The sequence below is a fragment of the Streptomyces sp. NPDC025806 genome (assembly GCF_055558275.1).
In genome coordinates this window covers 157307-249567 of the sequence record NZ_JBVHMU010000012.1, presented here as the reverse complement: position 1 = coordinate 249567, position 92261 = coordinate 157307, and the positions used below count along the sequence as shown (strand labels likewise).

General features: G+C 72.4%; 68 protein-coding genes, 1 rRNA gene and 1 other RNA gene. 41 read left to right on the top strand and 29 right to left on the bottom strand.

Translation table 11 applies throughout. From position 1 onward, the window contains the following. A 5S ribosomal RNA gene (gene rrf / locus ACZ4E1_RS27100) occupies positions 1-93 on the top strand; the annotation flags it as partial. 114 nt (positions 94-207) lie between these two features. On the opposite strand, the gene ACZ4E1_RS27095 is transcribed toward rrf, so the two are convergent. The 5 genes from ACZ4E1_RS27095 to ACZ4E1_RS27075 are packed head-to-tail and all read right to left on the bottom strand — an operon-like array spanning position 208 to position 6045. After that, the gene (locus tag ACZ4E1_RS27095) at positions 208-1518 is read right to left on the bottom strand and encodes a DUF58 domain-containing protein (protein WP_467543842.1); all 1311 of its coding nucleotides are present in this window, start codon (positions 1516-1518) and stop codon (positions 208-210) included. Between the two features lie 25 nt (positions 1519-1543). Continuing rightward, positions 1544-2533 carry an AAA family ATPase gene (locus ACZ4E1_RS27090; protein WP_467543838.1) on the bottom strand — a complete coding sequence of 330 codons (990 nt, stop codon included), beginning with the start codon at positions 2531-2533 and terminating at the stop codon, positions 1544-1546. After that, a complete protein-coding gene (locus ACZ4E1_RS27085; RefSeq protein WP_467543835.1) occupies positions 2533-4038 on the bottom strand; it encodes a DUF4350 domain-containing protein in 1506 nt (501 codons plus the stop codon). Before ACZ4E1_RS27085 ends, ACZ4E1_RS27090 begins: the two co-directional genes overlap by 1 nt. Next, positions 4035-4721, bottom strand: coding sequence for a DUF4129 domain-containing protein (locus ACZ4E1_RS27080; protein ID WP_467543831.1), 687 nt, complete (start codon positions 4719-4721; stop codon positions 4035-4037). The genes ACZ4E1_RS27085 and ACZ4E1_RS27080 overlap by 4 nt, the downstream gene beginning before the upstream one ends. Before the next feature lie 4 nt (positions 4722-4725). Continuing rightward, positions 4726-6045 (bottom strand): DUF7847 domain-containing protein, encoded by a 1320-nt coding sequence (locus ACZ4E1_RS27075; RefSeq protein ID WP_467543828.1) that lies wholly within the window; start codon positions 6043-6045, stop codon positions 4726-4728. Between the two features lie 140 nt (positions 6046-6185). On the opposite strand from ACZ4E1_RS27075, the gene mtnA reads away from it, so the two are divergent. The 7 genes from mtnA to ACZ4E1_RS27040 all read left to right on the top strand — a co-directional run bounded on the left by mtnA (position 6186) and on the right by ACZ4E1_RS27040 (position 15425). Beyond that, the gene (gene mtnA / locus ACZ4E1_RS27070; RefSeq protein ID WP_467543825.1) at positions 6186-7394 is read left to right on the top strand and encodes an S-methyl-5-thioribose-1-phosphate isomerase; all 1209 of its coding nucleotides are present in this window, start codon (positions 6186-6188) and stop codon (positions 7392-7394) included. A 4-nt stretch (positions 7395-7398) separates the two neighbouring features. Beyond that, positions 7399-8088: a two-component system response regulator MtrA gene (mtrA, locus tag ACZ4E1_RS27065; RefSeq protein WP_018529990.1), complete on the top strand. Its 690-nt coding sequence runs from the start codon at positions 7399-7401 to the stop codon at positions 8086-8088. Between the two features lies 1 nt (position 8089). Next, positions 8090-10210, top strand: coding sequence for an MtrAB system histidine kinase MtrB (gene mtrB / locus ACZ4E1_RS27060; protein ID WP_467543819.1), 2121 nt, complete (start codon positions 8090-8092; stop codon positions 10208-10210). Positions 10211-10446: 236 nt separating this feature from the next. Then, the gene (locus ACZ4E1_RS27055; RefSeq protein WP_467543882.1) at positions 10447-12204 is read left to right on the top strand and encodes an LpqB family beta-propeller domain-containing protein; all 1758 of its coding nucleotides are present in this window, start codon (positions 10447-10449) and stop codon (positions 12202-12204) included. A gap of 755 nt (positions 12205-12959) precedes the next feature. After that, positions 12960-13418, top strand: coding sequence for a ComF family protein (locus ACZ4E1_RS27050; RefSeq protein WP_467543815.1), 459 nt, complete (start codon positions 12960-12962; stop codon positions 13416-13418). 337 nt (positions 13419-13755) lie between these two features. Continuing rightward, positions 13756-14451, top strand: coding sequence for a ribosome hibernation-promoting factor, HPF/YfiA family (gene hpf, locus ACZ4E1_RS27045; RefSeq protein WP_188338568.1), 696 nt, complete (start codon positions 13756-13758; stop codon positions 14449-14451). A 221-nt stretch (positions 14452-14672) separates the two neighbouring features. Beyond that, positions 14673-15425, top strand: a complete 753-nt coding sequence (locus ACZ4E1_RS27040) for a response regulator (RefSeq protein WP_384627022.1) — start codon at positions 14673-14675, stop codon at positions 15423-15425. A 33-nt stretch (positions 15426-15458) separates the two neighbouring features. On the opposite strand, the gene ACZ4E1_RS27035 is transcribed toward ACZ4E1_RS27040, so the two are convergent. Further along, positions 15459-16652, bottom strand: coding sequence for a winged helix-turn-helix domain-containing protein (locus ACZ4E1_RS27035; protein ID WP_467543809.1), 1194 nt, complete (start codon positions 16650-16652; stop codon positions 15459-15461). Between the two features lie 87 nt (positions 16653-16739). Next, positions 16740-17315 (bottom strand): GNAT family N-acetyltransferase, encoded by a 576-nt coding sequence (locus tag ACZ4E1_RS27030; protein WP_467543807.1) that lies wholly within the window; start codon positions 17313-17315, stop codon positions 16740-16742. Between the two features lie 198 nt (positions 17316-17513). On the opposite strand from ACZ4E1_RS27030, the gene secA reads away from it, so the two are divergent. Next, positions 17514-20363 (top strand): preprotein translocase subunit SecA, encoded by a 2850-nt coding sequence (secA, locus tag ACZ4E1_RS27025; RefSeq protein WP_467543804.1) that lies wholly within the window; start codon positions 17514-17516, stop codon positions 20361-20363. Positions 20364-20460: 97 nt separating this feature from the next. On the opposite strand, the gene ACZ4E1_RS27020 is transcribed toward secA, so the two are convergent. Further along, positions 20461-21075, bottom strand: coding sequence for a TOPRIM nucleotidyl transferase/hydrolase domain-containing protein (locus ACZ4E1_RS27020; protein ID WP_467543880.1), 615 nt, complete (start codon positions 21073-21075; stop codon positions 20461-20463). Positions 21076-21551: 476 nt separating this feature from the next. Next, positions 21552-21974, bottom strand: a complete 423-nt coding sequence (locus ACZ4E1_RS27015; protein ID WP_467543800.1) for an Rv3235 family protein — start codon at positions 21972-21974, stop codon at positions 21552-21554. A 317-nt stretch (positions 21975-22291) separates the two neighbouring features. Here ACZ4E1_RS27015 and ACZ4E1_RS27010 point away from each other — a divergent pair, with 317 nt between their 5' ends. The 5 genes from ACZ4E1_RS27010 (at position 22292) to ACZ4E1_RS26990 (ending at position 32692) form a co-directional block, all read left to right on the top strand. Then, positions 22292-22807, top strand: coding sequence for a DUF6912 family protein (locus ACZ4E1_RS27010; RefSeq protein WP_467543796.1), 516 nt, complete (start codon positions 22292-22294; stop codon positions 22805-22807). Positions 22808-22827: 20 nt separating this feature from the next. Further along, complete coding sequence (locus ACZ4E1_RS27005) at positions 22828-23499, top strand: HAD family hydrolase (RefSeq protein WP_467543792.1); 672 nt, start codon at positions 22828-22830, stop codon at positions 23497-23499. Positions 23500-23614: 115 nt separating this feature from the next. Continuing rightward, entirely contained in the window at positions 23615-25912 is a 2298-nt protein-coding gene (locus ACZ4E1_RS27000) for an ATP-binding protein (RefSeq protein WP_467543788.1), read from the top strand. An 868-nt stretch (positions 25913-26780) separates the two neighbouring features. Next, a complete protein-coding gene (locus ACZ4E1_RS26995; protein ID WP_467543784.1) occupies positions 26781-31727 on the top strand; it encodes an NAD-glutamate dehydrogenase in 4947 nt (1648 codons plus the stop codon). A 167-nt stretch (positions 31728-31894) separates the two neighbouring features. After that, positions 31895-32692 carry a polyprenol monophosphomannose synthase gene (locus tag ACZ4E1_RS26990; protein WP_399125407.1) on the top strand — a complete coding sequence of 266 codons (798 nt, stop codon included), beginning with the start codon at positions 31895-31897 and terminating at the stop codon, positions 32690-32692. 22 nt (positions 32693-32714) lie between these two features. Here ACZ4E1_RS26990 and ACZ4E1_RS26985 read toward each other — a convergent pair whose 3' ends face one another. From ACZ4E1_RS26985 to ACZ4E1_RS26970, 4 genes are all read right to left on the bottom strand, one after another. Then, complete coding sequence (locus ACZ4E1_RS26985) at positions 32715-34373, bottom strand: glycosyltransferase family 2 protein (protein WP_467543778.1); 1659 nt, start codon at positions 34371-34373, stop codon at positions 32715-32717. Further along, entirely contained in the window at positions 34360-36597 is a 2238-nt protein-coding gene (locus tag ACZ4E1_RS26980; RefSeq protein ID WP_467543775.1) for a CDP-glycerol glycerophosphotransferase family protein, read from the bottom strand. Before ACZ4E1_RS26980 ends, ACZ4E1_RS26985 begins: the two co-directional genes overlap by 14 nt. A gap of 115 nt (positions 36598-36712) precedes the next feature. After that, positions 36713-37558 carry an ABC transporter ATP-binding protein gene (locus ACZ4E1_RS26975; protein ID WP_467543772.1) on the bottom strand — a complete coding sequence of 282 codons (846 nt, stop codon included), beginning with the start codon at positions 37556-37558 and terminating at the stop codon, positions 36713-36715. Then, positions 37551-38483: an ABC transporter permease gene (locus ACZ4E1_RS26970; RefSeq protein ID WP_467543768.1), complete on the bottom strand. Its 933-nt coding sequence runs from the start codon at positions 38481-38483 to the stop codon at positions 37551-37553. The genes ACZ4E1_RS26975 and ACZ4E1_RS26970 overlap by 8 nt, the downstream gene beginning before the upstream one ends. Positions 38484-38648: 165 nt before the next feature. Between ACZ4E1_RS26970 and ACZ4E1_RS26965 the strand changes: the two genes are divergently transcribed. Further along, entirely contained in the window at positions 38649-39275 is a 627-nt protein-coding gene (locus ACZ4E1_RS26965) for a TetR/AcrR family transcriptional regulator (RefSeq protein ID WP_467543764.1), read from the top strand. A gap of 84 nt (positions 39276-39359) precedes the next feature. Here ACZ4E1_RS26965 and ACZ4E1_RS26960 read toward each other — a convergent pair whose 3' ends face one another. The 3 genes from ACZ4E1_RS26960 to ACZ4E1_RS26950 all read right to left on the bottom strand — a co-directional run bounded on the left by ACZ4E1_RS26960 (position 39360) and on the right by ACZ4E1_RS26950 (position 41932). Then, entirely contained in the window at positions 39360-39761 is a 402-nt protein-coding gene (locus tag ACZ4E1_RS26960) for a cytidine deaminase family protein (protein WP_467543760.1), read from the bottom strand. Between the two features lie 16 nt (positions 39762-39777). After that, a complete protein-coding gene (locus tag ACZ4E1_RS26955; protein WP_467543756.1) occupies positions 39778-41394 on the bottom strand; it encodes a glycosyltransferase family 2 protein in 1617 nt (538 codons plus the stop codon). Positions 41395-41479: 85 nt separating this feature from the next. Beyond that, positions 41480-41932: a MarR family winged helix-turn-helix transcriptional regulator gene (locus ACZ4E1_RS26950; RefSeq protein ID WP_467543753.1), complete on the bottom strand. Its 453-nt coding sequence runs from the start codon at positions 41930-41932 to the stop codon at positions 41480-41482. A gap of 122 nt (positions 41933-42054) precedes the next feature. On the opposite strand from ACZ4E1_RS26950, the gene ACZ4E1_RS26945 reads away from it, so the two are divergent. After that, a complete protein-coding gene (locus ACZ4E1_RS26945) occupies positions 42055-42468 on the top strand; it encodes an organic hydroperoxide resistance protein (protein ID WP_467543749.1) in 414 nt (137 codons plus the stop codon). 21 nt (positions 42469-42489) lie between these two features. On the opposite strand, the gene ACZ4E1_RS26940 is transcribed toward ACZ4E1_RS26945, so the two are convergent. Continuing rightward, positions 42490-44013, bottom strand: a complete 1524-nt coding sequence (locus ACZ4E1_RS26940; RefSeq protein ID WP_467543745.1) for a hypothetical protein — start codon at positions 44011-44013, stop codon at positions 42490-42492. Continuing rightward, complete coding sequence (locus ACZ4E1_RS26935; RefSeq protein WP_467543741.1) at positions 44010-47474, bottom strand: CDP-glycerol glycerophosphotransferase family protein; 3465 nt, start codon at positions 47472-47474, stop codon at positions 44010-44012. Before ACZ4E1_RS26935 ends, ACZ4E1_RS26940 begins: the two co-directional genes overlap by 4 nt. A 111-nt stretch (positions 47475-47585) precedes the next feature. Between ACZ4E1_RS26935 and ACZ4E1_RS26930 the strand changes: the two genes are divergently transcribed. Then, positions 47586-49673 (top strand): bifunctional glycosyltransferase/CDP-glycerol:glycerophosphate glycerophosphotransferase, encoded by a 2088-nt coding sequence (locus tag ACZ4E1_RS26930; protein ID WP_467543738.1) that lies wholly within the window; start codon positions 47586-47588, stop codon positions 49671-49673. A gap of 50 nt (positions 49674-49723) precedes the next feature. Here the strand turns inward: ACZ4E1_RS26930 and ACZ4E1_RS26925 are convergent, their stop codons facing one another. The 4 genes from ACZ4E1_RS26925 to ACZ4E1_RS26910 all read right to left on the bottom strand — a co-directional run bounded on the left by ACZ4E1_RS26925 (position 49724) and on the right by ACZ4E1_RS26910 (position 56853). After that, positions 49724-50599 carry a carbohydrate ABC transporter permease gene (locus ACZ4E1_RS26925; RefSeq protein WP_467543735.1) on the bottom strand — a complete coding sequence of 292 codons (876 nt, stop codon included), beginning with the start codon at positions 50597-50599 and terminating at the stop codon, positions 49724-49726. Next, positions 50596-51951, bottom strand: a complete 1356-nt coding sequence (locus tag ACZ4E1_RS26920) for a carbohydrate ABC transporter permease (protein ID WP_467543733.1) — start codon at positions 51949-51951, stop codon at positions 50596-50598. The genes ACZ4E1_RS26925 and ACZ4E1_RS26920 overlap by 4 nt, the downstream gene beginning before the upstream one ends. A 9-nt stretch (positions 51952-51960) precedes the next feature. Then, positions 51961-53340: an ABC transporter substrate-binding protein gene (locus ACZ4E1_RS26915; protein ID WP_467543729.1), complete on the bottom strand. Its 1380-nt coding sequence runs from the start codon at positions 53338-53340 to the stop codon at positions 51961-51963. Positions 53341-53721: 381 nt separating this feature from the next. After that, positions 53722-56853 (bottom strand): FHA domain-containing protein, encoded by a 3132-nt coding sequence (locus ACZ4E1_RS26910; RefSeq protein ID WP_467543726.1) that lies wholly within the window; start codon positions 56851-56853, stop codon positions 53722-53724. Between the two features lie 385 nt (positions 56854-57238). Between ACZ4E1_RS26910 and ACZ4E1_RS26905 the strand changes: the two genes are divergently transcribed. From ACZ4E1_RS26905 to ACZ4E1_RS26890, 4 genes are all read left to right on the top strand, one after another. Continuing rightward, entirely contained in the window at positions 57239-58855 is a 1617-nt protein-coding gene (locus tag ACZ4E1_RS26905; RefSeq protein ID WP_467543878.1) for a serine/threonine-protein kinase, read from the top strand. A gap of 144 nt (positions 58856-58999) precedes the next feature. Then, positions 59000-60238, top strand: a complete 1239-nt coding sequence (locus ACZ4E1_RS26900; protein ID WP_467543723.1) for a serine/threonine-protein kinase — start codon at positions 59000-59002, stop codon at positions 60236-60238. Positions 60239-60282: 44 nt separating this feature from the next. After that, a complete protein-coding gene (prfB, locus tag ACZ4E1_RS26895) occupies positions 60283-61389 on the top strand; it encodes a peptide chain release factor 2 (RefSeq protein ID WP_467543719.1) in 1107 nt (368 codons plus the stop codon). A 292-nt stretch (positions 61390-61681) separates the two neighbouring features. Then, positions 61682-62533, top strand: coding sequence for a hypothetical protein (locus ACZ4E1_RS26890; protein ID WP_467543715.1), 852 nt, complete (start codon positions 61682-61684; stop codon positions 62531-62533). 79 nt (positions 62534-62612) lie between these two features. Here ACZ4E1_RS26890 and ACZ4E1_RS26885 read toward each other — a convergent pair whose 3' ends face one another. Continuing rightward, entirely contained in the window at positions 62613-62807 is a 195-nt protein-coding gene (locus ACZ4E1_RS26885) for a hypothetical protein (RefSeq protein ID WP_467543712.1), read from the bottom strand. A gap of 320 nt (positions 62808-63127) precedes the next feature. Here ACZ4E1_RS26885 and ftsE point away from each other — a divergent pair, with 320 nt between their 5' ends. Together ftsE and ftsX are read left to right on the top strand one after the other, a co-directional pair. Continuing rightward, positions 63128-63817 carry a cell division ATP-binding protein FtsE gene (gene ftsE / locus ACZ4E1_RS26880; RefSeq protein WP_026245701.1) on the top strand — a complete coding sequence of 230 codons (690 nt, stop codon included), beginning with the start codon at positions 63128-63130 and terminating at the stop codon, positions 63815-63817. Between the two features lie 38 nt (positions 63818-63855). After that, positions 63856-64773 carry a permease-like cell division protein FtsX gene (ftsX, locus tag ACZ4E1_RS26875; RefSeq protein ID WP_467543708.1) on the top strand — a complete coding sequence of 306 codons (918 nt, stop codon included), beginning with the start codon at positions 63856-63858 and terminating at the stop codon, positions 64771-64773. A gap of 64 nt (positions 64774-64837) precedes the next feature. Here ftsX and ACZ4E1_RS26870 read toward each other — a convergent pair whose 3' ends face one another. Continuing rightward, positions 64838-66838, bottom strand: a complete 2001-nt coding sequence (locus ACZ4E1_RS26870; protein ID WP_467543706.1) for a zinc ribbon domain-containing protein — start codon at positions 66836-66838, stop codon at positions 64838-64840. Positions 66839-67148: 310 nt separating this feature from the next. On the opposite strand from ACZ4E1_RS26870, the gene ACZ4E1_RS26865 reads away from it, so the two are divergent. From ACZ4E1_RS26865 to ssrA, 3 genes are all read left to right on the top strand, one after another. Then, complete coding sequence (locus tag ACZ4E1_RS26865; RefSeq protein ID WP_467543703.1) at positions 67149-68312, top strand: S41 family peptidase; 1164 nt, start codon at positions 67149-67151, stop codon at positions 68310-68312. 31 nt (positions 68313-68343) lie between these two features. After that, complete coding sequence (gene smpB, locus ACZ4E1_RS26860) at positions 68344-68880, top strand: SsrA-binding protein SmpB (protein ID WP_467543701.1); 537 nt, start codon at positions 68344-68346, stop codon at positions 68878-68880. A 118-nt stretch (positions 68881-68998) separates the two neighbouring features. Then, positions 68999-69386: a transfer-messenger RNA gene (ssrA, locus tag ACZ4E1_RS26855) on the top strand. A gap of 78 nt (positions 69387-69464) precedes the next feature. On the opposite strand, the gene ACZ4E1_RS26850 is transcribed toward ssrA, so the two are convergent. Continuing rightward, entirely contained in the window at positions 69465-70205 is a 741-nt protein-coding gene (locus ACZ4E1_RS26850; RefSeq protein WP_467543697.1) for an SDR family NAD(P)-dependent oxidoreductase, read from the bottom strand. Positions 70206-70348: 143 nt separating this feature from the next. Further along, positions 70349-71671 carry an MFS transporter gene (locus ACZ4E1_RS26845; RefSeq protein ID WP_467543692.1) on the bottom strand — a complete coding sequence of 441 codons (1323 nt, stop codon included), beginning with the start codon at positions 71669-71671 and terminating at the stop codon, positions 70349-70351. An 83-nt stretch (positions 71672-71754) separates the two neighbouring features. Here ACZ4E1_RS26845 and ACZ4E1_RS26840 point away from each other — a divergent pair, with 83 nt between their 5' ends. The 6 genes from ACZ4E1_RS26840 (at position 71755) to ACZ4E1_RS26815 (ending at position 80132) form a co-directional block, all read left to right on the top strand. Beyond that, positions 71755-72732, top strand: coding sequence for a LysR family transcriptional regulator (locus ACZ4E1_RS26840; RefSeq protein WP_467543690.1), 978 nt, complete (start codon positions 71755-71757; stop codon positions 72730-72732). A gap of 214 nt (positions 72733-72946) precedes the next feature. Next, positions 72947-73660, top strand: a complete 714-nt coding sequence (locus tag ACZ4E1_RS26835) for a hypothetical protein (RefSeq protein ID WP_467543687.1) — start codon at positions 72947-72949, stop codon at positions 73658-73660. Next, a complete protein-coding gene (locus tag ACZ4E1_RS26830) occupies positions 73661-75850 on the top strand; it encodes a polysaccharide deacetylase family protein (protein ID WP_467543684.1) in 2190 nt (729 codons plus the stop codon). Continuing rightward, positions 75847-77160 (top strand): acyltransferase family protein, encoded by a 1314-nt coding sequence (locus tag ACZ4E1_RS26825; RefSeq protein ID WP_467543681.1) that lies wholly within the window; start codon positions 75847-75849, stop codon positions 77158-77160. The genes ACZ4E1_RS26830 and ACZ4E1_RS26825 overlap by 4 nt, the downstream gene beginning before the upstream one ends. Positions 77161-77520: 360 nt before the next feature. Continuing rightward, entirely contained in the window at positions 77521-78867 is a 1347-nt protein-coding gene (locus ACZ4E1_RS26820) for a nitrate/nitrite transporter (RefSeq protein WP_467543679.1), read from the top strand. A 104-nt stretch (positions 78868-78971) separates the two neighbouring features. After that, positions 78972-80132 carry a uroporphyrinogen-III synthase gene (locus tag ACZ4E1_RS26815; protein ID WP_467543676.1) on the top strand — a complete coding sequence of 387 codons (1161 nt, stop codon included), beginning with the start codon at positions 78972-78974 and terminating at the stop codon, positions 80130-80132. Positions 80133-80350: 218 nt separating this feature from the next. Here ACZ4E1_RS26815 and ACZ4E1_RS26810 read toward each other — a convergent pair whose 3' ends face one another. Continuing rightward, on the bottom strand, positions 80351-80854 hold the full coding sequence (locus tag ACZ4E1_RS26810) for an anthrone oxygenase family protein (protein ID WP_467543674.1): 504 nt from the start codon (positions 80852-80854) through the stop codon (positions 80351-80353). Between the two features lie 92 nt (positions 80855-80946). Between ACZ4E1_RS26810 and ACZ4E1_RS26805 the strand changes: the two genes are divergently transcribed. The 7 genes from ACZ4E1_RS26805 to ACZ4E1_RS26775 all read left to right on the top strand — a co-directional run bounded on the left by ACZ4E1_RS26805 (position 80947) and on the right by ACZ4E1_RS26775 (position 88440). Further along, on the top strand, positions 80947-81489 hold the full coding sequence (locus tag ACZ4E1_RS26805; RefSeq protein ID WP_467543672.1) for a GNAT family N-acetyltransferase: 543 nt from the start codon (positions 80947-80949) through the stop codon (positions 81487-81489). 25 nt (positions 81490-81514) lie between these two features. Then, the gene (locus tag ACZ4E1_RS26800) at positions 81515-82126 is read left to right on the top strand and encodes a CGNR zinc finger domain-containing protein (RefSeq protein WP_467543670.1); all 612 of its coding nucleotides are present in this window, start codon (positions 81515-81517) and stop codon (positions 82124-82126) included. Positions 82127-82194: 68 nt separating this feature from the next. After that, complete coding sequence (locus ACZ4E1_RS26795) at positions 82195-82776, top strand: sigma-70 family RNA polymerase sigma factor (RefSeq protein WP_188341530.1); 582 nt, start codon at positions 82195-82197, stop codon at positions 82774-82776. Next, positions 82773-83570, top strand: coding sequence for a zf-HC2 domain-containing protein (locus ACZ4E1_RS26790; RefSeq protein ID WP_467543667.1), 798 nt, complete (start codon positions 82773-82775; stop codon positions 83568-83570). The genes ACZ4E1_RS26795 and ACZ4E1_RS26790 overlap by 4 nt, the downstream gene beginning before the upstream one ends. 122 nt (positions 83571-83692) lie before the next feature. Beyond that, complete coding sequence (locus tag ACZ4E1_RS26785) at positions 83693-86074, top strand: HelD family protein (protein ID WP_467543665.1); 2382 nt, start codon at positions 83693-83695, stop codon at positions 86072-86074. A gap of 345 nt (positions 86075-86419) precedes the next feature. Continuing rightward, positions 86420-87853: an NAD-dependent malic enzyme gene (locus ACZ4E1_RS26780; protein WP_467543662.1), complete on the top strand. Its 1434-nt coding sequence runs from the start codon at positions 86420-86422 to the stop codon at positions 87851-87853. A 305-nt stretch (positions 87854-88158) separates the two neighbouring features. Continuing rightward, positions 88159-88440, top strand: coding sequence for an HU family DNA-binding protein (locus tag ACZ4E1_RS26775; RefSeq protein ID WP_016645140.1), 282 nt, complete (start codon positions 88159-88161; stop codon positions 88438-88440). Positions 88441-88652: 212 nt separating this feature from the next. On the opposite strand, the gene ACZ4E1_RS26770 is transcribed toward ACZ4E1_RS26775, so the two are convergent. Continuing rightward, on the bottom strand, positions 88653-89291 hold the full coding sequence (locus ACZ4E1_RS26770) for an HAD family hydrolase (RefSeq protein WP_467543658.1): 639 nt from the start codon (positions 89289-89291) through the stop codon (positions 88653-88655). Between the two features lie 72 nt (positions 89292-89363). Further along, positions 89364-90704 carry a UDP-N-acetylglucosamine 1-carboxyvinyltransferase gene (gene murA, locus ACZ4E1_RS26765; RefSeq protein ID WP_467543655.1) on the bottom strand — a complete coding sequence of 447 codons (1341 nt, stop codon included), beginning with the start codon at positions 90702-90704 and terminating at the stop codon, positions 89364-89366. Between the two features lie 252 nt (positions 90705-90956). Here murA and ACZ4E1_RS26760 point away from each other — a divergent pair, with 252 nt between their 5' ends. After that, the gene (locus tag ACZ4E1_RS26760; protein WP_399125785.1) at positions 90957-91526 is read left to right on the top strand and encodes a YqgE/AlgH family protein; all 570 of its coding nucleotides are present in this window, start codon (positions 90957-90959) and stop codon (positions 91524-91526) included. Between the two features lie 67 nt (positions 91527-91593). Beyond that, positions 91594-91884: a DUF3039 domain-containing protein gene (locus ACZ4E1_RS26755; RefSeq protein ID WP_161301273.1), complete on the top strand. Its 291-nt coding sequence runs from the start codon at positions 91594-91596 to the stop codon at positions 91882-91884. The last annotated feature ends 377 nt before the right edge of the window (positions 91885-92261 follow it).

The following is a 92261-nucleotide window of genomic DNA, read 5'->3' as shown; positions in this document are numbered from 1 at the left end:
ACGCCCGGTTACATTCCGAACCCGGAAGCTAAGCCTCACAGCGCCGATGGTACTGCAGGGGGGACCCTGTGGGAGAGTAGGACGCCGCCGAACAATTTTTGGATAAAAGGGAAACCCCGGACCGGGATACGGTCCGGGGTTTTCTGCGTTTACAGGGCTTTATCGGCGGCTGTTGCAGCCGCCGACAGAGGGGAAATGGGGCGGCTGCTAGAGGCGGCCGGCGGATTTGAGGGCCAGGTAGGCATCGGCCAAGGCCGGGGCCAGTTCTGTCGGGGTCGCGTCTACGACGGTGACGCCGTGGCGGGTCAATTGGTCGGCGGTGCGGAGGCGTTCCGCCTTGGTCTGGGCTGCCGAAGCCGCGTCGTAGACGGCTTCCGTGGTGCCTCGGGCTGCCGCCATGGTGTCGATCGCCGGGTCTGCCACCGAAGCCACGACCACCGTGTGGCGCTTGGTCAGGCGGGAGAGGACCGGGAGAAGGCCCTCTTCGACGGGGGCCGCGTCCAACGACGTGAGAAGCACGATGAGGGAGCGGCGGGGAGCGGTGTGCAGGGCCGTCGCGGTGAGGCCGCGGGCGTCTGTTTCGACCAGCTCCGGTTCCAGCAGGGCCATCGCGTTGACTAGGGCCGGGAGGACGTCGCCGGCGGTGCGGCCCTGGACGAGGGCGCGGATGCGGCGGTCGTAGGCGAGAAGGTCCACGCGGTCGCCGGCGCGGGAGGCCAGGGCGCCCAGGAGGAGCGCCGCGTCCATGGAGGCGTCGAGGCGTGGGGCGTCGCCGACCCGGCCGGCCGAGGTACGGCCCGTGTCGAGGACGAGAAGGATGTGGCGGTCGCGTTCCGGGCGCCAGGTGCGGACGGCGACGGCGGACTGGCGGGCCGTGGCGCGCCAGTCGATGGAGCGGGTGTCGTCGCCCGGGACGTACTCGCGCAGACTGTCGAACTCGGTGCCTTCGCCCCTGGTCAGGACGCTGGTGCGGCCGTCGAGTTCGCGCAGGCGGGCCAGCTTCGAGGGCAGGTGCTTGCGGCTGTGGAACGGCGGGAGGACGCGCACGGTCCAGGGGATTTCGTGGGTGCCCTGGCGGGTGAAGAGGCCGAGGGGCCCGTAGGAGCGGACGGTGACGCGGTCGGCCTTGCGGTCGCCCCGGCGGGTGGGGAGCAGGCGGGTCGTCACGCGGCGGCGTTCGCCCGCGGGGATCGTGACGCGGTGGCGGGACGAGGCGTACTCGGTGCCGGGGCGCCAGGTGCTCGGCGGCCAGGCGTCGCGGAGCTGGGCGCGCAGGGGGCGGCGCGAGGGGTTGGTGACGGTGAGCGTCACGTCGGCCGGGTCGCCTAGGCGTACGGAGGTGTCGCCGGAGCGGGTGAGGCGCAGGCGTCGTACGGGGGCGGCCAGGGCGAAGTCGCAGGCGCAGGCCAGGGCCAGCGGGGTGTTCACGGCGAGGATGCCTGTCCAGCTGGGCTCCCAGATCCCTACGGGGAGGGAGCCCAGCGCGGCGAGCAGGGCCGTGCGTCCGGTGAGGGCCATGTCGGTTCTCTCGGCTCCGGCCTCGTCAGCGGGGGACGGGGACGTGGGTGAGGATCGCGTTGATCACGGAGTCCGGGGTGACGCCCTCCATCTCGGCCTCCGGGCGGAGCTGGATGCGGTGGCGGAGGGTGGGCAGGGCCAGGGCTTTGACGTCGTCGGGGGTGACGTAGTCGCGGCCGGTCAGCCAGGCCCAGGCGCGGGCCGTGGCGAGCAGGGCGGTGGCACCGCGCGGGGAGACGCCGAGGGTGAGGGAGGGCGATTCGCGGGTCGCGCGGCAGATGTCGACGACGTAGCCCGTGATCTCGGGGGAGATCGTGGTCTTCGCGACGGCCGCGCGGGCCGTCTCCAGGTCGGCGGCGGTGGCCACGGGGCGGATGCCGGCGGAGCGCAGGTCGCGAGGGTTGAAGCCGGACGCGTGGCGGGTGAGGACGTCGATCTCGTCCTGGCGGGTGGGCAGTGGGACGTTGAGCTTGAGGAGGAAGCGGTCCAACTGGGCTTCGGGGAGGGGGTAGGTGCCCTCGTACTCCACCGGGTTCTGGGTCGCGACGACCATGAACGGGTCGGGGAGCGGGCGCGGGGTGCCGTCGACCGTGATCTGGCGCTCCTCCATGGCTTCCAGGAGGGAGGACTGGGTCTTGGGCGGGGTGCGGTTGATCTCGTCCGCGAGGAGGAGGTTGGTGAAGGCGGGGCCCGGCTGGAAGGAGAACTCCGAGGTACGGGAGTCGTAGACCAGGGAGCCGGTCACGTCGCTCGGCATCAGGTCGGGGGTGAACTGGACGCGCTTGGTGTCGAGTTCGAGGGACGCGGCGAGGGCGCGTACGAGGAGGGTCTTGGCCACTCCGGGGACGCCTTCGAGGAGGACGTGGCCGCGGCACAGCAGGGCCACGACCAGGCCCGTGACGGTGGGGTCCTGGCCGACCACGGCCTTGGCGATCTCGGCGCGCAGAGCTTCCAGGGAAGCCCGTGAGCTGCGGGGATCGGTCGTGGGCCCGGCGTTGTCAGTGGTCGGGTCCATCATGAATGGCGTACCTCTCTTTCGAGGGCGTCGAGGTGGTCGGCGAGTGCGATGAGTGCTGCGTCGGTCGCGGGGGGCGGGCCGAAGAGGAGGGTGTGCAGGTCCCGGTCCGGGGTGGGGAGTTGGCGGGCCAGGGCCGGGAGGAAGGTCTCGGGCGTGTGGGCCTGGGACGGGGGGACGCCGATGAGGGGGGCGAGTCGGGTGCGGGTGGAGAGACGCAGTGCGGCGGCGGCGCGGTCGCGGGCGTTCGCCTTGCGGTAGAGGCGGGCGCGGCCTTCGGTGGTCTCGGAGGCGCGGATCGTGACGGGGAGGCGCTCGGGGACCAGGGGGCCCAGGCGGCGGGCGCGCCAGAGGGCGGCGAGGGCTGCCGCGATGAAGAGCTGGAGTGTGCCCCAGAGCCAGCCCTTGGGGATCAGGTCGAAGAAGCCGCGCTGGTTCTGTGCGTCGGTGGCGGCCGAGGTGTCGGAGAGGGAGGGGAGGTACCAGACCAGGTGGGGGCGGGTACCGAGGAGTTGGAGGGCGAGCGAAGCGTTGCCCTGCTCGTCGAGGGTGTCGTTGAGGAGGATGTCGGGGGCGCCGAGGATCACGGTGTCGCCGGTGCCGTCGGTGGTGCGGGTGCCCGAGGGGGGCGTGGGCAGGCGCAGGAGGGTGGGGGAGCCGTTGCTCGGGTAGCAGCGGTCGGCGTCGGGGAGTGTCGTGTCGTAGCGGAGTCCGCCCGTGTCCGCGGGGCCGGCGCGGTGGGCCTCGGGGAGGGTGCACTCGGGGTCGAGCGTGGTGTCCGGTGCGGATTCGGGATCCGCGGTGACCCCGGGGGTCAGCCGTTCCACGGCGGAGGTTCCGGGGGCGACGAGGACGGTGCGGCCCGCGGCGCCCGGGCCGTGCGTGGCGGCGGCGAGGCGGCGCTGCTGGTGGGCCGTCAGCAGGTCGGGGACGGCGACCAGGAGGGTCGTGTCGGGGCCGGCCGCTGCACGGGCCTCGGCGGTGGTCGTGACGACGCGGGTGTCGACGCCGCGGTCGGCGAGGAGCTCGGCGACGGCGCGGCTGCCGTAGCGGTCGGCGGAGCGGGGGTCGAGTGTGCCGTGCCGTTCTCCGGAGCGGACGGCGGCGATGGCGATGCCGGCGATCAGGAGGAGGACGAGGGCGAGGGCGATGCCGCGCGTGCGGGTCCATACCTGGCGGGCGGTGGGGGTGGTGGAGGTGCCGACGGTGGGGGGCGAGGCCTCTGGCCGGGGTGCGGTGAGGGCCGACGCCTGGGGCGTGGGGCTGGGGGCAGGCGTCGGTGAGGGGGTGGCGTGAGCCGGGTGAGGTGCGGGGTGAGGCGTGCGGGGCGGGGGGTACGGGGGTGCGGCCGGGGGCTGCTCGGTGGGGTGCGGGGTGTGGGAGCTCGGGCTGTTCTCGGGGTGTGCGGAGGTCCCCGTCGTGCCGGTGCGGTCGGCGCCCGGGGAGGCAGGGGGGTGGCCCTCGGGGGTCGGGTCGTTCGGGCGGGGCGGGTTCTGGGGGGTCACCGGAGGGCTCCCGTGGGGAGGGTGGGGGTGGTGTGGGTGACCTTGGTGTCCAGGGTGGTCAGGGTGGCGTACATGTCGGCGGTGGCGGTGCGGCCGCCGTACGCGATGTCGTCGAAGGTGCGGGCCGCCGCGCTCAGGGCCTCGGCGTGCTGGGGGAGTGGGCGGGCGGCCTCGATGGCAGCCTCGTCGGCGGTGCGGCCGGGGCGGGGGTCCAGGAGTGCGCGTTCTTCCAGGGAGCGGACGAGGGCGCGCATGCGTTCCTGGACGGCCTGGTTCCAGTGGGCCTGGGCGGCGTGGGCCTCGGCGGCGGCGCGGTGTTCGGCGGCGCTGCGGGGGCGGTCGTCGAAGAGCGGGGCCTCGGTGCGGGGGACGCGGCGGGGGGTGCCCAGGCGCCACCAGAGGGCGGCGCCGGCGGCGAGGACGGCCAGGACGATGACGACGAGGCCGACCGTGCCGCCGGGAGCGGCGCCGGAGGCGGCGGAGAAGAGGTCGCCGACCCAGTCCCAGAACGCGTCGAGGGCGCGCATGTACCAGCTCGGGCCGTTCTCGTGGTACGCGGGCTTGGACAGCTCGTCGCGGGCCGCCTCGCGGGCTGCTTCCCGCGAGACGGTGACCGGCGGCTCGTCGCCGACGGCGCGCGTCAGCAGGGCTGTCGCCGTGAGCACTCCCCCCGGTGCGCTCACTCCATCAGCTCCCCGGGGTGGTGCCGGTGGTGTCGCCGTAGCCCTGGAGGCCGGCGGCGCGGGCGAGCTCCAGGTCGAGGGCCTCGCGGCGGATGCGCTGGTCGATGTAGAGCAGCACGGTCACGCCGGCGGTGATCGGGAAGGTGATCGTGGAGCCGATCACGGCGCCGATGCCGCTGATGATCAGGAAGGCCCAGCCGGCGTCGCCGCCGGAGTCGAGGAAGGTGCTCATGCCGTCGCCGCCGACCGCGCTCGCGATCACGGTGAAGGGCACGAGGATGATCGACGCGACGACGCCCGCGATGAGCGAGGCGAGGATCTGGATGCCGAAGACGCGCCACCAGGAGCCGCGGACGAGCTTGACGGAGCGGCCCATCGCCTTGCCGACGGTCTGCTTCTCCAGCATCAGCGCCGGGGAGGCGAGGGAGAAGCGGATCATGAGCCAGATCGCGACGACGAGGCCGACGAGGCCGCCGAGGACGCCGAGGGCGGCGCCGGCGTCGGTCGAGCCGAAGACGGCCAGGAGGATGCCGGGGGCCGCGCACACGAAGACGACCGCGGCGGCGATCAGCGGCAGCAGCAGGGTCAGGCCGAGCAGGCGCAGGAGCTGCGGGCGGGCGTCGCGCCAGGCCTCGCCGAGCGTGACGGACTTTCCGAGCACGGCCCGGCTGGTGACCGTGGTGAGCAGGGCGGTGGCGATGATCGTTCCGAGGAGCGTGACGATCTGGACCGCGCCGGTGCCGACGATGAGGCCGCGCATGGCGTCGAGGACCTCGCCCGGTGTGGCGTCGGGGTTCTGGAAGGCGTCGGAGTTCGCGGCGTCCTTGAGGACGATGCCCTGGAGGAGGACGACGAGGATCTCGGTGAGCACGGCGACGGCGAGCGAGATGCCGAGGACGGTGCGCCAGTGCGTGCGCATCGTCGAGACGGCGCCGTCGAGGATCTCGCCGACACCGAGGGGGCGCAGCGGGATGACGCCGGGCTTGGCCGCGGTGGGCTTGCCCTGCCAGCCGCCGTAGCCGCCGTAGCCTCCGCCCCAGCCCTGACCGCCCCAGCCCTGGCCGCCGCCGGGGCCGCCCGGGGGCGGGGTGCCCCAGCCCTGGCCCGGCGCCTGCGGGGGCGGTGGGGCCTGGCCGGAGCCCGCGCCGGTGTCCGTGCCGCCGGAGGGGGCGGACCACTGGGCCGGGGGCGGCTGCTGCGCAGACCACTTGGGGCCGGAGGCGTCCTGCTGGTCGTCGCTCGGACGCTGGTCGTCCTGGCGTCGGTCCTCGGGGCCGTCGGACGGGGCAGATCCGGGCGTTGCCCAGCCCGGAGTGTCGTTCATCGTCGCTCCTTCACCGTGCCCGTCCGCGGTCGCGGCGGCAGTTCGGCTGCCATCGTGCCATGGGGTGGGCGCCGGGTGACCTGGGCCCGTAAGAGCTGGACGCCTTCAGTTGTCGGGGCTTCACGGGGCAGACTGGGCGGATGGCTGATCAGCACGCGCAATCCGGCGAGGACATACGACTCACCGGGGACATACAGCCCGGGACGGCCGGCACCCACGGCGTCCTCGGCTCTGTCGGCTCCCTCGGCATCCCGGCGATCCGCTGGGACGAGTCCGCGGAGGGGCCGGCGCTCGTGCTGCTCGATCAGACCCGGCTGCCGGCCGAGGAGGTCGAGCTGGTCTGCACGGATCCGCAGGGTCTGGTGCAGGCGATCCGGTCGTTGGCCGTGCGTGGGGCACCGCTGCTCGGGATCGCCGGGGCGTACGGGGTGGCGCTGGCCGCCGCGCGGGGCTTCGACGTGGCCGAGGCGGCACAGGCGCTGGCCGGGGCCCGGCCGACGGCGGTCAATCTGGCCTCCGGGGTGCGCCGGGCGCAGGAGGCCCATCAGGCCGCGCTCGGGGCGGGGGGCGAGGAGGAGGCGGCGGCCGGCGCCGCGCTCGCCGCCGCGCGGGCGCTGCACCGGGAGGACGCCGAGGCGAGCGCCCGGATGGCGGAGCACGGGCTGAGACTTCTGGACGAGCTGCTGCCGGGCGGGCAGCACCGGATCCTGACGCACTGCAACACCGGGGCGCTCGTCTCGGGCGGTGAGGGCACGGCGTTCGCGGTGGCGCTCTCGGCGCATCGTGAGGGACGGTTGCGCAGGCTGTGGGTGGACGAGACGCGGCCGCTGCTGCAGGGCGCGCGTCTGACCGCGTACGAGGCCGCGCGCAGCGGGATGGCGTACACGCTGCTCACGGACAACGCGGCGGGCTCGCTGTTCGCCGCCGGTGAGGTGGACGCGGTGCTGATCGGGGCGGACCGGATCGCCGCCGACGGTTCGGTGGCGAACAAGGTGGGGAGCTATCCGCTCGCTGTCCTGGCGCGGTACCACCATGTGCCGTTCATCGTGGTGGCGCCGGTGACGACGGTGGATCCGGGGACCCCCGACGGTGCGTCCATCGAGGTGGAGCAGCGTTCGGGTCATGAGGTGACGGAGCTCACGGCGCCGCGGGCGCTGTCGGCGGGAGTGGAGGCAGGTGGCGGAATGGCGGTGGCACCGCTGGGGACGCAGGCGTACAACCCCGCGTTCGACGTGACGCCGCCGGATCTGGTGACGGCGATCGTCACCGAGTGGGGCGTTGTGGCGCCTGTGACTGCTGAGGGCTTGCGTGAGCTGTGTGACAGGTCACGCCAGTCAACGACGAGCTAATGGGATGATGTGGTCCATGAAGGGACGAGTCCTTGTCGTCGACGACGACACCGCACTGGCCGAGATGCTCGGCATTGTGCTGCGTGGTGAAGGTTTTGAGCCGTCGTTCGTTGCCGATGGCGACAAGGCGCTGGCCGCTTTCCGTGAGACCAAGCCCGATCTGGTGCTCCTGGACCTGATGCTTCCCGGTCGGGACGGTATCGAGGTGTGCCGCCTGATCAGGGCGGAGTCCGGGGTTCCGATCGTGATGCTCACGGCCAAGAGCGACACCGTCGACGTGGTCGTGGGCCTGGAGTCGGGCGCGGACGACTACATCGTGAAGCCGTTCAAGCCGAAGGAGCTGGTGGCCCGTATCCGGGCGCGCCTGCGCCGTTCGGAGGAGCCGGCGCCGGAGCAGCTGGCCATAGGTGACCTGGTCATCGACGTGGCCGGGCACTCGGTGAAGCGGGAGGGGCAGTCGATCGCGCTGACCCCGCTCGAGTTCGACCTGCTGGTCGCGCTCGCCCGTAAGCCGTGGCAGGTGTTCACGCGTGAGGTGCTCCTCGAGCAGGTGTGGGGCTACCGCCACGCGGCGGACACCCGCCTGGTCAACGTGCATGTGCAGCGGCTGCGCTCCAAGGTTGAGAAGGACCCGGAGCGTCCGGAGATCGTGGTGACCGTCCGCGGTGTCGGTTACAAGGCCGGACCGAGCTGACGTGTCCCGGGACAGTGCCGCTTCGGCGCCCCCCACGTCGGGGTCTCGTCCGGAGCGGCCTGTGGGACCGGCGCTCGGGCGGGGCTCCCGCCTGCGCCGGCTGCTCGACGGTGGGCTGCTGCTCCAGGGCGGGATGAACGGCAGCCCGCTGCTGCGGCTGTTCACGCGCTGGGTACGGCGCCCGCTGCTGCCCGCGATACGGCTGTGGCGGCGCAACATCCAGCTGAAGGTCGTCGTCACGACCCTGCTCATGTCGCTCGGTGTCGTGCTGCTGCTCGGCATCGTCGTCATCGGCTCGGTGCGCAACGGTCTGCTGGACGCGAAGGTGAAGGCCTCGCAGAGCCAGGCCGAGGGCGGTTTCCGCGCGGCCAAGGACCGGGCGGACACGGCGGCGGCGGGGGTGCGCGACGGCGCGTCCGGTGACAGCCGCACCCAGCTGAATCCGAACATCTGGCTGAGTGACCTGGTCACGCAGCTGGCCAGTGGCGGCAAGGGCGCGTTCAACGTGGTGACCCTCGGCGCCAGCGACGCCGACGGGGGCAACGGGCGGGCGCCGCGTGGTTCCGGGCTCGTGGAGCCGGACCGCAGTGTGCCCGACGATCTGCGCGACCGGGTCGACCGGATGACCGGCGCGTCCCAGAAGTACACACGGATCTACTACGACGGCGGCCAGGAGTCGCAGCCCGGCCTGGTCATCGGCAAGCGGCTCGTCGACCCCCAGGGGCACGGCTACCAGCTGTACTACCTCTTCCCGCTCACCCAGGAGGAGAAGTCCCTGAGCCTGGTCAGGGGGACGCTCGCGACGGCCGGCCTGTTCGTGGTCGTGCTGCTCGGGGCGATCGCCTGGCTCGTGGTGCGGCAGGTCGTCACCCCGGTGCGGATGGCGGCGGGCGTGGCCGAGCGGCTCTCCGCGGGCCGCCTCCAGGAACGGATGAAGGTCACCGGCGAGGACGACATCGCGCGGCTCGGCGAGGCCTTCAACAAGATGGCGCAGAACCTGCATCTGAAGATCCAGCAGCTGGAGGATCTGTCGCGGATGCAGCGCCGCTTCGTGTCGGACGTGAGCCATGAGCTGCGGACGCCGCTGACGACCGTACGGATGGCCGCCGATGTCATCCACGAGGCGCGGGTCGACTTCGATCCCGTGACCGCGCGGTCGGCGGAGCTGCTGGCCGATCAGCTGGACCGGTTCGAGTCGCTGCTCGCGGATCTGCTGGAGATCAGCCGGTTCGACGCGGGCGCCGCGGCTCTGGAGGCGGAGCCGATCGATCTTCGGGAGGTCGTGCGCCGGGTCGTCGGTGGCGCGGCGCCGCTCGCGGAGCGCAAGGGCAGCCGGGTGCGGATCGTCGGGGACGAGCTGCCGGTGGTCGCCGAGGCGGACGCGCGGCGCGTGGAGCGCGTGCTGCGCAACCTGGTGGTGAACGCGGTGGAGCACGGTGACGGCAAGGACGTCGTCGTGCGGCTCGCCGCGGCGGGCGGCGCGGTCGCCGTGGCCGTGCGCGACTACGGCGTCGGGCTCAAGCCCGGCGAGGCGACGCGGGTGTTCAGCCGCTTCTGGCGGGCCGATCCGGCACGCGCGCGTACCACCGGCGGTACGGGTCTGGGCCTGTCGATCGCCCTGGAGGACGCGCGGCTGCACGGCGGCTGGCTGCAGGCGTGGGGTGAGCCGGGCGGCGGTTCGCAGTTCCGGCTGACGGTGCCGCGCACGGCGGACGAGCCGCTGCGCGGGTCGCCGATACCGCTGGAGCCGGAGGACTCGCGGCGCAACCGTGGGCTCGGCGAGGCCGGGCTGCCGGCCGACGACGGGCACAAGCGGGCCACGGTGCCGGTCCAGCCGCCGTCGGGGAGCGCCGCGCAGCAGCCGCTCGCCCCGCGCGGGGCGCAGACACCGGTGCCCACCGATCCGACGGCACTGCCGGGCAGCGGCGCCCGCGTCGTCCCCCGGGCCAACGGGGGCGGTGGCGGAGCGGTGAGCGTGCCGCGGCAGCCGGCCGAGCGCGTGCGGCGGCCCGGTGACGAGGCGGACCCGGGCACGGACCGGGCGGAACGTGAGCGTCCCGGGGTGTCCGGAGGCGAGCAGGAGGAGTCGCGCACCGGTGCCGGTGAGCGGCGAGGGGAGTGACGGCGGGCGTGGGTGACCAGCGGGTGACGCGGCGGATCAGGGGGCGCCTTGTCGGCCTCGGCCTACGTGGATCAGCCTTCGGCACGCCGGACGGGGACGCCTCCCGCGCCCCCGAGGACGTGGGGGAGCGCGCCGGGCGCCCTGTGACCCTCGGTCCCGTGAAGTTCGGCGGAAGGCTCACCCAGGCCGGCGCCCTCGCCGGGTGCGGGGTGATCGTGCTGTCCGGGTGCGCGTCGATGCCGGACTCCGGCGGGATGCAGTCCGTCGAGGCGTCGCAGCGGCCGGACTCCCAGGTCCGCGTCTTCGCCCTGCCGCCGCGGGACAACGTGGGCCCCGGCAGCATTGTCGAGGGCTTCCTCGACGCGCTGACCAGCGACGACCCTTCGTACGCCATCGCACGCAAGTATCTGACGCCCAAGGCCGCGAAGTCGTGGCAGCCCGGGCAGCAGACCGTCGTGCTCGCCGACGGCCCCAACCCGCGGCCGACGAGCCGGCCCGACGCCGGGGACGAGGGACACCTCTACGAGATGACCGGCCGTCAGGTCGCCCTCGTGGACAAGCGGCAGGCCTACCGGCCGCAGGACCGCACGTACCGGGGGAACCTGCACCTCACGCAGGTCGACACCGCCAAGGGCAAGCAGTGGCGCATCGACTCGCTGCCCGAAGGGGTCGTGCTGGGCGCGTCCGACTTCCAGCGCATCTACCAGTCCGTCAACAAGTACTACTACGCGGACGATCCGCAGGCCTCCGTCGAGGACGCCCCGAAGCGGCTCGTCGCCGATCCCGTTTTTGTGCGGCAGTGGACGGATCCCCTGACCGAGACGGTCCGTGAGGTGATCAAGGGCCCGACGAGCTGGCTGGGGCCGGTCGTGCGGTCGGCGTTCCCGTCGAACACGGCGCTCAAGGGCGGCGTGAAGACGCTGACGCCGGACGACGCCAACAAGCTGACCGTGCCGCTCAACAGGAGTGCGGACGCCGCCAGTCCGAGCCGCTGCAAGGAGATGGCGGCGCAACTTCTCTTCTCGCTGCGCGACTTGTCCTCGTCGAGCGTGGAAGAGGTCGAACTGGAGCGCTCCGACGGGCGGTTGCTGTGCGCGCTGTCCGAGGGCGGGGCGCAGGCGCTCGCGCCGCGCACCTCCGGGCGCCTCGACGACCAGTACTTCCTGGACGCCAAGGGGCGGCTCGTGCGGATGCCGGGCAAGAGCAGCTCGGACCGGGAGCCCGAGCGGGTGCCGGGGCCGCTCGGCGAGGGCGAGCAGGTGCTGCGTTCCGTCGCGGTGTCGCGGGACCAGGACCGGGCCGCCGCGGTGTCGAACACGGGGCACGACCTGTACGTGACGTCGATGGTGTCCGGGGCCTCGCTCGGTGACGCCGTCGCGCACAGCCGGGCGAAGAAGGAGAACGACGGGTTCTCGACGCCGAGTTGGGATGGGCGCGGTGACCTGTGGGTGGCCGACCGGGATCCGAAGAACGCGCGGCTGCTCGTGTACGGGCAGGGCATGGCCGACCAGGAGCAGGTCGTTCCGGTCGACCGGCTCGGGGACGGTGCGCGCATCGAGGCCGTGAAGATGTCCGCGGACGGGGCGCGGATCGCGCTGCTCGTCACGGAGAACGGGGCGACGTCCCTGCGGATCGGGCGGGTCGAGCGGCGGTCCGACGGGGAGGGCGGCACGGACGTGTCGGTGACCGAACTGCGGGCCGCGGCGCCGCAGATGGAGGAGGTCACGGCCGTTTCGTGGGCCGGTAGCAGCCGGCTGGTGGTCGTCGGGCGGGAGGCCGGGGGGCTGCAGCAGATCCGGTACGTGCAGTGCGACGGCTCCGCGCCTACGGGGCAGGCCTTGCCGGGGCTCACTCGGGTGAGTGAGATTGCGGCGTCGGAGGATGACGGGTTGCCGTTGCTCGCGCATTCGGACGACGGGGTGGTGCGGTTGCCCTCCGGGGCGGCTTGGCAGTCCGTGCTCAAGGATGGGACGGCGCCTGTCTATCCCGGGTAGTCCGGGGGCGGGTTGTTTTTCGGCGGGCGTGGTTCGCGGGGTGGCGCCGTGGGGGTCGCGGCTCGTGGCCGGGTGCCGCGCCGTCGTGGCTGGTCGCGCAGTTCCCCGCGCCCCTGGGAGGCACACTTCGTGCGCCCCAGGGGCGTGTTGGCCGCGGCCCGCGGCCCGCGGCCCGGTGCCGGGTGCGCGATTCGGTGGGTCTGCGCTACGGCGCCGCCGCCGTAGCTTCGGCCGCTTCGTCGCCGGGTGCCGGCCGCTGGGGCTTCTCGCGCAGTTCCCCGCGCCCCTGAAGGCGCACTTCGTGCGCCCCCAGGGGCAGGTTGCTCGCGCCCCGCGACGGAGTTGCTGATCGGGTACAGCCCCGCGCCCCTGAAGGCGCACTTCGTGCGCCCCAGGGGCGGTTTGGGTTTTCCACAGGGGTTGTTGGGGGTGGTTCGGGTTGGCATCTTGGGGGGATGTCGGGGGTTTGGGGTGAGGTGTGGGGGCTTGTGCTGCCGGTTTCCTGTTCGGGGTGCGGGGAGGGACGGATGGCGTTGTGCGGGCGGTGCGCGGGCGTGCTCGACGGGCGGGGGGTCGGGCGGGTGCGGCCGAGGCCCGCGCCGGTCGGGCTGCCGGTGGTGCACGCGGCCGCGGCATATGAGGGGTCGGTGCGCGGTGTGCTGCTGGAGCACAAGGAGCGGGGAGCGTTGGGGCTCGTACGGCCCCTGGGTGCGGCGCTCGCCGCGGCGGTGAGAGCCGGCGGGGAGAGGGGAGCCGTGGCGCTGGTGCCCATGCCTTCCGCGCGACGGGCCGTGCGGGCGCGGGGGCACGATCCGACGCTGCGGATCACCCGGGCGGCGGCGGGGGCGCTGCGGAGGTCGGGGGTGCCGGCGCGGGTGCTGGCCGTGCTGCGGCAGCGGCGTACGCCCGCGGATCAGGCGGGCCTCGACGCGCGGGAGCGACTCGCCAATGTGGCGGGTGCGCTGGAGGTCGCCGAGGGTGGTGCGGGGCTGCTCGCCGAAGTTGGCCGGATCGTGCTGGTCGACGACCTCATGACGACCGGCGCCTCGCTGGCCGAGGCCGCGCGCGCGGTCCGGGCGGCGCTTCCCTGCGGAACGCGTTCCACAACGGTTACCGGAGGCACTCCTTCCGTCGGAGAAAAGGCAGCTCGGATCGCCCTTCACGGTGCTGTGATCGCCGCTTCTCCGGATTCCTTCGAGATAAACCGGAACTGATGCTGAATCTGCGTCGTTGCAGGTAGTGAGAGGGTTCGTTCACCTGAATGGAGGTACGCGTCGGTAGAGGGTGACGACATCCGTCCGGGCGAGATATGTTCGGTTGTGAGGAACTCGGCAGGAAAGACCGGCGCCGGACCTCGCATACTCGGAATGCCCGTCCCGTGGGTCTGTACAAAGATTTTCGCAATCACCCGTAGTGGTGGGGTGGAGATCTTGTCCGCGGGGGAGGAGGAGGTGGAAGTCACCGAGTCCGCGACTCCGGAAGTGGCCGGAGTCTGGTGCAAGAGGGAGATGCTCCGCCGAGGAGCGGAGCTATCCGGGAACGGAGTTCTGCGTGGACATCGTCGTCAAGGGCCGCAAGACCGAGGTACCTGAGCGGTTCCGCAAGCACGTGGCCGAAAAGCTGAAGCTGGAGAAGATCCAGAAGCTCGACGGCAAGGTGATCAGCCTCGACGTGGAGGTGTCCAAGGAGCCCAACCCCCGGCAGGCCGACCGGTGCGACCGCGTGGAGATCACGCTGCGCACCCGTGGCCCCGTGATCCGGGCGGAAGCCGCGGCGAACGACCCGTACGCGGCGCTCGACCTGGCCACGGAGAAGCTGGATGCCCGACTGCGTAAGCAGCACAGCAAGCGGTCCACACGGCGCGGTGCCCGGCGGATCTCGGCGGCGGAGGTCGCCGAGCGCGTCCCGGACGCCGCGACGCTCAACGGGGACGGAACCATCGCCAAGGACGAGTCCGAGGTGAACGGGGTACCGACCACCAGGATCGGATCCCTCGAGGTGCAGGGCGAAGGCCCGCTCGTCGTCCGGGAGAAGACCCACGTGGCGGCGCCCATGTCGCTCGACCAGGCGCTCTACGAGATGGAGCTGGTCGGGCACGACTTCTATCTGTTCGTCGACTCCGAGACCAAGGAACCCAGCGTCGTCTACCGGCGCCACGCCTACGACTACGGCGTCATTCACGTCAGCACCGACCCGATGGTCGCCCAGGCGCGTGCCGCCGACGCGGGAGACGCCATCGGCGGCTGAGCCCGGCCGAACGGGCAGCTGTCCGAAAACCCACTCATCGGGTGCCCCTGGAGTGCGTGTGCGCCCCCGGGGGCACCCTCGTGCGACCCCCTCGTGCACCGCACCGTCGCCGCGCGGACGCCGAGGCATGAAATCATGGCCGAGCCGGGTCAACCGGTGTGCCGGCGCCTCGGGTTGGCCCGGTACTGGAAGACAGGCCACGGCCTTCAGGGGGAGGAACGATGGCGGACAGCTTCGGACCGATGCGAGGCGAGGACGCCGGCGCGGCCGGCGACGGCGCCGGCATGGGACCGGATGCCGGCTCCCCGCGCAAGGAGCCCATCCGGGTGCTCGTGGTGGACGACCACGCTCTGTTCCGGCGCGGGCTCGAGATCGTGCTCAAGGCCGAGGAGGACATCCAGGTCGTCGGCGAGGCGGGCGACGGGGCGGAGGCGGTGGACAAGGCGGCCGACCTGCTGCCCGACATCGTCCTCATGGACGTACGGATGCCCAGAAGAGGCGGCATCGAGGCCTGCACCTCCATCAAGGAGGTGGCACCCAGCGCGAAGATCATCATGCTGACGATCAGCGACGAGGAAGCCGATCTCTACGAGGCGATCAAAGCCGGAGCGACCGGATATCTCCTGAAGGAGATCTCGACGGACGAGGTGGCGACCGCCATTCGCGCCGTCGCCGACGGACAGTCGCAGATCAGCCCCTCCATGGCGTCGAAACTGCTCACCGAGTTCAAATCGATGATCCAGCGCACCGACGAGCGCCGGCTCGTCCCGGCGCCCCGGCTGACCGACCGGGAGCTGGAAGTGCTCAAGCTCGTCGCCACGGGGATGAACAACCGGGACATCGCGAAGGAACTCTTCATCTCCGAGAACACCGTGAAGAACCACGTGCGGAACATCCTGGAGAAGCTGCAGTTGCACTCCAGGATGGAGGCCGTCGTGTACGCGATGCGGGAGAAGATTCTCGAGATCAGGTAGGCGTCGCACCCTCTCCCGAGCGCCTGGCGGGCGCTAGGAGAGGGCCGCCACGAGTGCCTTCTTCAGGGCCGGGTCGGACATGCGCTCCACGCGTACCGTGTCGCAGCCCACCCAGCCCGCCGCCTCCCGGAGCGCCTCCGCCACCGCCGGCACCGACTTCGGGCCGTCCAGGGAGACCTGCTTGGCGACCAGCGTCGAGCCCTCGCGCGCCGGGTCGACCCGGCCCACCAGGCGGCCGCCCGCCAGCACCGGCATCGCGAAGTAGCCGTGCACCCGCTTCGGCTTCGGCACGTACGCCTCCAGGCGGTGGGCGAAGCCGAAGACGCGCTCCGTACGGGCCCGCTCCCAGATCAGGGAGTCGAACGGGGACAGCAGCGTCGTACGGTGCCGGCCGCGCGGGGCCGACTCCAGGGCCGCCGGGTCCGCCCAGGCCGGCTTGCCGCCCCAGCCCTCCACCGTGACCGGGACCAGGCCCGTCTCCTCGACCACCGCGTCGAACTGCTCGGACTTGAGTCGGTGGTAGTCCGCGAGGTCGGAGCGGGTGCCGACGCCGAGGGCCTCGCCGGCCTGGCGGATCAGGCGGCGTACGCACTCCCTGTCGTCCAGGTCGTCGTGCAGCAGCTCGTCGGGCACGGCGCGCTCGGCCAGGTCGTAGACGCGCTTCCAGCCGCGCCGCTCCACGCAGACCACCTCGCCGTACATGAGCGCCCGCTCGACGGCGATCTTGGAATCCGACCAGTCCCACCACTCGCCCTTGTTCTTCGCGCCGCCGAGTTCCGTGGCGGTCAGGGGGCCCTCGGCGCGGAGCTGCTTGATCACCTGGTCGTAGGCGCCGGGGGAGAGCTCGTGGTTCCAGTGCGGGCGCGTGCGGTAGGCGCGGCGGCGGAAGGCGAAGTGGGGCCATTCCTCGATGGGGAGGATGCAGGCCGCGTGGGACCAGTACTCGAAGGCGTGCGGGCGGGCGGGGTCCGTCGCCGACCAGTACGCGTCCTCGACCGTCCTGCGGCCCACCGCGCCGAGGCGGGCGTACGGGATCAGTTCGTGCGAGCGGGCCAGGACGGAGATCGTGTCGAGCTGGACCGCGCCCAGGTGGCGCAGGACGCCGCGCACGCCCGCCCGGCGGTTCGGGGCGCCCAGGAAGCCCTGGGCTCGTAGGGCGATGCGGCGGGCTTCGTCGGCGGTCAGGGTGACGGTGACGGTGACGGTGGGGCGCGGCGGGGTCGTCATGGCCCGAACTTTAGGGGGCGGCACTGACAGTCGGGGGTGGGTTCCGGAGGGGCTGGGCGGGGCTCCTGGCGGGCCGGCGGGGGCAGGTCAGGGGGTCGGCGACGGGAGGTAGGGGAGGGCGCCGGGGATCGGGAGGTCGGAGGGGAGGAGGGCGCCGATCCAGCAGTCGCGGAGGACGCCCTTGTTGAGGAGGCCCGCGCGCAGGACACCCTCCACCTGGAAGCCGGCCTTCTCGGCGACCGTGCGGGACGCCACGTTCCCCGCCTCGGCGCGCCATTCCAGCCGTACACAGGCCAGCTCCGTGAAGGCCCAGCGGGCGACGCCCAGGACGGCCTCCGTCATGTAGCCGCGGCCCCGGTGCTCCTTGTGCGTCCAGAAACCGACCTCCCAGGCGCCCGCGCGCGGATGGTGCAGGGAGATCGCGGCGACGACCGGCCCGCTCGGGTCCCGCCGCACCGCGAAGGTGTACTCGGTGTCGGCCCGCCAGCCGTCGGGGACCATCTGCTGGACGAAGTACTCGGCGTCCACGCGCGCGTACGGGGACGGCACCGTGGTCCAGCGCTGGATGTCGGGGTCCTGGGCCGCGACGTACACCTCGTCGATGTCGGCGGGCACGAACGTGCGCAGCTGCAGGCGGTCGGTGGTCAGCGTCACGGGGTCCATCGCCCGATTCTGCTCGGGACGGACGGCGGATGTCACCAGTTTTCCTGCCGCGTACCGGCACCTTCCGAGCCGCCCGTCCGTTGGACCTGATGGCAGACCTCCCGGCGCGGTGGGGTCCTCGCATACGATGGCCGTTGCTCAGGCTGTCGCCTGGGTAACCGACCGTGCCAGGCCCGACCGGCAAGGAGACCAACCCCCGTGTCCGTCCTCTCGAAGATCATGCGTGCAGGCGAAGGCAAGATCCTGCGCAAGCTGCACCGCATCGCGGACCAGGTGAACTCCATCGAAGAGGACTTCGTGGGCCTCACCGACGCCGAGCTGAGGGGCCTCACCGACGAGTACAAGCAGCGGTACGCCGACGGTGAGAGCCTCGACGACCTGCTGCCCGAGGCGTTCGCCACCGTCCGTGAGGCCGCCAAGCGCGTGCTCGGCCAGCGTCACTACGACGTCCAGATGATGGGTGGCGCCGCACTCCACCTCGGTTATGTCGCGGAGATGAAGACCGGTGAGGGCAAGACCCTGGTCGGCACGCTGCCCGCGTACCTGAACGCGCTGTCCGGCGAGGGCGTCCACCTGATCACGGTGAACGACTACCTGGCCGAGCGCGACTCCGAGATGATGGGCCGCGTCCACAAGTTCCTGGGCCTGAGCGTCGGCTGCATCCTGGCGAACATGACGCCGGCCCAGCGCCGCGAGCAGTACGCGTGCGACATCACGTACGGCACGAACAACGAGTTCGGCTTCGACTACCTGCGCGACAACATGGCGTGGTCCCAGGACGAGCTCGTCCAGCGCGGCCACAACTTCGCGATCGTCGACGAGGTCGACTCGATCCTCGTCGACGAGGCCCGTACGCCGCTGATCATCTCCGGCCCGGCCGACCAGGCCACCAAGTGGTACGGCGACTTCGCGAAGCTCGTCACGCGCCTGAAGAAGGGCGAGGCGGGCAACCCGCTGAAGGGCATCGAGGAGACCGGCGACTACGAGGTCGACGAGAAGAAGCGCACCGTCGCCATCCACGAGTCCGGCGTCGCCAAGGTCGAGGACTGGCTGGGCATCGACAACCTGTACGAGTCGGTGAACACGCCGCTGGTGGGCTACCTGAACAACGCCATCAAGGCGAAGGAGCTCTTCAAGAAGGACAAGGACTACGTCGTCATGGACGGCGAAGTCATGATCGTCGACGAGCACACCGGCCGTATCCTCGCCGGCCGCCGCTACAACGAGGGCATGCACCAGGCGATCGAGGCGAAGGAAGGGGTGGACATCAAGGACGAGAACCAGACGCTCGCCACGATCACCCTCCAGAACTTCTTCCGCCTCTACCAGCGGCACGACCACGACGGCAAGGAAGTCCCGGGCCTGTCCGGCATGACCGGTACGGCGATGACCGAGGCCGCCGAGTTCCACCAGATCTACAAGCTCGGCGTCGTCCCGATCCCGACGAACAAGCCGATGCAGCGCAAGGACCAGGCCGACCTGATCTACCGCACCGAGGTCGCCAAGTTCGACGCGGTCGTCGACGACATCGCGGAGAAGCACGAGAAGGGCCAGCCGATCCTCGTCGGTACGACGTCGGTCGAGAAGTCCGAGTACCTCTCGCAGCAGCTCAGCAAGCGCGGCATCCAGCACGAGGTGCTCAACGCGAAGCAGCACGACCGCGAGGCCGTGATCGTCGCGCAGGCGGGCCGCAAGGGCGCCGTCACCGTCGCGACGAACATGGCGGGCCGCGGCACCGACATCAAGCTCGGCGGCAACCCGGACGACCTCGCCGAGGCCGAGCTGCGCCAGGCGGGGCTGGACCCGGTCGAGCACGTCGAGGAGTGGGCCGCCGCGCTGCCCGCCGCCCTGGAGCGCGCCGAGCAGGCCGTCAAGGCGGAGTTCGAGGAGGTCAAGAGCCTCGGCGGGCTCTACGTCCTCGGTACCGAGCGCCACGAGTCGCGCCGTATCGACAACCAGCTGCGCGGTCGAAGCGGCCGTCAGGGCGACCCGGGCGAGTCCCGCTTCTACCTGTCGCTCGGTGACGACCTGATGCGCCTGTTCAAGGCCCAGATGGTCGAGCGCGTGATGTCGATGGCCAACGTGCCGGACGACGTCCCGATCGAGAACAAGATGGTCACCCGCGCCATCGCCTCCGCCCAGTCGCAGGTCGAGACCCAGAACTTCGAGACGCGTAAGAACGTCCTGAAGTACGACGAGGTCCTCAACCGCCAGCGCGAGGTCATCTACGGCGAGCGCCGCCGCGTCCTGGAGGGCGAGGACCTGCACGAGCAGGTGCAGCACTTCATGGACGACACGATCGACGCCTACATCGCCGCCGAGACGGCGGAGGGCTTCGCCGAGGAGTGGGACCTCGACCGGCTGTGGGGCGCCTTCAAGCAGCTCTACCCGATCAAGGTGTCGGTCGAGGAGCTGGAGGACGAGGCGGGGGACCGTGCCGGACTCACCGCCGAGTTCATCGGCGAGGCCGTCAAGGACGACATCCACGCCCAGTACGAGGCCCGCGAGGAGCAGCTCGGCTCCGAGATCATGCGCGAGCTGGAGCGCCGGGTCGTCCTGAGCGTGCTCGACCGCAAGTGGCGTGAGCACCTCTACGAGATGGACTACCTCCAGGAGGGCATCGGCCTGCGGGCGATGGCGCAGAAGGACCCGCTGGTCGAGTACCAGCGCGAGGGCTTCGACATGTTCACCGCCATGATGGAGGGCATCAAGGAGGAGTCCGTCGGCTACCTGTTCAACCTGGAGGTCCAGGTCGAGCAGCAGGTCGAGGAGGTGCCGGTCGAGGACGCGGCGCCCACCTCCCTGGAGAAGTCCCCGGAGGACACGGTTCCGGCGCAGGCCGGGGCGTCCCGTCCGGAGATCCGTGCCAAGGGGCTCGACGCGCCGCAGCGCCCGGACCGCCTGCACTTCCAGGCGCCGAACGCGGAGGGTGGCGTCGACGAGGGCGACTTCGTGACCGAGGGCGGCCCGACCCGCTCCGAGGCCGACGGCCTGACCCGCGCCGAGCGCCGCAAGCAGCAGAAGGGCCGCAGCCGCCGCAAGAAGTGACAGCGGCGCGGCAGTAGTACGCAGCGGTACGGGAAGGGGCCGGACACCTGGTGTCCGGCCCCTTCCGCATGTTTGGCGGCCGGCGCGTCACAGGGCTTCACAGGGTGGCGAGCAGGGACTCCAGCGGGGCCGGTACGCGGGCGGAGGGCAGGGCCTCGGTCAGGACCCGGCCGTAGCGGATCTTGCGGCCGCTGGTGGTGCCGAGGAAGCGGCGCAGTTGCTGGGCGGCCGTGCGGTCCTGCTGGGCGGGCTGGCGCTGGAAGGTCTGCAGGGAGCGCAGCTCGCCCTCCTCGCGGACGAGTTCCTCGACGCGCGGGACGCCGAGGGCGCGGATCAGTTCCTCCTCCAGGTCCGCCGCGCACACGTAGAACTCCTGCTCCTGCCCGGTGACGCCGGCCCGCTCCAGGCCGCGCTCGTAGAAGCCGCGCTCCGCCTCGTCGCACAGGCCGGTCAGGCGCAGGCCCAGGCCGTCGGGGCCGAGCAGTGCGGCGAAGCGGGCGATGCTCATGGCTCCGCCCATCGGGAGGACGCAGATGCCCTCGGCGGCGAGGTCGCGGCCGTGGCGTGCGGCGAGTGCGTCGACGGCCGCGGCGTCGCTGGGGCCCTCCAGGAGGACGGCGGTGCGGACGGGGAGGCGGGTGGCCAGGGTGCGGGCGCGGTCGCCAGGGCCGCCGGCCGCCCAGGCGACGACCGCCTCCCGGAACGCGGCCATGTCCGTCGCCGCGCCCCGCCCCTCCAGATCCTCCGCCGCGTCCGCCAGGTCCGCCGTCTTCGCCGCATCTGTCGTCATGACACGAGTCTGCGTCTTGGCGGGGTGGGGCGACAGCGGATTTCTGGGGGCGGGGCTGGTGGGGCGGGGCTTCGGTGCGGGGCCTGGCGGGGCTGCGTTGTGGCGAGCCCTGATGCCTCGTGCGTCCGGCGCCGGGGGGCGTCGCCGTAGGGGGCGGTGAGCGTCGCCGGGTGCGCCGTCGGTGGGGCTTCTCGCGCAGTTCCCTGCGCCCCTGACGGGGCGCATCCGTCCCGGCACCTCTTCCGGCGCCGGGCTGGCGCCGGGGTGCTGCCTCAGGCCCGGCGCCGGGCCGACGGCCCCCGGAGGGGGCGGGAGGGTGGGAGAGGGGCTCGGGCAAGGGGGGGAGTGAGGCTGGGCGGCTGGGGGCGCGCCCGGGCCGGCCCCCGGACGGGGTGGGGCTAGTCGTCGTGGGGGCGGGGTGGGCGGCCGTCGAGTTCTACGGCTGTGCAGCGCCAGCGCAGGGATTCGTCGCGGACCAGGCGGAAGGCCAGGGCGTGGAGGCGGGGGCCGGAGGTGATGCGGGCGAAGACCTCGTAGGAGCCGGGGGACGGTTCGAAGTGGCCGATGCGGTGGATGCGGGGGCGGGCCGGGCCCAGGGTGCGGCGGTCGGCGAGCCAGAGGAGATCCTCGTAGGCCTGGTGGACGGTGTGGCGGGCGACCCAGTGCAGCGGCTTCTGGCCGCTGAGCACGAGCACGAGGCGCTCGGTGAACAGTTCGGTCGGGTGCGGCGGGGCCTGCGGCGCGATGCGGCCGGGGCCGGGGCGCCTGCTGTCGCGCCGGGCGGGCGGTCGGGTGTTCCGTCGAGGGCCTCGCCTGGTCATCACCTTCTGCACAGCGACCTCCGGATACCAATCAGTAACTTAGTGGTGGTGATCTTGTACGAGGCAGGGGTGCGGCCCCGCAAGGGCGGCCGGGAGGCGCGGGGCGGGACGGGCCGGTTCGCTCATCCGGGTGGCCCGGGGCGGCGGCGGGCCCCGGGGAGCGGGACGGGCCGGAGTGAACCGGCCCTGCCCGGCTGACGCGGGCCGAGGGCGCGGGCGGCGGCCCGAAAGGGGACGCACCCCGGTGCGGGGAGGGTGGGTCCCCGTATCCTGAAGGGCCCGGATCCCGTAGGCCCCGACGACGAAAGCGGCCCGTCATGCGCGTGTACGTACCCCTGTCCCTGCCTCGACTCGCGGCGGCGTACAAGGCGGGCGAGCTGGGCCCCGCGCCGCTGACCGCCTTCGCCGTGACGCCCGCGCTGCGCGAGTGGTACCTCTCCGACGACATCGAGGAGCTGGAGTACGCCGCCCTGAACCGGGCCGCGCTCGCCTCGCTGCGGATGCTCGCCGGTGAGCCGGACGCCGCCCGGCGCCGTGTCGTGGTCGCCGTCGACGTGGCGGACGGCGCGGCCGTGGCCGACCCCGACCGGGGCCTCGACCCGGCCTCGCTCGGCGAGGTGTCCGTACGGGACGTCGTGCGGCTGTCCAAGGCGGCGGCCGTGCACGTGGACGCCGACGACGCGGAGAAGGACGTCACCGCCGCCGCGGCAGCGCTCGGCGCCGCCGACCACGGGGACGACGACGCGCAGTTCGTCGTGGACGGGGCCGAGGACCACGAACTGCTCTGGTTCGCGACGCAGGAGATTCCGAACCTGATCGGCCTGCGCGACTGAGCGGAAGGTACGTTCTGGGGATGGGGAAGCACACCACCGCGCACATCGTCTGGGACTGGAACGGCACGCTGTTCCACGACACCGAAGCCGTCATAGGGGCCACGAACGCCGCCTTCGAGGAGATCGGGCTCGAACCGATCACGCTGGAGACGTACCGGACGCTGTACTGCGTGCCTGTCCCCAAGTTCTACGAGCGGCTGCTGGGCCGGCTGCCCACCGAGGACGAGTGGCTCCTCATGGACTCGACCTTCCACCGGCACTACGTGGACCACGCGGGCGACTGCCGGCTCACCGACGGCGCCGAGGGCCTGCTCGCCGGCTGGCAGGGCGCGGGCCGCAGCCAGTCCATCCTCAGCATGTACGACCACGACCGACTGGTGCCGCTGGTGCGGGACTTCGGGATCACCGACCGGTTCCTGCGCGTCGACGGCCGCACCGGGCCCTCGGGCGGCAGCAAGGCCGAGCACATGGTGCGGCACCTGAACACCCTCGACGGGGTCGCGCCGGAGCGCACCGTCGTCATCGGGGACGCGGCCGACGACGCGGTCGCCGCGCTGCACGCGGGCGCGCGGGCCGTGCTCTACACCGGCGGCTCGCACAGCAGGGCCAGCCTGGAAGGCGCCGGAGTGCCGGTCGTCGACACCCTCGCCGAGGCCGTGCGCGAGGCGGAGCGGATCGCCGAAGCCGCCTGAATCCCTCCTTCCGCCGCGCCCGGCGTTTTGCGCCGAGTGCGTTCACGCTCCGCGCCCGGCTGCGTACGCTGGGGTGGTACGGCCGTACGGCAGCCACGACGGGGGGACGCGAACCATGGGTTTCGGCTTCGGGCAGCGGCGGGGCGGACAACTTCCCGCCGAGGTCACGACGTTCGTGGGGCGCTCGGACGAACTGGCGCAGGTGCGGGGCGCGTTCGACCGGGCCCGGCTCGTCACGCTGGTCGGGCCCGGCGGGGTCGGCAAGAGCCGCACCGCGCTGCGGGCCGCGGCCGGGCTCGCCAAGCGGTTCCCGGACGGGGTGTGGCTCGTCGAGCTGAGCGCGCTGCGCGACCCCGAGCTGATCCCCGCGACGCTCGCCGCCGTGCTCGAACTCCCGGACCAGGCAGGCATGGAGCCGCTCGACGCGGTCGTCGCGCACCTCCAGGGGCGGCGGCTCCTGATCGTCCTCGACACCTGCGAGCACCTCGTCGACGCCTGCGCCATGCTCGCCGACGTGCTGCTGCGCGAGGCGGCCGGCGTGAGCGTCCTCGCGACCAGCCGGCAGCCGCTCGACGTGCCGGGCGAGCACTGCTGCCCCATCGCGCCGCTGAGCGCCGACGACGCCCTGGAACTGTTCGTGCAGCGGGCCGCCGCCGTCGTGCCCGGCTTCACGGTGACCGACGCCAACCGGGAGCAGCTCACCGCGCTCGCCGGCCGTCTCGACGGGATCCCGCTCGCGCTGGAGCTCGCGGCGGTCCGGCTGCGGGCCGTGCCCCTGGAGCGGCTCGTGGAGCGGCTCGGCCACCGCTTCGAGGTGCTGACCGGAGGGCGCCGCACCGCGCTGACCCGGCACCAGACGCTGCGCACCGCGATCGGCTGGTCGCACGAGCTGTGCACGCCCCAGGAGCGGCTGCTGTGGGCGCGTCTGTCGGTGTTCGCCGGGTCCTTCGAGCTGTCGGCCGCGGAGACCGTGTGCGCGGGCGGCGAGCTGGCGCCCGGCGCGGTCCTGGAGCACCTCATCGGGCTCGTCGACAAGTCGGTCGTGCAGCGCATCACGGAGAACGGCGGCCGGTACCGGCTGCTCGACACGATCCGCGAGTACGGGGCCGAGTGGCTGGAGGAGTCCGGGCAGGCGGCGGCCGTGCGCGGGCGGCACTTCGCGTACTACCGGGAGCTCGGCCGGCGCTTCTGGGACGAGTTCCTCACCGCCGCGCAGCCGGGGCACCACCGGGTGCTGCGGGCCGAGAGCGCCGATCTGCGGGCCGCGCTCGAGTACGCGTACGGGAGCGGGGGTCCGGAGACCGTCGCGCAGGGGCTGTGGCTGGCGGCGCAGCTCGGGCCGTTCTGGCGGGCGGCCGGGGTGCTCGCCGAGGGCCGGTACTGGATCGACAAGGGGCTCGGGCTGCTCGGCGAGGTGGGTGGGGAGCAGGCGTGGGGCCGGTTCATGGTCGCCCTGTTCTCGGTGTGGACCGGGGACCTGCCCGGCGCCCTGGAGCTGTTCCACCGGGCGATCGCGGTGGCGCGGCAGGCGGGGGAGGGCCGGGTCGAGCTGTTCTGCGAGGCGTACCTGGGCGGGCTCGGGGCGCTGTGCGGGGAGCCGGACGGGCTCGCGGCGCTGGAGGACGCGCGGCAGCGGATCGTGGCGCGGGGCGACGGGCTCGGCACGGGTGTCGTGCACTACGAGGGCGCGCTGCTGCTCGGGGTGCTCGGGGACACGGACGGCGCGCTGGAGCTGTGCCGGACCGGGCTCGCGTTCCTGGAGGGCACCGGGGAGCGGCAGCTGTACGGGTCCACGCTCATGGTGCAGGGGGTGATCCTGTGGCTCGCGGGGGAGCGGGACGACGCCGTCGAGGCGCTGCGCCGGGCGCTGGAGGCCGCCGCCGAGGTCGAGGAGGTGCTCGTCGCGGCGATCTGCTGCCTCGCGCTCGGGTGGGCGGCGGCGCGGGGGAAGCGGTTCGTGCGGGCGGCGTGGCTGCTCGGGTACGCGGAGAACGCGCGGCGCCTGTCCGGTGACCCCGTCGGCATGCTGCCCTCGCTCTTCGAGGAGCAGGAGACGGTGCGGGGGGCTGTGCGGGAGGCGCTGGGGGAGGACGGGTTCCGGCGGTGGCACGAGGTGGGGGCGCGGCTTTCCGGGGACCGGGTGCTGGAGGCGGTGCGGGGGGACGCGGAGGTTCCGGCGCCGGTGGTGGCTGTGCCGGGGGCTCGGCGGAGTGGGGTCGAGGCGCTGACCCGTAGGGAGCGGGAGGTTGCCGCGCTGGTGGTGGAGGGGTTGTCGAACCGGGAGATCGCGGAGCGGCTGGTGATCTCGAAGCGGACCGCTGACGCGCATGTGGAGCATATTTTGGCGAAGCTCGGGGTGGGGTCGCGGACGGAGGTTTCTCTGGCGGCGGCGGCCTCGACCGTGGCTGGTTGATCTCTCATTGCCGGGTGCGCCGCCGGTGGGGCTTCTCGCGCAGTTCCCCGCGCCTCTGAGAGGCACGCTTCGCGCGCCCCCAGGGGGCTTGTCGCGTCGCGCCCCGCGGCGGAGCCGCTGATCGGGCACAGCCCCGCGCCCCTGAAGGCGCACTTCGTGCGCCCCAGGGGCATACCGGTCGCGCCCCAGGGGGCGGTAGGTATACGGAGGTCGGCTTCAGCCTGCGATCTGGGTATACGGGTGTTCCCGGGTACCGATGTGTGATCAGGGGTGTACCGAGGAGGATCTGGGGGTGTCGGTCTCCGGAGGAGGTCGCGGCGGGGGGTCGGGCAGTAACGGTCAACTCCCCCACGCTGTCGTGGCGACAGCCCCGCCGTGGTGCCCGGAGCGTGGCATCGCGGTGGCTGCCCTCGTCGGCGGGGCAGCCACCACCCACCCCCTGCCGGTGACCCGCCCGGACCCCGCGGGTCACCCCTTCGGGCGCTCCCAGCACACTCCGTCGCTCAGCGATCTGTGCAGAGTGTCAAAGTTCGCCCCCCGGTTTTGTACACATACGGCTCATGACGGGCCCCGGGGGCGGGGCGATAGCCTTGACCCGTGATCAGCGCGATATCTCGCGGGGGCATCGTCGCCCCCTGCCCGCGCCGGGAGACCACGGTTCGTCATGCCGACCGTGCCCGGCGCTCAGCCGCTGATCGTTTCCCGCGGCCGGCCGGTGCGCCGAAAATGGCTCATATCCGTTCGCTCTTCTCTCATTCCGGCATAACGTCGACGTACAGCGGACACCCCGCGCCGTCTCGTGATGCCGAACGTTTTTTCTCGAACACGTCTACGTCACGCAACGGCGCGCGACAGGAGCCAGAGGACAATGCAGACCAAGCTGGACGAAGCCAAGGCCGAGCTGCTCGAACGGGCCGCCCGGGTAGCTGAGAACAGCCCGGCAGGGGGGCATCTCCCGGCTGGGCAGACGGGCGAGGGCACGCCGGACAGCGACACCGTGCTCACGTTCCTCCAGCGCTACTACCTGCACACCGCACCCGAGGACCTCTCCGACCGCGACCCGGTCGACGTCTTCGGCGCCGCCTACTCGCACTACCGGCTCGCCGAGAACCGTCCGCAGGGCACCGCCAGCGTCAAGGTCCACACCCCGACGGTCGAGGAGAACGGCTGGACCAGCAGCCACTCCGTCGTCGAGGTCGTCACCGACGACATGCCCTTCCTCGTGGACTCGGTCACCAACGAGCTGTCGCGGCAGGGACGCGGGATCCACGTCGTCATCCACCCGCAGGTCGTCGTGCGGCGTGACGTGACCGGCAAGCTCCTGGAGGTGCTGCCGGACGGCGCCACCGCCGACGGCCACGACGTGCTCACCGAGTCGTGGATCCACGTCGAGATGGACCGCGAGACGGACCGCGCCGACCTCAAGCAGATCACCGCCGATCTGCTGCGTGTCCTGTCGGACGTGCGCGAGTGCGTCGAGGACTGGGAGAAGATGCGCGACGCCGCGCTGCGCATCGCCGACGAGCTGCCCTCCGAGCCCACCGCGGGCGACCTGGACGAGTCGGAGGTCGAGGAGGCCCGCGAGCTGCTGCGCTGGCTGTCCGCCGACCACTTCACCTTCCTCGGCTTCCGCGAGTACGTCCTGACCGAGGACGACTCCCTGGCCGCCGTACCCGGCACCGGCCTCGGCATCCTGCGCTCCGACCCGCCGCACGGCACCGACGACCACCACCCGGTCTCGCCGTCCTTCAGCCGGCTGCCCGCCGACGCCCGCGCCAAGGCCCGCGAGCACAAGCTGCTCGTCCTCACCAAGGCCAACAGCCGCGCCACCGTGCACCGCCCCAGCTACCTCGACTACGTCGGCGTGAAGAAGTTCGACGCCGAGGGCAACGTGATCGGCGAGCGCCGCTTCCTCGGCCTGTTCTCCTCCGCCGCGTACACCGAGAGCGTGCGCCGCGTCCCCGTCGTGCGCCGCAAGGTCGCCGAGGTCCTCAAGGGCGCCGGCTTCACGCCCAACAGCCACGACGGCCGCGACCTGCTCCAGATCCTGGAGACGTACCCGCGCGACGAGCTGTTCCAGACCCCGCCGGACGAGCTGCGCTCCATCGTCACCTCCGTCCTGTACCTGCAGGAGCGGCGCCGGCTGCGCCTGTACCTGCGCCAGGACGAGTACGGGCGCTACTACTCGGCGCTCGTCTACCTGCCGCGCGACCGCTACACCACGGGCGTCCGGCTGCGGATCATCGACATCCTCAAGGAGGAGCTCGGCGGCACCAGCGTCGACTTCACCGCCTGGAACACCGAGTCGATCCTGTCCCGGCTGCACTTCGTCGTCCGCGTCGCGCCCGGCACCGAGCTGCCGCAGCTGTCCGACGCCGACAAGGACCGCATCGAGGCCCGGCTCGTGGAGGCCGCCCGCTCCTGGGCCGACGGCTTCGCCGAGGCGCTGAACGCCGAGTGCGGCGAGGAGCGCGCCGCCGAGCTGCTGCGCCAGTACGGCCACGCCTTCCCCGAGGGCTACAAGGCCGACCACACGCCGCGCGCCGCCGTCGCCGACCTGGTCCACCTGGAGGCCTTCGCCCGCAGCGGCAAGGACTTCGCGCTCTCCCTGTACGAGCCCGTGGGCGCCGCCCCCGGCGAGCGCCGCTTCAAGATCTACCGCACCGGCGCGCCCGTCTCCCTGTCGGCCGTCCTCCCGGTGCTGCAGCGCCTGGGCGTCGAGGTCACCGACGAGCGCCCGTACGAGCTGCGCTGCGCGGACCGTACGACGGCGTGGATCTACGACTTCGGCCTGCGCCTGCCCAAGCAGGGCAACGGCAACGGGGACGACCTCGGTGCCGACGGCCGCGAGCGCTTCCAGGAGGCGTTCGCCGCGACCTGGACCGGCGCCGCGGAGAACGACGGCTTCAACGCCCTCGTGCTCGGCGCCGGGCTCACCTGGCGCCAGGCCATGGTGCTGCGCGCCTACGCCAAGTACCTGCGCCAGGCCGGCTCCACGTTCAGCCAGGACTACATGGAGGACACCCTCCGCAACAACGTCCACACCACGCGCCTGCTGGTGAGCCTCTTCGAGGCGCGGATGTCGCCGGACCGGCAGAGCGCCGGCACCGAGCTGATCGACGGGATCCTCGAGGAGCTCGACGGCGCGCTCGACCAGGTCGCCTCGCTCGACGAGGACCGCATCCTGCGGTCCTTCCTCACGGTCATCAAGGCGACCCTGCGGACCAACTTCTTCCAGAGCGCCGGGACCGACGCGCGCGAGCCGTACCGCCCGCACGCCTACGTCTCCATGAAGCTCGACCCGCAGGCCATCCCCGACCTGCCCGAGCCGCGCCCCGCCTACGAGATCTGGGTGTACTCGCCCCGCGTCGAGGGCGTCCACCTGCGCTTCGGCAAGGTCGCGCGCGGCGGTCTGCGCTGGTCCGACCGGCGTGAGGACTTCCGCACGGAGATCCTCGGCCTGGTCAAGGCGCAGATGGTGAAGAACACCGTCATCGTGCCGGTCGGCGCCAAGGGCGGCTTCGTCGCCAAGCAGCTGCCCGACCCGTCGGTGGACCGCGACGCCTGGATGGCCGAGGGCATCGCCTCGTACAAGACGTTCATCTCGGCGCTGCTCGACATCACCGACAACCTGGTCGGCGGCGAGGTCGTGCCGCCCGTCGGCGTCGTGCGCCACGACGGCGACGACACCTACCTGGTGGTCGCGGCCGACAAGGGCACCGCGAAGTTCTCCGACATCGCCAACGAGGTCGCCCAGGACTACGGCTTCTGGCTCGGCGACGCGTTCGCCTCCGGCGGCTCGGCCGGCTACGACCACAAGGGCATGGGCATCACCGCCCGCGGCGCCTGGGAGTCCGTCAAGCGGCACTTCCGGGAGCTGGGCGTCGACACCCAGACCGAGGACTTCACCGTCGTCGGCGTCGGCGACATGTCCGGCGACGTGTTCGGCAACGGCATGCTGCTCAGCGAGCACATCCGCCTCGTCGCCGCGTTCGACCACCGGCACATCTTCATCGACCCGAACCCGGACGCGGCCACCTCGTACGCCGAGCGCCGCCGCATGTTCGACCTCCCGCGCTCCAGCTGGGAGGACTACGACAAGGAGCTGATCTCCGCCGGCGGTGGCGTCTTCCCGCGCTCCGCCAAGGCGATCCAGCTCAACGCGCACATCCGCGAGGCCCTCGGCATCGAGTCCGGCCAGTCGAAGATGACCCCGGCCGAGCTGATGAAGGCCATCCTCCAGGCCCCGGTGGACCTGCTGTGGAACGGCGGCATCGGCACGTACGTGAAGTCGTCCGTCGAGTCGAACAGCGACGTCGGCGACAAGGCCAACGACCCGATCCGCGTCGACGGCCAGGACGTGCGCGCCCAGGTCATCGGCGAGGGCGGCAACCTCGGCGCGACCCAGCTGGGCCGCATCGAGTTCGCCCGCAAGGGCGGCCGGGTCAACACCGACGCGATCGACAACAGCGCCGGTGTGAACACCTCGGACCTCGAGGTCAACATCAAGATCCTGCTCAACCGTCTGGTCCTCGACGGCGACATGACCGTCAAGCAGCGCAACAAGCTGCTCGCGGCCATGACCGACGAGGTCGGCGACCTGGTCCTGCGCAACAACTACGCGCAGAACACGGCGCTCGGCAACGCCGAGGCGCAGGCCCCGTCCCTGCTCCACGCCCACCAGCGCTTCATGCGCCGGCTCGGCAAGCAGGGCCACCTGGACCGCTCGCTGGAGTTCCTGCCGAACGACCGGCAGATCAAGGAGCTCCTCAACAGCGGCCGCGGCCTGACCCAGCCCGAGCTGGCCGTCCTGCTCGCGTACACGAAGATCACGGCGTCGGACGAGCTCATCCAGACCTCGCTGCCCGACGACGCGTACCTGGCCCGTCTGCTGCACGCCTACTTCCCGCAGGCGCTGCGCGACAAGTACCTGGACGCGATCGACGGCCACGCGCTGCGCCGCGAGATCATCACCACGGTGCTGGTCAACGACACGGTGAACACGGGCGGCTCGACCTTCCTGCACCGCCTGCGCGAGGAGACCGGCGCGTCCCTGGAGGAGATCGTCCGGGCGCAGCTCGCGGCCCGCGAGATCTTCGGCCTGAGCGACGTGTGGGACGCGGTCGAGGCGCTCGACAATGTCGTCGCCGCCGACGTCCAGACCCGGATCCGGCTGCACTCGCGCCGGCTCGTCGAGCGCGGCACGCGCTGGCTGCTCAACAACCGGCCGCAGCCGCTCCAGCTCGCCGAGACCATCGGCTTCTTCAAGGAGCGGGTCACCGAGGTCTGGGCGGCCATGCCGAAGATGCTGCGCGGCGCCGACGCCGAGTGGTACCAGGGGATCGTCGACGAGCTGACCGGCGCCGGGGTGCCGGAGGAGCTGGCCCAGCGGGTCGCCGGGTTCTCCTCCGCGTTCCCGACGCTGGACATCGTGCAGATCGGCGACCGCATGGGCAAGGACGCCCTCGCCGTCGCCGAGGTCTACTACGACCTGGCCGACCGCCTCAGCATCACGCAGCTGATGGACCGCATCATCGAGCTGCCGCGGGCCGACCGCTGGCAGTCGATGGCCCGCGCGTCGATCCGTGAGGACCTGTACGCGGCGCACGCCGCCCTGACGGCCGACGTGCTGGCCGTCGGGAACGGGTCCTCGACGCCGGAGCAGCGGTTCAAGGCCTGGGAGGAGAAGAACGCGGCGATCCTGGGCCGCGCGCGCACCACCCTGGAGGAGATCCAGGGCTCGGACGCCTTCGACCTGGCGAACCTGTCGGTCGCGATGCGGACGATGCGCACGCTGCTGCGTTCGCACTCGTAGTCGCCGGGACGCAGTCGCCGGAACGTAGTGGTCGAGGGGCGCCTTCGGGCGCCCCTCGGTCGTTCTTCCTACCGGATTCTTGTGTTCTCAATGAGTGTCCCGACGGCTCGCACTGTGTTTCGGTGGTACCGATGGGGTGACCGAGCACGCCGACCAGGGAGAGCCCGATGCCGTCGAAGCAGATCCGGCCGGACGCGACGCCGGCCGCACGCGCGGTCGCACTGCCCGACGACTGGGCCGCGACCCCGCTCACCGTCGTCATGCCGACGTACAACGAGGCGGGGAATCTGCCCGGCATGGCCGAGGCGCTGATGGCGCTGCCGCTGCCGGGGCTGCGGCTCCTCGTCGTCGACGACTCCAGCCCGGACGGCACGGGCGACCTCGCCGAGGAGTACGCGGGCCGCTTCGGCGCCGACCGCATGGCCGTGCTGCACCGGGCGGGCAAGGAAGGGCTCGGCCGTGCCTACGCGGCGGGCATGGCGCGGGCCGTCGCCGACGGCGCCCGCTACGTCCTCCAGATGGACGCCGACGGCAGCCACCCCGTCGCGAAGGTCCCGCAGCTGCTCGGGGTCGCCCTGTCGACCGGCGCGGGCGTCACCATCGGCAGCCGCTACGTGCAGGGCGGCAGCCTCTCCGAGGCCTGGGGCGCGCACCGCAAGCTGCTCTCGCGCTGGGCGAACGCGTACGCGGGCACGATCCTCGGCACCCGCGTCCGGGACATCACGGGCGGCTTCAACCTGTGGCGCGAGGACGCCCTGCGCGCCATCGACCTGGCCTCCGTCGACAGCGCGGGCTACAGCTTCCAGGTCGAGATGAAGTACCGGGCGCTGCGCCGCGGCCAGGGGATCATCGAGGTGCCGATCCACTTCGAGGACCGTACGGTCGGCGAGTCGAAGATGAACCTCATGGTGCAGCTGGAGTCGGTGGCGATGCCGTGGCGGCTGCGGGCGCGCTCGCGCCGCTGACACCGGCGACGCGGAGGGCTCCTCAGCGGACCATCCGGGCCAGGCGTCGCAGCCGGCGCACCGCCGGGGTCCGGGCCGCGCGCCGCACGGGCGGGCCGATCCGGGTGGCGAGGGGCCCGAGCGGTTCCCAGCGCAGTTGCAGCCGTCCCGCGCCCTTGCCCTCCGGTTCGACGGTGACCCGGTGCCGGTCGACGTGTGCGGTGCGGACGGGCAGGTCGAGCGGGGCGAGCAGCAGCCCGGTGTTGCGCGCGCCGTCCGGGGCGGTCAGCTGGAGCATGGGGTGCCGGGTCCCGGTGAAGCCGAGCCGGGGCAGCACGAGCGCCGTGAGGTCGAGCCGGACCCGGCCCTCGAAGACGCCCGGCCGCACGGGGTCGAGCCGGAAGCGCAGGGTTGCGCGGCGGCGGCCCGGGGTGAGCAGCAGCGCGGCCGGCTGCGGGCCCACGGACAGCCGGAGTCCGGGGTCGTAGGTGCGTACGCGCAGGTCCAGGGAGGCCGGTCCGGGTCCCCGCTCGACGGACAGGAGCTCGTGCCGGAACTGGGCGCGCCGGAAGGGCCGGGTGTCCAGCTCCAGGTCGGCGAGGGAGAGTTCGCGGCGGGCCCACGCCGTGTCCGGGACCCGGTCGCCCCAGTACGGGGTCCCGGCCGCGTCCAGGGCCGTCGTGCGCGGGGCGACCGCGTGGCCGAGGCCGCGCGCGGCGAGCCGGGCCTCGGGCAGGCGCAGGTCGCGCACGAGCTGGAGGACGACGCGTTCGTCGCGGGGCAGGCGGGCGTAGGCGGCGGGGGAGAGCCGGTCGAGGTAGGGGTTCACGACGGCGGCGAACTCGGCGAGCCAGGCGTCGTCGCGGTGCGGCAGGTCGCCCGCGTACATCCGGAAGTCGTGCTTGAGGAACTTGTGGTCCTTGGCCTCGCGCAGCGTGTCGCCGCGGCCGTTCTCGGCGAGGAAGGCGTCGATGAGCTCCTGCACGTGGACGCGGTCGCGGACGTTGTCGAGCCGGTGCCGCTGGTTGGATATGGAGGCCGTGCCCCCGGCCGCGTACGGGTGGATGTACCAGCGGTAGACGGTCTCGGGGACGATCGTGAAGGCCTTCGCGAGGCAGTAGGCCTGCGCCGAGAACAGCTGGTCCTCGTAGTGGATGCCCTCGGGGAAGCGCAGGTCGTGGCGGTCGAGGAAGGCGCGGGCGTACATCTTGCTCGTCGACAGGTGCTCGAAGAGGAGGTCTGGTTCGTTCTCCAGGCCCTCGACGGTGCGGCGCTCGGCGACGAGGTGCGGCATCCACCGCGAGGTGCGTCCGGTGTCGACGCGGACCCGCTCGACGGCGCCCATCGCGAAGTCGAGGCCGGGGTGCTCGCGGTGCGCGGCGAGCAGGAACTCGACGGCGCGGGGCGGGAGTTCGTCGTCGCTGTCGAGGAACATCAGGTACGGGGCGCGGGCGATGTCGAGGGCGCGGTTGCGCGGGACGCCGCATCCGCCGCTGTTCTCCGGCAGCCGGAGGTAGGTGATGCGGGGGTCGGCGGCGGCCAACTCCCGGGCTATGTCAGGGGTGTTGTCGGTCGAGTGGTCGTCGCTGATGACGATCTCGATGTTCGCGTGGGTCTGGGCCCGGAGGGAGGCGACGGCGCGGGGGAGGCGCGCGGCGTCGTCGTAGGTGATGACGGTGACCGTGACGTCAGGCGTGTCCATGGGCGTCCGCCTCCTCGGGGGTGGGGGCCACGGTGCGGGACTCCAGCGGCAGCACCGGCGGCAGCGCCTCCTCGGGCTCGCCGAGGAAGACCCGGCGCACGACGCGCTCGGCGGCCCGCCCGTCGTCGAACTCGCAGAAACGGCGCCGGAACCGGTCCCGGGCCGCCGCCGACGCCCCGTCGCGCCAGGCGCCGGTGGCGAGGATCTCCGTCAACTCGCCCTGGGTGCGGGCGACATGGCCCGGCGGCTCGGCCGTCAGGTCGAAGTAGACACCGCGAGTCGTCGCGTACGTCTCCCAGTCGTCGGCGTAACTGACGATCGGGCGGTCCAGGTTGGCGTAGTCGAACATGATCGACGAGTAGTCCGTGATCAGCGCGTCCGCGGCGAGCGCCAGCTCCTCCACCGGTTCGTACGCGGAGACGTCGACGACCCGGCCGGTGCGGCGCAGGCCCGCGAGCGGGGAGGCGGCGCCGCCGTAGAAGTAGTGGCCGCGCACGAGCAGGACGGTGTCCTCGCCGAGGTGCTCGGTGAGCGCGGCGAAGTCCAGGCGCGGGGTCCAGCGGGCCTCGTAGTCGCGGTGGGTCGGCGCGTACAGGAGAGCGCGGCGGCCGGGGGCGATGCCGAGGCGGGCGCGGACGGCGCGGACGTCGGCGGCCGTGGCCCGGTGGTAGACGTCGTTGCGCGGATAGCCGTGGTCCAGGGAGACGTAGTGCGACGGGTAGGCGTGCTCCCACATGCGGGTGGAGTGGGAGTTGGCGCTGACGCTGTAGTCCCACTTGTCGACGCGGGACAGGAGCGCGTCGAAGTCCAGGCCGCGCGAGGCCGTGGGGTGATCGATCTGGTCGAGGCCCATCTTCTTCAGCGGGGTGCCGTGATGGGTCTGGAGGTGGATCGCGCCGGGCCTCTTGACCACCGCGCCGGGGAAGTTGACGTTGTTGACGAGGTACGCGGCACGGGCCATGACCTCCCCGTAGCGGCGGGTGCCGGGCACGACGTGCTCGGTGCCGGGCGGCAGCAGCGGTTCCGTCGCGCGGGACACCACCCACACCGGGCGGATGTGCGGGGCGAGTTCGGCGAGCTTCGCGGCGATCGCCGCCGGGTTGCAGGCGACGCCGCGGTCCCAGTACGCGGAGAAGACGGCGAGCTCCGGGTCGAGCGGGGTCTTCAGCGCGCGCTGGTAGTGCAGGTCCAGGAGCTTGCGGCCCGCCTTCCTGCGGCCGGTGCGGACGGCCGAGCGCAGGGCCCGCCGGCCGTGGCTCAGTTCCTGGAACGCGCGGTACTTCGTGTACGCGTTCTGCTCCAGGAGGCCGCGCCGCACGCCCTCGCGGCCCGGCGGAGCGCGGTGGCCGGGGGGCTTCCAGCGCACGGCCGCCGCCGAGGCGCGGCGGAAGAACTCCCGGGCGACCGCCTCCGGCAGCCCCTCCCGGGACACCACGCGCAGCGTCTCGGTGGCCATCAGGTCGTACAGGACGGCGCGGGGCGCGGCCGCGGTGCCGTGCTCCCGCATCAGCTCCTGAAGGCGCTCGTACGCGTCGATCAGCTCGTAGCGCCGCTCGGCCGGAACCGGCGGCAGGCTCTCGCGGCGCAGTTGCCGTACGTCGGCCAGGACGTGCTCGGTGCCGGCGATGCGGCGGGCGAGGACGAGGGCGGCGCGGGCCGCGTACGTCGGGTCGGCGTCGGTGAGGTGCTTCTCGTGGGTGTGGTGGAAGGCGGTGCGCAGGACGCGGTTGGCGAGCAGGGGGGTGACGCGCAGGAGGTTGCCGTGCTCGTCGAGGGGGCGGTCGCGGCGGCCGAAGCGGGCGAGGCGGCCCGTGTCGACGCCGGAGGCGCCGGGGCCGCGCCAGGTCGAGCGGATGTGGTCGCCGAGCACGACGTCGACCTCGTCGGGCAGCTCGGCGAGGCGGGTGCGCAGGGCGGACAGGGCGCCGGGGACGGGCCGGTCGGTGGCGGTCAGGCACCACAGCCAGGTGCCGGTGGCGCGGTGGGCGCCGGCCGCGCGGGCGCCGGCGGGCTCCGTGCCGGCGGGCAGGGTGAGGAGGGTGGTGCGCGGGACGCCGGCCAGGTGCTGCTCGGCCGTGTCCCGCGCCGCGTCGCCGACCGCCGCGACGATCAGCTCGGTGTCCTCGGGCAGCCGGCCTGCGATGCCGTCCAGGCAGGGCCCGAGCAGGCCCTGCACGTCGGGGCCGTGCACCACGACGCTGAGGGCGGGGCGGGTCTCCGTCATCTGCTGATCCCCCTGGCGGCCGCGCGGGGCGGCCGATCGGATATCGGCATCAAGTCAGACAAAGAGTATCTTTCGGACCGGTGCGGGGCCCGTCGCCCTGGCCTGTCCGGGCGGCCTAGCCGGTTTTCGCCGGCTTCTCGGTCGGCTTCTTCGCGGGGCTCTTGGTGCCCGTGCCGCCCGTGAAGGCCTCGTACTCCTTGAGCACGTCCTCCGTGGGGCCGTCCATGCGCAGCACCCCGCGCTCCAGCCAGAGCACGCGGTCGCAGGTGTCGCGGATCGACTTGTTGCTGTGGCTGACCAGGAAGACCGTGCCGGCGTGCTTGCGCAGTTCGCGGATCCGCTGCTCGGAGCGCTTCTGGAAGGAGCGGTCGCCGGTCGCGAGGGCCTCGTCGATGAGGAGGACGTCGTGGTCCTTGGCGGCGGCGATCGAGAAGCGGAGCCGGGCCGCCATGCCGGAGGAGTACGTGCGCATCGGCAGGGTGATGAAGTCGCCCTTCTCGTTGATGCCGGAGAAGTCGACGATCTCGTCGTAGCGGTCGCGGACCTGCTCGCGGCTCATGCCCATGGCGAGGCCGCCCAGCTTCACGTTCCGCTCGCCCGTGAGGTCGTTCATCAGGGCGGCGTTGACGCCGAGCAGGGAGGGCTGGCCGTCGGTGAAGATCCGCCCGTTCTCGACCGGGAGGAGTCCCGCGACGGCCTTGAGCAGGGTCGACTTGCCCGAGCCGTTCGTGCCGATGAGGCCGATGGCCTCGCCGCGGTACGCGGTGAACGACACGTTCCGCACGGCGTGGACCTTGCGCACGCCCGCGCGCCGCTCGGCCTTCTTCTTGCCGCCGACGATCCGGCTGAGCGCGGCGGTCGCGGAGCCGCGGCCCGCGCCGGTGCCGTGGACGCGGTAGACGATGTCCACGCCGTCGACGATGACGGTGGGGACGTTCTCGGTGTTCTGGGGCTCAGCCACGTCCGTACCTCTCCTCGGCCTTCCAGAAGAAGACGAATCCGCCCAGCCCGGCCACCAGGGCCCAGCCGAGGGCCAGCGGCCACGCGTGGGGCGGCAGCTGGTCCGCGTGGAAACTGTCGATGAGCGCGAAGCGCATCAGGTCGATGTAGAGCGCCGCCGGGTTGATCTGGAGCAGCGTGACGACGATCGGCGGCACGTCACGGCCCGCCGTCAGATGCGTCAGGCTCCACATCACGCCCGAGGTGTACATCCACGTCCGCAGCACGAACGGCATGAGCTGCGCGATGTCCGGCGTACGGGCTCCGAGCCGGGCCATGACGAGCGCGAGCCCGGTGTTGAACACGAACTGCAGCGCCAGTGCCGGAACGGCCAGCACCCACGACGGGCGCGGCGGCACTCCGGCGCACAGCAGGATCACCACCAGCGCGCACATTGAGAACAGCAGCTGCTGGAGCTGCTGGAGGCAGTACGAGATCGGCAGCGAGGCGCGCGGGAAGTGCAGGGCTCGTACGAGGCCGAGGCTCCCGGAGATCGCCTTCGTGCCCGCCATCACGGACGACTGCGTGAACGTCCACACGAACACGCCCGTGACCAGGAACGGGATGTAGTCCGGCACGTGACGGCTGGTGCCGAGCAGCTTGCCGAAGATCAGGTAGTACACCGCCGCGTTCAGCAGCGGGGTGAGGACCTGCCAGACCTGGCCCAGCTTGGCCTGGCTGTACTGCGCGGTCAGCTTCGCCGTGGAGAACGCGGTGATGAAGTGCCGCCGCTGCCACAGCTGCCGCACATAGTCGCGCAGGGAGGGGCGGGCGCCGCTCACGGTCAGCCCGTGGCGCGCGGCCAGGGCCGCCGCGTCCTCCTGGCCGGCCGGGGCGGCGGGGTCCGGAGGGCGGGGTACGGAAGGCGTGTCGAGGACCTGACTCACATCGCCTGCTTTCTGGACGGCCGGGCGGTCGGACGGCCGGAGGGCGGAAGGTCGTTCGTCGGAAGGTCACTACGTCGGAACGGACCCGTATCGTCGTGACGTGAGACTAGGGCCCCGCGACGTCGGAACGCAACCGTATCGTCGTGCCGCAACTATGCTGGCCGTATGACGACCAACGCCGAACCGCCCAGGCCGACGCCGCGTCGCCGGGCCCCGGCCGGGGCCGCCGTACTGCGTGAGGACGTGACGGAGGCCATCCGCGCCGCCGTCTTCGAGGAGCTCGCGTCCGTGGGCTACGCCCGGATGTCCATCGAGGGCATCGCGCGCCGCGCCGGGGTCGGCAAGACCGCCGTCTACCGGCGCTGGCGCTCCAAACTCCACCTCGTCCTGGACCTGGTCTCGGCCATAGCGGTCCAGGGCCTGCCGGCCCCCGACACCGGCTCCCTGGAGAGCGACCTGCTCCTCCTCTACCAGGTCACCTCCCGCGCCCTGCGCCACCCGGTCGCGGGCCAGATCATCCCCGACCTCCAGGCGGAGGCCGCCCGCAACCCCGACATCGCGGACGCCCTCCAGAAGGCCCTGCGCGAGGGCCAGCACGGGGTGGCCAGCGGCATCGTCCGCGCGGCGGCGACCCGCGGCGAGCTGAGCCCCGACGTCGACGAGGACCTGGCCCTCGACCTGATCTCGGGACCGCTCTACTGGCGGGCGGTCGTCGCCCGCTCCCCGAAGCCCCCGAAGGGCTACCTGGAGAAGCTGGCGGCGGCGACGGCGGCGGGGCTCAGGGCGCTGTGACGGGGCGGGGGTCAGCCCCCGGCCGCCTTTCGCAGGGCGTCGACCGGGCGGGCTTCTCGTCCGCCGGGTCGCAGTCGGCACCGGTCAGAGCTGGTGGTCCGCCCACACGTACGTCTCCGGGAGCAGCTCGGCCACCGGGACCGTCCGCCGGTCCGGGCCGTTGCCGACGATGACCTTCAGTCCGGGGAAGTAGTCGAGGAGGACCTGTCGGCAGCGACCGCACGGTGGGACCACGCCCCGGTCGCGGTCGCCGACGGCGACCATCGTGGTCAGGTCGTACGCGCCCTGGGCGGCGGCGGTGCCGACGGCGACGAGTTCGGCGCAGGGGCCGCCGGTGAAGTGGTAGGCGTTCACGGCGGTGACGATCCGGCCGTCCCGGGCGCGGGCGGCGGCGGCCATGGTGTGGTTGTCGCCCCGGCAGCGGGTGGCGGCGATCTCCTCGGCGGCGGCGACGAGTTCGTGGTCGAGGGCGGTGGGCGTGGGCATGCCGGGAGCCTACGGGTCAGCGGAGGAGGCGGTGGAGGCGGCGGCGGGCCACTGTGAGGGCTCCGCGTAGGCCGGGGGCCGTGCGGAGGGCGAGGGCGCCGGAGTGGGTGGCGTAGGGCTGGGCGAGGAGGATGCCGTGGCGGCGGCTGGGGAGGGCCGTGCGGCGCAGCAGGCCGGGGCCGGTGGAGGCGTGGGCGGTGGCGTCGCGGTGGGTGCCGTCGGCGAAGTGGACGCGGAGCTGGATGTCCCAGGTGCCGGAGCGGGGGAGCGCGGAGAGGTCGAGGCGGGTCTCGGCGGTCCACAGGTTCCCGGCCGCGTTCGGGACGAGGTCCGCGGTGCGGTGCTGGGCGGCGGTGCCGCGCTGCCGGTCGAGCAGGGTGACGTCCACCGTGCGGGGCTTCGCGTCGGCCATCCGCCCGTACAGGTCGTGCAGGATCAGGCGCAGGCGGGTGCCGCGGCGCCCGGGGCGCAGTTCGCCGTCGACGGCGAGGGGCAGCAGGTGCGCGGGGCGTTCGAGCAGGTGGGTCAGCGGGACCTCGGGCAGGTCGGCGGACCAGACCGGGGTGCCGTCGGCGGTCCGCGCGTACGGCGGGCGCAGCCGGGCCGGGCGGGCGGCGACCTCCTTGAGGCGGGGCAGGTCGCGCGGCGCGGGCGAGGCGAGGATGACGCGGCCGATCATGCGGCCGGGCGAGGGCGCGGCCTCCAGGTCGGCCGTGTCGTAGGTCTGCAGATGGGCGCGGGTGCGCCGCCACCACTCGGCGCGGTACTCGGCGCCGCGCAGCTCCAGTTCGCGCGCGTACATCCGCAGGGAGTGGTCGATGAAGTGCGCCCGCGCGGCCCGTGCGAGCTTCGGCAGTCCGGCGGCGAGCAGGATGTCGACGGCCTCGCGGTGGGCGTCGAGCCGGGCCTGCCAGTTGTCGATCCCGGTGCGGTCGAGGGAGAGGGAGAGCCGGTCGGCGGCGCGGCGCACCTGCCACACGTAGACGGTGTCGGGGATCAGGGCGGTGCGCGGGCGCGCGGCGAGGACGCGGGCGGTGAAGACGAAGTCCTCGTAGAGGCAGCGCCCGTCGGGGAACCGGATGTCGTGCTCGCGCAGGAACGCGGTGCGGTAGAGCTTGTTGACGCAGAGGGTGTCGCGGACCAGGCCGGGGAGCTGTCCGGGGTCGGTGAGCACGGTGGTGCCGGCGTACAGCTTGGGCAGCCAGGGCGTCTCCTGCCCGGAGGGCAGTTCGCGGCGCACGCAGAGCCCCGAGACGAGGTCGGCCTCGTGCCGGCGCGCGGCGTCGAGCAGCGCCGGCGCCGCGCCGGGCGGCAGCACGTCGTCGCTGTCGAGGAACATCACGTACGGGGACGCGGTGCGGGCCAGCCCGTCGTTGCGCGGGGTGCCGCAGCCGCCGCTGTTCGTGCTGCGGCGCACGACGGTCAGCCGGGGGTCGTGCGCGGCGAGCTCGTCGAGGAGACGGCCGCTGTCGTCGGTGGAGGCGTCGTCGACCGCGATCACCTCGGTGACGGCGGGGCCCTGGTCGAGCGCGGAGCGGGTCGCGGCGGCGACATGGGCGGCGTCGTCGTAGCCGATCACGACGATCGTGACGCCGGGCTCGGCCGGCGGCGGAGGTGCGGTGGTCGGATCCACACCGGGAATTTTAGGGCTGTTTATGTCAAAAACGTGCTAACTCGGACACCGGTTCAGGCGGTTTCGGAACCGAAGAGGGCCGTGGTCAGAGCGCGGCCGTGTCCAGCGCGTCCGTGAGGCGCAGCAGGCGGCGGCGCAGGTCCTCGATCTCCGCCAGCTCGAAACCGGTCGCCTCCGCGATCCGCAGCGGCACCCGCTCCGCCCGCTCCCGCAGCGCGCCGCCCTCCTCGGTGAGCGCGACGATCACCGAACGCTCGTCCTGCGCGCTGCGCTCCCGGCGCACAAGGCCGTTCGCCTCCAGCCGCTTGAGCAGCGGGGACAGCGTGCCCGAGTCGAGCCGCAGACGCTCGCCGAGCCGCTTGACCGGCATCTCGCCGTCCTCCCACAGCACGAGCATGACCAGGTACTGGGGGTAGGTGAGGTCCAGGTCCTTGAGCAGGGTGCGGTAGACGCCGCCGAAGGCGCGGGACGCCGCGTTCAGGGCGAAGCAGATCTGCAGGTCGAGCCTCAGCGGGTCCAGGGGGTCGGTGGTGGTCATGGCTCCAGGGTAGGCGATCGCGTCATTTAGTTGTGCACAATCTAGTTGTGCATCACTGAATTGCGTGCTCTACTGGATCCCGCACCCAACCGGACTTCCGAAACCCGAGAGGCAGGCATCCCATGGACGCCCTCTACACCGCCGTCGCCACCGCCACCCACGGCCGGGACGGCCGCGCCGTCTCTTCCGACGGCGTCATCGACCTCCAGCTCGGCATCCCGTCCGCGATGGGAGGCAACGGCCAGGGGTCGAACCCGGAGCAGCTGTTCGCCGCCGGTTACGCGGCCTGTTTCGGCAGCGCGCTCGGGCTCGTCGGCCGCCAGGCGAAGGCGGACGTGGCGGACGCCGCCGTCACCGCCGAGGTCTCCATCGGCAAGCAGGGCGAGGGCTTCGGCCTCGCCGTCACGCTCCGCGTCGAGCTGCCCGACACGGTCGACGCCGAGACCGGCCGCAAGCTGGTCGAGATGGCGCACCAGGTGTGCCCGTACTCGAACGCCACGCGGGGGAACATCGACGTCGACCTCGTCATCGAGTGACCCTGGTCCTCGACCCGGCGCTCAACGGGCGCGGGGCGAGCCCCCGTTGATCCGGGCGAGCACCTCGCCGGTGCGGGGGCTCCACGCCACCACGACCGCCTCGGCCGGCAGCTTCTCGTCCTTGCCGAGCAGCAGCCAGTGCACGGAGTAGCGGCGGGCGATCGCCGTACGGTCCGCCCGGGTCGACTCCGGGGCGAGGTACGCCCGGACGTCCGCGAGCCGGCGCTGCCGCTCCCGCTCGTCGAGCGCGGGGTCCGGCCAGGCCGGGGCGACGAGATTCGGGCCGTAGCCGGGCAGGGATCGGGTCGGCATGTAGGTGTCGGTGAGGACCACGTCGCCGGGCGGGATGTGCTGCGCCGCCCAGGTGTACGTGGGCCAGTCCGGCGGCTGGGCGAAGTGGCGCGGGACGACCGCGCCGGCCTGCACGCTCAGGAAACCGAGGAGCGCGCCGCCCGCCGTGACCAGCCCCAGGGCCTTGCGCGCGGGCGCCCAAGGCCGGGGCGCCGCCAGGGCGATGGCGAGCGAGAACTGGAGCGGGACCAGGGACAGGCCCAGGATGCGGCCGTATGTGTAGTGGCCGGTCAGCCAGCCGTACGCGATCACCGCCGCGTCCAGCGCGAACATCGTGACCAGAGGGTCGCGCCAGGAGCGGCGGAACCGGGCGTACAGGGCGGGCAGTCCCAGGAAGGCCAGCCAGAATCTCGCGGGCATCTCCGTGTAGAGCTGGGCGTGGATGGCGTCCAGAGTGGTGTTCCCCGCCAGGGACGCGACGCTGTAGTAGGGCCAGGTCAGGGTGACGGCGGCGCCGGCGGCCAGCGCCGCCGCCCAGCCGGTGAGTTGCCCGACCGCCGGTACGCCGATCATCGCGACCACGCCGATCAGCGCGGCCACCGCCGTGATCGGGTGGGTCAGCAGGATCGTGGACAGCAGGACGCCGAACGCCGCGTACTCCCACCAGGGGCGCCCCCTGGCGCGGAGCCGCAGCGCCCAGGCCCAGGCCCAGAACGTCAGGCCGATCGCGAACGTCGACGGGTAGCCGAGGTTGCCGGTCATCGAGAGCAGGCCCAGATAGCCGCTCCACCAGGCCGTGCGGGTGCCCCACAGGACCGTCATGAAGAGCAGGGACAGGACCGGCGCCCACTGACGGGGGGTCAGGGCGCGGACGAACGCGTTCAGGCCGGTCAGGAGGACCAGCAGGTTGAACGGGCCCGCCAGTTTCACGACCTCCCAGCCCGCCAGGCCCGTGAGGCGCGCGAAGACGCCCTGGGCCACCGCGTACGGGGAGTAGTACGGGCTGCCCGCGCCCGGCAGGTCGGCCATCGGGTGGCGCGGGTGGAGCAGATGCGCCTTGAGCCGCTCGACGACGGCCGCGTGCTGCCCGAAGTCGCAGCACATCGGCACCCGCCAGTACGCCAGCGTCATCACCAGCCAGAACAGGCCGCCGAGGACGAAGAACGGGGTGGGGCGCCAGGCGCGCCCGCCGCGCAGGGCCGTGGCCCCGCGCAGCGCCCGCCGGGCGAGTGTGGTGGGGACCGGAGCCGTCATCGCAGAAGCCGATCGGCGACACGGGCGGCGGCCCCGCCGTCGTCCAGGTCGCAGTAGGCGTCCCGGAACGCGGCGTACGCCTTGGCGTGCCGGGCCGCGACCCGGTCGATGTCGCGCAGGGCGGCGATCACGCTCGTCGTGGTGGGCAGCAGCGGGCCCGGCGCGTGCTTCTCAAGGTCGACGTAGAAGCCGCGCACCGTGTCCCGGTAGTGCTCCAGGTCGTAGGTGTGGAACAGGATCGGGCGGCCGGTGTGCGCGAAGTCGAAGGCGAGCGACGAGTAGTCGGTCACCAGGACGTCGGCCAGGAGCAGGAGTTCACCCGCGCTGGGCAGGTCCGTGACATCGCGGACGAACGGCGCGCGGGCCCCGCGCAGCCGGCCCGTGGCGCTCGGATGCTTGCGCACCAGCAGCACGTGGTCGGCGGCCAGCGCCCGTTCGGCGGCCGGGAAGTCGAACGCCGGGTCGTGCCGGAAACGGCCGGGGGAGTGCGCGAGATGGTCCCGGTACGTCGGCGCGTACAGGACGATCTTCTTGCCGGCGTCGATGCCGAGCTCGCGGCGCAGCAGCTCGACCCGCTTGGCCCGGTCGTCCGGGGTGGTGAACAGCAGGTCGTTGCGCGGCGATCCGGCGGGCAGGACCTCCCCGTCGTAGGCGAGCGCCCGCGTCAGATGCGGGGTCGACCAGCGCGAGGGCGCGACCAGGACGTCCCACTGGCGGGACCGCACCGGCAGCAGCGCCAGCTCGTCGTGGTCGGCGTACAGGGAGTCGGTCAGGTCGGTGCCGATCCGCTTGAGCGGGGCGCCGTCCCAGGTCTGGACGACGGTCTGGCCGGCCCGGCGCTCGAAGAAGTCGGGCAGCTGGTGGGCGGTGACGATGCGGCGGCAGCGGGCGAGCGCCGCGTACCAGTCCGCGGAGAACTCCTCGACGCCGCGCGCCGCCGCCGGGACCCGGGTGCGGCCGTCGCGGGTCACCCACAGGTGCTCGACCTCGGTGCCGCGCCGCACCAGCTCGGCGTGCACGGCCCGCGGCGAGTCCCCGTCGACGTAGAGGACCGCCTCGCGCAGCGGGAGGCGGCGCTGGGCCGGGTAGAACTCGGTGCGCAGCCGGTGCCGCCGGTAGGCGCCGCGGTCGCCGGGGGCGAGGGACGGGCCCGCCTCGATGAGCAGCCGGTCGCCGAAGCGCCGGTCGACGGCGAACTCCCGTGCGGAGCGCGGCCGGTGCTCGGGCAGGGCCGCGCCGACCGAGGCCAGCACCCGTACGGGCATGCCGTCCCCGCGCCGGTCGTCGGCCTCGCGCAGGAACGCGTACCAGCGCCCCTCCCACAGCCGCTCGGGCGCGAGGACCGCACGGAAGCGGTCGCCGCCCCGCGCCACCGGGGCGGTGATCTCCTCGGTGGTGGAGCTGTGCCGCAGCACGAACTCGGGGGCGCGCCAGGAGCGTTCGCAGGCGGTGCCGGTGACGACGAGGGTGCCGTCGGAGGCCCAGCCGGCGGTGTCGGCGATGGGCTGCCGGGTCAGCTCGATCACCAGCTGGCCCTGGTCGTTGGCGGTGGCGCAGACCTCGCGCCCGGCCGCCTCGTAGCGGCCCGGCGGCAGGTCGAGGGCGGCGGCGACGGAGCGGGCCGAGCCGTCGGGCAGGACGAGGTTGACCTGCCAGCGGTCGCCGTGCGGCGGCTCGACCTCCTTGGGCGCCCGGTGCTCCGGCTCGGGCACGCCCGCGAGGTCGGCGAGCGCGACCCGGACCAGGAAGCGGCCGCCCGCGCAGGTCACCGGGTAGCTGAACTCGGTGCCCGAGTGCTTGTGGGTCAGCCGCAGGGAGCGCGGCTCGGCGCCGCCGTGCAGCCGGCCCGCGAGGACCAGGTCGCTGCCCTGGGCGTGGTGGTCGTCGGCCACCGCGGTGGGCGCGACGATCTTCAGGGCGAGCCGGCCCTTGGCGTGCGCGACGACGAGCCGGGTGCCGTCGCCGAGGTCGCGCACCAGGTGCTGCTGCGCCGCGCCGTCCAGGGCGCGCAGCGCGGCCCGCCGCACCAGACCGTGCCCGGCGAGCAGGACGCCGAGCTGCCAGGTGCCGGGCCGGTGCCGGCCGCGGATCTTCAGCTTGTCCGGGTCGATCGTCATGGTGAACCCGGACTGGTCGTAACTGTGCAGCTCCTGGCGGGAGTTGATGGTCGCGAGCGGGTCGTTGACGCTGCGGGTGGGGACCCGGCGGACCTGACGGCGGCTGCCCTCGGCGCGCAGCAGGCCCGTCTTCACGGACTGGGCGGGCCGCTCGGCCGGGAGGTTCTTCACGTACGCGTAGCCGCTGATCCGGAGCTTGCCGTCGGGGCCCCAGGCCGTCTCGTGGACGCGGGCCACGACGGGCAGTTCGTCCTTGCCGACGCGGGTGAGCGCCTCGGGCAGCCGGGGCAGCCCCGGGTAGGAGGCGGTGCGGCGCAGGGCGCCCTGGACGTGGCAGGCGGTGCCGTTGCGCCGCTCGAAGGAGAGCAGCCGGAGCAGGTCGTCCAGGCGCCGCTCGCGCACGAGGTGCCACTTCACGCGCAGGTGGAGGGGGAGGGTGTCGGCGATGTCGGGGGCGGCCCGGCGCAGGAACGCGGCGGTGTCGTCGAGGAAGGCCTGCCGGTAGGCGGGCCCGCCCATCGGCAGCCCGTCGAGGAAGTACACGAAGTCGTCGCGCAGGCAGGACGCGTCGTAGGTGCGCTTGAGCTCGGGCCGGTCGGGGAAGCGGTCGGCGAGGAAGCGGCTGACGTGGTCGCAGGCCGCGATCCGGTCCCGTACGCCCTTCACGTCGGTGCGGCGCCGGGTGATGGAGCCCTCGCGGACCCGCCAGTAGTAGACGTGATCGGCGAGCACGTCGACCTGCTCGGCCAGGAAGTGCGCGGGGATCATCACCGGGGTGTCCTCGTACAGCTTGCCCTCGGGGAAGGTGAAGGCGTGGCGGTCCCAGAAGGAGCGCCGGAAGACCTTGTTCCAGGCGACGCGGTCGGACAGGAGCTGCGGGTCGCGGGTGATGTGGGTGCGCTCGCGGCGCCGGGTCAGCCACTTGTACTGCCAGGCCTGGCTGCGGCCACGCTCGGTGAGCCGCCACACGTTGCCGGTCGCGAAGTCGGAGCCGGTGCGCTCCAGGCTGGCGATCATGCGCTCGTAGGCGTCGTGCGGCACGACGTCGTCGCTGTCCACGAACGTCAGGTACGGGACGTGCGGGTCGGCGTAGCGCACGCCGGTGTTGCGGGCGGCGCTCAGTCCGGCGTTGTCCTGCCGGACGTAGCGGAAGCGGGGGTCCTTGGCCGCGAAGGCGCGGGCGAGGGCGGCGCTGCCGTCGGTGGAGCCGTCGTCGACCAGGACGACCTCCAGGTCGCGGACGGTCTGTGCGGCGATCGACGCCAGGCAGTCGGCGAGATCGTCCTCGACGTTGTAGACCGGGACGACGACGCTGAGGCGGGGGAGGCGAGGCGTGTGGGGCATTGGACCGATGTGCCCGGTATCGCGCCATTTTTTGCCTAAGTTGGGCCGTGCGGGTGAGCCGGGATCACCCGTTGCGGCCTCCCCGGCGGGCAGGGCCTAACGTCTGGTGTTATGTCCCGATTCTCCGTTATTGTTCCCGCTTTCCGTGTGCAGGGCTACCTCCGCGAGGCCCTGGACTCCGTGCTCGCCCAGCGCTTCACCGACTGGGAGCTGATCGTCGTCGACGACGCCTCGCCGGACGCCTGCGGCGCGATCGCCGCGGAGTACGCCGGGCGGGACGCGCGCGTCCGGGTCGTCACCCTCCCCGAGCACAGCGGCGTCGGCGCCGCCCGCAACGCCGGGGTCGAGGCCGCCGACGGCGCCTACCTCCTCTTCCTCGACGCCGACGACCTGCTCCTCCCCGGCGCCCTCGCCGCGATCGACACCGCCCTCACCGAGGCCGGCGACCCCGACGTGCTGCTCCACGACCACGACCGCACCGACTGGTGGGACACCGTCCGCGCCAGCGACGACGACCTGGCCGCCGAGGACCCTCTCGCCCTCACCCCCGCCGCCTGGAACCGGGCCGTCCGCCGCGACTTCTGGACCGCCCGCGACCTCGCCTTCACCCCGCAGGGCCCCTACGAGGACGTCGTCCCCGCCCACCGCGCCGTCCTGGAGGCCGACACCCTCGCCCGGCTGCCCCGCGCCTGCGTCCGCTGGCGCCGCCGACGCGCCGGCGGCCTCGCCCACACCCCGGGCGAGCGGCACTTCGCCGTCGTCGAGCGCTACGGAGAGCTCCTCGCCGGCCCCGGCGGCGCCCGCCTCTTCCCGTACGCCATCTCCCGCGTCCTCGCCGTCCTCGACGACGGCGACCGCCTCACCCCCGCCGACCGGCCCGGACTCTTCCGGCTCGCCGCCGAACTGCACCGCGCGCACCGGCCCGCCGGACACACCCCCGACGGGCCCCGCGAGCAGGCGCTCGCCGACGGCTCCTGGGCCGCGTACCAGAAGGCGGAGAAGGCCGAGGAGCGGCGCAACGCCCTGCGCACCCGGCTCAAGCGGCAGAAGAAGAAGCTCCGCTCCCGCCTCATGAAGGCCGCCTACCACGCCGACCTGCGCACCGCCCGCCTCGACCCCGAGCTCGCCGTCTACGGCGCCTACTGGAACCGCGGCGTCAGCTGCAACCCCGCCGCCGTCCACGCCAAGGCCCGCGAGCTCGCCCCGCACATCGAGGGCGTGTTCGTCGTCTCCAGCAAGCACGTCGACAAGGTGCCCCAGGGCGTGCCGTACGTCATCGAGGGCTCACGGCGCTACTGGCAGGTGATGGCCACCGCGAAGTACCTCGTCAACAACTCCTCGTTCCCCGGCGGCTTCACCAAGCGCGCCGGCCAGGTCTACCTCCAGACCCACCACGGCACCCCGCTCAAGAAGATGGGCCTCGACCAGCGCCGCTACCCGGCCGGCACCCACGGCATCAGCTTCTCCAAGGTCCTCGACCACACCGACCAGTGGGACTACAGCCTCTCCGCGAACCCGCACTCCACCGAGGTCTGGGAACGCGTCTACCCCTCCGACGCCTACGCGCCGCTGGAGGCCGGATACCCGCGCAACGACGTCTACTTCACCACCGGCGACGACGAGATCAAGCGCCTGCGCGCCGAGCTGGACATCGCCGAAGGGCAGCGCGCGATCCTCTACGCCCCCACCCACCGCGACTACCAGAAGGGCTTCCTGCCCCGCCTCGACCTCGCCCGCTTCGCCGACGCCCTCGGCGACGACACCGTCGTCCTGGTCCGCGCCCACTACTTCTACGGCGCCGACGCGGGCCTCGCCGACAGCCACCCCCGGCTGCGCGACGTCACCGCCCACGACCGCGTCGAGGACCTCTGCCTCGCCTCCGACGCCCTCGTCACCGACTACTCGTCCCTGATGTTCGACTACGCCTGCCTGGACCGCCCCGTCATCACGTACGCCCCCGACTGGGAGGCCTACCGGATGGCCCGCGGCACCTACTTCGACCTCCTGTCCGGCCGGCCCGGCGACACCCCCGGCGCCGTCGCCACCACCGAGGAGGAACTCACCGCGCTGCTGTGCGACGGCGGCTGGGACACCGAGGCCACCACCGGCCTGCGCACCGCGTTCCGCGAGCGGTTCTGTCCCTACGACGACGGGCACGCCGCCGAGCGGGTCGTACGCAAGCTGTTCCTCGGGGAGTGAGATCCCGCGTGCGGACCCGGGCGCTCTCGTGAACGCCCGGGCCCGTACGGCTACTTGACCGCGCCCGCCATGACCCCGGAGACGAACTGCCGCTGGAACGCGAAGAACACCGCCAGCGGCACCACCATCGACAGGAACGCGCCCGGCGCCAGAATCTCGATGTTCGACCCGAACTGCCGCACCTGCTGCTGGAGCGCCACCGTCAGCGGCTGCGACTGCGAGTCCGAGAAGATCAGCGCCACCAGCATGTCGTTCCACACCCACAGGAACTGGAAGATGCCCAGCGAGGCGATCGCCGGCGTCGCCAGCGGCATCACCACCCGCAGGAAGAGGCGCGCCTCGCCCGCCCCGTCGAGCCGCGCCGCCTCGATCAGCTCGCGCGGGATCTCCGCGAAGAAGTTCCGCAACAGGAAGATCGCGAACGGCAGCCCGAACCCGACGTGGAACAGCACCACGCCGATCACGTCCCCGAAGATGCCGAGGTCGCGGAAGAGCCGGGACAGCGGGATCAGCGCGATCTGCACCGGCACCACAAGGAGCGCCACCACGACCATGAACCAGGTGTCGCGCCCCTTGAAGTCCATGCAGGCGAACGCGTACCCGGCCATCGCCCCGATCACGATCACCAGCAGCGTCGAAGGCACCGTGATCCAGACGGTGTTGAGCAACGCCCTGGTGATGTCGTCGTTGTCCAGGAGCTGTTCGTAGCTCTTGGTCGTGAGCTGGGCCGGCGCCGTGAAGACCTTCCACCAGCCCGACGTGGCGATGTCGGTCGGCTCCCGGAACGAGGACACCAGCAGACCGAACGCCGGCACCAGCCAGAACAGGCCCACGACCAGCAGAAAGATCCGCAGGGCGCCGCCGCTGACCGCGCCCGCGATCCGCTTCGCGACGCCGGGCTTTTGCGTCGTCCCGATCGCGCTCACCGCTGTCGCTCCTTCCGCAGTCTGCGCAGATTGACGATCATCACCGGGACCACGAGCAGCAGGAGCAGCACACCGATCGCGCTGCCGACGCCGTAGTCGCCGCCGCCCCCGAACGAGGCCAGGTACAGCTGGAGCGCCAGGACGTTGGCGTCGTCCTGGCTGGCCTGCGGCGCGATGATGTAGACGAGGTCGAAGACCTTCATCACGTTGATCATCAGCGTCACCAGCACGACCACCAGGACCGGTGCGAGCAGCGGCACCGTCACCCGCCGGAACACCTGCCACTCGTTCGCCCCGTCGACCCGCGCCGCCTCCAGCAGATTGCGGTCCACGCTCGCGAGCCCCGCCGCGATCAGCACCATCGCGAAGCCCGCCCACATCCAGATGTACGAGGCGATGATCGCCGGGGTGACCAGGGCCGGGCCCAGCCAGTCGATCCCGTTGTACGGCTCCGTGAAGTTCGAGCCGGGCAGCCGCAGCGCCGCGCCCTCCGCGGACTTCGGCAGCGTGAACCTGCCGTCCGCTCCCGAGGTGGCCGACGCGACGACCTCGCCGCCCCTGACCGCCTCCACCTTCACCCCGGTCAGCGCCTTCTCGCCCGCGTCGACCGCGCCCTTCGTGCCGCCGCCGCCCAGCTTGAAGTCCAGCCACACCGTGCCGGTGACCTTCCCCGGCTCGGCGGACGCGGCCTTCGCCGGGCCCGGGTCGCCCGGCACCTTGTTCGGCGGAATGCCGACCAGCGGCAGCAGCACGGGGGAGCCCGCCGACACCGTCGCGTCCGTCGTGAACGAGCCGCCCTGCGACTTCTTCAGATCCGCACCCGCCGCCGGATGCGCGCCCGGGTACTGGGACGCGTTCGCGAAGGTGTCGTGCACCGACGTCACCACCGCGTTCGCCACGCCCTGGTCCGGGTCCTGCTCGTAGACGAGCCGGAAGATGATGCCCGCCGCCAGCATCGAGATCGCCATCGGCATGAAGACGACCAGCTTGAACGCCGTGCCCCAGCGCACCCGTTCGGTCAGCACCGCGAAGACCAGGCCGAGCGCGGTGACCAGGGCGGGCGCGACCGCCACCCAGATCGCCGTGTTCCGCACCGCCTTCAGGGTGCGGTCGTCGCGGAAGATGTCGCCGTAGTTGTCCAGTCCTACGAAGGTGCCGCCGCCCTGATCGAAGAGGCTGCGCCACACCGAGTACCCGATCGGGTAGACCACGAGCGCGCCGAGCAGCACGAGGGCGGGCAGCAGGAACAGCCCCGCCACCCACCACCGTGTGCGCGTCACGCTCTTGCCGTTCGCGCGCGGCCCCTGCTTGCGGGCAGGGGCCGCCGCGGTGACGCTCTGGGCCGCCGCCATGACGAGGCGTCAGCCCTTTCCGTAGGCCTTGGCCGCGTCCGCCTCCAGCTTCCGCTGCGCGCCGGCCACGTCCTTCGGGTTCCGCAGGAAGTCCTGCAGGTCCTTCCACTCGCCGACGCCCTGCGTGCCGCCGAACGCCGCCGGGGCCTGGTCGGACATGTCGAAGCGGAAGTCGTCACCGGCCGCGAGCAGCGCCTTGGCGATGCCCCGCGTCACGTCGTCCTTGTAACTGCCCTGGTCCATCTCCTTGTTGGGGGAGATGACACCGCCCTGCGCCGTCCAGATCTCCGCCGCGTCCGTGGAGGCGAGGAAGGTGAGCAGCGCCTGCGCGCCCTTGCCGTCCTTCAGCGCCACCGCGACGTCGCCGCCGCTGACCACGGGGGAGTCGGTGCCGACTGCCGGGAACGGGAACACCTTCGCGTCCGTGCCGACCTTCGCCTTCGTGTCCGCGTTGATGTTCGCCGCGGCGAAGTCGCCCTCGTAGACCATGCCGGCCGGGGTGTCGCCGGAGAACGTCTGCACCACGGACTTCGGGAAGTCCGTCTGGAGTGCCTTCTTCGCGCCGCCCGCGACCAACTGGTCGTTCCCCCACAGCTCGGCCAGCGTCTCCAGGGCCTGCTTCACCGAGGGATCGGTCCACTTGATCTTGTGCTGGGCCAGCTGGTCGTACTTCTCCGGACCGGCCTGCGACAGATACACGTTCTCGAACCAGTCGGTCAGCACCCAGCCGTCGCCGCCGCCCACGGACACGGGGGGCGTACCGGCGTCCGACAGGGTCCGCGCCGTCTTGACGAAGTCGTCCCAGCTCTTCGGCGTACCGCTGATCCCGGCGTCGGTGAAGGCCTGCGTGTTGTACCAGACCAGCGACTTGTTGGCCGCCTTCACGTACGCGCCGTACTGCTTGCCCTTCCAGGCGCCGAGGTCCTTCCACCCCTTGCTGAAGTTCTTGTCCAACTGGGCCTGCGCGTCGGGCCCCAGCGGCTTCAGCCAGCCCTTGTCGGCGAACTGGTGCAGGACGCCGACCTGCGGCAGGAACGCGACGTCCGGCGGCTTGCCGCCCTCGATCTTGGTACCGAGGAAGGTGGAGGTGTTGTTGCCCGTCGGCACGAAGTTCACCGTGGCGCCGGTCCGCTTCTCGAACTCGTCGAGCACCTTGGTGAAGTTCTTCTGCTCGGGCCCGGTCCAGACGGCCGCAACCTCAAGGGTCTGCCCGTCGAGCTTCGGCAGCGACACGGACGCCTTCTTGCCGCCTCCGCCGCCACCTCCGTCGCCGGTGTCCTTGTCGCTCTTTCCGTCGCCCCCGCAGGAGGCCAGTGAGAGGGTGAGTGCCCCCGCGGCGAGGGCCACGGCGGCCGTACGAAGCCTGCGTTTCCGAAGAGTGCTGCGCATCACTGCCCCGTTCCGGATGGTTCTGGTGGGTGAACTCCGAACGCTGAACGCTGCTTTGACTACTGTCCCGCCCGCACCGGTCTACGCCCGAGCCCGGTCCCGGGCAAGCCCACGACTCTCCTCCCGGAGCGGATCGTGACCCCTCCGTGATCCCGAGCCCTGAGCGAGTGCCTCGCGATGCGGTCGTCCGGCTTTCCCGCCGTCGTGGCTGGTCGCGCAGTTCCCCGCGCCCCTGGAGGTGCGCACTTCGTGCGCTTCCTCCGTAGGGGCGGTGCCCCATCGGGGAAATGCGACCCGAAGGGTCTGCATTTCAGGGGCGCGGGGAACTGCGCGACCAGCCCCCACCGGGCCCGCACCCGAACGACGCACCGGAACCGCCCCCTACAGAAGGGACGGCACCTCTTCCGCGGCCACAGAACGCGCGGCCCGCTCCAACGCACTGGCCAGCAACGCCAGATCCGTAGGCCCGTTCCCCAACTCCCGTACGGGACGCCGGTCCGGCGGATCCCCCATCCGCGCCCAGTCCAGGGCGACGACCGTGGGCCGCTGCGTGGCCGTCCGAGGAATCCGCCCGGTCACCCGCCCGGCCTGGAACTCCGTCTCCCGCCCGTCGAGCGCCCGCAGGACACCCCGGCCCGGCGCCGGATCCTCCGCCCCGCCCAGCGGAACATCGAGCGTCACGACCGGCGAGGCCCCCCATTCCGGCCCCCCGCCGGAGGCGTACGCCGCGACGAGATGCACCCCGAGCCGCTCCCCGTCCCGGGCCACCGCCTCCAGGGCCCGTACGACGGACCCCGCCGCGGGCCGCCCCGGCGAACCGAGCGGCGGCGCGAGCAGCGCGTCCAGGTCGTCGACGACCACGACGAGCCGGGGCAGCGGCGACGCGCCCGCCGGCTTCTTCTCCCGGGCCGCGCCCGGCCGCAGCCGCAGCGTCGAACTCGGCGGCGCCTCCAGGTCCCCGGCGCCGCCCCCGGAGGGCCCCGCCGGAGCCGGCCGCTGGGCGACCATCCGCCCCGACACGGCCCGCTGGGTGTGCCACTCGGCGAACTGCGTACGCCCCGTCAGCTCGGCCCGCCGCTTCAGCTCGGTGGACAGCGACTGGGCGAACTCCCGCATGCGCACCGGGTCGTTGACCGCGAGATGCGTCGTGACGTGCGGCAGATCCGTGCAGACCCGCAGCCCGTCCGCGCGCTCCGCCCCGCTGCCGCCGCCCGGCGCGTCGCTGCGCCCGTCGATGAGCACGATGCCGAGCCGGTCGGGCCGCTCGGCGGCGGCCAGCGAGGCGGCCACCGAGCGCAGCAGCTCCGTCCGCCCGCTGCCCACGGGCCCCTCGATCAGCAGATGCGGTCCTTCGGCGGCGAGGTCGACGCCGACGGGGCCGCGCGGACCGGCGCCGAGCACCGTCCACACCCGCCCGCCGAGCGCGTCCTGATCGTCCGCGGCGGCGGCCCAGCGCGCCATGAGCGAGGCGGGCGTCGCGCGGGCCAGGCCCAGTTCGTCCAGGAGGCGGGCCGTGCGCGGCAGCGGCGCGGACACCCGCGGCTGACCGGCGCCGGGTGCGAGGGCCGCGTCCGTGCGCAGCGGGGCGAGCGCGCGGGCGAACCGCTCGGCCCAGGGCAGCGACACCGCGTCCACCGTGGCGACCGTGCCGTGCCCGGCCAGCGCGCCGTGCGCGGCCCGGTGCAGCCGCAGCGCCGTCGCCACGTCACCACTGAGCAGGGCCACCGCCCCGCACGCGCGGAACGCCGGGCTCTGCGCGCAGGCCGCCTCGTACGTCGCCTCGGCGGGGGAGGCCGGGGAGGCGGGCGGGGCCTCGGCGAGACACAGCACGTGGATCCCGGCGGCAGCCCCCTCGGCGGCGAGCCGCACGGTGGCCTCGCGCAGATCGGCCGCTCCGGGATCACCGTCGACCACGACGACGGTGGAGACGGCGACCCCGTCCCCGTCGGCGGCGTGGCCCGGACGGAACCCGGCCGCGTGGTCGTCGAGGCGGCGCAGCAGCTCACCCGTGCGCGCGGCCGCCTGCTCACGGTCGTAGGCGAGCAGGAGCCGGCAGTCCTGACCGTGCGCCGGGCGGACGTGCGGCAGCCAGCCCAGCCAGGACCACTCGGCGAGCCGCTGCTCGACGGGCCGGGCCCGGTCGGTGCTGATGAGGACGATCTCCAGGCGGTCGGGCGCGTGCAGCGCCGCGAGCTGGGCCAGCGCACAGCGGGCGAGCCCGGCGAGGCGGGCCCGCGGTCCGGCGAGGCCGAGCGCCCCGGCCTCGGCGAGCCCGACGGTGACCGGCACGGCGGGCAGCACGGCCGCGCCGTCCGGGCCTGTGCGGTCGACGGTGCCGAGGCGTACGGCCAGCGCCTCGGGGTGCCCCGGGCCGCGCTCCCAGAGCCGGGGGCCCGGGCCGAGCGCGGTCAGGAGCAGGGCGGCGGCGTCGGGCCAGGTGCGGCCCGCACCGGCCGGGCCGGGGGCCTCGGAGCGGGGTGCGGGCACGGTGAGCGCGGCGTGGGTGCCGGGGGAGTCGGGGGAGCCGGGGAAATGCGGGGTGCGCAGCACGTGCGGCTCGTGGATCTCGTGGTGCTGGTCCTCCTCGTCGCGCCCGGCGCCGCGCCGCAGCAGCCGGCCGAGCCCGCCGCGCTTGCGCGGGGCGCGCGGCACCGGGGTCCCGCGCGGCGGTGTGCCTCCCGGGGTGCGCTCGGCGTCGGGCGCCCCGCCCTGGCCGGGCACGACGGGCGGCCGGTCCAGGCCCGGCTCGGGGTCGGCGCTCGGCGTACCGAGGGAGGCGTCCCCGTACGCGTGTCCGGTCGAGGCGTCGGGGGAGAGGCCCGCGAGGTCCCGGGCGGACGCGTCGGGCGGGGTCACCCGGATGTGGCCCTCGCCGTCGGGCGCGGTGCGCAGGGGTGCGGGCCGGGCGGCGTCCCCGGCGACGGCGACCCGCAGCGCGGACTCGCCGAGCCGCAGCAGGGCGCCGGGGGCGAGCCGCACGGGGCGCTCGCCGACGGGGCGGCCGTCGACCCGCGTCCCGTTGGTCGAGCCCAGGTCGGCGACCGTGACCCGGCCGTCCTCGGTGAGGGTCACGGCGCAGTGCAGCCGGGAGACGTCGGGGTCGTCGAGCGGCACGTCGGCGTCGGCGGAGCGGCCGACGCGGATCTGGCCGCCGTGCAGGAGGTGGACGCCGCCCGCGTCGGGCCCCGCGACGACGTGCAGCTGGGCGTCGGCCGCGTCCGGCTCGGGGCCCGGGTCGGCCGGGACACCCAGGGAGAGCATCGCGCCGTCGGTCAGCGGCGGCTCGCCGAGCAGGCAGCGCTGCGGGTCGAGCCGCTCGGTGCCCGCGTACAGGACGGAGGAGGGGGCGTCGCCGCCCGCGACGGCCGCGACCAGACCGGAGGCGACGGCGGCGAGCGCGGTGCCCGCGGGGGCCGTCACCAGGACGTCGGCACCGGTGGCCGCGCGGGCCCCGCCAGGGGTCGCGTCCGGGCGCGTGCCCAGGGGGTCTACGACGGAAAGGCGGATCTGCATCGCCGTCTGCGGTCCCTTCTGCGCGGGCGCCCGCGACGGGACAGCCCGCGGTCCCCCCACCGCAGATCCCCCACCGCTACGGGCACGTCAGCCAGTGCTGTGAGGCATCCTCGCACTTGCCACCGACAACACGCCCGCCGCCCACCCGTAAGTGATCTTGATTGGTCGCGTCTGCCCGTAAAAGTTCCCTGGCGGCAACCGGTGGACCCGGGCACGCGTCTTCCTGTCGAACAGAGGTTTGTCGAGGCCGGGGGCGGAACCCGGCCAGGAGGCCGAAGATCGACAGTCGGTACTCCGTACGGCGCCACTACAGTGGGTCGGAACATCTGGGACCGGGCACAAGCACCGGCAGACCAAGCAGACACCGATGCAGGGAGCGCATGACGTGCGGCCGGTAGGCAGCAAGTACCTGCTCGAGGAGCCGCTCGGACGCGGCGCCACGGGCACCGTCTGGCGAGCCCGCCAGCGCGAGACCGCGGGCGCCGAGGCGGCCGTCGCCGGCCAGCCCGGTGAGACCGTCGCCATCAAGGTCCTCAAGGAGGAGCTGGCGAACGACGCGGACGTGGTGATGCGCTTCCTGCGCGAACGCTCCGTCCTGCTCCGCCTCACGCACCCGAACATCGTCCGCACCCGCGACCTGGTCGTCGAGGGCGAGCTGCTCGCCCTCGTCATGGACCTGGTCGACGGCCCGGACCTGCACCGCTACCTGCGGGAGAACGGCCCGTTCTCCCCGGTCGCCGCGTCCCTGCTGACCGCGCAGATCGCCGACGCCCTCGCCGCGAGCCACGCCGACGGCGTCGTGCACCGCGACCTGAAGCCGGCGAACGTGCTGCTCAAGCAGGACGACGCCGGCATGCACCCGATGCTGACCGACTTCGGCATCGCCCGCCTCGCCGACTCCCCGGGCCTGACCCGCACCCACGAGTTCGTCGGCACGCCCGCGTACGTCGCCCCGGAGTCCGCCGAGGGCCGCCCGCAGACCAGCGCCGTCGACGTCTACGGCGCCGGCATCCTGCTCTACGAGCTCGTCACGGGCCGCCCGCCGTTCGCCGGCGGCAGCGCCCTCGAAGTGCTCCACCAGCACCTCAGCTCCGAGCCGCGCCGCCCCTCGACGGTCCCCGACCCGCTGTGGACGGTCATCGAGCGCTGCCTGCGCAAGAACCCGGACGAGCGGCCCAGCGCCGAGAACCTGGCGCGCGGCCTGCGCGCGGTCGCCGAGGGCATCGGCGTGCACGCGAACAGCGCGCAGATCGCCGCCGCCGAGGGCGTGGGCGCGCTCCTCGCCCCGGACCCGCAGCCGGCCCAGGTCCCGGACGCCCCGGGCGCCGCCGACCCCACCCAGGTCCTGCCGAGCAACGCGGCGGCGACCAACCCGGCCGCCGGGTACGACCCGAACGCGGCGACGAGCGTCATGCAGCAGCAGCCCGGCGGCGCCGCCGACCCGACGGCCGTGCTGCCCCCGGTCCCGCAGGACCCGCCGCAGCAGCAGGCGATGCCGGACGCGTGGGGCAACCAGCTGCGCGCGGCCCGCGACCGCAACGAGCAGACGCAGGTCCAGCAGTACGTCGACCCCGACCAGGACCCGCTGCGCCGCCGTCGCCCCCAGCGCCAGGTGGCCCGCCCGCAGCAGGAGCCGCGCAGGCCGCAGCAGCAGTACGCGCAGCAGCAGCCCCAGCAGCAGCCGCAGCGGTACGCGCCCCAGACCCCGCAGCAGCAGCAGTACGCGCCGCCGCAGCCGCCGCCGCAGCAGGCCCGGCCGCCGCGGGAGCCGCGTCAGCGCAGCGCCAACCCGATGAAGATCCCCGGCCTCGGCTGCCTCAAGGGCTGCCTGTTCATGGTCGTGATGCTCTTCGTCGTGAGCTGGCTGGTGTGGGAGTTCACCCCGCTCCAGGACTGGATCGGCACGGGCAAGGGCTACTGGGCCCAGTTGTCCGACTGGTTCTCGACGGTCACCGGCTGGATCGGTGACCTCGGCTCCAGTGGAGGTTCCGGCGGCGCCTGAGCGTCCCGGACCCGTGCCGACACCCCGCCGGGACAGCGATGTTGGAGATTTGTCGACATCCAGCGGGTGATTTCCGCCGCTGATGCGTTGGTCGGCGCCCGAGCCGCGTAGCTTGGGCGCCAACACGCGTCTGTAGGAGCAGTCTTGGCACGGAAGATCGGCAGCCGGTACACCGCCCACCAGATCCTGGGCCGCGGCAGCGCGGGCACGGTGTGGCTCGGCGAGGGGCCCGACGGGCCCGTCGCCATCAAACTGCTGCGCGAGGACCTCGCCTCCGACCAGGAGCTGGTCGGCCGCTTCGTCCAGGAGCGCACCGCCCTGCTGAGCCTCGACCACGCGCGCGTGGTCGGCGTCCACGACCTGGTGGTGGACGGGAACGACCTCGCGCTGGTCATGGACCTGATCCGCGGCACCGACCTGCGCACCCGCCTCGACCGCGAGCGCCGCCTCGCCCCCGAGGCCGCCGTCGCCATCGTGGCCGACGTCGCCGAGGGCCTGGCCGCCGCCCACGCCGCCGGCATCGTCCACCGCGACGTCAAGCCGGAGAACATCCTCCTGGACATGCAGGGCCCGCTCGGCCCCGGCGGCGCCCACCCCGCCCTGCTCACCGACTTCGGCGTCGCCAAGCTGATCGACACCCCGCGCCGCACCCGCGCCTCCAAGGTCGTCGGCACCCCCGACTACCTCGCCCCCGAGATCATCGAGGGCCTCCCGCCGCGCGCCGCCGTCGACATCTACGCCCTCGCCACCGTCCTCTACGAGCTGCTCGCCGGCTTCACCCCCTTCGGCGGCGGCCACCCCGGCGCGATCCTGCGCCGCCACGTCACCGAGACCGTCGTGCCGCTGCCCGGCATCCCCGACGAGCTGTGGCAGCTCCTCGTCCAGTGCCTCGCCAAGGCCCCGGCCTCCCGGCTGCGCGCCTCCGAGATGGCCACCCGGCTGCGCGAGCTCCAGCCGCTGCTCGTCGGCATGGCCCCGCTCGACGTCGACGAGCCCGACGCCGACCCCGCGCCGGAGGAGCAGGAGGCCGCCGCCGACGGGCACGAACAGGAACCCGCCCCGCGCCGCGGCGCCGTCCCGCTGGTCCCCGGCGCCGCCTCCACCGACTCCAACCGCGACACCCACACCTCCATGCGCGTCCCAGCCCCGGACGAGCTGGCCGGCGGCGCCCGCGGCACCGCCCGCGCCCCGCGCGCGTCCGGCGCCCCGCGCCCCGGCTCGGCCCGCAACCGCGCCTCGGCCCGGCGCCGCCGCCTCACGCTGGGCGTCGCCGGAGCCGTCCTGGTCCTGGCCGTCGGCGGCGGCATATGGGCGGCCGGTTCCTCCGGCTCGGACGAGGGCCCGCCCGCGGACAGCGGCAATTCGGCTCCGGCCCACCCGTGAGGCACCGGGAACGGATCACTTGCACCAGCCGTTAGGCTGGTCCTGTGGCAGTCGTCGATGTTTCCGAAGAGCTGAAGTCCCTCTCCTCGACCATGGAGTCGATCGAGGCCGTCCTGGACCTCGACAAGCTGAGGGCAGATATCGCCGTGCTCGAGGAGCAGGCGGCCGCGCCGTCCCTGTGGGACGACCCGGAAGAGGCGCAGAAGATCACCAGCAAGCTGAGCCACCTCCAGGCGGAGGTGCGCAAGGCCGAGGCGCTGCGCGGTCGCATCGACGACCTCTCCGTCCTCTTCGAGATGGCCGAGGAGGAGGACGACCCGGACACCCGCGCCGAGGCGGAGTCCGAGCTGACCTCCGTCAAGAAGGCGCTGGACGAGATGGAAGTCCGTACGCTCCTGAGCGGCGAGTACGACTCCCGCGAGGCGCTGGTCAACATCCGCGCCGAGGCCGGCGGCGTCGACGCCGCGGACTTCGCCGAGCAGCTCCAGCGCATGTACCTGCGCTGGGCCGAGCGCCACGGCTACAAGACGGAGGTCTACGAGACCTCGTACGCGGAAGAGGCCGGCATCAAGTCGACCACCTTCGCCGTCCAGGTCCCGTACGCGTACGGCACGCTCTCCGTCGAGCAGGGCACGCACCGCCTGGTGCGCATCTCGCCGTTCGACAACCAGGGCCGCCGCCAGACGTCCTTCGCCGGCGTCGAGGTGCTCCCCGTCGTCGAGCAGACCGACCACGTCGAGATCGACGAGTCGGACCTGCGCATCGACGTCTACCGTTCCTCGGGCCCCGGCGGCCAGGGCGTGAACACGACGGACTCCGCGGTCCGTCTGACCCACCTCCCCACCGGCATCGTCGTCTCCTGTCAGAACGAGCGCTCGCAGATCCAGAACAAGGCGACCGCGATGAACGTGCTGCAGGCCAAGCTCCTCGAGCGCCAGCGCCAGGAGGAGCGGGCCAAGATGGACGCCCTCAAGGGCGACGGCGGCAGCTCGTGGGGCAACCAGATGCGGTCCTACGTCCTGCACCCGTACCAGATGGTCAAGGACCTGCGCACCGAGTTCGAGGTCGGCAACCCGCAGTCCGTGCTCGACGGCGAGATCGACGGCTTCCTCGAGGCCGGAATTCGCTGGCGCAAGCAGCAGGAGAAGTAAGCGCCGGTTCCCGCCGCTTTATCGACATGACAACTGCCGCCTCAAGGGCGGCAGTTGTCATTTACGGCACTTTCACATATCCGTTCCCCTGCCGAACCGCCCGATATGGGGCATCGCGTGCGCAAACCGCCTTGACGCTGATCGCAAAACTGGGAAGGGTTGCGCGCGGCATGCGTATTCAGTGGACGCGTGTGAACGGGGGCGGGTCGTACGAAGGCCTCTGCTGCCCCTGCTCCGAGCGCGCGCCCTGGCGCTGCTCCATTGACGATTGGCTACTGGGGGTAGCAGACAGATGACCAAGAAGACGCGGATCCGTGTGGCGCGGATAGCCGCTGGTGCGGTGATCGCCGCTGGTGCGTCGCTGACCGCCGCGGGCGCCGCCTCCGCCGCTGACGTGAACATCGGCATCCTCGGCCTCGACGCGAACGTTCACGCGGGCGAGGACGGTATCGGCGCCGGTGTCGGCCTCGGCGAGGGCGACACCGAGGGTACGACCGAGGGCACGTCCGTCGGCGTCTCCGAGGGGACGTCCGAGGGCACCAGCGAAGGTACGTCCGAGGGGACGTCCGAGGGCACCAGCGAAGGTACGTCCGAGGGCACCTCTGAGGGCACCAGCGAGGGCACGTCCGAGGGCACCTCCGTCGGTACCAGCGAGGGCACGTCCGAGGGCACCTCCGTCGGTACCAGCGAGGGCACGTCCGAGGGCACCGTCGGTGAGACCACCGAGGGTGGCGGCAACGGCGGCAACGAGAACGGCGGCTCCGGCAACGGCGGTAACCAGAACGGCGGCTCCGGCAACGGTGGCAACCAGAACGGTGGCGGCAACGGCAACGGTGGCTCCGGCGACAACGGTGGCGGCAACGGAGGTGGCTCGTCCACCGGCGGTGACAACACCAACCCCGACGGCAACAACAACCCCGTCGAGCAGGGCGGCCAGTCCGAGGACGGCCTGAACGACACGGGCTCCGCCCCGGCCGAGCAGACCGGCAACGGCACGGGCAACGGCAAGGGCAACGGCGAGCTGGCCGAGACCGGTTCGTCCGGCACGACCATCCTGCTGATCGGTGCCGCGACCATGATCGCGGGCGGTGTGGGCTTCCGCCTGCTGCCGCGCCTCGCGGGCAACCGCGGCGCCGCCGCGTGAGCTGACGCTCACCGCGCGCACACGGCATGACGAAGGGCCCGGAGCCACACGGCTCCGGGCCCTTTTCGTCGTCCTCGCGCTACACGGGCTGGTGCGTCGCGATCAGTGCCACGGCCGCGATCAGCGCGGCGAGCAGCGCGATCAGCGCCATCGGGGTGAGTCCGGACAGCGGGTTCTCCTGCTGGAGCCGCTCGCGGTTCGCCCGGCACACGGGGCAGCGGCCCTCGCTCACGGGCGACGCGCAGTTCGCGCACACCAACCGGTCATAGGTCATGCGCCGTCCTCCTCACGCGCGGCGGAGCCGGCCGTCCACATACCCACTGGTTCTCTCCGCTCAACGCCTCGGGAAACGCAACCGTTCCCCCTACCACTGTGCCAGTTTCCGGGATTTTCGGCGCGCCTCGGTCCACAGAGCGGCCCTGACCGGCTACAGGGTGGACAAAAGCGGCGCCTCGCCGGCCGTCCACCAGGACAAAACGCGCAACCGGGGACGGCGCCTGCACGCCGCCTCCCCATTCGCGTATGGTCACGCACACCGAGGGGGTGTCTCGGACACCCCCGCCCCCGACGCCCCCGAAGCTCCGAGGCGCACCAGTGATCCGATTCGACAACGTCTCCAAGGTCTACCCCAAGCAGACCCGGCCCGCCCTCAGGGATGTCTCCCTGGAGGTCGAGCGCGGTGAGTTCGTCTTCCTGGTCGGCTCGTCCGGCTCCGGCAAGTCCACGTTCCTGCGCCTGATCCTCCGCGAGGAGCGGTGCAGCCACGGCCAGGTGCACGTCCTGGGCAAGGACCTGGGCCGCGTCTCCAACTGGAAGGTCCCGCAGATCCGCCGCCAGCTCGGCACGGTCTTCCAGGACTTCCGTCTGCTGCCCAACAAGACGGTCGGCGAGAACGTGGCCTTCGCGCAGGAGGTCATCGGCAAGTCCCGCGGCGAGATCCGCAAGTCCGTGCCCCAGGTGCTCGACCTCGTCGGCCTCGGCGGCAAGGAGGAGCGCATGCCCGGTGAGCTCTCCGGCGGTGAGCAGCAGCGCGTGGCCATCGCCCGCGCCTTCGTGAACCGCCCCAAGCTGCTGATCGCGGACGAGCCCACGGGAAACCTGGACCCGCAGACCTCGGTCGGCATCATGAAGCTGCTCGACCGCATCAACCGCACGGGCACCACCGTGGTGATGGCCACCCACGACCAGAACATCGTGGACCAGATGCGCAAGCGCGTCATCGAGCTGGAGAAGGGCCGCCTCGTCCGCGACCAGGCACGCGGCGTCTACGGCTACCAGCACTGAGAAGTACCGAGAGAAGCTGCGAAAGGCTCAGTTAGCGCATGCGTGCCCAATTCGTCCTGTCGGAGATCGGCGTCGGTCTCCGCCGCAATCTCACGATGACCTTCGCCGTCATCATCTCGGTGGCCCTCTCGCTCGCCCTGTTCGGCGGCTCACTCCTGATGAGCGATCAGGTCAACCAGATGAAGGGCTACTGGTACGACAAGGTCAACGTCTCGATCTTCCTGTGCAACAAGGGAGACGCCGAGTCCGACCCGAACTGTGCCAAGGGCCCCGTCACCGCGGACCAGAAGAAGCAGATCCTCTCCGACCTGCACAAGATGCCCGTCGTCGACAAGGTGGCGCACGAGTCGCAGGACGACGCGTACAAGCACTACAAGGAGCAGTTCGGCGACTCCCCGCTGGCCAGTTCGCTGACCCCGGACCAGCTCCAGGAGTCGTACCGGATCAAGCTGAAGGACCCGGAGAAGTACGAGGTCATCGCGACCGCGTTCAACGGGCGGCCCGGCGTGCAGTCCGTGCAGGACCAGAAGGGCGTGCTCGACAACCTCTTCCGGCTGCTCGGCTACCTCAACGTCGCGGCGGGCGCCGTGATGGCCGTGATGCTCGTCGTCGCGCTGCTGCTGATCGTCAACACCGTCCGGGTGTCCGCGTTCAGCCGCCGCCGCGAGACCGGCATCATGCGGCTCGTCGGCGCCTCCGGCTTCTACATCCAGGCGCCGTTCATCATGGAGGCCGCGGTCGCCGGACTCATCGGCGGCGGCATCGCCTGCGTGTTCCTGGCGGCCGGTCAGTACTTCGTGATCGACAACGGCGTGGCCCTGTCGGAGAAGCTGCAGCTCATCAACTTCATCGGCTGGGACGCGGTCCTCACCAAGCTGCCGCTGATCCTCGCGGTGAGCGTGCTGATGCCGGCACTGGCGGCGTTCGTCGCGCTGCGCAAGTACCTGAAGGTGTGACGAGAGTCCCCCACTGACGAGAGCGCCGTACGGACCAACTTTCCGTACGGCGCTTCGCGTTGTCCTAAGACTTGATCCGCAGTTCACCAGAGGGTGGGCTGTGGACTGCACGCGGTACGGGGGCCGGGTTTTCCGGTGTGGTCGCGTACGGGGCGCGGTTCGTCCGGGGCTGCTCGGTTCCGTGGTCCGGCGGTTCGGGGAGCAGAGGCACCTGGTGGTGTGGTGCTGCCACGCGACCCGGCCGCCGGGGCGGTTTCGGGCTCGGTGTGGTTGACTCCCGCAGCGCCTCTTCCAGCGCTTGTGCGTAGGTGATCTGGGCATGTCGGGACAGGGCGGTGTCCAGGTGCGCGGTCTTCGGGTCGTCCGCGTCTTCGATGCGGACGAAGGCGGCGAGTGCGGCGGCGACGAGGTCGCGTTTGCCGGCCAGGCCGCATGCGGGGCACTCGTGCTCGCGGTCCCGCAGGGTCTTGTGCACGCGTTCGCCGCACAGGCAGTGCTGAGACAGGGCGGTGGACCAGGTGGAGGCCCGTAGGAGACGCCCACCTGCGGCCTTGCACTCGATCTCCAGGGCGGAGATCAGCATGCCGGGTGTGGTCTGAGTCAGGCGCTTGCCCCACAGCCGGAACCAGGTGCGGATGTCGCAGTCCTCGACGGTGAGGCGGGGGCCGTGGGCGGCGATGATCTCGCGGGCGACGGCGCGGGCGCGGTGGCGTCGGTACTCGGCTGCGCCGGCGGAGGCCTGGGCCTGTCGGGCGCACAGTTCCCGGTAGCCGCGGGACAGCTGGTCACGACGGAACGCTTGCTTCGGCGCCCCGTCGGACCGGGTGTCCCGGGCACCGCCCGGCACCACCACTGCCTTGGGCGGAAGGCCCTTCTCGGCTCGCCGCTGTGCTCTGTGGGCCTGCTTCTTCGACAGCCCGTACTGTGCGGTGTTCGTGGATCGGCGGGACCGTTCCAGCGCTCGAGCGCGGTCCCGGCCCTTCTTCGTGGTCTTCTCCAGCCGCGCCCGCTCCTGGCCACTCAGCGTGATCTCCGTGGACGTCGGTGGGCCGTCGGCGGGTTCCAGGGACGCGGGGAAGGAGACGACGGACAGGTTGGAGACGTTGCCGTCCACTCCTGCGACCCGGTCCAGCCCGGCCGCCTGATCACGCATGGCACGCACGGTCGGAGAGGCATAGCCCGGGCCGAGGATCATCAGGTGCGCCTCGTACGCCCAGCCGCCCGGCGTACCGGGCTTCCGACGGCGGACGAGATCGACCTTGTGCCAGCGGGTGTCGGCTTCAAGGAAGTGCCGGGCTCGGGCCTCCTGCCCGGGCCCCTGCGGGATGCGGACAGGGAGGACCAGGTCGCCGCGTTCGCTGTCCGGGCCGCCCGCGAACACCACGGCCAGCGGACCGGCGTGGTCCCACCAGGTGGCCTTGCGGGTACCGTCCGCTGACCTTCCGGAGGGCCGTGCGGGCTTCGCCATCCGGCGTGGCTGCAGCAGGCGGTGTCGGCGATGGTCGGTGTAGGCCGTGATGTGGCCGTGGAGGGTGCCGACGAGTCGGAAGGTCTCCCACTTGCGCTCGATGGTGTGGGAGCGGGCGCGGCCGGGGATGCGGGTGAAGTCGTGCCACCGGCCCACACGGGGCCGACCTCGGCGCTCCCCGGTGGCGTCGGGGAACAGGTGGCGCTGCACGCCGTTCCACACCTCGTCAGCCATATGCATGGCCAGGGCCTTCGACGCGTGGTGCTTCAAGTGCCCCGACCCTTCGAGGTGCTTGTACGCACACCGTTCCAGTGCTTCGCGTGAGAGACCGAGGCGCTGTCGGACGGCCTTCGGGCCCCGCGCGCTCCGCTCGTGGAACGCCGCCCAGTAGGCGTCGACCCGGGCGCGGGCGTCGTGCTGGACGGCCCGCTTGAGCGACCACATGGCGCCGAACAGCTTTTCCAGCCGAGTCAGGTCGGCAGGGTCGGTGACGGCCAACGGCAGCACCATCACCGACACCACTCCGTCATCAGGCCGGGTCCACCGCGGACCCTTGTTCTTGCCGCGGAACTTCCGTGCCTGGGCAGCCTGCACCACCCTCACCCCCTCCCGAACACCGTCCTGTCGCTCACTTGCACGCTAGGCAGGAGCAGACGGAACTCACCAGGGTTGCCGGTCGACTGCACCGGGACGTGTGGCGAAGTTCTCCACAACCGGCGAGTAATCCACAACCAGCCAGTAGCTCAGAGGGCCAAGGCACGGCCGTGAAATCTCAGGTGTGGGAACAACGCTGCCCATTTCGCATCGAGTTGAGTACGAAACCCGTCCGGGAAGTGCATTGCACGTCACAGCGGTCTGTTGGGCGGGAAGCAACACCTTGCCGACCTGAACCCCTAGACTCACCGGCATGTCCGGCCCGGAGCTGTTCTCCCGGCCCCGTCGCTTCGGCCGCGGGGCGGCCCTGACATTGGTCTTCGCGAGTGTCCTCGCCGCGGGCGCCGCCGCCGGCGGGCTGCCGGGTGAGCCGAGTGGGTCCGGGGGCGGGCAGGACGATAAGGTCGCCGCCGCGCACCGGGAGCCGCTCGCCGATCCCACGGAGGCCGCCGCCAAGGCGATGGCTGACGGCAAGTCACCCGCCGAGGCCGCCGAGGAGGCCGTCAGCCGCAGCGGCGACCGCTGGGCCGCGGTCTACTCCCAGGGCGAGTACGAGGAGTTCGAGCAGTCCCTCGACGGCGAGTACACCGGCGTCGGCCTGTGGGCGCGGCGCACCGCCGGCGGCGGGCTCCAGGTCACCAAGGTGCGCGACGGCTCGCCCGCTCGACTGGCCGGTGTCCGTGAGGGCGACCGGATCACCTCCGTCGACGGCGAACGCGTCACCGGACGTCCCGTCACCGAGGTCCTCGCCCTGCTGCGCGGCGAGCACGCCGGCACGTCGGTCGAGGTCGGACTGCGGCGCGGCACGCGCGCGTGGACCGAGACGCTGCGCCGCGCCGCCCTGTCCACCGATCCGGTCAGCGTGACCCGGCTCGGCGACGACGGCACCCTCGTGAAGGTGAGCGCGTTCACCAAGGGCGCGGGCGCGCAGGTGCGCACCGCGGTCCGGGCCGCCCCCGCGGGCGGCGGCCTCGTCCTCGATCTGCGGGGGAACTCGGGCGGTCTGGTCACCGAGGCGGTCACGGCGGCCTCCGCGTTCCTCGACGGCGGGCTCGTCGCCACGTACGACGTGCGCGGCACGCAGCGGGCGCTGCACGCCGAGCGCGGCGGCGACACCACCAGACCCGTGGTCGTGCTCGTCGACAGCGGGACGATGAGCGCGGCCGAACTGCTGACCGGAGCCCTGCAGGACCGTGGTCGCGCGGTCGTCGTGGGCGCCCGCACCTTCGGCAAGGGCTCGGTCCAGATGCCGAGCCGGCTGCCCGACGGCTCCGTGGTGGAGCTGACCGTCGGGCACTACCGCACTCCTTCGGGCGGCAGCGTCGACGGCCGGGGCATCACCCCGGACCTGGAGGTCGACGCGGCGGCGCTGCGTCGGGCCGAGACAGTATTGAGTGGCCTCGGGACCCCCTCGTAGTGCGAAAATAGCCAGCACTATGGCCAAGGGAATGTACGTACCGAAGGAGTCCCAGCCCAAGCAGGGCAAGGGGGACGCGTCCAAGAAGGACGGCAAGCGCAAGATCGTCGCGCAGAACAAGAAGGCGCGGCACGACTACCTGATCATGGACACCTACGAGGCCGGCATCGTGCTGTCCGGCACCGAGGTCAAGTCGCTGCGCCAGGGGCGGACCTCCCTGGCGGACGCCTTCGTCCAGATCGACGGGAACGAGGCGTGGCTGCACAACGCCCACATCCCGGAGTACAGCCAGGGCACCTGGACCAACCACGCCGTGCGCCGCAAGCGCAAGCTGCTGCTGCACCGCGAGGAGATCGACAAGCTGGAGGCGAAGTCCCAGGAGTCGGGTCACACGATCGTGACTCTCGCGATCTACTTCAAGGACGGCCGTGCCAAGGCCGAGATCGCGCTCGCCAAGGGCAAGAAGGAGTACGACAAGCGGCAGACGCTGCGCGAGCAGCAGGACCGCCGGGACTCGGACCGCGCCATCGCGGCGGCGAAGCGGCGGCAGCGGGCGCGGGAGCGCTGACCCGCGGAGCGGGGCGGCGGGAATAGGCTGGCACCGCCCGGCGTTGTTCACGTACGATGGCACTGCTCCTCAGCGCAGGGGCACCCGGATCGAAAGATCCATTTTGAAAAAAACACATGGGGATGATCGGTTTCGACAGCGGCTGTCGAAGCAGGTGAAGCGTGTCGAGGAAGCGGCAATGATCTCGTAAACCATATGCCGCAACCAATAATCGCCAATTCCAAGAGCGATTCCCAGTCCTTCGCCCTCGCTGCCTAATAACAGCGACTGAAGGACCCTAAAAGGGTGTCAGCCCGGGAGTGTTCCCGACCCGGATCCTGGCATAATCTAGGGAACTAAACCATCGAGCCCGGTCACGGGGTTCGATGGGAAATCAAACAGTGACTGGGCCCGTCGGCGACTTGTTCGCGTGATCACCGGGGCCGAGAAAATCGAAGCGAACTGCACACGGAGAAGCCCTGCTGCTGCACCGTTGGACGCGGGTTCGATTCCCGCCATCTCCACTCATCCCATGCGATTCAGGCCCGACCGTCTTCGACGGCCGGGCCTTTGTCGTGTGCGGGCGGTGCCCATTCGGGCGGTGCTCAGACGATGTGGCGGCCGCCGTCCACGGTGAGGACGTCGCCTGTGGTGTACGCGGCGTCCAGCAGATAGAGCGCGGCCTCGGCCACGTCCTCGGGTGTGCCCACGCGGCGCAGCGGGGTGTTCGCCGTGATCCAGTCCCGCGAGCTCTCCCAGACCTCCTCGGCCTCCGCGTACCAGGGGGTGTCGATCAGGCCGGGCGCGATCGCGTTCACCCGGACCTCCGGGCCGAGCTGGGAGGCGAGCAGCCGGGTCAGGTGGTTCACCGCGGCCTTGCTCACCGCGTACGGGATCGAGCTGCCCAGCGCCCGGGTCGCCGAGACCGAGGAGACGTTGACGACGGCTCCGGCGCCGGAGGCGCGCAGATGCGGGGCCGCGGCCGTGACCATCTGCCAGACGCCGATCACGTTGACGTCGAGGAGGTCCCGCCAGGTGTCGGCGCCGACCGCGTCGAGGTCGTCGAGCGGGATGAAGCGGGTCGCGCCCGCGTTGTTCACCAGCACGTCGAGCCGGCCGTACGCGTCGATCGCGGTCTGCACGATGCGCTGCGCGTCGGCCGGGTCGGACACGTCGCCGCGCACGTACACCGCCTCCGGGAGCTGTGCGGCCAGCTCCCGGCCCGCGGCCTCGCTGCCGGACGAGTTCACGACGACCCGGAGGCCCTCCGCCGCGAACCGGCGGGCCATGGCCGCGCCGATCCCGGAGGACGAACCCGTGATGACCGCGACGCGGTTCTCTCCCATGTGACTGCCCCCTGCTGTGTGTGGCTGTGTGGCTCGCCTGTGTGTGGCAGTGTGGCTCGCCGTTGGTTGTTTGCCGGGGGGAGTGGATCACAGATTCCCGTCAGATGGAATTTGTTTTCCGTGATGTGGAAGTGTGGGGGTGGTTATCGGCCGGGGCGGCGCGCGTACCCGTACAGGGACAGGAGCAGGGCGCAGGTGGCCGCCGTGACCGGGACCGCGTACGCCGCCGTCGGGCCCCAGTGCTCCACCGCCGTGCCGCCCAGCGCCGAGCCGCACGCGATGCCGCCGAGCAGGCCGGTGACGGCTAGGGTCATGCCCTCGTTCAACTGGGCCGCCGGTGTGCGCTGTTGGATCAGGGTCATGCCCGCCACCATCGTCGGCGCGGTCGCCATCCCCGCGATCAGGAGCGCGCCGCCGAGCACGAACAGGGAGCCGGTGAGCGCGGCGGCGAGCAGGGGCAGGGTCATCAGGGCCGTCATCGCCGCCACGCACAGCGGATGCCTGCGGTCGGCGGGGCCGGTGGGCTTGAGGGCGCCGTTGACCAGGCCCGCCGCGCCCGAGCCCGCGGCCTGCAGCGCCAGGATCGCGCCCGCCCACACCTTGTGGCCCTGCGCGTCGGCGAACGCCACCGTGACGACTTCGAGCGAACCGAAGATCCCGCCCGTCGCGAGGAAGGAGAGGAGCAGCGGCGGCATGCCCCGGACGCGCAGCGGGGTACGTGAGCTCTCCGTGCGGGCGTGGACCGGGGGTTCCGTCGAGCGCTGCGCGGCGAAGACGAGGATGCCGCTCACCATCAGGAACACCGAGGCCAGCGTGCCCGCCTCCGGGAACAGCGACCCGCACAGGAAGGCGGCGACGACCGGGCCGAGCATGTAGCAGAACTCGTCCGCCGCCTGCTCGAAGGAGTTCGCGGTGTGCAGGGCGTCCGGGTCGTCGTCGAGCAGGTGCGCCCAGCGGGCCCGGGACATGCCGCCCGTGTTGGGTGTCGCCGCCGTCGCCAGGTACGCGGCGAACAGTGTCCAGTCGGGCGCCCCGAACCGCACGCACAGCAGCAGGCCGAGCGAACCGCACGCCGAGACCGCGACCGCGGGGACCGCGACCCTGGCCTGCCCGAGCCGGTCCACCAGGCGGGCCGTCCACGGCCCGACGACCGCGTTGGCGACCAGGCCCGTCGCCGTGACCGCCCCGGCGAGCGCGTAGGAGCCGCGCACCCCCGAGATCATGATCACGGCACTGATGCTGAACATGCCCTGAGGGAACCGGGCGAGGAGATTGCCGAGGGTGAAGGCGCGGGCACCGGGGACCGAGGAGAGTCGCCGGTAGGACCCGTGACGGCGCGCGGGTCGGGTCCCGCTCGGGTGGGGTGTGGCGTCGCGGCGAGGAGGGGCGGGGAGGGTGCCGGCGCCGGGGGGTGTGTCGGCGGGGAGGGCGTCGTGGCCGGTGGGTGGGGTGAGGGCGTCTGGCATGGCACGAGCCTCGCCTCGGGGCCGGGCCGGGGTCCAACACCTGTTCGGTGCCGATTCACGCGGCTGCGTTGTAAGTTCGGGCGATGTCGTCGTCGTACGTCGAACCCCGTCTGCTGCGCGCCTTCCTCGCCGTCGCCGAGGAACTGCACTTCACCCGGGCCGCCGCCCGGCTCTACGTCGCCCAGCAGGCGCTGAGCCGAGACATCCGGCGCCTGGAGCGCGAGCTCGGTGCCGAGCTGTTCGCGCGGACCACCCGGCAGGTCACGCTCACCGCCGACGGGGCGCGGCTGCTGCCCCACGCGCGGCGGGCGATCGAGGCGCAGGACGCGCTGCTCGCCGCGTTCGCCGGGCCCCCGCCGGAGCGCGGGCCGCTCCTCGTGGACGTGAACAGCCCGGGGCTCGCGCACGAGCGGGTGCTGGCGCGGGCCCGCGAACTCGCCCCCGAGCAGGAGCTGATGACCCGCTACGAGAGCGGTCTGACCGGCGCCGCCGCCGAGATCCTCGCCGGGCGCCTCGACGTGTCCTTCGGCCGGTTCGCCGGACTCGATCCGGCCGTCCGGGCCCGCCTCGACCAGCAGCCGGTGCGCTACGAGCCGATGGCGATCGTGCTGCCCGAGGACCATCCGCTGGCCGCGCTCGACGCGGTGCCGCTGGACCGGCTCGCGGGGGAGACCGTGTACGCGGGGGCGGGCAATCCGCGGACCCCGGAGTGGACCGACCTGGCCCGGCGGCTGTTCGAGGGCCGGGGTATCGCGGTCGCGCCGCCGGCACCGCTCGCCGTCGGGCAGGAGGAATTCCGGCGGATCATGACCAAATACCGGAATCCCGTCCTCACGGGAGTGGACTTTCCGGCCATGCCCGGGACGGTCCGCAGGCCGCTCGTCGACCCGGTACCTCTGTCACCCGTGTCGCTGGTGTGGCGCAAGGGGCGACAACACCCGGGAATCCAGGCGCTGCAGGCCGCGGCGACCGCGCTCGCGGCCGAGAACGGCTGGCTCGAACATCCCGCGAATGGCTGGATTCCGACCATGGATGCACGCATCATGATGAGGCGGACCTGAGGCGTGACCACGAGCGTCACCCGGGTGCGCTACATTCTTGGTCCGGGCGCAGTGTGATAAGGGGGGCGCCCGGATCGGGTGGGGGCCCGGTCCGGCCGACGATGCTCGGACAGTCGCGTGCGCACCCCATGAAACATGCCCCTGGGGGGAAGAGCGTACGGTGGAAAATTGGCGTGAAAATGCCCAGATCGGGCAGACGCATGATCCGAACGAGGTGACGGTCCAGCTCGACGGCGCGGGCCGCCAGCTGAGCGAACTCCTCGCGACCACGTCGGGCCCCGGCGCTCCCGTGCCGGACGACAAGGAAGTCCCCGTCTTCGTCGACGACTCGGGGCGCCGCAGCCGTACCTTCCGCCGCATAGGCGTGGCCGTCGGCATGGCCTGCGCCGCGTACGCCGTGGTCGTCGTGGCCACCCTGCTCTCGGGCAACTCCAGCGCGCCCTGGCTGCCGATGGAGGCCGAACACAAGGGCCCCGCGGGGCAGGTCGACACCGAGCCGCTCCTTCCCGCCGACTCCGCGACACCCACCGCGTCCCCCGGCGACACCCCGTCCCCGGGCGCCTCCGGCTCCGCCTCGCCGGGCGCGAGCACCGAGCCCGGCGCCAGTACCGCGCCGGCCACCGGCACCCCCGGCGACACCACGACCGGCACCGGCACCACCCCCGCCGACCGGCCCACCGGCGGCGGCAGGACCACCCCGCCCCCGGTCGATCCGCCGGACCCGACGGACGCCCCGCCCCCGACCCAGGGCCCGACCGACGGTCCCACCGAGCCCGCCACGACGCCCCCGGTCGAGCCGACCGACGACCCGCCCGCCGAGCCCGCAGGCGGCGGCACGGACACCGTCGCGTCCCGGACCCTCGCCCCGAGCACCGGCGCCGATGCCTCGGCCCCGCCCGTCGCGTCCCCCGAAAGCAGCGTCCTGTAGATGTCCCACCGCTCACGTCCCCGGCGGCACAGCGCTGCCCGCAGACGCCGGCTCCCGCTGCGCTATCTGCTGCCCGTCCTGCTCCTCGTGGCGATGCTCGCGATGCTCATGCTCCGCGGCTACGTGCACAGCGAGATCATGGCCGACCACCGCATCCAGCCCGAGGCGGCCACCGACCACGTCCCCGAGAAGATCCTCGAGGGCGGCCCCGTCATCGACACCCGGGGCGGCCAGGAGAGCAGCCGGTCCATCGACGACCACCAGCTGGTCCTCACCTTCGACGACGGCCCCGACCCGGAGTGGACCCCCAAGGTCCTCGACGTCCTGAAGAAGCACGACGCGCACGCCGTCTTCTTCGTCACCGGCACCATGGCCTCCCGCTACCCCGGCCTCGTCCAGCGCATGGTCGAGGAGGGCCACGAGGTCGGCCTGCACACCTTCAACCACCCCGACCTCTCCTACCAGTCGAGCAAGCGCATCGACTGGGAGCTGTCGCAGAACCAGCTCGCCCTGGAGGGCGCCGCCGGGGTGCGCACCTCCCTGTTCCGGCCGCCGTACTCCTCGTTCGCCGACGCCATGGACGACAAGTCCTGGCCCGTCACGAAGTACATCGGCTCGCGCGGCTACATCACGGTCGTCAACAACACCGACAGTGAGGACTGGCAGCGCCCCGGCGTCGACGAGATCATCCGCCGCGCCACCCCGCACCACGGCAAGGGCGCCATCGTCCTCATGCACGACTCCGGCGGCGACCGCTCGCAGACCGTCGCCGCTCTGGACCGCTTCCTGCCCGAGCTTCAGCACCACGGCTACAAGTTCCAGAACCTGACCGAGGCCCTCGGCATCGCCAGCGCCCACACGCCCGTCACCGGCCTCGAACTGGCCAAGGGCAAGGCCTGGATCTACGCCGTGCAGGCCTCGGAGAACATCACGACCGTGCTGGTCGGCGGGCTCGCCGTCATCGGCGTCCTCGTCATGGGCCGCTTCGTCCTGATGCTGCTGCTCTCCGTGATCCACGCCCGCCGCGTGCGCCGCAAGGGCTTCGCCTGGGGCCCGCCGATCACCGAGCCCGTCTCGGTCCTCGTGCCCGCCTACAACGAGGCGAAGTGCATCGAGAACACGGTCCGTTCGCTCATGCTCAGCGAGCACCCCATCGAGGTCATCGTCATCGACGACGGCTCCAGCGACGGCACCGCCCGCATCGTCGAGAACCTGCGGCTGCCCAACGTACGGGTGGTCCGCCAGCTCAACGCGGGCAAGCCCGCCGCCCTCAACCGCGGTCTGGCCAACGCCCGCTTCGACCTCGTCGTGATGATGGACGGCGACACCGTCTTCGAGCCGTCCACCGTGCGCGAGCTCGTCCAGCCCTTCGGCGACCCGCGCGTCGGCGCCGTCGCCGGCAACGCGAAGGTGGGTAACCGGGACTCCCTCATCGGTGCCTGGCAGCACATCGAGTACGTGATGGGCTTCAACCTCGACCGCCGCATGTACGACATCCTGCGCTGCATGCCGACCATCCCCGGCGCCGTCGGAGCCTTCCGGCGCAGCGCCCTGGAGCCCATCGGCGGCATGAGCGACGACACGCTCGCCGAGGACACCGACGTCACCATGGCGCTGCACCGCGAGGGCTGGCAGGTCGTCTACGCGGAGAACGCGCGCGCGTGGACCGAGGCCCCCGAGTCCGTCCAGCAGCTCTGGTCCCAGCGCTACCGCTGGTCGTACGGCACGATGCAGGCCATCTGGAAGCACCGCCGCGCGCTCGTCGAATCCGGCCCCTCCGGCCGCTTCGGCCGGGTCGGCCTGCCGCTCGTCTCCCTGTTCATGGTCCTCGCCCCGCTGCTCGCGCCCCTCATCGACGTCTTCTTCCTCTACGGCGTCGTGTTCGGGCCCACGCAGAAGACGATCATCGCCTGGCTCGGCGTCCTCGCCCTCCAGGCCGTCTGCGCGGCCTACGCCTTCCGCCTCGACAAGGAACGGATGACGCACCTCATATCCCTCCCGCTCCAGCAGCTCCTGTACCGGCAGTTGATGTACGTCGTGCTGCTCCAGTCCTGGATCACCGCGCTCACCGGCGGCCGGCTGCGCTGGCAGAAGCTGCGCCGCACCGGAGCGGTGGGGGCGGCGCCCGGAGCGCTGCCGCACCAGCGGAACGCGGCGGTGGCAGGAGACGACAGGAGGCCCGTGGCATGACGTATCCCCAGGAACCCCAGTACCGGGACCCGCAGTACCGCGACCCGCAGCACCGAGAACCCCAGTACCAGGACCCGCAGTACGCCTACGTCCCGGCGCAGCCCGCGCAGACGGCGGCCCTTCCGGTCGTCGAGGAGCCCGAGGCGAAGCCCGCGCCCAAGAAGCCCGGGCGCGACCGGTACCTCGACCTGCTCCGCACCACCGCGCTGGTCCGCGTCGTCGTCTACCACCTGTTCGGCTGGGCCTGGCTGACGGTGCTGTTCCCGTCCATGGGCGTGATGTTCGCGCTCGCCGGATCCCTGATGGCCCGCTCCCTGAGCCGGCCCGCCCTCGGCGTGATCCGCGGCCGCATCCGGCGACTGCTGCCGCCGATGTGGGCGTTCAGCGTCGTCGTCCTCACGCTGCTCTTCGCGGGCGGCTGGAACCCGGGCAAGGACCCGGACAACGGCGGCACCTGGGGCTGGGTCAGCCTCTTCAACTACCTCGTGCCGATCGGCGCCCCCAGCTTCCCCTGGCACCTCGGCGACAAGGCGGGCCTTCTGGAGGACACCTGGCCGGCCCAGGCCGCCGGTCCGCTCTGGTACCTGCGCGCCTACATGTGGTTCGTGATCGCCTCGCCGCTGCTCCTCTGGGCGTTCCGCAAGGTGCCGTGGGCGACGCTGCTCGCTCCGCTCGGCCTCACCGCGATCGTCGGCACCGGCCTCGTCACCATCCCCGGCGAGACGGGCAACGCGGTCACCGACTTCGCCGTCTACGGCAGCTGCTGGGTGCTCGGCTTCGCCCACCACGAGGGGCTGCTCGCCAAAGTCCCGCGCTACCTCGCCGTGTCCTGCTCCGCGCTCGTCATGGCCTTCGGCCTGTGGTGGGCCTCCGGGCACCTCGGGCCCGACGGCTGGGACCTCAACGACATCCCGCTGGCCCAGGCCACCTGGTCCTTCGGCTTCGTCGTCATCCTGCTCCAGTACTCGCCGTCCTGGCAGGAGCTGCCCGGCCGGCTGGCCAAGTGGGACAAGGTCGTCACCCTGTCCAACAACCGGGCCGTCACGATCTATCTCTGGCACAACATGCTGATCATGGCGACGGTGCCGATCATCGACCTCGCGTACGACCTGCCGTTCATGGAGAACGAGCGGTGGAGCGGGGCGCTGGACACGACGTACATGCTGTGGATGTTCGTCCTGGTGTGGCCGTTGATCGCGCTGGCGGTTCTCGGGGTCGGCTGGATCGAGGACCTCGCGGCGAAGCGGGCGCCTCGGCTTTGGCCGGACGGTTCTAAGCGGAGGGGTGCGCGCGGGGCTCGGCGGGGGTAGCGCCTGCTCGTGTGCGGGGTGCCCTTGTCGGGCGGCTGCGGGCTTCGTCGTGGCTGGTCGCGCAGTTCCCCGCGCCCCTGAAATGCAGACGCTTCGCGTCGCATTTCCCCGATGGGGCGCCGCCCCGATGGAGATGGCGCACGAAGTGCGCATCTCCAGGGGCGCGGGGAACTGCGCGACCAGCCCCCACCGGCCCGCGGTGGCGCACGAGACCGGAACACGGGGCGCCGCGGACTCACCACCCGTTCCCCCGGAGGGTGAGCGCAACGTTCCAACCCGGTCACCTCATCGCGCACCGCGCGGAAACGCCGGGTTCCTAGCTTCAGGGCACATCAGCCGGACGTGACCTGGAGGCACAGTATGCGCAGGCGTTGGATCGAGGGGTGGGATCCGGAGGACGCGGGGTTCTGGGAGGCGTCGGGCGCCAAGGTCGCCCGGCGCAATCTGGTGTTCTCGATCCTCTCCGAGCACATCGGGTTCTCCGTGTGGACCCTGTGGTCGGTGATGGTGCTGTTCATGGGGCCCGAGTACGGGATCGACCCGGCGGGGAAGTTCTTCCTCGTGTCGACGGCGACGCTCGTCGGCGCGTTCGTCCGCGTCCCGTACACCTTCGCCGTCGCCCTGTTCGGCGGACGGAACTGGACGGTGATCGCGGCGAGCCTGCTGCTCGTGCCGTCCGTCGCCGCGTTCGCGGTGATGGAACCGGGGACCTCGTACGGGACGTTCCTGGTGTGCGCGGCGCTCACGGGCATCGGCGGCGGGAACTTCGCCTCCTCCATGACCAACATCAACTCCTTCTTCCCGATGCGGAAGAAGGGCTGGGCGCTGGGACTGAACGCGGGCGGCGGCAACATCGGGGTGCCGGTCGTCCAGCTCATCGCGCTCGCCGTGATCGGCGCCGGAGGCGGCCCGCGCGTGCTGCTCGGCGTCTACATCCCGCTGATCGTCGTCTCGGCGGTCTGCGCGGCCCTGTTCATGGACAACCTGGCGACCGTGAAGAACGACACCGGGGCCGCCAAGGAGGCGGCCAGGGACGTGCACACGTGGATCATGTCGTTCCTGTACATCGGGACGTTCGGGTCGTTCATCGGGTTCTCGTTCGCCTTCGGGCTCGTGCTCCAGACCCAGTTCGGGCGGACCCCGCTGCAGGCCGCCGGGGTCACCTTCATCGGGCCGCTGCTCGGCTCGCTCATCAGGCCCGTCGGCGGGCGGCTCGCCGACCGGTTCGGCGGGGCCCGCATCACGCTGTGGAACTTCGTGGCGATGGCCGCGGCGACCGGCGTCGTGATCGTGGCGTCGGTGCGGGCCTCGCTGGGGCTCTTCACCGCCGCGTTCATCGTGGTGTTCGTGCTCAGCGGGCTCGGCAACGGATCCACGTACAAGATGATCCCGGGCATCTTCCGCGCGAAGGCGCTCGGCATGGGGCTCGCGGGCGAGGAGGCCGACGCGTACGGGCGGCGGCTGTCCGGGGCGTCCATGGGGCTCATCGGGGCCGTCGGAGCGCTCGGCGGGCTCGGCATCAACCTCGCCTTCCGCCAGTCCTTCCTGAGCGCCGGCACCGGCACCGGGGCGTTCGTGTCCTTCCTCGCCTTCTACGCCGTCTGCTTCGGTGTGACGTGGGCCGTATACCTTCGGCGCTCGGCGGCCCGTACGGTGGCGGCACCGGCCACCGGTACGAAGCCGCAGCTCAGCTACGCGGAGGTGTGAGGTAACACGGACGCAATGACGCCGATCCTGACCTGACACGGAGCGTTGACAGGGTCGGCGCGCAGGTGGGAACGGGACGACCGTCGAGCGGGACGAGAACGATCATGGACGAGGAACAGCAGACGGCCGCCGGTACGGGGTCGGAGCCGCAGCCGGAGCAGGCGCACGGGCCGCTCGCCGGGTTCACCGTGGGGGTCACCGCGGCCCGCCGCGCCGACGAGCTGGGCGCCCTGCTGCGGCGCCGCGGGGCCGCCGTGCTGCACGCGCCCGCCCTGCGGATCGTGCCGCTCTCCGACGACAGCGAACTCCTCGCCGCGACGAAGGAGTTGCTCGGCCACGCGCCGGACGTCGTGGTCGCGACGACCGCGATCGGGTTCCGCGGGTGGGTCGAGGCCGCCGACGGCTGGGGCCTGGGCGAGGAGCTCCTCGCCCGGCTGCGCGGGGTCGAGGTGCTGGCCCGCGGCCCCAAGGTGAAGGGGGCGATCCGCGCCGCCGGGCTCACGGAGGAGTGGTCGCCGTCCTCCGAGTCGATGGCCGAGGTGCTGGAACGGCTGCTCGCCGAGGGCGTCGACGGGCGGCGGGTGGCCGTGCAGCTGCACGGGGAGCCGCTGCCCGGGTTCGTCGAGGCGCTGCGGGAGGCCGGGGCCGAGGTGGTGGGCGTGCCGGTGTACCGGTGGCTGCCGCCGGAGGATCTCGGACCCGTGGACCGGCTGCTCGACGCGACCGTCGCGGGGGGCGTGGACGCGCTGACGTTCACGTCCGCGCCGGCGGCGGTGTCCCTGCTGGAGCGTGCGGAGGTACGGGGCCTGCTGCCCGAGCTGCTGTCGGCGCTGCGCCACGACGTCCTGCCGGCCTGTGTCGGGCCCGTGACGGCGCTGGCCCTGCAGGCGCGCGGGGTCGAGACGGTGCAGCCCGAGCGGTTCCGGCTCGGGCCGCTCGTCCAGGTGCTGTGCCGGGAACTTCCCGGGCGGGCACGGGTGTTGCGGCTCGCCGGGCACCGGGTGGAGATCCGGGGGCACGCGGTGCTGGTCGACGGGGAGCTCCGGGCGGTGCCGCCGGCCGGGATGGCGTTGCTCGCGGCGCTGGCCCGGCAGCCCGGGTGGGTCGTGTCCCGGGGCGACCTGCTCTCCGCGCTTCCGGGGGCCGGGCGGGACGAGCACGCCGTCGAGACGGCGATGGCTCGTCTCCGGGCGGCCCTGGGTACGCCCAAGTTGATCCAGACCGTGGTCAAGCGGGGGTATCGGCTGGCTGTGGACGCGCCGTAACTCCGCCGGCCCGCCACCCGACCACCGGCCGGCGGGGCTTCTCGCGCAGTTCCCCGCGCCCCTGAAAGGCTGCGGCTTCGCCGCGCCTTCCCCAGATGAAAGGCACCCCGCACCTTGATCGGGGAAATGCGGCACGCAGTGCCTGCATTTCAGGGGCGCGGGGAACTGCGCGACCAGCCACGACGGTGCAGCAGCCGGACGACCGCCTTGTGAGGCACTCACCTGAGGGCACGGATCAGGCAGCCCAGCGCACCCGTGCAGAGCACCGCCCGCACCACGTTCCAGGTCACCCAGGGGCCCTCGAAGTCGGACCGGACCCGGGCGGGGTCCGGGATGCGGGAGGGCGATCCCGCGGCGGCGAGCGCGTCGTTCAGGGGCACGTTCAGCGCCGAGGTCAGCACGAAGGCCAGCCCGTACAGAATCAGCCCCGCCCACACCCAGCCCCGCACCCCGGAGGCGCCCCGCAGGCGCCAGCCCGCGACCCCCGTCAGGGCGAGCGCCCCGAGGAAGCTCAGGAAGAACACCGGGTTCTGGATCACCGTGTTGATGTTCTGCATGACCTCGATGAACGTACGGTCGCCGCTGCGCGCCAGCGCCGGCATCACCGCGCAGCCGAACACGTAGAACGCCCCGGCGATCAGCCCCATGGCGACCGTCGCCGCCCCCAGCACCCACGCGTCGAGGTGACCGACGCGCCTGACGGAACCCGTTGTCTGTGTCATGCCTCCAGTCAAGGCGGGCGGGGCCGCGCCGGACATCGCCGAGCCGCGCGGACGCATACGCGAGCGTCCAGGCAGCCGCGTACCGTACGCGCATGCCGTCCCTAGCGATCACCCCCGACATCACCCTGCGCCCCGCCGTCCTCGCCGACGCTCAGGCGCTCGCCGACGCGCAGATCCGCAACAAGGCGCACCTCGCGGCGACCGAGCCGTACCGGGACGCCGGGTACTACACGGCCGCGGCCCAGGCGGAGCGGATCACGCAGCCGCACAGCGCGACCTGGGTGCTGGTCGACGGGGAGCGGATCGTGGGCCGCGTGATGCTGACCGGGATCGTGCTCGGGCCGCTGTGCAGCGCCAGCCTCGGGTACTGGGTGGACGGGGAGTACCGGGGGCGCGGGCTGACCCCCGCGGCCGTCGAGGAGGTTGCCCGGGCCGCCCGCGACGAGCTGGGCCTGCACCGCCTGGAGGCCGGCACGCTCACCGACAACGAGGCCTCGCAGCGGGTCCTCGCCAAGTGCGGGTTCGTCCGCTACGGGCTCGCGCCGAAGTACCTGCACATCGCGGGCCAGTGGCGCGACCACGTGCTGTTCCAGCGGATCCTGCACGACGATCCGCCCGCCCACGTTCCCAAGTAGGCCCGGGGCGGGCACTGTAGAGGACATGGCCGCCGTACCCCCAGGGTCCCGCCCGTCCATCCCCGTCCCTCACCACGAGCTGCGGTTCGACGCCGGACGCCTCTGCCTGGATCTCGTCGCCACCGCGCACCCCGACGAACGCCTGACCACGCCCGACCGGCTGCGCGCCTGGCTGGCCGGCGCGGGCCTGGTCCCCGAGAGCGCCGAACTGGCCGCCTGCGCCCCGGCCTGGCTCCCCGCGTTCCGCGAACTGCGCGGCCACATCGGCCGCCTGGTGCGCGGCGAGCTCTCCGGCCGCCCCGCGCCCGGCTCCCTGGAACGGATCAACGTGCTGGCCCGCGCCGCCCCGCCCGCCCCCTGCGCGGTGCGCTCCGGCGACGGCAGCCTGGTCCGCTCGCTCCAGGCCGAACCGGGCTGCGCCGCGCTCCTCGCCGCCGTCGCCCGGGACGCCGTCGACCTGCTCACCGACCCGGCCGCGCGCGGCGCCCTGCGCCAGTGCGAGGGCGACAACTGCCCGCTGATCTACCTCGACACCTCGCGCGGCCGGCGCCGCCGCTGGTGCTCCAGCGAGGTGTGCGGCAACCGCGAGCGGGTGGCCCGGCACCGGCGCAGAGCGGCGGCCCTGTCCCGGGCCTGAGCGCCCGTTGAACATCGCGGGCCCCGGCCGCGTATCTCTCTGGTGACGTCGAAGCGGTGACACCGGAGGTGGGCGTGCGCAAGGATTCCGCCGTGGCCGATGAACGCCCTGCGCGGGCCCGACATCGTGCGTCCCAGCCGCCCTCGCTCGACGAGGAGCTGATGCGCGCGCTGTACGCCGAGCACGCGCGCCCGCTGCTCGCCTACGTGCTCCGGCTGGTCGCGGGGGACCGGCAGCGTGCCGAGGACGTCGTGCAGGAGACGCTCATCCGGGCCTGGAAGAACGCCGGTCAGCTCAATCGGGCCACCGGTTCGGTCCGCCCCTGGCTGGTGACGGTCGCCCGGCGCATCGTCATCGACAACCACCGCAGCCGGCAGGCCCGGCCGCAGGAGGTCGACGCGTCGCCGCTGGAGGTCATCCCCGCGGAGGACGAGATCGACAAGGCACTGTGGCTGATGACGCTGTCCGACGCCCTGGAGGACCTCACCCCCGCCCACCGCGAAGTGCTCGTCGAGACGTACTTCAAGGGGCGTACGGTCAACGAGGCGGCCGAGACGCTCGGCATACCCAGCGGCACGGTGCGCTCCCGCGTCTTCTACGCGCTGCGCTCGATGAAGCTGGCGCTGCAGGAACGGGGGGTGACGGCATGACATCGGCGTACGGACCCTACGGCCACGACCCGGCCGGCGATGTGCACGAGACGGTCGGCGCCTACGCACTCGGGGTGCTCGACGACGCGGAGGCGACCGCGTTCGAGGCGCACCTCGCGACCTGCGAGCGGTGCGCGCAGCAGCTGGAGGAGTTCGCGGGCATGGAGCCGATGCTCGCCGCGCTCGCCGACCTGCCCGCCGGGGGCGGCACCCCGGACATCGGCGAGGCCCTCGCCGCGCGCCCGGGCCCGCGGCTCGCGGAGTCCCTGGTGGCGGAGGTGGCCCGCCGGCGTGCCGGTCGGCGGCGCCGGGGCCTGTACCTGGTGGCGGCCGCCGCGGCCCTCGTCGTCGGCGGTCCGCTCACCGTCATGGCGGTCACCGGCGACGACTCCGGACGCCCGCCCGCCGTCGCGGAGCCGCACCCGACGAGCCCCGCCGAGGACGCCTTCTTCCACCACATGGACGAGAAGATCGAGGCCACCGACGCCACCACGGACGTCACCGCCACGATCGGCATGGAGAAGAAGGCCTGGGGCACCCACACCGTCCTGGAACTCAAGAACGTCAAGGGCCCGCTGAAGTGCTCGCTCGTCGCCGTCGGCAAGAACGGCGAGCGCGAGACGGTCACCACCTGGGCCGTGCCGAAGTGGGGCTACGGCATTGCCGGCAGCGCCCACGACAGCGCCAAGTACCCGCTGTACGTGCACGGCGGCGCCGCGTTCGACCGGGACCAGATCGACCACTTCGAGGTCGAGACGCTCGACGGGAAACGGCTCGTGGAGGTGGACGCCTGAGCCGCTGACGTCCGAGGCGGCGCGCACGTAGCCGCACGGGTCCCCTTTCGCGTACCTTTGACGGCTGCCCAGCACGTCAGAAGGGGGGCCCGGTGGCCGCTCAGGCTCCACACGATTCAGCGGTGGACGCGTCCCGCGCGTCGCACGACACGAGTGCCGACTCGGTCCGTGACCGCGAGATCGGCGTCGAACAGGAACACCTCGACGCGGTGTACCGACGCCTTGAGGAGAAGATCCACGAGGCGGAGTTCCTGATGGACGACGCCGCCAAGCGCGGGCAGGTCGGCACGCCCGGCGCCCTCGCCGAGCGCGACGCCCAGGTCTTCCGCGCGGGCATCCACCTCAACCGGCTCAACAACGAGTTCGAGGACTTCCTCTTCGGCCGCATCGACCTGCTGCTCGGCAAGGACGGCAAGAAGGGCCCCGACGGCGCCTACACCGCCGTCGAGCCCGCCGAGGGGGCCGTGCGCGAGGACAACACCGCCGACATCGCCGAGACGCTCCACATCGGCCGCATCGGTGTCCTGGACGCGGACTACTCGCCGCTCGTCATCGACTGGCGCGCCCCGGCCGCCGCCCCCTTCTACCGGTCCACGCCGGTCGACCCGGGCCGCGTCGTGCGCCGCCGCGTCATCCGCTCCAAGGGCCGCAAGGTCCTCGGCGTCGAGGACGACCTGATGCGCCCCGAGCTGACCGCCTTCCTGGACGGCCGGCCGCTGCCCGCGATCGGCGACGGCGCGCTCATGGCCGCGCTCGGCCAGGCCCGCAGCCACACGATGCGCGACATCGTCGCCTCCATCCAGGCCGAGCAGGACCTGGTCATCCGCGCCCCCGCCGCGTCCGTGACGTACGTGGAGGGCGGGCCCGGCACCGGCAAGACGGCCGTCGCCCTGCACCGCGCCGCGTACCTGCTCTACCAGGACCGGCGGCGCTACGCGGGCGGCATCCTGATCGTCTCGCCGACCCCGCTGCTCGTCGCCTACACGGAGGGCGTGCTGCCCTCGCTCGGCGAGGAGGGGCAGGTCGCGATCCGCGCGGTCGGCTCCCTCGTCGACGGCGCGGAGGCCACGGAGTACGACAGCCCGGCCGTCGCCCGGGTCAAGGGCTCCTCGCGCATGCTGAAGGTGCTCCGCAAGGCGGCCCGGGGCGCGCTGGAGTCGGGCGGGTCCGGTGGGTCCGGCGGGTCCGGTGGCCGTCCGGGCGGTGCGGCCGAAGGCCAGCTGGCCTTCGGGGACGACGAGGCCCCCGCGGCCACGGGCACCCCGGACCGGCTCCGGGTCGTCGCGTTCGGCCGCCGCCTCGAACTGGAGGCGGGACAGCTCAACCGCATCCGCCACACCGTCCTCAGCGGCACCGCCCCGGTCAACCACCTGCGCCCGCGCGCCCGGCGCCTGCTCCTGGACGCGCTCTGGGAGCAGTCCGGCGCGGGGGGCCGGCACAGCGACCCGGAGCTCGCCGCCGAGCTGCGCTCCTCGTTCGACGAGGACATCACGAGCGAGGACGCGTTCATCGCCTTCCTCGACGCGTGGTGGCCCGAGCTGACCCCGCGCGGGGTCCTGACGGCCATGTCCGACGAGAAGCGCCTGGGCCGCTGGGCCCGGCGGATCCTGAACCCGGGCGAGGTCCGCAAGCTGGCCCGCTCGCTGCGCCGCACCGCGCTGTCCGTCCACGACGTGGCGCTCCTCGACGAGCTGACCGCGATCCTGGGCACCCCGGCGCGCCCGAAGAAGAAGCGCGAGTACGACCCGCTCGACCAGCTCACCGGCCTGGAGGAGCTGATGCCGACGCGGGAGGAGTCGCAGCGCGAGCGCGCCGAGCGTCTCGCCCAGGAGCGCACCGAGTACGCCCACGTCATCGTCGACGAGGCGCAGGACCTCACGCCGATGCAGTGGCGGATGGTGGGCCGGCGCGGCCGGCACGCCACCTGGACGGTCGTGGGCGACCCGGCCCAGTCGTCCTGGTCCGACCCGGACGAGGCGGCGGAGGCCCGCGACGAGGCGCTCGGCAGCCGCCCGCGCCGCCGCTTCACGCTCACCGTGAACTACCGCAACCCGTCCGAGATCGCGGAGCTGGCGGCGAAGGTGCTGGCTCTCGCCATGCCCGGCTCGCAGTCCCCGTCGGCGGTCCGGTCCACGGGCGTCGAGCCTCGCTTCGCCGTCGTACGGGACCGGTTGGGGGAGACCGTCCGCGAGGAGGCGGCGCGGCTCCTCGAGCGGGTCGACGGCACGGTCGGCGTGGTCGTGGCGATGAACCGGCGGGCGGAGGCGGCGCGCTGGCTGTCGGGGCTCGGCGAGCGGGTGGTCGCGCTCGGCTCGCTGGAGGCCAAGGGCCTGGAGTACGACGCGACGGTCGTGGTGTCCCCGGCGGAGATCGCCGACGAGTCGCCGGCCGGTCTGCGGGTGCTCTACGTGGCGCTGACGCGGGCCACGCAGCAGCTCACGGTGGTCTCCGACGAGCGTGACGAACCGGACACGAACGGGGTGCCCGACCTGCTGCGGGACTGACCCTTGTGTCATCGAGAACCGGTGTTACCGTTGATGACGGCACCGGCTCGATCCAAGCCCCCGGGCCCAACCTTCGTCCCTCAGAGGGACCACTTGCCGCGAGGCGAGCATGGCGGGTCGGTGTCATAGGCGTCCGAAGAGGCCCACATCACGCGAGTGATGTGGGCCTCTTCCTGTTTTTCCCTGGCCTCTTCCGGTCCTGGCCAACTTCTCGTATGGTGGAAACTGTTTTCCAAAATAAGGATGAACACAAGGTTCAGAATCCGATGCGGCTACCACGTACTCGCCGGTAGGTGCGACCATCGGACGGCAACAGCTACACGGTGAAAGCAGAGGAAGTCGGCCATGGCTACGGCGCCCAGCGTCTCCTACTCGATGACGGTCCGACTGGAGGTGCCCGCGAGCGGAACCGCCGTTTCGCAGCTCACCACGGCCGTGGAGTCCTCCGGAGGCTCGGTGACCGGCCTCGACGTCACCGCCTCCGGCCACGAGAAGCTCCGGATCGACGTCACGATCGCGGCGACCTCGACCGCCCACGCGGACGAGATCGTCGAGGAACTGCGCGGCATCGAGGGCGTCACGCTCGGCAAGGTGTCCGACCGTACGTTCCTCATGCACCTCGGCGGCAAGATCGAGATGCAGTCCAAACACCCCATCCGCAACCGTGACGACCTGTCCATGGTCTACACGCCCGGTGTCGCCCGCGTCTGCATGGCGATCGCGGAGAACCCCGAGGACGCCCGCCGCCTGACCATCAAGCGGAACACGGTTGCGGTCGTGACGGACGGCTCCGCCGTCCTCGGTCTCGGCAACATCGGCCCGATGGCCGCCATGCCGGTCATGGAGGGCAAGGCGGCCCTCTTCAAGCGCTTCGCCGACATCGATGCCTGGCCGATCTGCCTGGACACCCAGGACACCGACGCCATCGTCGAGATCGTCAAGGCCATCGCCCCCGGCTTCGCGGGCATCAACCTCGAGGACATCTCCGCGCCGCGCTGCTTCGAGATCGAGGCCCGCCTGCGCGAGGCCCTCGACATCCCCGTCTTCCACGACGACCAGCACGGCACCGCCATCGTCGTGCTCGCCGCGCTCACGAACGCCCTGCGCGTCGCGGGCAAGGCCATCGGCGACATCCGCGTCGTGATGTCCGGCGCCGGCGCGGCCGGCACCGCCATCCTCAAGCTCCTGCTGGCCGCCGGCGTGAAGAACGCGGTCGTGGCCGACATCCACGGCGTCGTGCACGCGGACCGCGCCGACCTGGTCGACGCCGCGAGCGACTCGCCGCTGCGCTGGATCGCCGACAACACCAACCCCGAGGGCCTCACCGGCACCCTCAAGGAGGCCGTGGTCGGCGCCGACGTCTTCATCGGCGTCTCCGCCCCCAACGTGCTGAACGGCGACGACGTCGCCGCCATGGCCGAGGGCGCCATCGTGTTCGCACTCGCGAACCCGGACCCGGAGGTCGACCCGGCGGTCGCCCGCCAGACGGCGGCGGTCGTGGCCACGGGCCGCTCCGACTTCCCGAACCAGATCAACAACGTGCTGGTCTTCCCCGGCGTCTTCCGCGGCCTGCTCGACGCCCAGTCGCGCACGGTCAACACGGAGATGATGCTGGCCGCCGCCGCGGCCCTGGCCGACGTGGTCAGCGAGGACGAGCTCAACCCGAACTACATCATCCCCAGCGTCTTCAACGACAAGGTCGCGGGAGCCGTCGCCGGGGCGGTCCGCACAGCCGCCAAGGCGGCGGGCAGCGCTGTGACGGGGGCCACGGGGGCCTGAATCCCGGCGCGTCGTGGAAGACGCGCCCCTTGGGGCCTCTAGGGTGTCCGGGGAGCAGGCCCCCGGACAGGGTCCGTGTGACCCCCACGGGTGCCGGATTGGCTTTACCGCCGCTGGTGGGGGCAGGATGCTTCCCCAAGGACTTCGTCCAGGGGGCGCCCTCACAGGCGCGAGGGTCCGGACTTGAACGGACCCCGGGTCCTGGGCCTGACCGAGACCCTGGCAGCATCGACTTCGCTGTTGCCCCACACGCGGCCCGACCGCGTGGCACGCCTCAACGGCAAGAAGAACACGGGAGTACAAAAATGAACCGCAGTGAGCTGGTGGCCGCGCTGGCCGACCGCGCCGAGGTGACCCGCAAGGACGCCGACGCCGTGCTGGCCGCGTTCGCCGAGACCGTCGGCGAGATCGTTGCCAAGGGCGACGAGAAGGTCACCATCCCCGGCTTCCTGACCTTCGAGCGCACCCACCGTGCCGCTCGCACCGCTCGTAACCCGCAGACCGGCGAGCCGATCAACATCCCGGCCGGTTACAGCGTCAAGGTCTCCGCGGGCTCGAAGCTCAAGGAAGCCGCCAAGGGTAAGTAAGGCCCCCTTTCGGCAAGCAGCGAGGGCGGTACCCGGGAAGTTCCGGGTACCGCCCTCGCGGCGTTCCCCCCGCCGTCTTCGTCCGCGGGCCCGGTGGGGGCTGGTCGCGCAGTTCCCCGCGCCCCTGATGAGGCTGCGCCTCATCGGGGAAATGCGACGCGAAGCGTCTGCATTTCAGGGGCGCGGGGAACTGCGCGAGAAGCCCCACCGGCCTACGCGGGACGCGTCAGCGTGGCCTCGGTCAGGGAGGCGGCCAGCGTCACGCGAGGGTCGTCAGGGATGCCTGGCACGGACGGCACCGCAAGCACCCGGCACCCAGCGGCCAGCGCCGCCGCAACCCCCGTAGGCGTGTCCTCGACGGCAAGACAGTCGACCGGGTCCGCCCGAAGGGCACGCGCCGCGGCGAGATACGGCTCGGGATGCGGCTTGCCGCGCTCCGTGTCGCCGTTGGTGACCAGCACCGAGAAGCGGTCCGCGCCGAGCACCGCGACCACCAGCTCCGCCACATGCCGCTCAGAGGCCGTCACGAGGGCCACAGGGACGCCGAGCGCCCGCGCCGCGTCGAGGAGCCGCACGGCCCCCGGCTGCACCCGCACACCGGCCGCCACGGCCGCGGCGAACTCCCGGTCCAGCCACGCCGCCGTCTCCTCGTACGGCCACGGCGCGAGCCCCTCCGCGACGAGCCGGCGCGCCGCGTCCTGGATCGTGGCCCCGGCGTACGCGTCGAGCCCCGCCGCGGGCGTCCGTCCGTCGAGGAGCCGCTCCACGACGGCGAGCCACGCGTGCTCCGTGTCGACGAGGGTGCCGTCCATGTCGGTGAGCAGGGCGGCGGGCCGGTCCAGCTGGATCACATCGGTCCTTTCACGGTACGTCGAAGGGGGCCGCCCGGATGATCCGGACGGCCCCCTTCAACGTACGTGCCGCTAGCCCAGGGCCTTGCCCGGAAGCTCAACCTTCGCGCCGAGTTCCACGAGCTTCTCCATGAAGTTCTCGTAGCCGCGGTTGATCAGGTCGATGCCGTGCACCCGCGAGGTGCCCTGCGCGGCCAGCGCCGCGATCAGGTACGAGAAGCCGCCGCGCAGGTCGGGGATGACCAGGTCGGCGCCCTCCAGCTTGGTCGGGCCCGAGACGACCGCGGAGTGCAGGAAGTTGCGCTGGCCGAAGCGGCAGTCGGAGCCGCCGAGGCACTCGCGGTACAGCTGGATGTGCGCGCCCATCTGGTTCAGCGCGGACGTGAAGCCGAGGCGGGACTCGTAGACCGTCTCGTGGACGATCGACAGGCCGGTCGCCTGGGTGAGCGCCACGACCAGCGGCTGCTGCCAGTCGGTCTGGAAGCCGGGGTGGACGTCCGTCTCCAGGGCGATCGACTTGAGCTGGCCGCCCGGGTGCCAGAAGCGGATGCCCTCGTCGTCGATCTCGAAGGCGCCGCCGACCTTCCGGTACGTGTTGAGGAAGGTCATCATCGAGCGCTGCTGGGCGCCGCGCACGTAGATGTTGCCCTGCGTGGCGAGCGCGGCCGAGGCCCAGGACGCCGCCTCCAGGCGGTCCGACAGCGCGCGGTGCGTGTAGCCGCCGAGCTTGTCGACACCGGTGATGCGGATGGTGCGGTCGGTGTCCATCGCGATGATCGCGCCCATTTTCTGCAGGACGCAGATCAGGTCCTCGATCTCCGGCTCGACGGCCGCGTTCGAGAGCTCCGTGACGCCCTCGGCGAGGACGGCCGTGAGCAGGACCTGCTCGGTGGCGCCCACGGAGGGGTAGGGGAGCTTGATCTTCGTGCCGCGCAGCCGCTGCGGGGCCTCCAGGTACTGGCCGCCCTCGCGCTTCTCGATCGTCGCGCCGAACTGGCGCAGCACCTCGAAGTGGAAGTCGATGGGACGGCCGCCGATGTCGCAGCCGCCCAGGCCCGGGATGAACGCGTGGCCGAGGCGGTGCAGCAGCGGGCCGCACAGCAGGATCGGGATGCGGGAGGACCCGGCGTGCGCGTCGATGTCCGCGACGTTCGCCGACTCGACGTGCGAGGGGTCCATCACCAGCTCGCCCGGCTCCTCGCCCGGGCGGACCGTCACGCCGTGCAGCTGCAGCAGTCCGCGCACCACACGGACGTCACGGATGTCCGGGACGTTGCGCAGCCGGCTCGGGGCGCTGCCGAGCAGCGCGGCGACCATGGCCTTGGGCACGAGGTTCTTCGCGCCGCGGACACGGATCTCGCCCTCCAGCGGGGTTCCGCCGTGGACAAGCAGTACATCGTCGGTGACGGTCATGAATCTCGCGTTCCGATGAGGATGGGCAGGGACCAAGCCATAAGAGTAAGGGCCGCCTCCCCTTGTTCCGTAAGCCCGATGACATACAGAACCGTCATGACTTCGCTACAACACGAACCGTTCCGAATCGGACACATGGGGTGACCGTCGGGCCCGTCGCGCGCGTTCCGTTTCCGCCCGCCCTGAGCTGCGTTCATTCGGTTGTCGCGCTTGGCTCCCCCTCCGGAGGCAAGATGCGGGATCATGTCTGCCATGACCGAGGTGTCCTCGCTCACAGGGCGGCTGCTCGTGGCCACACCCGCCCTCGCGGACCCGAATTTCGACCGGGCGGTCGTGCTGCTCCTCGACCACGACGAGGAGGGCTCGCTCGGCGTCGTCCTCAACCGGCCCACGCCGGTGGACGTCGGCGACATCCTGGAGGGCTGGGGCGACCTGGCCGGTGATCCGGGTGTCGTCTTCCAGGGCGGTCCGGTCTCGCTGGACTCCGCGCTCGGCGTGGCCGTCATCCCCGGCGACTCCCTGGAGCGCGCCCCGCTCGGCTGGCGCCGGGTGCACGGCGCGATAGGCCTCGTCGATCTGGAGACCCCGCCGGAACTGCTCGCCGCGGCCCTCGGATCGCTGCGGATCTTCGCCGGCTACGCGGGCTGGGGCCCGGGCCAGCTGGAGGGCGAGCTGACCGACGGGGCCTGGTACGTGGTCGAGTCGGAGCCCGGCGACGTGTCGGTGACCCGCCCCGAGGGGCTGTGGCGGGCGGTGCTGCGCCGCCAGCGCAGCGAGCTCGCGATGGTCGCCACCTATCCGGACGACCCGTCGCTCAACTAGGCCCTGTCCGCAGGGCGGCGCCGACGGCTCTTCGCCGTTCGCGGGCCCTTCAGTACCCTTGGCCCTTATGAGCACTCTCGAGCCCGAGCGCGGGACAGGTACGGGGACCCTCGTTGAGCCGACGCCGCAGACGTCGCACGGGGACGGCGATCACGAGCGCTTCGCGCACTATGTCCAGAAGGACAAGATCATGGCCAGCGCGCTCGACGGCACGCCGGTCGTCGCGCTCTGCGGCAAGGTCTGGGTGCCGGGCCGTGACCCGAAGAAGTACCCCGTGTGTCCCATGTGCAAGGAGATCTACGAGTCCATGGGCGCCGGCGGCGACAAGGACAAGGGCAAGGACGGCGGGAAGAAGTAACGCGCTTCCCCCGGCCTCTCGTTCTCTCGTCCCCCGAGGCTCCTGGTGCGCGGCAGCGATGCCGTGCGCCGGGAGCCTTTCGTGTGCGGTCGGGGGCCGTCGTGCTCTCGGTGTGCTCGGACGTCCGATCGAAGGGGCGCCCCCGATCGTGTGAGTCACGGGGAGGGGCGGCGTGTCCCGGCAGGTCCGGCGCCGGGAGCCGCGGTGCGGCGGCCCCCGGTCACGGGCGGGCACCCCGGGCCGCACCGGTGCGCTGGGTGCGGCGGGGCCGTCCGGATATGCACGCCGGGACGGCACGACCGGCCCTTACGCGTTTCTTATGCGACGTACATATGCGACGCGCATGCCGGCCGGGCGCGGTTCCCCCGTGTCCCGGG

Excerpts from the sequence above, each read along its gene's own strand:
- ACZ4E1_RS26820 (WP_467543679.1), top strand. The coding sequence starts at position 77,521 with ATGCGCAGGCGTTGGATCGAGGGGTGGGATCCGGAGGACGCGGGGTTC.
- ACZ4E1_RS26965 (WP_467543764.1), top strand. The coding sequence starts at position 38,649 with ATGACGACCAACGCCGAACCGCCCAGGCCGACGCCGCGTCGCCGGGCC.
- ACZ4E1_RS26885 (WP_467543712.1), bottom strand. The coding sequence starts at position 62,807 with ATGACCTATGACCGGTTGGTGTGCGCGAACTGCGCGTCGCCCGTGAGC.
- ACZ4E1_RS27010 (WP_467543796.1), top strand. The coding sequence starts at position 22,292 with ATGCGCGTGTACGTACCCCTGTCCCTGCCTCGACTCGCGGCGGCGTAC.
- ACZ4E1_RS26790 (WP_467543667.1), top strand. The coding sequence starts at position 82,773 with ATGACATCGGCGTACGGACCCTACGGCCACGACCCGGCCGGCGATGTG.
- ACZ4E1_RS26830 (WP_467543684.1), top strand. The coding sequence starts at position 73,661 with ATGTCCCACCGCTCACGTCCCCGGCGGCACAGCGCTGCCCGCAGACGC.
- ACZ4E1_RS26800 (WP_467543670.1), top strand. The coding sequence starts at position 81,515 with ATGGCCGCCGTACCCCCAGGGTCCCGCCCGTCCATCCCCGTCCCTCAC.
- ACZ4E1_RS26760 (WP_399125785.1), top strand. The coding sequence starts at position 90,957 with ATGACCGAGGTGTCCTCGCTCACAGGGCGGCTGCTCGTGGCCACACCC.
- ACZ4E1_RS27095 (WP_467543842.1), bottom strand. The coding sequence starts at position 1,518 with ATGGCCCTCACCGGACGCACGGCCCTGCTCGCCGCGCTGGGCTCCCTC.
- ACZ4E1_RS26815 (WP_467543676.1), top strand. The coding sequence starts at position 78,972 with ATGGACGAGGAACAGCAGACGGCCGCCGGTACGGGGTCGGAGCCGCAG.
- ACZ4E1_RS26865 (WP_467543703.1), top strand. The coding sequence starts at position 67,149 with ATGTCCGGCCCGGAGCTGTTCTCCCGGCCCCGTCGCTTCGGCCGCGGG.
- ACZ4E1_RS26950 (WP_467543753.1), bottom strand. The coding sequence starts at position 41,932 with ATGACCACCACCGACCCCCTGGACCCGCTGAGGCTCGACCTGCAGATC.
- ACZ4E1_RS26990 (WP_399125407.1), top strand. The coding sequence starts at position 31,895 with ATGCCGTCGAAGCAGATCCGGCCGGACGCGACGCCGGCCGCACGCGCG.
- ACZ4E1_RS26940 (WP_467543745.1), bottom strand. The coding sequence starts at position 44,013 with ATGACGGCTCCGGTCCCCACCACACTCGCCCGGCGGGCGCTGCGCGGG.
- ftsX (WP_467543708.1), top strand. The coding sequence starts at position 63,856 with ATGCGTGCCCAATTCGTCCTGTCGGAGATCGGCGTCGGTCTCCGCCGC.
- ACZ4E1_RS26780 (WP_467543662.1), top strand. The coding sequence starts at position 86,420 with ATGGCTACGGCGCCCAGCGTCTCCTACTCGATGACGGTCCGACTGGAG.
- murA (WP_467543655.1), bottom strand. The coding sequence starts at position 90,704 with ATGACCGTCACCGACGATGTACTGCTTGTCCACGGCGGAACCCCGCTG.
- ACZ4E1_RS26825 (WP_467543681.1), top strand. The coding sequence starts at position 75,847 with ATGACGTATCCCCAGGAACCCCAGTACCGGGACCCGCAGTACCGCGAC.
- ACZ4E1_RS27030 (WP_467543807.1), bottom strand. The coding sequence starts at position 17,315 with ATGGACCCCGTGACGCTGACCACCGACCGCCTGCAGCTGCGCACGTTC.
- ACZ4E1_RS26890 (WP_467543715.1), top strand. The coding sequence starts at position 61,682 with ATGACCAAGAAGACGCGGATCCGTGTGGCGCGGATAGCCGCTGGTGCG.
- mtnA (WP_467543825.1), top strand. The coding sequence starts at position 6,186 with ATGGCTGATCAGCACGCGCAATCCGGCGAGGACATACGACTCACCGGG.
- ACZ4E1_RS26850 (WP_467543697.1), bottom strand. The coding sequence starts at position 70,205 with ATGGGAGAGAACCGCGTCGCGGTCATCACGGGTTCGTCCTCCGGGATC.
- ACZ4E1_RS26755 (WP_161301273.1), top strand. The coding sequence starts at position 91,594 with ATGAGCACTCTCGAGCCCGAGCGCGGGACAGGTACGGGGACCCTCGTT.
- ACZ4E1_RS27090 (WP_467543838.1), bottom strand. The coding sequence starts at position 2,533 with ATGGACCCGACCACTGACAACGCCGGGCCCACGACCGATCCCCGCAGC.
- ACZ4E1_RS27020 (WP_467543880.1), bottom strand. The coding sequence starts at position 21,075 with ATGGCCGCGTTCCGGGAGGCGGTCGTCGCCTGGGCGGCCGGCGGCCCT.
- ACZ4E1_RS27040 (WP_384627022.1), top strand. The coding sequence starts at position 14,673 with ATGGCGGACAGCTTCGGACCGATGCGAGGCGAGGACGCCGGCGCGGCC.
- ACZ4E1_RS26995 (WP_467543784.1), top strand. The coding sequence starts at position 26,781 with ATGCAGACCAAGCTGGACGAAGCCAAGGCCGAGCTGCTCGAACGGGCC.
- ACZ4E1_RS26985 (WP_467543778.1), bottom strand. The coding sequence starts at position 34,373 with ATGGACACGCCTGACGTCACGGTCACCGTCATCACCTACGACGACGCC.
- ACZ4E1_RS27075 (WP_467543828.1), bottom strand. The coding sequence starts at position 6,045 with ATGAACGACACTCCGGGCTGGGCAACGCCCGGATCTGCCCCGTCCGAC.
- ACZ4E1_RS27055 (WP_467543882.1), top strand. The coding sequence starts at position 10,447 with ATGCCGGACTCCGGCGGGATGCAGTCCGTCGAGGCGTCGCAGCGGCCG.
- ACZ4E1_RS26980 (WP_467543775.1), bottom strand. The coding sequence starts at position 36,597 with ATGACGGAGACCCGCCCCGCCCTCAGCGTCGTGGTGCACGGCCCCGAC.
- ACZ4E1_RS26920 (WP_467543733.1), bottom strand. The coding sequence starts at position 51,951 with ATGGCGGCGGCCCAGAGCGTCACCGCGGCGGCCCCTGCCCGCAAGCAG.
- ACZ4E1_RS26840 (WP_467543690.1), top strand. The coding sequence starts at position 71,755 with ATGTCGTCGTCGTACGTCGAACCCCGTCTGCTGCGCGCCTTCCTCGCC.
- ACZ4E1_RS26935 (WP_467543741.1), bottom strand. The coding sequence starts at position 47,474 with ATGCCCCACACGCCTCGCCTCCCCCGCCTCAGCGTCGTCGTCCCGGTC.
- ACZ4E1_RS27015 (WP_467543800.1), bottom strand. The coding sequence starts at position 21,974 with ATGACCAGGCGAGGCCCTCGACGGAACACCCGACCGCCCGCCCGGCGC.
- ACZ4E1_RS26805 (WP_467543672.1), top strand. The coding sequence starts at position 80,947 with ATGCCGTCCCTAGCGATCACCCCCGACATCACCCTGCGCCCCGCCGTC.
- ACZ4E1_RS26910 (WP_467543726.1), bottom strand. The coding sequence starts at position 56,853 with ATGCAGATCCGCCTTTCCGTCGTAGACCCCCTGGGCACGCGCCCGGAC.
- ACZ4E1_RS27035 (WP_467543809.1), bottom strand. The coding sequence starts at position 16,652 with ATGACGACCCCGCCGCGCCCCACCGTCACCGTCACCGTCACCCTGACC.
- ACZ4E1_RS26845 (WP_467543692.1), bottom strand. The coding sequence starts at position 71,671 with ATGCCAGACGCCCTCACCCCACCCACCGGCCACGACGCCCTCCCCGCC.
- ACZ4E1_RS26930 (WP_467543738.1), top strand. The coding sequence starts at position 47,586 with ATGTCCCGATTCTCCGTTATTGTTCCCGCTTTCCGTGTGCAGGGCTAC.
- ACZ4E1_RS26945 (WP_467543749.1), top strand. The coding sequence starts at position 42,055 with ATGGACGCCCTCTACACCGCCGTCGCCACCGCCACCCACGGCCGGGAC.
- smpB (WP_467543701.1), top strand. The coding sequence starts at position 68,344 with ATGTACGTACCGAAGGAGTCCCAGCCCAAGCAGGGCAAGGGGGACGCG.
- mtrA (WP_018529990.1), top strand. The coding sequence starts at position 7,399 with ATGATGTGGTCCATGAAGGGACGAGTCCTTGTCGTCGACGACGACACC.
- ACZ4E1_RS26810 (WP_467543674.1), bottom strand. The coding sequence starts at position 80,854 with ATGACACAGACAACGGGTTCCGTCAGGCGCGTCGGTCACCTCGACGCG.
- ACZ4E1_RS26775 (WP_016645140.1), top strand. The coding sequence starts at position 88,159 with ATGAACCGCAGTGAGCTGGTGGCCGCGCTGGCCGACCGCGCCGAGGTG.
- ACZ4E1_RS27005 (WP_467543792.1), top strand. The coding sequence starts at position 22,828 with ATGGGGAAGCACACCACCGCGCACATCGTCTGGGACTGGAACGGCACG.
- ACZ4E1_RS26960 (WP_467543760.1), bottom strand. The coding sequence starts at position 39,761 with ATGCCCACGCCCACCGCCCTCGACCACGAACTCGTCGCCGCCGCCGAG.
- ACZ4E1_RS27000 (WP_467543788.1), top strand. The coding sequence starts at position 23,615 with ATGGGTTTCGGCTTCGGGCAGCGGCGGGGCGGACAACTTCCCGCCGAG.
- ACZ4E1_RS26915 (WP_467543729.1), bottom strand. The coding sequence starts at position 53,340 with ATGCGCAGCACTCTTCGGAAACGCAGGCTTCGTACGGCCGCCGTGGCC.